The organism is Gammaproteobacteria bacterium (genome assembly GCA_021648145.1).
Classification (GTDB): Bacteria; Pseudomonadota; Gammaproteobacteria; order JAADGQ01; family JAADGQ01; genus S141-38.
Genome location: JAKITI010000004.1, coordinates 1 through 115,343 on the forward strand (window position 1 = coordinate 1; position 115,343 = coordinate 115,343).

General features: G+C 42.9%; 94 protein-coding genes, 3 tRNA genes, 2 rRNA genes and 2 pseudogenes (1 of these 101 running past the window's edge). 62 read left to right on the forward strand and 39 right to left on the reverse strand.

What is annotated here, in order from left to right:
• From L3J70_03350 to L3J70_03365, 4 genes are all read left to right on the forward strand, one after another.
• Nucleotides 1-400, forward strand: a 23S ribosomal RNA gene (locus L3J70_03350); the annotation flags it as partial.
• Between the two features lie 136 nt (nucleotides 401-536).
• Nucleotides 537-651: ribosomal RNA gene (gene rrf / locus L3J70_03355) — 5S ribosomal RNA — on the forward strand.
• 297 nt (nucleotides 652-948) lie between these two features.
• Nucleotides 949-2,322 (forward strand): Trk system potassium transporter TrkA, encoded by a 1,374-nt coding sequence (gene trkA, locus L3J70_03360; GenBank protein ID MCF6235402.1) that lies wholly within the window; start codon nucleotides 949-951, stop codon nucleotides 2,320-2,322.
• A 4-nt stretch (nucleotides 2,323-2,326) separates the two neighbouring features.
• A complete protein-coding gene (locus L3J70_03365; protein MCF6235403.1) occupies nucleotides 2,327-3,778 on the forward strand; it encodes a TrkH family potassium uptake protein in 1,452 nt (483 codons plus the stop codon).
• 12 nt (nucleotides 3,779-3,790) lie between these two features.
• On the opposite strand, the gene L3J70_03370 is transcribed toward L3J70_03365, so the two are convergent.
• From L3J70_03370 to L3J70_03405, 8 genes are all read right to left on the reverse strand, one after another.
• On the reverse strand, nucleotides 3,791-4,669 hold the full coding sequence (locus L3J70_03370) for a lysophospholipid acyltransferase family protein (protein ID MCF6235404.1): 879 nt from the start codon (nucleotides 4,667-4,669) through the stop codon (nucleotides 3,791-3,793).
• Between the two features lie 28 nt (nucleotides 4,670-4,697).
• Complete coding sequence (locus L3J70_03375; GenBank protein MCF6235405.1) at nucleotides 4,698-5,678, reverse strand: hypothetical protein; 981 nt, start codon at nucleotides 5,676-5,678, stop codon at nucleotides 4,698-4,700.
• 55 nt (nucleotides 5,679-5,733) lie between these two features.
• Nucleotides 5,734-7,164: an adenylate/guanylate cyclase domain-containing protein gene (locus L3J70_03380; GenBank protein MCF6235406.1), complete on the reverse strand. Its 1,431-nt coding sequence runs from the start codon at nucleotides 7,162-7,164 to the stop codon at nucleotides 5,734-5,736.
• A 159-nt stretch (nucleotides 7,165-7,323) separates the two neighbouring features.
• Nucleotides 7,324-9,609 carry a sulfurtransferase TusA family protein gene (locus L3J70_03385; protein MCF6235407.1) on the reverse strand — a complete coding sequence of 762 codons (2,286 nt, stop codon included), beginning with the start codon at nucleotides 9,607-9,609 and terminating at the stop codon, nucleotides 7,324-7,326.
• A 141-nt stretch (nucleotides 9,610-9,750) separates the two neighbouring features.
• A complete protein-coding gene (gene topA, locus L3J70_03390) occupies nucleotides 9,751-12,057 on the reverse strand; it encodes a type I DNA topoisomerase (protein MCF6235408.1) in 2,307 nt (768 codons plus the stop codon).
• Between the two features lie 55 nt (nucleotides 12,058-12,112).
• Complete coding sequence (locus tag L3J70_03395) at nucleotides 12,113-12,589, reverse strand: DUF494 domain-containing protein (GenBank protein MCF6235409.1); 477 nt, start codon at nucleotides 12,587-12,589, stop codon at nucleotides 12,113-12,115.
• 59 nt (nucleotides 12,590-12,648) lie between these two features.
• Nucleotides 12,649-13,734: a DNA-processing protein DprA gene (gene dprA / locus L3J70_03400; GenBank protein ID MCF6235410.1), complete on the reverse strand. Its 1,086-nt coding sequence runs from the start codon at nucleotides 13,732-13,734 to the stop codon at nucleotides 12,649-12,651.
• On the reverse strand, nucleotides 13,731-14,762 hold the full coding sequence (locus tag L3J70_03405) for a LysM peptidoglycan-binding domain-containing protein (protein ID MCF6235411.1): 1,032 nt from the start codon (nucleotides 14,760-14,762) through the stop codon (nucleotides 13,731-13,733). The genes dprA and L3J70_03405 overlap by 4 nt, the downstream gene beginning before the upstream one ends.
• 155 nt (nucleotides 14,763-14,917) lie before the next feature.
• Here L3J70_03405 and def point away from each other — a divergent pair, with 155 nt between their 5' ends.
• The 6 genes from def to L3J70_03435 are packed head-to-tail and all read left to right on the forward strand — an operon-like array spanning nucleotide 14,918 to nucleotide 21,838.
• Nucleotides 14,918-15,421, forward strand: a complete 504-nt coding sequence (gene def / locus L3J70_03410; GenBank protein ID MCF6235412.1) for a peptide deformylase — start codon at nucleotides 14,918-14,920, stop codon at nucleotides 15,419-15,421.
• A 33-nt stretch (nucleotides 15,422-15,454) separates the two neighbouring features.
• Nucleotides 15,455-16,417 carry a methionyl-tRNA formyltransferase gene (gene fmt / locus L3J70_03415; protein ID MCF6235413.1) on the forward strand — a complete coding sequence of 321 codons (963 nt, stop codon included), beginning with the start codon at nucleotides 15,455-15,457 and terminating at the stop codon, nucleotides 16,415-16,417.
• A complete protein-coding gene (gene rsmB, locus L3J70_03420) occupies nucleotides 16,414-17,712 on the forward strand; it encodes a 16S rRNA (cytosine(967)-C(5))-methyltransferase RsmB (GenBank protein ID MCF6235414.1) in 1,299 nt (432 codons plus the stop codon). The genes fmt and rsmB overlap by 4 nt, the downstream gene beginning before the upstream one ends.
• A complete protein-coding gene (locus L3J70_03425; GenBank protein ID MCF6235415.1) occupies nucleotides 17,712-18,281 on the forward strand; it encodes a DUF4390 domain-containing protein in 570 nt (189 codons plus the stop codon). Before rsmB ends, L3J70_03425 begins: the two co-directional genes overlap by 1 nt.
• Complete coding sequence (locus L3J70_03430; GenBank protein ID MCF6235416.1) at nucleotides 18,263-20,449, forward strand: ATP-binding protein; 2,187 nt, start codon at nucleotides 18,263-18,265, stop codon at nucleotides 20,447-20,449. The genes L3J70_03425 and L3J70_03430 overlap by 19 nt, the downstream gene beginning before the upstream one ends.
• A 12-nt stretch (nucleotides 20,450-20,461) precedes the next feature.
• On the forward strand, nucleotides 20,462-21,838 hold the full coding sequence (locus tag L3J70_03435) for a sigma-54 dependent transcriptional regulator (GenBank protein MCF6235417.1): 1,377 nt from the start codon (nucleotides 20,462-20,464) through the stop codon (nucleotides 21,836-21,838).
• On the opposite strand, the gene L3J70_03440 is transcribed toward L3J70_03435, so the two are convergent.
• The 3 genes from L3J70_03440 to L3J70_03450 form a co-directional block, all read right to left on the reverse strand.
• Nucleotides 21,822-24,317: a tetratricopeptide repeat protein gene (locus L3J70_03440; GenBank protein MCF6235418.1), complete on the reverse strand. Its 2,496-nt coding sequence runs from the start codon at nucleotides 24,315-24,317 to the stop codon at nucleotides 21,822-21,824. The two genes, L3J70_03435 and L3J70_03440, sit on opposite strands and share 17 nt — an antisense overlap.
• 340 nt (nucleotides 24,318-24,657) lie before the next feature.
• Entirely contained in the window at nucleotides 24,658-25,503 is an 846-nt protein-coding gene (locus tag L3J70_03445) for a DUF3025 domain-containing protein (protein ID MCF6235419.1), read from the reverse strand.
• Between the two features lie 28 nt (nucleotides 25,504-25,531).
• Nucleotides 25,532-25,798: a hypothetical protein gene (locus L3J70_03450; protein MCF6235420.1), complete on the reverse strand. Its 267-nt coding sequence runs from the start codon at nucleotides 25,796-25,798 to the stop codon at nucleotides 25,532-25,534.
• 9 nt (nucleotides 25,799-25,807) lie between these two features.
• Between L3J70_03450 and L3J70_03455 the strand changes: the two are divergent.
• From L3J70_03455 to L3J70_03480, 6 genes and pseudogenes are all read left to right on the forward strand, one after another.
• Nucleotides 25,808-25,976 (forward strand): annotated as a pseudogene (locus L3J70_03455) (general secretion pathway protein GspF).
• Nucleotides 25,977-26,060: 84 nt separating this feature from the next.
• A complete protein-coding gene (locus L3J70_03460; protein MCF6235421.1) occupies nucleotides 26,061-27,359 on the forward strand; it encodes a mechanosensitive ion channel in 1,299 nt (432 codons plus the stop codon).
• 269 nt (nucleotides 27,360-27,628) lie between these two features.
• Complete coding sequence (hemE, locus tag L3J70_03465; GenBank protein MCF6235422.1) at nucleotides 27,629-28,696, forward strand: uroporphyrinogen decarboxylase; 1,068 nt, start codon at nucleotides 27,629-27,631, stop codon at nucleotides 28,694-28,696.
• A gap of 28 nt (nucleotides 28,697-28,724) precedes the next feature.
• Nucleotides 28,725-33,269, forward strand: coding sequence for a glutamate synthase large subunit (gene gltB / locus L3J70_03470; protein MCF6235423.1), 4,545 nt, complete (start codon nucleotides 28,725-28,727; stop codon nucleotides 33,267-33,269).
• 93 nt (nucleotides 33,270-33,362) lie between these two features.
• A complete protein-coding gene (locus tag L3J70_03475; GenBank protein ID MCF6235424.1) occupies nucleotides 33,363-34,835 on the forward strand; it encodes a glutamate synthase subunit beta in 1,473 nt (490 codons plus the stop codon).
• A 62-nt stretch (nucleotides 34,836-34,897) separates the two neighbouring features.
• Nucleotides 34,898-36,214 (forward strand): SulP family inorganic anion transporter, encoded by a 1,317-nt coding sequence (locus tag L3J70_03480; GenBank protein ID MCF6235425.1) that lies wholly within the window; start codon nucleotides 34,898-34,900, stop codon nucleotides 36,212-36,214.
• 153 nt (nucleotides 36,215-36,367) lie between these two features.
• On the opposite strand, the gene L3J70_03485 is transcribed toward L3J70_03480, so the two are convergent.
• From L3J70_03485 to L3J70_03500, 4 genes are all read right to left on the reverse strand, one after another.
• A complete protein-coding gene (locus L3J70_03485; protein ID MCF6235426.1) occupies nucleotides 36,368-37,024 on the reverse strand; it encodes a hypothetical protein in 657 nt (218 codons plus the stop codon).
• A gap of 227 nt (nucleotides 37,025-37,251) precedes the next feature.
• Nucleotides 37,252-38,079 carry an inositol monophosphatase family protein gene (locus L3J70_03490; GenBank protein ID MCF6235427.1) on the reverse strand — a complete coding sequence of 276 codons (828 nt, stop codon included), beginning with the start codon at nucleotides 38,077-38,079 and terminating at the stop codon, nucleotides 37,252-37,254.
• 69 nt (nucleotides 38,080-38,148) lie between these two features.
• Entirely contained in the window at nucleotides 38,149-38,577 is a 429-nt protein-coding gene (locus tag L3J70_03495; GenBank protein MCF6235428.1) for a type II toxin-antitoxin system VapC family toxin, read from the reverse strand.
• A gap of 8 nt (nucleotides 38,578-38,585) precedes the next feature.
• Nucleotides 38,586-38,822, reverse strand: coding sequence for an AbrB/MazE/SpoVT family DNA-binding domain-containing protein (locus L3J70_03500; protein MCF6235429.1), 237 nt, complete (start codon nucleotides 38,820-38,822; stop codon nucleotides 38,586-38,588).
• A 105-nt stretch (nucleotides 38,823-38,927) separates the two neighbouring features.
• Here L3J70_03500 and L3J70_03505 point away from each other — a divergent pair, with 105 nt between their 5' ends.
• The 5 genes from L3J70_03505 to L3J70_03525 all read left to right on the forward strand — a co-directional run bounded on the left by L3J70_03505 (nucleotide 38,928) and on the right by L3J70_03525 (nucleotide 44,262).
• Complete coding sequence (locus tag L3J70_03505) at nucleotides 38,928-40,574, forward strand: dipeptide ABC transporter ATP-binding protein (protein MCF6235430.1); 1,647 nt, start codon at nucleotides 38,928-38,930, stop codon at nucleotides 40,572-40,574.
• A 122-nt stretch (nucleotides 40,575-40,696) separates the two neighbouring features.
• A complete protein-coding gene (locus L3J70_03510) occupies nucleotides 40,697-41,602 on the forward strand; it encodes an ABC transporter ATP-binding protein (protein ID MCF6235431.1) in 906 nt (301 codons plus the stop codon).
• Complete coding sequence (locus L3J70_03515) at nucleotides 41,599-42,714, forward strand: ABC transporter permease (protein MCF6235432.1); 1,116 nt, start codon at nucleotides 41,599-41,601, stop codon at nucleotides 42,712-42,714. The genes L3J70_03510 and L3J70_03515 overlap by 4 nt, the downstream gene beginning before the upstream one ends.
• A gap of 168 nt (nucleotides 42,715-42,882) precedes the next feature.
• Nucleotides 42,883-43,401: a DUF3087 domain-containing protein gene (locus L3J70_03520; protein ID MCF6235433.1), complete on the forward strand. Its 519-nt coding sequence runs from the start codon at nucleotides 42,883-42,885 to the stop codon at nucleotides 43,399-43,401.
• Nucleotides 43,402-43,437: 36 nt separating this feature from the next.
• Entirely contained in the window at nucleotides 43,438-44,262 is an 825-nt protein-coding gene (locus tag L3J70_03525; GenBank protein ID MCF6235434.1) for a class I SAM-dependent methyltransferase, read from the forward strand.
• An 11-nt stretch (nucleotides 44,263-44,273) separates the two neighbouring features.
• On the opposite strand, the gene L3J70_03530 is transcribed toward L3J70_03525, so the two are convergent.
• From L3J70_03530 to L3J70_03540, 3 genes are all read right to left on the reverse strand, one after another.
• The gene (locus L3J70_03530; GenBank protein ID MCF6235435.1) at nucleotides 44,274-44,582 is read right to left on the reverse strand and encodes an antibiotic biosynthesis monooxygenase; all 309 of its coding nucleotides are present in this window, start codon (nucleotides 44,580-44,582) and stop codon (nucleotides 44,274-44,276) included.
• 81 nt (nucleotides 44,583-44,663) lie between these two features.
• Nucleotides 44,664-46,052 (reverse strand): ATP-dependent RNA helicase DbpA, encoded by a 1,389-nt coding sequence (dbpA, locus tag L3J70_03535; protein ID MCF6235436.1) that lies wholly within the window; start codon nucleotides 46,050-46,052, stop codon nucleotides 44,664-44,666.
• A 146-nt stretch (nucleotides 46,053-46,198) separates the two neighbouring features.
• Nucleotides 46,199-47,560, reverse strand: coding sequence for a methyl-accepting chemotaxis protein (locus L3J70_03540; GenBank protein MCF6235437.1), 1,362 nt, complete (start codon nucleotides 47,558-47,560; stop codon nucleotides 46,199-46,201).
• A gap of 837 nt (nucleotides 47,561-48,397) precedes the next feature.
• On the opposite strand from L3J70_03540, the gene L3J70_03545 reads away from it, so the two are divergent.
• Nucleotides 48,398-50,293: a thiamine pyrophosphate-binding protein gene (locus L3J70_03545; GenBank protein ID MCF6235438.1), complete on the forward strand. Its 1,896-nt coding sequence runs from the start codon at nucleotides 48,398-48,400 to the stop codon at nucleotides 50,291-50,293.
• 2 nt (nucleotides 50,294-50,295) lie between these two features.
• Here L3J70_03545 and L3J70_03550 read toward each other — a convergent pair whose 3' ends face one another.
• Complete coding sequence (locus L3J70_03550; protein MCF6235439.1) at nucleotides 50,296-51,246, reverse strand: HAMP domain-containing histidine kinase; 951 nt, start codon at nucleotides 51,244-51,246, stop codon at nucleotides 50,296-50,298.
• Nucleotides 51,243-52,361: an FIST C-terminal domain-containing protein gene (locus L3J70_03555; GenBank protein ID MCF6235440.1), complete on the reverse strand. Its 1,119-nt coding sequence runs from the start codon at nucleotides 52,359-52,361 to the stop codon at nucleotides 51,243-51,245. Before L3J70_03555 ends, L3J70_03550 begins: the two co-directional genes overlap by 4 nt.
• A gap of 237 nt (nucleotides 52,362-52,598) precedes the next feature.
• Here L3J70_03555 and L3J70_03560 point away from each other — a divergent pair, with 237 nt between their 5' ends.
• The 4 genes from L3J70_03560 to L3J70_03575 all read left to right on the forward strand — a co-directional run bounded on the left by L3J70_03560 (nucleotide 52,599) and on the right by L3J70_03575 (nucleotide 57,469).
• On the forward strand, nucleotides 52,599-52,835 hold the full coding sequence (locus tag L3J70_03560; GenBank protein ID MCF6235441.1) for a hypothetical protein: 237 nt from the start codon (nucleotides 52,599-52,601) through the stop codon (nucleotides 52,833-52,835).
• The gene (locus L3J70_03565; protein ID MCF6235442.1) at nucleotides 52,832-53,257 is read left to right on the forward strand and encodes a type II toxin-antitoxin system VapC family toxin; all 426 of its coding nucleotides are present in this window, start codon (nucleotides 52,832-52,834) and stop codon (nucleotides 53,255-53,257) included. The genes L3J70_03560 and L3J70_03565 overlap by 4 nt, the downstream gene beginning before the upstream one ends.
• Nucleotides 53,258-53,384: 127 nt before the next feature.
• Nucleotides 53,385-54,398: an efflux RND transporter periplasmic adaptor subunit gene (locus L3J70_03570; GenBank protein ID MCF6235443.1), complete on the forward strand. Its 1,014-nt coding sequence runs from the start codon at nucleotides 53,385-53,387 to the stop codon at nucleotides 54,396-54,398.
• Nucleotides 54,399-54,400: 2 nt separating this feature from the next.
• Nucleotides 54,401-57,469, forward strand: coding sequence for an efflux RND transporter permease subunit (locus L3J70_03575; protein ID MCF6235444.1), 3,069 nt, complete (start codon nucleotides 54,401-54,403; stop codon nucleotides 57,467-57,469).
• A gap of 10 nt (nucleotides 57,470-57,479) precedes the next feature.
• Here L3J70_03575 and L3J70_03580 read toward each other — a convergent pair whose 3' ends face one another.
• The 6 genes from L3J70_03580 to glgA all read right to left on the reverse strand — a co-directional run bounded on the left by L3J70_03580 (nucleotide 57,480) and on the right by glgA (nucleotide 63,855).
• Nucleotides 57,480-57,941 (reverse strand): flagellar basal body-associated FliL family protein, encoded by a 462-nt coding sequence (locus L3J70_03580; protein MCF6235445.1) that lies wholly within the window; start codon nucleotides 57,939-57,941, stop codon nucleotides 57,480-57,482.
• 74 nt (nucleotides 57,942-58,015) lie between these two features.
• Nucleotides 58,016-59,020, reverse strand: a complete 1,005-nt coding sequence (locus L3J70_03585) for a serine/threonine protein kinase (GenBank protein ID MCF6235446.1) — start codon at nucleotides 59,018-59,020, stop codon at nucleotides 58,016-58,018.
• Complete coding sequence (gene phoR / locus L3J70_03590) at nucleotides 59,020-60,318, reverse strand: phosphate regulon sensor histidine kinase PhoR (protein MCF6235447.1); 1,299 nt, start codon at nucleotides 60,316-60,318, stop codon at nucleotides 59,020-59,022. Before phoR ends, L3J70_03585 begins: the two co-directional genes overlap by 1 nt.
• A 9-nt stretch (nucleotides 60,319-60,327) precedes the next feature.
• Nucleotides 60,328-61,017, reverse strand: a complete 690-nt coding sequence (gene phoB, locus L3J70_03595; GenBank protein ID MCF6235448.1) for a phosphate regulon transcriptional regulator PhoB — start codon at nucleotides 61,015-61,017, stop codon at nucleotides 60,328-60,330.
• A 42-nt stretch (nucleotides 61,018-61,059) separates the two neighbouring features.
• Nucleotides 61,060-62,382 (reverse strand): 30S ribosomal protein S12 methylthiotransferase RimO, encoded by a 1,323-nt coding sequence (rimO, locus tag L3J70_03600; GenBank protein ID MCF6235449.1) that lies wholly within the window; start codon nucleotides 62,380-62,382, stop codon nucleotides 61,060-61,062.
• Nucleotides 62,383-62,394: 12 nt separating this feature from the next.
• Entirely contained in the window at nucleotides 62,395-63,855 is a 1,461-nt protein-coding gene (glgA, locus tag L3J70_03605) for a glycogen synthase GlgA (protein MCF6235450.1), read from the reverse strand.
• Between the two features lie 229 nt (nucleotides 63,856-64,084).
• Here glgA and gnd point away from each other — a divergent pair, with 229 nt between their 5' ends.
• From gnd to L3J70_03630, 5 genes are all read left to right on the forward strand, one after another.
• Nucleotides 64,085-65,002, forward strand: coding sequence for a decarboxylating 6-phosphogluconate dehydrogenase (gene gnd / locus L3J70_03610; GenBank protein ID MCF6235451.1), 918 nt, complete (start codon nucleotides 64,085-64,087; stop codon nucleotides 65,000-65,002).
• 2 nt (nucleotides 65,003-65,004) lie between these two features.
• Nucleotides 65,005-66,507: a glucose-6-phosphate dehydrogenase gene (gene zwf, locus L3J70_03615; GenBank protein MCF6235452.1), complete on the forward strand. Its 1,503-nt coding sequence runs from the start codon at nucleotides 65,005-65,007 to the stop codon at nucleotides 66,505-66,507.
• Between the two features lie 113 nt (nucleotides 66,508-66,620).
• Nucleotides 66,621-68,261, forward strand: a complete 1,641-nt coding sequence (pgi, locus tag L3J70_03620) for a glucose-6-phosphate isomerase (protein MCF6235453.1) — start codon at nucleotides 66,621-66,623, stop codon at nucleotides 68,259-68,261.
• Between the two features lie 329 nt (nucleotides 68,262-68,590).
• Nucleotides 68,591-69,583 carry a polysaccharide lyase gene (locus tag L3J70_03625; protein ID MCF6235454.1) on the forward strand — a complete coding sequence of 331 codons (993 nt, stop codon included), beginning with the start codon at nucleotides 68,591-68,593 and terminating at the stop codon, nucleotides 69,581-69,583.
• Between the two features lie 337 nt (nucleotides 69,584-69,920).
• Entirely contained in the window at nucleotides 69,921-70,838 is a 918-nt protein-coding gene (locus L3J70_03630; protein ID MCF6235455.1) for a polysaccharide lyase, read from the forward strand.
• 155 nt (nucleotides 70,839-70,993) lie between these two features.
• Here L3J70_03630 and L3J70_03635 read toward each other — a convergent pair whose 3' ends face one another.
• The gene (locus L3J70_03635; protein ID MCF6235456.1) at nucleotides 70,994-72,064 is read right to left on the reverse strand and encodes a glycosyltransferase family 4 protein; all 1,071 of its coding nucleotides are present in this window, start codon (nucleotides 72,062-72,064) and stop codon (nucleotides 70,994-70,996) included.
• Between the two features lie 391 nt (nucleotides 72,065-72,455).
• Here L3J70_03635 and L3J70_03640 point away from each other — a divergent pair.
• Nucleotides 72,456-73,216, forward strand: a pseudogene (locus L3J70_03640) (IS1 family transposase).
• A gap of 299 nt (nucleotides 73,217-73,515) precedes the next feature.
• Entirely contained in the window at nucleotides 73,516-73,974 is a 459-nt protein-coding gene (locus L3J70_03645; GenBank protein MCF6235457.1) for a serine acetyltransferase, read from the forward strand.
• Between the two features lie 60 nt (nucleotides 73,975-74,034).
• On the opposite strand, the gene L3J70_03650 is transcribed toward L3J70_03645, so the two are convergent.
• On the reverse strand, nucleotides 74,035-75,120 hold the full coding sequence (locus L3J70_03650; GenBank protein MCF6235458.1) for a glycosyltransferase family 4 protein: 1,086 nt from the start codon (nucleotides 75,118-75,120) through the stop codon (nucleotides 74,035-74,037).
• A 334-nt stretch (nucleotides 75,121-75,454) separates the two neighbouring features.
• On the opposite strand from L3J70_03650, the gene L3J70_03655 reads away from it, so the two are divergent.
• Nucleotides 75,455-76,552, forward strand: coding sequence for a glycosyltransferase family 4 protein (locus L3J70_03655; GenBank protein MCF6235459.1), 1,098 nt, complete (start codon nucleotides 75,455-75,457; stop codon nucleotides 76,550-76,552).
• Between the two features lie 18 nt (nucleotides 76,553-76,570).
• Here L3J70_03655 and L3J70_03660 read toward each other — a convergent pair whose 3' ends face one another.
• From L3J70_03660 to L3J70_03670, 3 genes are all read right to left on the reverse strand, one after another.
• Nucleotides 76,571-77,641, reverse strand: coding sequence for a glycosyltransferase (locus L3J70_03660; protein ID MCF6235460.1), 1,071 nt, complete (start codon nucleotides 77,639-77,641; stop codon nucleotides 76,571-76,573).
• Nucleotides 77,642-77,644: 3 nt separating this feature from the next.
• On the reverse strand, nucleotides 77,645-78,952 hold the full coding sequence (locus L3J70_03665) for a hypothetical protein (GenBank protein ID MCF6235461.1): 1,308 nt from the start codon (nucleotides 78,950-78,952) through the stop codon (nucleotides 77,645-77,647).
• 111 nt (nucleotides 78,953-79,063) lie between these two features.
• Nucleotides 79,064-79,150 (reverse strand) — tRNA-Leu (locus tag L3J70_03670).
• A 250-nt stretch (nucleotides 79,151-79,400) separates the two neighbouring features.
• Here L3J70_03670 and rnr point away from each other — a divergent pair.
• The 6 genes from rnr to L3J70_03700 all read left to right on the forward strand — a co-directional run bounded on the left by rnr (nucleotide 79,401) and on the right by L3J70_03700 (nucleotide 85,363).
• The gene (rnr, locus tag L3J70_03675; GenBank protein MCF6235462.1) at nucleotides 79,401-81,545 is read left to right on the forward strand and encodes a ribonuclease R; all 2,145 of its coding nucleotides are present in this window, start codon (nucleotides 79,401-79,403) and stop codon (nucleotides 81,543-81,545) included.
• Nucleotides 81,542-82,312 (forward strand): 23S rRNA (guanosine(2251)-2'-O)-methyltransferase RlmB, encoded by a 771-nt coding sequence (rlmB, locus tag L3J70_03680; protein ID MCF6235463.1) that lies wholly within the window; start codon nucleotides 81,542-81,544, stop codon nucleotides 82,310-82,312. Before rnr ends, rlmB begins: the two co-directional genes overlap by 4 nt.
• Nucleotides 82,313-82,332: 20 nt before the next feature.
• The gene (gene gltX / locus L3J70_03685; GenBank protein ID MCF6235464.1) at nucleotides 82,333-83,751 is read left to right on the forward strand and encodes a glutamate--tRNA ligase; all 1,419 of its coding nucleotides are present in this window, start codon (nucleotides 82,333-82,335) and stop codon (nucleotides 83,749-83,751) included.
• A 58-nt stretch (nucleotides 83,752-83,809) separates the two neighbouring features.
• A tRNA-Ala gene (locus tag L3J70_03690) sits at nucleotides 83,810-83,885 on the forward strand.
• A 41-nt stretch (nucleotides 83,886-83,926) separates the two neighbouring features.
• Nucleotides 83,927-84,002 (forward strand) — tRNA-Glu (locus L3J70_03695).
• 254 nt (nucleotides 84,003-84,256) lie between these two features.
• Complete coding sequence (locus L3J70_03700; protein ID MCF6235465.1) at nucleotides 84,257-85,363, forward strand: hypothetical protein; 1,107 nt, start codon at nucleotides 84,257-84,259, stop codon at nucleotides 85,361-85,363.
• 65 nt (nucleotides 85,364-85,428) lie between these two features.
• On the opposite strand, the gene btsR is transcribed toward L3J70_03700, so the two are convergent.
• Complete coding sequence (gene btsR, locus L3J70_03705) at nucleotides 85,429-86,145, reverse strand: two-component system response regulator BtsR (protein ID MCF6235466.1); 717 nt, start codon at nucleotides 86,143-86,145, stop codon at nucleotides 85,429-85,431.
• A 3-nt stretch (nucleotides 86,146-86,148) separates the two neighbouring features.
• Nucleotides 86,149-87,858, reverse strand: coding sequence for a histidine kinase (locus L3J70_03710; GenBank protein ID MCF6235467.1), 1,710 nt, complete (start codon nucleotides 87,856-87,858; stop codon nucleotides 86,149-86,151).
• Between the two features lie 214 nt (nucleotides 87,859-88,072).
• Between L3J70_03710 and L3J70_03715 the strand changes: the two genes are divergently transcribed.
• From L3J70_03715 to L3J70_03795, 17 genes are all read left to right on the forward strand, one after another.
• Nucleotides 88,073-88,936: a hypothetical protein gene (locus L3J70_03715; GenBank protein ID MCF6235468.1), complete on the forward strand. Its 864-nt coding sequence runs from the start codon at nucleotides 88,073-88,075 to the stop codon at nucleotides 88,934-88,936.
• Nucleotides 88,933-89,166 (forward strand): helix-hairpin-helix domain-containing protein, encoded by a 234-nt coding sequence (locus L3J70_03720; GenBank protein MCF6235469.1) that lies wholly within the window; start codon nucleotides 88,933-88,935, stop codon nucleotides 89,164-89,166. The genes L3J70_03715 and L3J70_03720 overlap by 4 nt, the downstream gene beginning before the upstream one ends.
• Before the next feature lie 447 nt (nucleotides 89,167-89,613).
• Nucleotides 89,614-91,467, forward strand: coding sequence for a S8 family serine peptidase (locus L3J70_03725; protein ID MCF6235470.1), 1,854 nt, complete (start codon nucleotides 89,614-89,616; stop codon nucleotides 91,465-91,467).
• The gene (locus L3J70_03730; GenBank protein ID MCF6235471.1) at nucleotides 91,440-92,132 is read left to right on the forward strand and encodes a hypothetical protein; all 693 of its coding nucleotides are present in this window, start codon (nucleotides 91,440-91,442) and stop codon (nucleotides 92,130-92,132) included. The genes L3J70_03725 and L3J70_03730 overlap by 28 nt, the downstream gene beginning before the upstream one ends.
• A gap of 70 nt (nucleotides 92,133-92,202) precedes the next feature.
• Complete coding sequence (locus L3J70_03735; protein MCF6235472.1) at nucleotides 92,203-93,747, forward strand: alanine:cation symporter family protein; 1,545 nt, start codon at nucleotides 92,203-92,205, stop codon at nucleotides 93,745-93,747.
• A gap of 370 nt (nucleotides 93,748-94,117) precedes the next feature.
• Entirely contained in the window at nucleotides 94,118-94,621 is a 504-nt protein-coding gene (locus L3J70_03740) for a DUF4344 domain-containing metallopeptidase (GenBank protein ID MCF6235473.1), read from the forward strand.
• A 99-nt stretch (nucleotides 94,622-94,720) separates the two neighbouring features.
• Nucleotides 94,721-94,954 (forward strand): helix-hairpin-helix domain-containing protein, encoded by a 234-nt coding sequence (locus L3J70_03745; GenBank protein ID MCF6235474.1) that lies wholly within the window; start codon nucleotides 94,721-94,723, stop codon nucleotides 94,952-94,954.
• A gap of 373 nt (nucleotides 94,955-95,327) precedes the next feature.
• Nucleotides 95,328-95,621 (forward strand): nucleotidyltransferase family protein, encoded by a 294-nt coding sequence (locus tag L3J70_03750; protein MCF6235475.1) that lies wholly within the window; start codon nucleotides 95,328-95,330, stop codon nucleotides 95,619-95,621.
• A complete protein-coding gene (locus tag L3J70_03755; GenBank protein ID MCF6235476.1) occupies nucleotides 95,618-95,941 on the forward strand; it encodes a DUF86 domain-containing protein in 324 nt (107 codons plus the stop codon). Before L3J70_03750 ends, L3J70_03755 begins: the two co-directional genes overlap by 4 nt.
• Nucleotides 95,942-96,207: 266 nt before the next feature.
• A complete protein-coding gene (locus L3J70_03760) occupies nucleotides 96,208-97,266 on the forward strand; it encodes an SPFH domain-containing protein (protein MCF6235477.1) in 1,059 nt (352 codons plus the stop codon).
• A gap of 124 nt (nucleotides 97,267-97,390) precedes the next feature.
• Nucleotides 97,391-97,540, forward strand: coding sequence for a hypothetical protein (locus L3J70_03765; GenBank protein MCF6235478.1), 150 nt, complete (start codon nucleotides 97,391-97,393; stop codon nucleotides 97,538-97,540).
• A 235-nt stretch (nucleotides 97,541-97,775) separates the two neighbouring features.
• On the forward strand, nucleotides 97,776-98,453 hold the full coding sequence (locus tag L3J70_03770; GenBank protein MCF6235479.1) for a PspA/IM30 family protein: 678 nt from the start codon (nucleotides 97,776-97,778) through the stop codon (nucleotides 98,451-98,453).
• 27 nt (nucleotides 98,454-98,480) lie between these two features.
• Nucleotides 98,481-98,741 carry a YqiJ family protein gene (locus tag L3J70_03775; protein ID MCF6235480.1) on the forward strand — a complete coding sequence of 87 codons (261 nt, stop codon included), beginning with the start codon at nucleotides 98,481-98,483 and terminating at the stop codon, nucleotides 98,739-98,741.
• 17 nt (nucleotides 98,742-98,758) lie between these two features.
• Nucleotides 98,759-100,516: a flotillin family protein gene (locus L3J70_03780; GenBank protein ID MCF6235481.1), complete on the forward strand. Its 1,758-nt coding sequence runs from the start codon at nucleotides 98,759-98,761 to the stop codon at nucleotides 100,514-100,516.
• 91 nt (nucleotides 100,517-100,607) lie between these two features.
• The gene (locus L3J70_03785) at nucleotides 100,608-100,778 is read left to right on the forward strand and encodes a hypothetical protein (GenBank protein MCF6235482.1); all 171 of its coding nucleotides are present in this window, start codon (nucleotides 100,608-100,610) and stop codon (nucleotides 100,776-100,778) included.
• 64 nt (nucleotides 100,779-100,842) lie between these two features.
• Nucleotides 100,843-102,594, forward strand: coding sequence for a histidine kinase (locus tag L3J70_03790; GenBank protein MCF6235483.1), 1,752 nt, complete (start codon nucleotides 100,843-100,845; stop codon nucleotides 102,592-102,594).
• Complete coding sequence (locus L3J70_03795) at nucleotides 102,591-103,316, forward strand: response regulator (protein MCF6235484.1); 726 nt, start codon at nucleotides 102,591-102,593, stop codon at nucleotides 103,314-103,316. The genes L3J70_03790 and L3J70_03795 overlap by 4 nt, the downstream gene beginning before the upstream one ends.
• Nucleotides 103,317-103,494: 178 nt before the next feature.
• Here L3J70_03795 and L3J70_03800 read toward each other — a convergent pair whose 3' ends face one another.
• Nucleotides 103,495-104,745 carry a dicarboxylate/amino acid:cation symporter gene (locus L3J70_03800; GenBank protein MCF6235485.1) on the reverse strand — a complete coding sequence of 417 codons (1,251 nt, stop codon included), beginning with the start codon at nucleotides 104,743-104,745 and terminating at the stop codon, nucleotides 103,495-103,497.
• A gap of 278 nt (nucleotides 104,746-105,023) precedes the next feature.
• Here L3J70_03800 and L3J70_03805 point away from each other — a divergent pair, with 278 nt between their 5' ends.
• A complete protein-coding gene (locus L3J70_03805; GenBank protein MCF6235486.1) occupies nucleotides 105,024-105,233 on the forward strand; it encodes a SlyX family protein in 210 nt (69 codons plus the stop codon).
• 3 nt (nucleotides 105,234-105,236) lie between these two features.
• Here the strand turns inward: L3J70_03805 and L3J70_03810 are convergent, their stop codons facing one another.
• A complete protein-coding gene (locus L3J70_03810; GenBank protein ID MCF6235487.1) occupies nucleotides 105,237-106,547 on the reverse strand; it encodes a dicarboxylate/amino acid:cation symporter in 1,311 nt (436 codons plus the stop codon).
• Between the two features lie 130 nt (nucleotides 106,548-106,677).
• Here L3J70_03810 and L3J70_03815 point away from each other — a divergent pair, with 130 nt between their 5' ends.
• Both L3J70_03815 and L3J70_03820 read left to right on the forward strand, forming a co-directional pair.
• A complete protein-coding gene (locus tag L3J70_03815) occupies nucleotides 106,678-107,223 on the forward strand; it encodes a DUF2058 domain-containing protein (protein MCF6235488.1) in 546 nt (181 codons plus the stop codon).
• 211 nt (nucleotides 107,224-107,434) lie between these two features.
• Nucleotides 107,435-109,723, forward strand: coding sequence for a spermidine synthase (locus tag L3J70_03820; GenBank protein MCF6235489.1), 2,289 nt, complete (start codon nucleotides 107,435-107,437; stop codon nucleotides 109,721-109,723).
• Nucleotides 109,724-109,730: 7 nt separating this feature from the next.
• Here the strand turns inward: L3J70_03820 and L3J70_03825 are convergent, their stop codons facing one another.
• Genes L3J70_03825 through L3J70_03840 form a run of 4 tightly spaced genes read right to left on the reverse strand, consistent with a single transcriptional unit; the run spans nucleotide 109,731 to nucleotide 112,294 of the window.
• Nucleotides 109,731-110,723, reverse strand: coding sequence for a VWA domain-containing protein (locus L3J70_03825; protein MCF6235490.1), 993 nt, complete (start codon nucleotides 110,721-110,723; stop codon nucleotides 109,731-109,733).
• Nucleotides 110,724-110,761: 38 nt separating this feature from the next.
• Complete coding sequence (locus L3J70_03830; GenBank protein MCF6235491.1) at nucleotides 110,762-110,908, reverse strand: hypothetical protein; 147 nt, start codon at nucleotides 110,906-110,908, stop codon at nucleotides 110,762-110,764.
• Nucleotides 110,909-110,948: 40 nt separating this feature from the next.
• Nucleotides 110,949-111,395 (reverse strand): hypothetical protein, encoded by a 447-nt coding sequence (locus L3J70_03835; protein ID MCF6235492.1) that lies wholly within the window; start codon nucleotides 111,393-111,395, stop codon nucleotides 110,949-110,951.
• Entirely contained in the window at nucleotides 111,383-112,294 is a 912-nt protein-coding gene (locus tag L3J70_03840; GenBank protein ID MCF6235493.1) for a DUF58 domain-containing protein, read from the reverse strand. The genes L3J70_03835 and L3J70_03840 overlap by 13 nt, the downstream gene beginning before the upstream one ends.
• A 116-nt stretch (nucleotides 112,295-112,410) precedes the next feature.
• Between L3J70_03840 and L3J70_03845 the strand changes: the two genes are divergently transcribed.
• Both L3J70_03845 and L3J70_03850 read left to right on the forward strand, forming a co-directional pair.
• Entirely contained in the window at nucleotides 112,411-114,750 is a 2,340-nt protein-coding gene (locus L3J70_03845; protein ID MCF6235494.1) for a DNA translocase FtsK 4TM domain-containing protein, read from the forward strand.
• 287 nt (nucleotides 114,751-115,037) lie between these two features.
• A protein-coding gene (locus L3J70_03850) for a form I ribulose bisphosphate carboxylase large subunit (protein ID MCF6235495.1) crosses the window boundary here: on the forward strand, nucleotides 115,038-115,343 show its 5' end (the start). The gene runs 1,110 nt beyond the window's last position; the window shows 306 of its 1,416 coding nt (coding positions 1-306); it begins with the start codon at nucleotides 115,038-115,040; the stop codon falls past the right edge of the window.

A 115,343-nucleotide genomic window follows, 5' to 3' on the forward strand; every position in this document is an offset into this window, starting at 1 on the left:
ATGTCGGCTCATCACATCCTGGGGCTGTAGCCGGTCCCAAGGGTATGGCTGTTCGCCATTTAAAGTGGTACGCGAGCTGGGTTTAGAACGTCGTGAGACAGTTCGGTCCCTATCTGCCGTGGGCGTTTGAGATTTGAGAGGAGCTGCTCCTAGTACGAGAGGACCGGAGTGGACGTACCTCTGGTGTTCCGGTTGTCACGCCAGTGGCATTGCCGGGTAGCTATGTACGGACGGGATAACCGCTGAAAGCATCTAAGCGGGAAGCCTCCCTCAAGATTAGATCTCACTGACTCTAGAAGTCCTGAAGGTCCGTCGAAGACTACGACGTTGATAGGCGGGGTGTGGAAGTGCAGTAATGCATGAAGCTAACCCGTACTAATTGACCGTGAGGCTTGACTCTATAACACCCAAGTGTTTTGTAGATATTTTACAAATAGACGAAGTGTTATGTGACTATCTAGAATGAAGCATACCAGCTTAAGACAACTCTCCAGAATTCGTGACAGAGAGCAGAGCGCTCTGTCACAACCAGTTTGTCTGGCGGCCATAGCGTGCGGGGCCCACCCGATCCCTTGCCGAACTCGGAAGTGAAAACGTACAGCGCCGATGATAGTGTGGGGTTTCCCATGTGAAAGTAGGTCACTGCCAGACATTTATACTCCGGCCCTTGCTGAGGTATTTATCATTGACATCACCGATGTCGTGATCAATACTCTCAGCAGGGGCTTCTTTTTGGCTAAAATTCTTGCTTCGTCTGCTTCAAGAACTTCTATATCACACCCAGTTACTCTCTCTTTACCGACCTTTTTTAGAGTGATTTGCCTTACGCTTTATTCATTTAGCAAGCTTTTAAACCCCCCTTATTTAAACAATGTGCTTTGCTCCTTGATATAATTGCTCTGTGAGAATATCCTTTCATTTTTAAACGATATGTAACTCGTGTAATAGATGAAAATAATTATTCTCGGTGCCGGTCAAGTGGGTTCTTCTGTCGCAGAAAATCTGGTCAGTGAAGATAACGACATCACTGTTGTTGATACTGACTCGGTTCGTTTGCAGGCCATGCTTGATCGTTTGGATTTACGTACAGTTTTAGGCTCAGCATCGCACCCAGAAGTGCTTCAGCGCGCTGGTTGTGAAGATGCTGATATGATTTTAGCGGTCACTTCCAGTGATGAAACAAATATGGTCGCATGCCAAATTGCTTATACACTTTTTCATACGCCTACAAAAATTGCACGAGTACGCAGTAGTGCATACCTTCAATATAAAGAAATTTTTACTCAAGAAGCGATTCCCGTTGATGTATTGATATCACCGGAACAAGTGATTACAAATTATGTTTGTGGTTTGATAGAAAACCCTGGCGCATTGCAGGTGCTAGACTTTGCTGATGGTAAAATCCAGTTGGTTGCAGTAAGAGTATTTCACGGAGGGCCATTAGTTGGGCATGAGTTGAGCGAATTGAAAAAGCATATGCCATCTGTAGAAACACGTGTTGCTGCAATATATCGTCGAGGCGCACCAATTGCACCAGAAGGCAATACGATTATTGAAGTTGATGATGTCGTTTTTTTTGTTGCAGCACGTGAGAATATACGTATTGTAATGCGAGAGTTGCGACGTGAAGACCGACCGGTGAAGCGCGTTATGTTAGCTGGAGGCGGAAATATAGGGCTTCGTTTAGCAAAACTACTTGAGGGGCGCTATCAGGTAAAACTTATTGACCATAAACAGGAAAATTGTATAAGAATTGCTGAGTCTCTTGATAAGACGATTGTTCTACACGGTGATGTGGCTGATGAAAAGCTTTTGCTGGAAGAGAATATAGAAAATATAGATGTATTTTGTGCTGTAACGAATGATGATGAAGCCAATATTCTTTCAGCATTGTTAGCTAAGCGCATGGGGGCACGTAAAGTAATGGCGCTTATTAATCGAAGTGCTTATGTTGATTTGGTTGAAAGTAGTGATATTGATATCGCTATTTCACCACAACAAGCAATGATTGGTAGTTTGCTTGCCCATGTGCGAAAAGGGGATGTTGTTATGGTGCACTCTTTACGCAAAGGCGCTGCTGAAGCGATTGAGGCTGTGGCTCATGGCGATGTCAATTCATCAAAAGTAGTTGGGCGGGCAATTGAAGATATTAATTTGCCGAGAGGTGTCACGATTGGTGCAATTGTTCGTAATGATGAGGTCGTTATTGCACACCATGATACGGTGATTGAATCTGAAGATCATGTTATTTTATTTTTGGTAGATAAAAAGATGGTTTCATTTGTAGAGAAACTTTTTCAAGTTGGTGTAACTTTTATCTAAGTCTATGCAATATCAGGCAATTTTACGTATTCTTGGCTTATTGTTAATGCTATCCAGCATTACAATGCTGCCACCCTCGATAGTTTCATTGTGGTATCAGGATGGTACAACAGCCCCGTTTTTTTTAGCTTTTTTTCTTTCTTTGATTGCTGGGTGTTTAATTTGGTGGCCTGTCAGGTCATATCAGCGTGAGCTTCGAGTAAGAGACGGGTTTGTTGTTGTGATTATGTTTTGGGTTGTTTTAGGCTTGTCTGGTTCTTTGCCTTTAGTGTTATCTGAACAACCTGATATGTCTTTTACTGATGCCGTCTTTGAGTCTGTGTCAGGTCTGACGACGACTGGAGCGACGGTTATTATTGGTTTGGATGCATTGCCAGAATCAATTTTATACTATCGCCAACAATTACAATGGCTGGGTGGTATGGGGATTATCGTTTTAGCTGTTGCTGTACTGCCTATGCTAGGGGTTGGTGGGATGCAGTTGTATCGAGCAGAAACTCCAGGGCCTATGAAAGATGATAAATTAACTCCAAGAATAGCCGAGACGGCAAAGGCGCTATGGTATATCTATTTAGGCCTCACAGTTGCGTGTGCTGTTGCATACTGGCTTGCAGGAATGAGTCTGTTTGATGCGGTGGGGCATAGTTTTTCTACTGTGGCGATTGGTGGGTTTTCCACACATGACATGAGTATTGGCCATTTTCAAAGTGTTCAGATTGAAATTGTAGCAACTATTTTTATGATTTTGGCAGGAATTAACTTCGCACTTCACTTTGTAGCTTGGCGCTCATTACGACTGGGTCACTATTTCGCAGACCCGGAAGTAAGAACCTATCTTATTTTTTTACTGCTATTTTCTTCAATTGTGGTTGCTTACTTATATCGTGAAGACTTCTTTAATACATTTGATGAAGCATTAGTTCATGGTGTTTTTCAAACCGTTTCTATTGCAACAACAACGGGGTTCGGTACGGCTAACTATCCATCATGGCCAACTTTTATTATTTTTTTATTATTAATGGCAAGCTTTATAGGGGGGTGTGCAGGTTCAGCGGGGGGTGGTATGAAAGTTATTCGTATTTTGTTGTTGATGATGCAGGGCGCGCGTGAGATTAAAAGGTTAGTTCACCCTAATGCTATATTTGTTGTAAAAGTGGGTGGGAAAGTTTTACCGAGTCGGGTTATCGAAGCTGTTTGGGGCTTTTTCTCACTGTATATCGCTTGTTTTTGTGTCATTTCACTCTTATTAATTTTAAATGGGCTGGACTTTGTTACGGCATTATCAGCCGTTGCTGCATGCATGAATAACCTTGGACCAGGTTTGGGGGACGTGGGGGCAAATTACAATACACTTGATGATGCCAGTAAGTGGCTATTATGTTTTGCTATGTTACTGGGACGACTGGAAATATTCACGCTATTAGTTCTTCTGACCCCAATTTTTTGGCGAGGTTGATACTTCTTCCTTTTAATAAATTCTTTTTTCCCCCTCAGGACGATTCCGAAAGCGCTTATAAGACCACTGATATTGCTGAGGAAGTTGTCGTATACACTTTTCAATATCAGCATTTAGGCCCGTCGCAGCTATTTGTGAATTTTTATCTGAGATTTTTTTATTTGCGGGTATGAAGTGTAAATGAAAGCCCTTTCCTCTTGGCATACGCTCTGCGTAACAAAAAATAATAGGTGTGCAGTTTTTTGTGGCAAGACGAGAAAGTAGAAGCATGGTGTTCGTTTGAATGTTAAAGAATGGTGCAAATATACCACCATTTTTACCAGGATCCTGATCCGGTAAAATTCCAATGAGTTCATTACAGGCTAACGCTTTATACAGGCTTTTGACACCTTTTGCTGTAGTAGGGACAAGTTTAGCTCCATTTTTTTGGCGGGCGGTACGTATCATGTTATCGAGTTTTTTCAGTCTAGGTGGGCGATATAATATTGTCATCGGAAAGTTTTCAGAGCAGTAGAGCCCAATCACTTCCCAAGTGCCTAGATGAGGCGCAGCGATAATGGCACCACGATTTTGTTTCATGGCTTCTATTAAATGCTTTTTTCCACTGACTTCATGAATAAGTTTCAGAATATCTGTTTTGGGGCGAAGCCATAGGTAGCCTATTTCAGTAATACTTTTACCCATTTCTATTAAGCTTTTTTTTACTAAATCTTGTTGTTGAAGTGCTGAAAATTCAGGAAAACAGAGCTGGATATTTGTTTGGGTGATTTGACGGCTTTTATTTGGAAAGATAGCCAGGCCATAGCCAATAACAGCTCCAATTGCATGTGCTATGGGTAATGGTAATAAAGAAAGTAATTTGAGTATTACTTTTATGAGGGTTGTACGCATTAGAGATTGATTTTATGACTCAAAAATTTCATTCGGAAGGCTGGTCTTGTTTTTCTTTAATGCGCGAAAGATTGACTAGTATTTTGTTAGTACGCTCAATATTATCTAGAGCTTCTTGATTATTGGTGTCCAGGTTGAGTGTTTCTTGCCAGGAACCGAGTGCACTTTCATAGTTTCCATCGCTGTAAAATTGAAGGCCATTGCTGAGGTGTTGTTTTATTTTTATCTCTATCTCCTCTGCAAGGCGAGTTTTTTCAGCTTTTATTTTTTTGTCATTAGGTCTAAGTTCGGAAGCTTGTTTGATAAGTTGGTGAGCTAATTGAAGTTTTTTGTTTTTATACGCTTTTTTATGAGAAGCGAGTAGTTTTTCTAATTTTATTTTTTGTGAGTCTTTTTTTGTGGCTCCTGTTAATTTTGTTGTTTTTTTATTATTTATTTCTATGGGAGTGTGCTGATTTGGTTTTATCTGTTTTAATTGTTCTGATAAATTTAAAAGATACTCCACATTGTTGGTTTGATTATCAGTTGCAACATAGTTTCCGTAATGAGCGAGTTGCTTTGAAATAAGCTTTATTTCATTTTTTATCGCTTTGTTTTTATACTGTGCTTTTTTACCTTTTATTTCTGCCTTTGCTAGGGACTCATACAAATAGTGGTTTTTATCTAGCCAAAGACCACGAGATATCGTGAGTTCTCGTGTTAATTTTTCAGTATACTCCCTGTTTTTTTGGTACATTTTTTTGAGGCCGACCCGTAACGCTTTACTTTGCGGACGTCGTTTTAAAGCTTCGTCGTATACGTCTTGCGCTTTATTCCATTCATTTTTTTCGATAAGTTTTTGTGCAAGATTTAAGTGACGGCGCTCAAAAGTTCGAGCCTCTGAAAAACTCATTGGTGTGGAGGGTGTGATAAAATTTTGTGCTTGCTGTTTTAGAGTGGTGCAGGCGGGTAATTGCACAATTAATAAAAGTACACAGAGAGTAAAATAGTGTCGCGTTGTTCTATTCATTGTTTATATGGGGCTGGAGTCAATTACTACTTTTTTCTTCTTGAGGGAGAGCCTATCATACGATATCCGTGACTCGATGGGTAACTACCGGATTTTCTTTGCCTGGCAATATTATTGTTTTGTGGTGCGTAGAGATGATATATTTTTGAAGTTGCTCAGAGTGAGCAATGTTTTCTGGAATCAGAATTTCGCCAGGTTCTGCTGCAGAGCATAGTTTAGAGGCTGTATTTACGGTATCCCCAATCACAGTATAATCCATTCGATCAATAGATCCCATATTCCCAGCCAGCATCTCTCCACTATTAATACCAATACTAAATTGAACAGGAGTCAGCCCTTGTTTATCACGACTTTGATTGAGAGTTTCAAAAAATTTCTGGATTAATACGGCACAAGCAACGGCATGAAAGCAGTGTTGTTCATCATGGCCAGGTACACCAAAAACCAGCATGGCACAGTCACCCATAAATTTATCAACATGACCTGAATATGCATGAGCTGCTTTAGTAATGTAGTTGAAATATTCATTGAGCATGCTATTAACCTCTTCGGGCTGCATATGCTCTGACATACGGGTGAAACCAACAATATCAGCAAAAACAACGCTGGCATAAACTTTTGCCCCGCCCAGCTTTGCTGGCTCCATTTCGTCTAGTACTTCCTTTGCAATTTTTGGTGAAATATAGCGTGACAGGGTACTTTCCGCTTTTTCTTTTTTGGCCAGGTCTTCTGTCATGGCATTCATCGCGAGCATCAATGTGCCTAATTCATCACGCCTTTTTTCTGTAAATCTAAAGCTATAGTTCCCTTCTGAAATAGATTTACTGGCCTCGGTTAACTTTGCAATCGGTTGAGCCAGCCGCCTGCCAAGCAGTATGGAAATAATGATACCGAGTAGAACTAATAAAATAGTGGCACCGATAACTGTGTTCAATGTTTTTAGTTGTGCACTGTTCATAAATGAACGGTCAAAAGTCACCAAAGCATAGCCGACGGTGACATTGCGAGTCACCAGTGGGGTAAAGAACGAAACCAGTTCTGTAGGAGGAGCGCCCTCTTCGACAGAGCTACGCCAGTTAAGTTTGGTTACGCTGTTGTTGGTTGTTGCTAAAACAATTTCATCAAGAGTTGCTCCTTCGCGTGTTTCTGGTTTACCTTCATCAGAATAGATGGCAACACCTAAAATAGACGAATGATTAACTAAGTGTTTAGCCGTTGTGGCTAAGCTGAGTTTGTCGCCGGAAAGCAGATGCTCTTTAACGTTTTTGGCCAGTTGCTCTGTTATTGTAGTACCAAAATCATGCATCTGCTGTTCAAGTAAACGATTTTGATCTTGAACAATAAATAGGCCGAGTAATACCATGCCGGCAGTAATAAGGAGTGTAAAAACAAGTGCAAGTTTGTAGGCGATTGGAAAACGAGCACTTGATGGCTTATCAGTTTTGCCTGAGTTGAGTAATGTGCTGTATAGGTGAAGGGGAGTCACTATTTTTCCCGAGAGAGCGATAATAAATACTTTCTGTTCCGAAAAATAGGGTGTCGGATTAGAAGTTTTTTTAATATTAACATGCTTCCTCAGGAACTATAACCAGAAATTCGAAAAGTGCTTGAATTGGCTGGAAAACCCTTGCAAAATTATTGATACTCAGCCTTTTCTAATTTTTATTAAAGGTATTTCACCGTCAATATTGATGGATAAAACCTCATGCCCATCACTTTCCAGGCTGCCGGAAACTTGAGTGGCGGACTCATTTGAATCAAGAGTGAATATGATTACATCACCATTTTGGAAGGCTTTCAGTGCATTGCGAGCCTTGATGTAATGGAGTGGGCAACCGAAATCTGAAAGATCAACTTCAGAAGTCGTTACTCCAGTTTTTGCTTTAGCAGGTAGTGATGCACGTAAATCCAGCTGCTGATCCTGTTTTTGGCAAGCTTCAGCAGCGCGTGTTGTCCAGTTATCAAGCTCTTTGTTGACTGTATCAAAGCGCTCTTGGTTAAACTCTTTTTGGAGCTCGGAAAGAGTCGTCGCGATCTTTTCAAGTTCAGTGCCAAATGTGGAGTTTTCATGGGCTGAGCCTTTGAGTATTTTTGCTATTGCCAAGGCATTGCTATTGTCATCACTTTTTTCTCCAGCCATAAACAGGAGAGACTCACCAATTAAGCGGCTCAGCTCTTCGGCACACTCAATGGACTCTGTATATTTTCGCTGTAATAAAAAGGCATTACGATAGTTTCTTTCGTGTGCTGCTTCTGCAAAGTTGGCAGAAACAACCTCCTGAGCCGCTCCAGCACATTCGCCTCCGCCAAAATTGGTGAGTTTGAATGAGTCTTCGTCACCATAGTCTTTAGCTAGGTTGGCGACCTCTTCAGGAGTAACTTCACTGAGATCCTTTACAAGCTCTTTAAAATAATCAGCGCCTTTTTTATGAGCCCAATCGAAGAAACTTTCATTACGAGCTGAATTTTCCTCGTAAGCATTTTCAATGCGTTCAATCGCCGTTTTAACACGCAATGTAGGAACTGCAGGGCCTTTCAGTGCAATGGTGCCGTTGGCTGTACCATTACCTGCGATATGCAGCATATAATGAGGGATCAATTTACCATGGCGGCGTTTGCCTTCTCCATGAGCACCAATATCAGCAATATGGTGTTGCGCGCAGCTATTGTGACACCCGCTGATTCTGATACGCAGGTCAGATTGGCCGCCTGTGAGATGTTTGGCCGCCAGCTTGGACGAAGTAATGCCGAGTCGGCATGTGGTCGTGCCAGGGCAAGAGACAACATCGTCTCCTGTTTCAGGGGGGGCAAGGTCAAGGGTTTTAAGTCTGTTTAAAACGGTATTTATACGTTCATCTGGCACATTAACCAGCATTAAATTTTGACCAATGGTTGTACGTAAGTCACTCAGTTTTTCAGATTTCATGAGTTCAGCAATACCACGCATTTGGCTGATTTTGAAATCACCGGTATTTAAACGAATTGGAATGACACTGAATCCAGGTTGTTTTTGCGGGAAAACTCGACGAGGTGCACCACCTTCAAAAGATTCGCACTCTTTACCGGTTTGCCATTGGCCTTGTGGATAGGGTTGGTTGGAAAAGGCCGTCTGAGTTCGTGTGAACTCTTTTTTATATTTTTTAATAAATTCTTCTTCACCAAACTTGTCGACTAAAAACTTGACTCGTGAGCGAGCGCGTTTTGTTCGATCAGAGTAGTGGCTATGCAGAGCAATGACAGCTTCAAAGCAAGGAAGAAGGTCTTTCTCTTCAATAAACTCTTCAATGGTGATGGCTTTATGAGGTTTGAGGCCTAAGCCGCCAGCAGCAACAATTTTGAAGCCAAATTTACCATTTTTTTGAATTGCAATAGCACCGATGTCGTGCATCATTCCAAGTGCGCAGTCTGCTTCACAAGCTGAAAAGCTGAACTTCATTTTTCGTGGTAAATGTTGTGTGAGTGGGTGCCTCAAAAAACGCTCTGTGACGGCATCAAAAAATGGTGTGATATCCGTGTGGGCTCGTGGGCATTCACCCGCCAGTGCACAGGCGGTGATATTGCGAATAGTATTACCGCATGCTTCACGAGAGGTCATTCCTCCTTCGCCTAAACGGCGCATGACCGCAGGAGTATCTTTGAGTGGCACGTAATGAATTTGAATATCTTGGCGTGTGGTCACACAGTTATAATCATTGCTGGAGTACTGTTCGGTGACATCAGCCAGAGCTTCTAATTGATCAACTGTTAATTTGCCACCAGGGATTTTGGTGCGCACCATGTGAACACCATCCTGGCGTTGGCCATACATTCCATGTTGCAGGCGCAGAGCCATAAATCGATCAGGGTCAATTTCATTGTTAATAAAAGCCTTAACGGCTTTTTCATATCGATCAATCTCTTCTTTATCAACGAGAATTTCTGCTTTAACCATTTATTAATAACTCCTGCACACGGGAATAAACTACCTTAATTTAGTATGAGACCGAGGGATTATAAACCAACGGCTGAGTGTTCAACAGAGTGGCTGTTGCTATGGGTGCGTCACACGGTTAATGTGACGCATTTTTAGTCGTTAAGTTTCCTCAGAGACCCCTTCTTCTTTAAGTTCGTAAGGTTCAGAGAAATCACAGGCTTTTTGTGGGCACACTTTTTCGGTGCCTCGTCTCTTAGTGGTTTTGATGGTTAATACCGGCCATTCGCACTTTGGGCAGGGTTCAGCTACAGGCGTATTCCAGACGGCATATTTACAATCTGGATATCGGGAGCACGAATAAAATATTTTACCGTAGCGTGATTTTCGTTTGAGCAGCGTACTTTGTTTGCATTCGGGGCATTGAACGCCTGTATCAGCGGGTGCTTCTAATGGCTCCATATGTTTGCACTTGGGGTAAGTGCTGCAACCAATGAATTTACCGTAACGCCCTGTACGAATAATCAGTGGCTCTTCACATTGAGGGCAGCTGCGGCCTTCAACAACTTCTGGCTCTTCAGGCTCCTGCTCTTCACCATCCATATTGCGTGTGTAATCACACTCTGGGTAGCCACTGCAGCCAATAAAACGGCCGCGTCGCCCGAGGCGGATTGAGAGATGTTTTTTACATTTCGGGCACTCTTCATCAAGTGCTTCTTGTGTAACATCTTTGCGATCAACATTTTTTTCAATGTCATCGACCTTGGATTTGAACGGCTCCCAAAATGAAGTCATTAATGGAATCCACTCTTTTTCGCCACGAGATACGGCATCCAGTTCGTCTTCAAGCTGTGCAGTAAAGCCATAATCAACATACTTGCTGAAATAGTTGGTTAAAAACTTGCTGACAACACGTCCTACATCGGTTGGTTGGAAACGTTTTTTCTCTAATGTGACATATTCACGTGCTTGTAGCGTAGAGATAATGGTTGCATAGGTGGAGGGTCGTCCTAGGTCATTTTCTTCTAGTGCTTTAATTAAACTGGCTTCACTAAAGCGTGGTGGCGGTTCAGTAAAGTGCTGTTCAGGGCGGATTTCGAGTAATTCAAGTTTGTCTCCAACAGCCATTGTCGGCAACATTTTTTCATCATTTTCTGCTGTGCTATCATCCACACCTTCCAGATAAACAGCCATAAAACCTGGGTTTGCAATCGTTGAGCCAGTGGTGCGAAAGGTATTGTTTTCACCGGCAGCTAAATTAACACCGACAGTGTTAATTGTTGCGTGGATCATTTGACAGGCGACAGCACGTTTCCAAATCAGATTATAAAGTTTGTATTGATCATTTGTCAGACTCTGCTTTATTTCGTCAGGAATATGATCAACGTGTGTTGGGCGAATGGCCTCATGTGCTTCTTGTGCATTTTTTGACTTGGTTTTGTAAACGTTCGGCTTTGCAGGCAGGTTATCTTTGCCATAACGCTTGCTGATAAAATCACGTATTTCTGTTAAAGCATCTTGTGCTAACGTTACCGAATCGGTACGCATATATGTGATCAGGCCGACAGAGCCGCTGCCAACATCAATACCTTCATAAAGTTGTTGAGCAATACGCATGGTGCGCTGTGCGGTATAGCCTAGCTTGCGCGCGGCCTCTTGCTGTAGTGTTGAAGTGATAAAAGGGGCTGCCGGACGGCGTTTACGTTGCTTTTTTTCAACTTCGGTGACAACCAGATTGCCATTGGCTGCTTTTAGCAGTGTTGATTGAATCTCATTGGCCTGTTTATCGTTAGTAACACTAAACTGTGTAATTTTCTCCCCTTGATAGCGTGTTAACTTACCAATAATTGATTGTTTGCCACTATTGGCATCAGCTTCAATGCTCCAATACTCACGGGATTTGAAAGCTTCAATTTCGTCTTCTCTTTCGACAATCATGCGCAGCGCAGGGCTTTGCACTCGGCCTGCAGAGAGGCCTCTGCGAATTTTTTTCCAAAGCAGTGGTGAAAGATTGAAACCTACAAGGTAGTCTAGTGCGCGCCTTGCCTGTTGTGCATTGACAAGATCCATGGAAAGTTCACGGGGGTTGTCAATCGCTTCTTGAACGGCGCGCTTGGTAATCTCGTTGAAAGCAACTCGGTAGACTTTCTTGTCTTTGATTAATTTTTTTTCTTTCAGGTCTTCCAGAATGTGCCATGAAATCGCTTCACCTTCACGATCCGGGTCAGTTGCGAGGTAGAGAGTGTCTGCCGTTTTAACCGCTTTTCTGATGGACTCGAGATGTTTGGCGTTTTTTTCAATGGCCTGATACTTCATTGCAAAATTATTGTCAGGGTCAACGGCACCCTCTTTGGGCAGTAGGTCTCTGACATGACCATAAGAGGCCAAGATTTGGAAGTCTTTACCCAAGTATTTTTTTATAGTTTTAGTTTTAGTCGCTGACTCAACAATAACAAGATTTTTGCTCATAAGGGTTTTAATGTTTCAAATATAGAAGTGAAATAAATATAGGATAGTTGTTTTTTTAATGCAAAGTATTTATAGATTGGTTATAAATCAAATCTTCCAGCATGCCAAGTGCTTCATCTTCGGCCGAATGGTTAAACAGAACCAAAAGTGTGATCCACTTGAGTTGCTCAAGATCCAATTCACCATCAAATGCCATCACACGTTCAACAACCAGCTCTCGTAAATACGAGTTTAGAACATTGATCTGCTCAAGAAAGCACAAAAAACCACGCGCTTCCGTGCTTATTTTTTTGAGTTCATGAGCATTATAGATCCGAACTGAGTGATCAGAGGGCATTGGGTGTTGTTCGTTATCTCCACCAGACAAGGCAAGATCTTCAAGCCAGACGAAAGCTTTTTTGATGTCCGATCTTGGGAATCCGACGCTGTTGAGCTCTTGTTTAACCAGCTCCTGGTCGAAGCCGAGATCCATTTCACCATCTGCATAGTTTTCAAATAGATAAACCAATATGTCGAATACATTTTCGTTCATGACTTTCTCGTTATGCTGCTTGTTCGAGTTTTTTAAATTCATTATTTATGAAAGTCGATCTAACTGTTGCGGATATACATACCACCAGGTGCTGTTGATACGTGCCCGTCCAGTTCTAAAAATAATATCATGGATGAAACCTCTTCTGTCGTCAATCCACTATGTTCGATGAGTTGGTCAATATGTATGGGTTCAAAGCCTATACTATTCAATAGCAGGCTCTGTTTTTGGTCAAGCTTTGGTTTGTCTGACTGAAGGGTTGGCGATGTTTTGGTGAGTTGTTCGTCCGTTATGAGGCCGAGCTCTTCGGTGATATCTTGTACAGTTTCAACAAGTTTTGCACCTTGGCGAATCAAGTCATGACAGCCTCGTGCTAGTGGATTATGAATTGATCCGGGAATGGCGAATACTTCTCGGTTTTGCTCCAGTGCGAGGCGTGCTGTAATTAAAGAGCCACTATTGCGTGCGGCCTCAACAACCAACGTTCCCACACTCAGCCCGCTGATGATTCGATTGCGGCGAGGAAAATATTGAGGTTTTGGTGGGGTACCGATGGGCATTTCTGAAATAATCAAGCCTTTTTCTACAATTTCATGAGCCAATTTTCGGTGACGCGCGGGATAAACTCGGTCGAGGCCCGTGGCTGTGACCGCGATTGTTGCTCCCCCATTTTTTAGTGCTCCTTTATGGGCAGCGCCATCAATACCCAAGGCTAGGCCACTGGTAATCGTTAGACCTGTGTGCGCCAGGCTGTTGGCAAATTGCCACGCGTTTTCCTGGCCAGGTGGCGTTGGATTACGACTGCCTACGATTGCAATTTGTGTGTTGTGAAGCAGGCTTGGGTCACCTTGTAGATACAGCACAGCAGGTGGATCAGCAATTTCTTTGAGTTGCGATGGATAGTTTGCATCATGCAGTGTAAGAATGTCGTTCCAAGGCTCTTTTTCTTGCCATGCTAAATCAGTCTCAACTGCTGCCCAGTCGGGATTTTTTAAAAAATCCCGCGTGGCTTGTTTAAGCTTAAGGTCTTTGATTTGATCAAAAACATTTTGGGCTGAACCACAGTGATCAAGCAGTTTTTTATAGGTGATTGAACCAATGCCCGGTGCATGATGCAGTGCCAGCCAATATGCTAGTTCTATCATGGTGTTTTAACGGAGTCATAGAGTTTTATTTCTCGCTTGGCATCCATGACTAATGCATAACTGACATGCTCGAAGGCACGAAAAATCATGACCGTTCCTGCGGCTTCATCAGGCAGCGTGACCTTCTCTCCCGGTTTTTTTGCATAATGATCCCGGATGGTGCGCCCTTGTTGGTGGACGGTGAGTACATGACCTACCTCAACTCCATCTTGTAAGCCTTGATTGATCACGATGGTCTGATAGCGTCCAATTTTAGCGATACCATCAAGTACTGAAATAATCATGCCTTCAATACTTTTGTCAGGTGCACGAGGGATAAAGTTTTGATTTAAGGTTTGGTCGAGAGGTGGCAGCAAACGATCCCCAAGTAAAATTTCACGATAAGAGTGTGTCACCAAGAGTTTGGCGGGGTCACCGGTTTGTGTTATGCGTGCATCACCGACCTGAATCGCTTCAAAACCTAAAATTTCACCTTTTTTTGAATTGGGGTTTTGATACGCTTTCCCGACATGATAAATATTGAAGTATGAGCTGCCAATGTTCTGAATATTACGCGCATACACTGAAAGCCCAGCGCCACTGATCAAGCGGCCATCATCGCCAGCAACAATGTAACCGGACTGATCCAGCTCCTGTTGGCTGATCACACGGGGGCGAGTTAAAAATTGCTGTATCTGCTCAAGTGATACGGTAGGTATCGGGCTTTCCAGCGCTGTCGCACGTATTTGGGGGGAAAGTTTGATGGTTTTTTTTCCGCGATCCAGTTGCAGTGTGGGCTTGCCATCAATATAAACAAGCCGGATGAGATCTCCAGGATAGATCAGGTGGGGGTTTTCAATGGCAGGGTTAATATGCCATACATCCCGCCATAACCAGGGGTCTGTTAAAAATCGTGCTGAAATGTCCCATAAAGTGTCGCCTTTAACGACTACATAGCGATCAGGGTGATCAGCACGTAGTGCCAAGGTGTCAGCGAGTAAGGCGGTGCTATATAACAACAGTAAGACGGCAGCAATATTTCTTAACATAATAAATCCTTTTCCATGATCCATACTGAACTGATACGACTCGTTTTTGTCGAGTGTATACAATAAATGACGGCCGTCCAATACAAATTGAGTGAGCCGATAAAGATAATTAACGGTATAATTGACCATTTTTATTACAAAAATCGAATGAAGCAATGACAATTTCCACAATTTTACATTATCCAGACACTGATTTGCTGAAGAGTTCTATGCTAGTCAAGAGTGTAAATGACGATATTCAAGTATTGGTTGATGCGATGTTTGAAACCATGTATCAAGCGCCAGGAATTGGTCTGGCTGCACCTCAAATTGGTGTTTTATTACGTGTTGTGGTGATTGATGTTTCTGAAAATAAGAGTGCTCCACTATGTTTGATTAATCCTGAAATTACTCACTTAGAAGGCGAAATTGAGTCGGAAGAGGGGTGCTTGTCTGTGCCAGGAATTTATGAATCAGTCACTCGTGCCGAGCGTGTGAGCGTGATGGCGCTGGATCGAACAGGGCAGGCCATCAAGCTGGAAGCCGATGGTTTGTTGGCGGTCTGTATTCAGCATGAAGTTGATCATTTGAATGGTAAGTTGTTCGTTGATTATCTTTCTGAAATGAAACGACAGCGCATACGCAAAAAATTGCTCAAACAGAGCCGGCAAACAATGTAGTATGTTTTTCAAATATAGAGCAATAGAACGATTATGACGGATGTATTAAAAGTTGTTTTTGCTGGAACGCCAGAGTTTGCTGCGGTTGCAATGCAATCACTGCTTGATTCACGGCATACAGTATGCGCTGCTTACACTCAGCCGGATCGCCCTGCCGGGCGGGGTCGAAAATTGAAAGCCAGCCCAGTGAAAGTGTTGGCTGAAGTTCATAATATTCCAGTGTATCAACCTGTTTCACTGAAGTCTCAAGAGGATCAGGCGGTATTGAGGTCACTTAACCCTGATGTCATGGTTGTTGCTGCTTATGGGTTAATTTTGCCCCCCGCTGTATTAACGATTCCACGTTATGGCTGTATTAATATTCATGCTTCATTGTTGCCACGCTGGCGTGGTGCTGCACCGATTCATCGTGCCATTCTAGCCGGTGATGATATGACAGGTATCACCATTATGCAGATGGATGAAGGGCTGGATACGGGCGACATGCTGCTTCGCGTCGAATGCCCCATTGAAATTAATGATACGAGTGCCGTTTTACATGATCAACTGGCAAGTCTTGGTGGGCGTTGCTTGCTCAACGTGCTTGATCAAATTTGTGGTGGCACTGTTCATGCGACTGTTCAAGATAATCATTTAGCAACCTATGCTGAAAAACTAAAAAAAAGTGAAGCTGATATTGATTGGCAGCAATCCGCACTGGTTTTGGCGCGTACTGTTCGGGCATTTAATCCCTGGCCTGTAACACGAGCCACGCTATCGGGGGTGACCTATCGGATCTGGATGGCGATGGCAGTGGATGATTGTGTGGACGAAAAACCCGGAACAATTGTTAATGTTGGTCGTGAGGGCATTGATGTCGCGACAGGGCAAGGAGTTTTACGACTACTACAAATTCAAAGACCCGGAGGACGCCCACAGTCTGTGGCAGATTTTATGAATGCACATGGTGCATTGATGGAGCGCGGTGCGCTCTTTCAGCAAATACTCAACCCATGAGTGCACGGCTGGCAGCAACAAGAGTATTAAGTGAAGTTTTAGGGCAGCGTCACTCGCTCTCTGCTGTATTGCCGCCGGCTTTACTTTCGCTGAAAAAAGCTGAGGATCGGCCACTAGTTTCAGCACTCTGTTACGGTGTGTTGAGGTGGCACCTTCGTTTAAATGCGATTGTCCAGCACTTTATGCATAAACCGCTGAAAAAAAAGGATGTCGATATTCAGTGTTTGTTATTGCTGGGGCTCTACCAACTGATCTATATGAGGGTGCCGAAACATGCAGCAGTGTCTGAAACGGTGGCTGTTACAAACGCATTGAACAAGTCTTGGGCAAAGGGGTTGGTTAATGCCGTTTTGAGAAACTATCAACGTAACAGCGGTGTGTTGGAAATGCTGGATAAGGATGATTCGGTGGCGATGGCTCATCCGGATTGGTTGTTGGGTAAAATAAAAAAAAACTGGCCTGATGAATGGCCAGTGATTGTCAACGCAAACAATAGATCAGCACCGATCGTATTACGTGTCAATATAAATAAAATTAAGCGACAGGATTATCTGAATATCTTGCTGGAAAATGGCACTGATGCAGAGCCACTTTCTTATGCACCACAAGCGATAAAACTGGCCAAATTACAAGATGTCACTGCGTTGCCTGGCTTTGATCAAGGCTGGTTTTCAGTGCAGGATGGTGCAGCACAACTGGCCGCACCATTGCTGGATGTGCAGCCGAATATGCGTGTGTTGGACGCATGTGCCGCACCAGGTGGAAAATCCTGCCATATATTAGAGTGTGAACACAGTGTAGAATTGACGGCATTGGATCATGATGAGCATCGTACAAGCCGAATTCATGAGAACTTGCAGCGATTAGGGTTTAAAGCGAAAGTATTGGTGGGAGATGCATCGCGGCCAGAATCATGGTGGGATGGTCAGCCGTTTGATCGCATTTTACTGGATGCGCCCTGCTCGGCAACGGGAGTGATTCGTCGTCACCCCGATATCAAGTATTTACGCCGAGCGGATGACATTGCAGGTTTGGTAAAAGTTCAAGGTGAACTATTACGTGCTTTGTGGCAACTGCTGAGGCCTGGAGGGCAGCTATTATATGCGACTTGTTCAGTGTTGTCTCAGGAAAATTCAGGGCAAATCTTAAGTTTTTTAAAACAGCAAAAGGATGCGCGTGAAGTGTTTATTCAAGCACCATGGGGGATGCATGTTGCGGTGGGTTATCAAATTATGACGGGAGATAACGATATGGATGGTTTTTATTATGCCTGTTTAAAGAAAGCAGAGATTTAATGCGGCCAAACAAAAAAAATCTTAATTTTCTGTGGATGTTCATTGCCGCGCTGTTTGTTGGCACAGTAGAGGCAAAAGATTTTATTATAGAGCATGCGGAAACGGGATTGGTTGGTGAAACTTATTATCTTGATGCAACGGTAAATTATCAACTTTCAGACCAGGCTAAGGAAGCTTTGCTCAAAGGTATTGAGCTCACTTTTAAGCTGAAAATTGAAGTCGTCCGAAAAAAAGGTTTTTTATGGCTGCTGGATAAAAAAGTCGGCCAATCAGTGCAGAGTTATACTCTGAAATATCAGCCGCTCACACAGCAGTATCAAGTGCTTCATGTGAATAGCGGAAAACTACGGAACTTACCCAGTTTAAGCACCGCGATCTGGATATTAGGTGTCGTTGCAGATTTACCTTTGTTGAAACATGAAGAGATTAATCCAAAAGCCCAATATGTTGTACGTTTGAAGGCGCAGCTCGATATTGAATCACTGCCCGTGCCGATTCGGTTGCTGGCCTATTTTGCGCCGAGCTGGTATATGTCCAGCGATTGGTATGTATGCCCTCTAGAACCTTAAAGCGTTATACGCAGGGCATTCGCCCAATTATTCTGCTCTGTGTGTTGTTGTTGGCATCACTTCTATTAATGGGCGAAGCGATTCAAAACTCTGAACAATTCGGCATCATCTATTTTTGGTTGCTGGTATTTAATGTATTTGCATTGCTGGTGTTGTTGGCACTGATTGCGATTAATCTTTTTCGTTTGGTCAAACAGTATCGCGCTCAAGCCCCAGGTTCACGTTTAACCGCGCGTCTTGTGGTTGTTTTTGTTACTTTGGCGGTACTTCCTGTTGTGGTTGTATTCTATTTTTCTTTAAATTTTTTAAATCGAAGTATTGATAGCTGGTTTGATGTGCATACCGAAGCTGCTTTGGCTGATGCATTGAAATTAACACGAGCCACGCTGAATGATCGTCAGCGGGATGCAAGTCGACGGGCGGAGCGGGTTGTTAAAGCACTTTCTGATGTACCAGACAACCGAATGTCTCTCATGCTTAATGATATACGTCACCGTAATGATGCTTTTGAGCTGACATTACTGGGTTCGAATGGGCGAATTATTGCAACAACAAGCCAAACAATGGAAGCGATTTTTCCTGATTTGCCCAGTGATGTCGTATTGGCTCAGGTGCGAACTGGTGAGCCTTATGTGGGGATTGATTCAATTGAAGAAAAAGGGCTGTTTATTCGTGTTGTGGTTGCTATGTCTAGCCCTAAATCAATTGCAAATGTTCGCATTCTACAGGCACTTTATGAGGTGGAGGCACGAACCAGTGAGTTGCTGGCAGATGTTCAATCTGCTCATGATGAATATAGGAAGCTGAGTTATTTGCGCAAGCCACTTAAAATCAGTTTCACATTCACCTTGTCTTTAGTCTTGTTATTGAGTTTGTTAACGGCGGTATTAGCTGCTTTTTTTTTGGCTCAGCGCCTGGTCGCACCGATTCGTGCCCTAGCAATTGGAACGCGTGCGGTTGCTACGGGTAATTATAGTCAGCATTTGCCGCTGACATCTAATGATGAATTGGGTTTTTTGGTGAAATCTTTTAATGATATGACACAAAAAATTGCACTCTCTCAGGATGAAGTTCGGCGCAGTCAGGTGCATGCAGAGAAGCAGCGTATTTATTTAGAGACCGTATTGGGTCGCTTATCTTCAGGTGTGCTGACTTTTGATAAGGATCATACTTTACGTATGGCAAATAGCGCCGCGAATCAAATTTTGGGCGTTGATCTTGTTCATCGTCTGGGTGAATCATTAACTGTGTTAGGGGAGGATTACCCGCACTTGACTCAATTGGTAGAATCTATTTTGCCTCATTTGCATAAAATTGACGAAGCGTGGCGTGAAGAGATTACCATTTTTGGGCCGGAAGGTCGGCAAGTTTTGATGTGTCGTGGCAGTGCATTACCGGCAATGGGTGATGATATCGTAGAGCGTGGATTCGTGGTGGTATTTGATGATATGACATCCCAGATTAATTCCCAGCGTGATGCGGCTTGGGGGGAGGTAGCACGTCGCCTGGCTCATGAAATTAAAAACCCACTCACCCCCATTCGCCTTTCAGCCGAACGGTTACGCCACAAATATCTCACAACAATGAATGCGGAGGATGCTAAAGTGCTGGATCGTTCTACGCGAACAATTGTTGAGCAAGTAGAATCCATGCAAGAGATGGTGACGGTTTTTTCTGAGTATGCCAAGCCACCAAAGCTTATGATTCAGTCGATTGTACTTAACGATCTCATTAATAATGTGCTGGAACTCTATTCCGGACATAAAGTTCAAATTAAAACAAAACTTGCCCCCAGCTTACCGTTAATTAATGTGGATGCAGGCCGATTGCGGCAAGTGCTGCATAATTTGATTAAAAATGCCATGCAGTCTATGGAAGGCCGTTCAAGCGGATCTGTTTTTGTAAGTACGCGCTTGCGAGATGAGCAAGATCTTGAGGCGATAGAAATTTGTGTGGTTGATGATGGCGATGGCATCCCTGAAGAAATTCTCGAACAGATTTTTGAGCCAGGCGTGACGACAAAAGGGCGTGGTAGTGGTTTGGGATTGGCTATTGTTAAAAAAATTATAGAAGAGCATAGCGGCGTGATTTATGTGAAAAACAGGCCGGAAGGCGGAGCTTCATTTATTATTCACCTGCCAGTGGAAAATAAAAAACACTTACAATAGAGGATAATATACATGAGCGCACCTCATATATTGGTCGTTGATGATGAACCTGATATTCGAAACCTTGTTAAAGAGATTCTGGATGATGAAGGGTATGAGGTGAGTGTTGCTGAAGATGCAGACTCTGCGCGCAAGCAGCGACGCGCCCGTCGCCCAGACCTGATTTTACTCGATATATGGATGCCAGGAACCGATGGTATCTCCTTGCTGAAAGAGTGGGGTGAGTCTAAGGGTGCGGGTGTGCCTGTTGTCATGATGTCTGGGCATGGCTCAGTAGAAACTGCAGTGGAAGCAACCCGTTTGGGTGCTTATGATTTTCTTGAAAAACCACTCTCTTTAGCTAAATTGCTGGTAACCGTTAAACGCGCACTTGAATTAGCACAATTGCATCGGGAAAATGAAGGGTTACGTCAACATGTCAGCGAGCTTGTGGCTCCGTTGGGAAAGAGTGCGTTAATGCAAACAGCTCGCGCTCAAGCGCAACGTATTGCGGAGCATGATGCCTGGGTGCTAGTGCGCGGTGAACCAGGCACCGGAAAAAAATTATTTGCTCGTTATATTCATCACAGCAGTGCTCGGCGTGATGCTTCTTTTGTTGATGTAGGGGTTGTTGGGCTGGATCAACGAGGAGCCGCTGAAACACTGTTCGGTTATGAGCGAGAGGGGAAAATACGCTTTGGGCTGCTGGAGCAGGCCAATGGGGGGACGCTTCTTCTCGATGAAATTGGTGAAATGGAGCCTGCGATTCAAGCCAAACTGTTATCAACACTTGAAACAGGAGTGTTTCATCGTGTGGGTGGTGAGTCACCTGTACAGCTGAATATACGCATTATTGCAACCACTCACCGCAATCTGGAGCAGGATGTGAAAGAGGGGCGGTTTCGTGAAGATTTGTATTATCGGCTGAATGTTGTTCCATTAAATGTGCCATCGTTACGAGAGCGGTGTGAAGATGTCCCCGAGTTGCTTGCGTACTACACTAATTTTTTTGTGAGTAAAGAGGGTTTGCCGTATCGGCGCTTTTCAGTTGCAGGGCAAAATAGCTTACGTAACTATCTTTGGCCAGGTAATGTGCGTGAGCTTGAAAATCTTGTGCAGCGGTTGTTGATTTTAGGTACAGCTCCAGAGATTGGGCAAGAAGAGGTCATGTCTGCATTAGGGAATCAGCACTGTCCTATAGTTCGTGAAGGGTTTGCAGGTTTTGATTTGCCTTTGCGTGAAGCGCGTGAACTATATGAAAAAGCTTATCTGGAGTACCAATTGCGTATTGCAGATGGCAGTGTTGGCAAAGTGGCAAAAGCAGCGGGTGTTGAGCGCACTCACCTCTATCGTAAATTACGAGCACTAGGAATTGATGCTCGGCAATCCAGTTTTAAAAGTTCCAGTTGAAGTTTAACTTGAGTGATTGGTGAACGTAGCTTCCCAGAGAGCTGCTTTGAAAGCTGACGGGGCCATTGCTCACATCCAGAATGTAACCTGTTGGCAAGTTCGCATCATTCCTGCCTAAAGTATAGGTCGCGTCAAGTACCATATTACTGTTTATGCGATAGTTAAGCGTTGTTGCAAGGGCGTTATAGATGCTTTTTCGCTTGTATTGTCGTCTTGAAAAGCTGTCGGGGTTGCTATACATAGAAAAGGATAGGGTGTAGTTGAGTCGGCCACTCCAGCGTGAAGAGAATGATTTGCTTAATGAGGTGTTGATCGCGTGTTTTTGGTAAGCATAATCATCTCCTTCCGGGTTTTTATTTTGGTTGATTGTCAATGTATAGTTTGGTGTGAATATCCAAGTGTCAAAAAGTCGGGTGCTGTAAGATGCGATGGCTGTGTAACGAGTTGCACTGAGCTCGCGACTTGCGAATGACTCATAATCATTATTTGATAGTGACAGTGACAGTAGTTGTGATGGGATGGTCTTTTTGAGTGCTTTAGGGGTCAGTGGAGGTAATGTTTCCAGTCTGATTCGGGCGGTTGCGCTGATGTTGTGAGTTTGGCTGATTTTTGTTTCATCCAGAAAGTTGGATTGATCTGTTTGGGAGTAACCAATATCCAGACTGTTCCTGTTATTGCCCCATGTGAGTATGGCATTGCTTTTATTGTTAAAAAAATCTGTTCCTGTCTTAATGTATGAGGTCAGTGATGGTGCAAGTGTGAGCGCGAGCTTCAGTCTTTTAGCAACCTTGTAGTTGTAAGTGAGGCTGAATGAAAGGTCTGAGCGAATATCAACAACAGGTTTTGACCGAAAGTCGAAAAAAGGACGTTCGCTACTAAGAAAAGGGTTGTCGTCCGCGAGTAATGCTTGTCTTAATCTGTAGGAAAAACCATTAATCTGTTTAGTTAGTGATTTGAGTTTTCGTGATGCGATTTTTGCGGTGGCGCTGTCATTTAAGTTGTTTGCAAGTTGGCCATAAATACGAGCCGCCTTAAATTCATTCCACTGTTGGTGGTATATGTTGGCCATATTAAGCTTTACACGACTGTGATCAGGGTTAATATCTAATACCTTCTGGTACTCGGCTAGCGCTTCATCAAAATAGTTATATTGAGCATAAATTGCAGCGAGATAATAGTGTGTTTCAGCATTACTGGGATAAGTCTCAATAATATCAATCAGTGACCTTGCTGCTTTGTCGTAATCACTCGATGCAATCCATGATTTCACGCCAATCATTTTAAGTTGCAGCTCTATTTTGTCATTGTCAAAGAGTTCATTCAGGTTTAATTCCATGACTTTTCGGTAAGATTTGCTGGCTTTTTCATATAGTTGAAGCTGCGTTTGAGTATCTGCCAGCACGTAATGAGCTTTGATGTTATTTGGTTGGAGTTTGACTGTTTTTTCCAAGTGTTCAGCTGCTTTTTGAAACTCGTTATAGCTCAGGTAAATGAGTCCGATAGTGTATTGTGTTCGGCTATTATCAGGCTCAATTTCAATCGCTTTTTTAAAATATTTTAAAGCTTGGCGAGCGTTTTTCTCTTGAAGTAGTTTGTTACCATAAGAGATATAAATTTTGGGCAGTGCCAGTCGGGTTTGTTGTGTGACAACTTCATTGTTATTAAGGCCTAAGGCTGTTTCAAAGTGCTCCAGTGCACCAGGAAATTTACCTTGTGCTATAAGCAGTGTGCCATAATTTGCATGTGTGAGAGCATGTTCAGGGTTGATTTTTAATGCTGCTTTGAAAGCTGCCTCGGCTTTTTTATATTGTTGTTGTTGTTGATAGATTGTGCCCGCTGAGAGGAGGGCAGTAATATTGTTTTTATTTGAGATGAGTATGGGTTGAATTGTTTTTAATGCAAGATCATACTTTCCTTCAGCTTTGAGTAATTCTGCAAGCTGGAGGCTCAGCATATCGTCATCTACTTTTTCAAGCTGAGTGGCATCTCCATGTTTAATTACCAAGGCTTTTTTTAGCTGTTCGTGTGCTCTTTTCATATCACCTTTTTGTACAAAAAGTGTTGCCAGTTTTTGGTGAGCTTGAAATTTCCAACGAATAGCCTCGGTTGGATCGTCCATAAGATCTGCAATTTGAGCGGCAACAATTTCCAGTTTTTTGAATTCATCAATCGCTGCGTTGATATTGCCTAAACCCTCATAAAGGGTGGCTAGGGAGTTGCGCAATGTCAGGTTTTCAGGAGCGAGAGCAATACTTCTTTTGATGTATTGAAAACCTTCTTTGTAAACTTTTTTGTTGATATACACTTGCCCAATGCGGTAATAAGCTTCGACATAATCAGGCTTGAGAAACAGAGCTTCTTTGAAGCGCACCAAAGCACTGTCATAATCACCTTTCGCCAGTGCTATGTTGCCTCTTTTAAGTAAAACAGGAGCCGTACTTGCTTCTGGAAGGTCCTCTATGTTTATGGGCTCTGCCATGGTTTTTTTCTGGAAAATAAAAAAGCTCATGAATACAAAAAGTAATGCAAGGGCAGTGAGCTTGTTATCACGCAAAATCATATTAAGGTTAAAATGTCGGATTGCTTGTCAGGTTTTTATTGTTTTAAATTGGTGCAGATTGGGCTGAAAAAGTTCCTTAAAAGAAACGCTTACGAAATAACTTCTACACTTTGACTCTCTTTTATCTTCAGGGGTGTTATTTTGAATTTGATGGCAGTATAAACTGGATTGCATGAGCACGCATACAGGTAGGAGATGATTTAGTTAGATTTTTAGGTGATAATGCTGTTTTGTCTGGAGTGGCGGGTGTGCGATTGTTTCATCTTTCACCTTGGCGCCGTCCAGGCCGAAAGTAACGAATATTATCGTAATAACTCTCCCGCTGATTGTTCTCATCCCACCCTGGCATGCCTAATATAGGAAAAGGTGAGAGGTCTTTGGGTTTTTGCAGCGCGGCTCCTTTATTCAATAAAGGAGCGAGTTGTTTGTCGATCCAGGCAAGTTTCTCCGTGCTACTCATTTCAAAATAATCTTTTCCGCTACTCAGTAAAATGCAGTTGGCGGTCATGCCGATATAGGGTGCTAATCCTTTTTCGTAAACCGCATGGCCAAAGGGAATGCAGGAAAATTTCTGTGCTAACTCTTCTCTTCGTTTCCAGAAGAGTGTTTTCCACTGAAAGTCTCGCACCAATTGCAACAAGCTTTCATCACTGGAAACGAGCACTGCGCCTCCTTCATCAAAGAGTGAAAGCATATTTTCAACAGGGCTGCGCCTCCCTAAATCACCGCCGTGTTCAATACGCTGCTGGGCATAGGGGATATGCATAGAGTTGATAATGGCTTTCGTAGTGGGGAACATGAGCCAGCTGAGGTATTGAAAAAAATCGTGCCAGTTTTCCAGACGTGTCTGGATTTCTCCAGTGATGTATATGCGCGGTGCATAATGTTCATTAAAGTGCCCAGGTTTACCTGCTTGAGATGCGATAGTAATGGGTTGGTTGCTCAGTGTTTTAATCGGCTTAGGCCAATTGTCTAATAATTTTTGGTACTCCTTTAAACTCGGCCACTGTTGGTATTGGTCAAAGTATTCGGCTAAGTGTTGGAGTGGTTTAAATAGTGGAGAGCGTTGATAAAAACAGGGTTCCCAGTTGGGTAGTTTAAGCATATTTGTAAATATAGCCTTATTGTTGAACCTAAACCAATTGTGATAAAAAAGTTTTGGTAGGCACAATTACAGGGTGCTTTACATCAAATACATTTTTATCAATAAATTCACCATCAATGGCGACTTGAAACACATGATCTACCTTGAGTTGTTTTGCAAATACCTCGAGACTGCTGGAAAGCGGTTTATCCATGGAGGATTTAATCTCAACTATAAGCCATGGTTTGCCATCTTTTGAAACTAAAAAATCAACCTCCCTTAATTTTCGATCACAATCGGAGTTTACGACTACCATACAGGTGACCGCGCCGATGGATCCGTCGAAACAGCCTCCAGCCCTGCGGCCAATAAGGTCAATTTACTGGTAGAAACCGTTGCGCTCAACTATATGACTCTGCATGGTGAAACAGGGCAATTCAAGCATGCTGGATAGTTTGACAGCTTTTCAATCTATTGTTAACAGGACAATCTGAGTAGTGGGTTGATTCTGTGACTTGGTGAAAATTAACTTAGCTGATAAGGTGCAGGAATTAAAGTTCCACCCGAAGGGATAGAAGATGGAATCGTTCATTAGTAAATTTACTGAAGAGTTTGATTGGTTGCTTGGCAAAGTGGTCGCCTGGGGAGAGAGCCCTGAGTTCTACACGCAGATAGGACTGGTCGTACTGGCGATCATTGCCGCATCAATTTTTGCACGTTTTATTCGTAAAGCAACACCCTTTTTTCAGACTGAGCCTGAAGCGGGTGCTTTCCTGGTTTTGCGCCAAACATTATTTAAATTGCAAGCACTGCTGTTTCCTTTATTAATCGTCGTATTACTGGGTGCCGCAGTTCAACTGAGCGGTGCTTTTGTTGAGCAAAACTGGCTCATACGCATTGCCCAGGGGTTGGCAGTTATTGGTTTACTCTACACTGTCGCTGTGCGATACATTAGTAACCCGCTCCTTCAAACCTTAGTTAAATGGGTAGTGCTACCCATTGCTATGTTGTATGTTTTTGATTGGCTGGATGACACCATCACTCATCTTGACGGCATTGCCATTGAAGCGGGCAATATCCGTATTTCTCTCTACGGTATCGCGCGCGTATTGCTCTTTGGTGGAGTTTTATTTTGGCTTGGTCGTTTATCAAACAACGCTGGCCAAAAAGCCATTCGCAAACAAGAAGCACTTGATCTTGGTACACGCGAAGTTATGGCTAAACTGTTCCAAATTGCCGTGTTTGCCGCGATATTTATATTGTTGTTACAAGTCATGGGAATCAATCTTACCACTCTGGCCGTCTTTGGTGGTGCTTTGGGTGTGGGGTTAGGCTTTGGCTTACAACAAATCGCTTCAAACTTTATTTCGGGTCTCATTATATTGCTTGATCGCTCTGTCACAGTAGGAGACTATATCGAATTAGAAAATGGTCAATCAGGGACGATTCGAGAACTCAGCATGCGTGCGACAACACTCGAGACTTTTGATGGTAAAGACATTGTTGTACCCAATGAACAATTTATTACAACGACGTTCACCAACTGGACGCATCGTGATAAATTTCAACGCTATGAGATTGAATTTTCAGTCGCCTATAAGACTGATATGGATCAAATGTTGGAGATTGTAAGAAAAACAGTCAGAAGTCACCCGAAGGTGCTGGAAAAACCTGAACTGGCTGATGCTGAAATCAGTGAGTTCGGGGAATCAGGTGTCGATATTTTAGTGGAGTTCTGGATGGATGGTATTGATGATGGCCCTAACCACGTCGATGCTGATTTGAAACTCATGATTTGGCACGCGTTGAAAGAAAATAATATTGAGATACCATTTCCACAACGCGAAGTTAAAATAGTGGGAGAGATGAAGGGTTAGTCTGCTCAGGACAATGGCAACTAAGCTCATTCAATGTTTCTTGAATGGTAACTTATGTGGACTTCTTCACATGAGGAGCTGTTTTTGATTAAATCTTTCAGCCATACACGCTGTGATGGCCAGCAATAAGACTTTAAAGAGGGATTTAAAAGACTTGCAGTTCGGATGAAATCCTATCTGGGGATTTGGGCTACTGCTAGCACTCTCAGGATTTAGGTTGTATACTTTTCGGCTATTTTCACCATATTTTTCGAGGAAAAACTGCCTGTATGAGTGCATTAAAAAATGATCGCTACCTTCGAGCGCTATTGCGTGAACCTGTCGATGCAACGCCTTTATGGGTGATGCGCCAAGCGGGGCGCTATCTGCCTGAATACCGTGAAGCGCGTGCGCGAGCGGGATCATTTATGGATTTGTGTACCAATCCTGATTTGGCGTGTGAGGTGACTTTGCAGCCACTTAAACGTTTTGACCTTGATGCAGCGATTCTTTTTTCTGATATTCTGACCATTCCTGATGCAATGGGGCTGGGTCTCTATTTCGCTGAAGGCGAAGGCCCTCGCTTTAAAAAAACCATTCAGTGTGCGGCGGATATTGATGCGCTGGGTGTGCTTGATCCTGAAGTCGAGCTCCGTTATGTGATGGATGCGGTGCGCGTGATTCGTCGTGAATTGAATGGTGAAATTCCATTAATCGGCTTTTCTGGCAGTCCGTGGACTTTAGCGACTTATATGGTTGAAGGCGGTACAACCAAAGATTTCGGCAAAGTAAAAGGCATGATGTTTAGCTCTCCAAAAGAGATGCACCGTCTTTTAGATATCTTGGCGAAATCTGTTGTTTCCTACCTGAACGCACAAATTGCAGCGGGCGCACAGTCGGTGATGGTTTTTGATACTTGGGGTGGTGTGCTCTCTCCTCGTGATTACGAAGAGTTTTCACTGCGCTACATGGATCAGATTGTTAAAGGTCTTACGCGTGAAAATGATGGACGACGTGTGCCTGTGACACTGTTTACCAAAGGGGGCGGTGCCTGGTTAGAAGCCATTGCGGATACTGGGTGTGATGCCGTAGGTCTGGATTGGACAATTAATATCGGCGACGCACGCAAGCGCATTGGTGATCGAGTGGCTTTGCAGGGCAATATGGATCCGAGCATTTTATATGCATCGCCGATGCGAATTGAGAAAGAGGTCGGTACGATCCTTTCGAGCTATGGTCAAGGTTCAGGCCATGTTTTTAACCTCGGACATGGTATCCACCAGAAGATTAATCCTGATCATGTAAAAATATTAGTTGATGCAGTTCACGCGCAAAGCGTGCCCTTTCATGCTGGATAAAAAATAGATTTAATTGAGTAAAGAAGTAGTGACTAAAAATAGATACGGTTTGCCCGCCAAACATGGGCTGTATGATCCCGCAAATGAAAAAGACAGTTGTGGTGTAGGTTTTGTTGCGAATATCAAGGGTAAACCGGATCACCAAATCGTCGTAGATGCAGACCACCTGTTGCGTCGTATGGAGCATCGGGGTGGTTTTGGCGCTGAGCCGAATACCGGTGATGGCTCGGGAATGTTGACGACATTGCCGTATGATTTTTTACGCCGAATAGCGCGTGAGACATTTGATATTGAACTGCCAGAAAATGGGCTTTTTTGTGCAGGCAATGTCTTTTTACCCACCGATGCAAAGCAGCGTTTGCATTGTAAAAAAGTGGTTGAAGAGATTGTTATTGCTCAAAAGCAAACCTTGATTGGTTGGCGTGAACTGCCTGTTGATGCACAAAAAGCAGATATCGGTCAGATTGCCCGTGATGCGCAGCCACAGATCGAGCAGCTATTTATTTCTGCAGGTGAAGGTGTCTCTTCAGAAGCGTTTGAACGTGAGCTTTATTTGATTCGCAAACGTTGCAGTCGTTTGATTCGTAGTGACCAGTATCTTGCACAGGCAGAGATGTTCTATTTTTGCAGCCTTTCATCACGCGTGATTGTTTATAAAGGTATGTTGACTCCTGATCAGTTGATGCCTTTTTACAGTGATCTTGCAGACCCTGATTATGTCGCCCATCTGGCGATGGTGCATTCTCGTTTCAGCACCAATACATTTCCATCTTGGGATCGTGCGCAGCCGCTGCGTTTTATGTCGCATAACGGTGAAATCAATACCCTGCAAGGCAATAAAAACTGGATGGGTGCGCGTGAAGGGTTGGCTAAAAGTGACGTATTTGGCGATCGCCTTGAAAAACAGTTTCCGGTGATTGAAAGCGGTGGTTCGGACTCCGGTGGTTTTGACAACGTATTAGAGTTTTTATTGATGAATGGCCGCACATTGCAAGAAGCAGCAATGATGATGGTACCGGAAGCGTGGCAAGGCAATGAGCAGATGCCACAGGATAAACGTGATTTTTATAAATATTTTTCAGCGCTGATGGAACCTTGGGATGGCCCCGCTTCCATTGCATTTACCGATGGTCACTATGTCGGCGCAGTACTTGATCGTAATGGTCTGCGCCCCAGTCGTTATTATGTCACGCACGATGATCGAGTCATTATGGCTTCTGAAGTCGGTGTGGTTGAAATTGATCCCGCGAATATAAAGCACAAAGGTCGCTTGCAACCAGGCCGTATGTTTTTGATCGACTTTGAAGAAGGACGTTTGATTCGTGACGAAGAGCTCAAACATGATTTTGCAACACGAAATCCTTACGGTACTTGGCTAAAAAATCAGGTCATCACACTGCAAGATATCCATGCGGATAAAGAAGCGCATGGTTTTTATCCTGAGACACTATTGCCTCGCATGCGTGCTTTTGGTTATACCACTGAAACAATGCAGTTTATGTTGCTGCCATTAGTCAATGAGTTGCGTGATCCGGTGGGTTCCATGGGTAACGATGCCGCGCTGGCGTGTTTGTCAGATCAGCCCCGTATGGTTTACGACTATTTCAGACAGATTTTTGCACAGGTCACTAATCCAGCGGTTGATTCGATTCGCGAAGAAGTGGTGATGTCTCTTGAGTGTTTCATTGGGCCTGAAGGTAATCTGCTTGATACCACAGAAGAGCAGGTGCATCGCTTATTGTTGCCGCACCCGATTTTGCGTAATGAAGAGCTGACTGCGCTCAAACATATTGACCATCGTGGCTGGAAAGCCAAAACGATTGATATAACTTATCCAGAAGTGGATGAGGAGATCGGTTTATTGGTTGCGCTGGATCGCATTTGTGATGAGGCCGCAACATGCGTTGCCGATGGCTATAGTTTGATTATATTGTCTGATCGTAATATTGATGTTGATCAGGTGGCCGTCAGTACATTATTGGCAACAGGGGCGGTACACCAACATTTAGTAAAACGCCATGATCGTGCACGTATCGGGCTAATTGTTGAAACGGGTGAGGCGCGTGAAGTCCACCACCACTGTTTGTTGATTGGCTATGGTGCGGATGCAATCAATCCCTATCTGGCTTTTGAATCACTGTGGCAAGCACAGCGTGATGGTTTATTACCAGGCGAACGTTTCGATCATGATGACAAAATCGTCGATGCGTACCGTAAAGGTGTCGCAAAGGGCATGTTGAAAGTCATGGCTAAAATGGGAATTTCAACCTTGCAGTCATACAAGGGCGCTCAAATTTTTGAGGCTTTGGGTGTTGCAAATGAAGTGGTTGATTACTGCTTTAGCAATACAGCGAGTCGTATTAAAGGCGTTGGTTTTAATCTATTGGCTGAAGAGGCATTGCGCCGCCATCAATTAGGTTATGGCCATGAAGTGGTGAGCCTGCATAATCCTGGAGACTATCATTGGCGCTCTAAAGGTGAACGCCATATGTGGGATCCTGAATCGATTGCAAACTTGCAGGTGGCGGCTCGCACCAACAGTGATGCAGCGTATCGAAAGTTTGCGGATCATGCCGATGGTGAAGCGACAAAAAAATGTGCGCTGCGTGGTCTGTTGAAATTTAAAAATAACGTCAATGGTGGTTCAATTGCTATTGATCAAGTCGAGTCAGCATCGGAAATTGTTAAGCGCTTTGTAACGGGCGCGATCAGTTTTGGTTCAATCTCTGCGGAGAGCCATGAGTCACTCGCCATTGCGATGAATCGCCTTGGCGGTAAATCGAATACGGGCGAAGGCGGTGAAGATCCTGCACGTTGGAATACGATGCCCAATGGTGACAGCAAACGATCGAAAATCAAACAAGTCGCTTCAGGTCGTTTTGGCGTTACGATTAATTATCTGAGCAATGCTGACGAAATTCAGATCAAAATTTCACAAGGCGCAAAACCTGGTGAAGGTGGGGAGCTGCCGGGTTCAAAAGTCGATGAAGTGATTGCCAGAACCCGTCATTCGACACCGGGTGTCGGCTTGATCAGCCCACCGCCACATCACGATATCTATTCGATTGAAGATATGGCACAGCTGATTCACGATGTAAAAAATGCGAATCCATCGGCACGAATCAGTGTCAAACTGGTCTCTGAAGTCGGTGTGGGTACAGTTGCGGCAGGTGTGACCAAAGCATTGGCAGATCATATTCTGATCTCAGGTCATGATGGCGGAACGGGTGCATCTCCTTTGACTTCGATTAAACACGCCGGATTGCCTTGGGAATTAGGCTTGGCGGAAACCCATCAAACGCTGGTGCTAAATAATCTTCGTTCTCGTGTCACCGTGCAAACAGACGGTCAATTGAAAACAGGTCGTGATGTTGCCATTGCCACGCTGCTCGGCGCTGAAGAGTTTGGTTTTGCGACAGCGCCGCTCATTACACTGGGTTGTATCATGATGCGTAAATGCCACATGAACACCTGTCCAGTGGGTATTGCGACACAAGATCCTGACCTACGTAAAAAATTCTCAGGAAAACCCGATCACCTGGTGAACTATCTCTTCATGGTTGCAGAAGACATGCGCCGCATCATGGCTCAATTGGGATTTAAAACCATCAATGAGATGGTTGGCCGAGTGGATGTGCTTGAAGTGGATGATGCGATTGGGCACTGGAAATCATCCGGTCTGGATTTAACGCCGATTTTAACGCCTGCCAACAATGAATCAGGTGATGATGTTTATCAAACAATGCAGCAGAATCATGGTCTGGAACAAGCTTTGGATATGCAGCTGATTAAATTATCACAACCTGCGATTCAGTCTGGAAAACCTGTTCATATCGAATTGCCTGTAATTAATTTGAATCGTGTTGTCGGCACTATGTTATCCCACGAAATTGCAAAAAAATGGGGCGCGGATCTGTTGCCGGAAGATACCATTCACATCAAGCTGCATGGCTCTGCGGGTCAAAGTTTAGGTGCATGGTTAGCGAAGGGTATCAGCATTGAGCTTGAAGGCGATGCGAATGACTTTGTAGGCAAAGGTCTCAGTGGTGGACGTATTGTGGTCTACCCTGATTGTAAGAGTACATTTAAAGCCGAAGATAACATTATTATCGGTAATGTTACTTGTTACGGTGCAACGAGCGGTGAAGGTTTTTTCCGTGGCATTGCCGCAGAGCGCTTTTGTGTGCGAAATAGTGGTGCTTCTACGGTGGTTGAAGGTGTCGGTGATCATGCTTGTGAATATATGACCGGAGGTCGAGTGGTTGTATTAGGTTCGACGGGTCGTAACTTTGCGGCGGGTATGAGCGGTGGTATTGCTTATGTCTGGGATCCAAAAGATGAATTTTCAGATAAATGCAACCAAGCGATGGTCGATTTAGATGCTGTCGAAACGGATGCCGATATCAGTGAGCTGAAAGCGCTGATTGAAAAGCACCAAAAATATACTGGGTCAACGGTTGCCGAAAAAATTATTAGCGATTGGAAAAATATATTGCCTCAGTTTATTAAAGTGATGCCGCGTGATTACAAACGGGTTTTACTGGAGCAAGCACAAAAGCAGGCGGCGGAATAGGCTCCTGTTTAATACAGTCAAATGAAATATGCCGCTGTTCAGGTTTCTCTGAACAGCGGCTTTAGAAGTTATAATAGTAGAGATCAAAAAGTCATGGGTAAGCCAACCGGTTTTAAAGAGTTTACACGTCAAACAACCCCTTATCGCTCTGCAAAAACACGTATGGGTGATTATGGTGAAATTTATACAGTGGCCGATGAAAGCCTGCTTAAAATTCAGGGCGCACGCTGCATGGATTGTGGCGTACCATTTTGCCACTCAGATACCGGTTGCCCAGTTGATAACCTGATTCCAGAATGGAATGATCTTGTCTATAACGGTCGCTGGCGCGAAGCGTCCATGCGATTGCATGCGACCAATAATTTTCCAGAGTTTACTGGCCGAGTCTGCCCAGCACCTTGTGAAGGCTCGTGTGTTCTGGGAGTGATTGAACCGCCTGTTACCATTAAAAATATCGAACAAGCGATTGTTGATCGTGCTTTTGATGAACGCTGGGTTAAGGTTCAACGGCCTGAAATACGCAGCGGTTATGAAGTGGCCATTATCGGCTCAGGCCCAGCGGGTTTGGCTGCTGCGGAGCAGTTAAATCTTGCAGGTCATCTGGTCACAGTCTTTGAACGTGCCGATCGTATCGGTGGTTTGCTGATGTACGGCATTCCCAATATGAAGTTGGATAAAGAACTTATTAATCGCCGTGTACAGTTGATGCGTGATGCGGGAATTACCTTTGTTGTTAATGCCGATGTTGGCGGTGAGGGTGAAGGCAGTGTTGATGTGAATGAGCTGATTGAAGCTTATGATGCCGTTCTTTTTGCGACAGGCGCAACTCAGCCACGAGACCTTCCGATTGAAAATCGTTCATTGCAAGGCGTTGAGTTTGCAATGGATTTTCTGACTGCAAATACTCGCAGTTACCTTGACTCCCATTTAGAAGATGGCAACTATATCTCAGCTAAAGATAAAAATGTTGTGGTCATTGGTGGCGGTGATACGGGTACAGACTGTATTGCAACTGCGCTACGTCACGGTTGTACTTCGGTGGTTAATTTTGAATTGATGTCCGAGCCTCCAGTAAAACGTGCTGAAAACAATCCGTGGCCTGAGTGGCCGCTGATTCTCAGAACAGACTATGGTCATGAAGAAGCCATTGAACGTGATGGCGATGATCCTCGTTGCTATAATTTATTAAGCAAAGGCTTTGTCGGTGATGATAGTGGTCATGTGACTGCGATTAAAACCGTAGAAGTTGAGTGGAGCAAAGAGTCTGGTCAATGGAAGATGAGCGAAAAAGCAGGCACAGAAAAAACCTGGCAAACAGATTTAGTGTTACTTTCTATGGGGTTTGTCAGCCCAGAGCACTATATCAGTGAAGCAAGTGGGGTCGATCTGGATCAGCGGGGAAACTATAAAGCGGATTATGATCAATATAACACCAATGTAGAAAAGGTCTTCACCGCAGGTGATTGTCGCCGAGGTCAGTCTCTGGTCGTTTGGGCGATTAATGAAGGGCGTGGCGTGGCGCGTGAAATTGACCGTTTTTTGATAGGTGAGAGTGATTTGCCTTAGAGTTGATGTGGAGGTAGGATTGACCCCTTATCGAACCTGGATTAAATGGGTGTAATAAAGCAATGACGAGTAAAAATACAAAGACCGAGCCTGCTCAAAAAATTGACCATGGTTCTGCAGCATTTGTAGCAAAATACGCAGGTCGCGATATTCAAGCAGGTGTGATCACAGCAACGATGGCCATTCCATTGTCCATCGGAATTGCGATGATGTCCGATTATCCCATTCAAGTTGGCTTAGCAACCGTTGCATTTGCCTCTTTTATTGGTTTCTTATTTGCTTGGTTTCGTCCGGGTAACTTTATTGGAGCCCCAGGGATTGCGGCGGGGTTAGCGCCCATTCTTGCCATGGGGGTTGCCTCGTTTGGCCTTGAAAACATGGCTTTCATTATTTTTATGACGGCCAGCTTTCAAGCCGTGATATGGCGGTTTAATTGGCAACGCTATCTTTTAATGGCGGTTCCACCTTATTTAGTGGAAGGTTTGTTAGCCGGAATTGGTTTAAAGATTGCTCTTAAATTTTTACCTTTTCTCTGGATGTTACCCGTTGGAGTTGCGGTGAGTGAAGAGTTTTGGCTGGATTCTCGAATTCAAGTCATCATACTGTCGGTTATTGGAGCGATCTTATTTCTTGCGTTATTTAAGAAATTTAAAGACACCAAACCCGCGTTACCCTATTTTGCATTGATTGTGTTTGGTATTGTGGCTTCTCAACTCATTGAAGTTAAAATGCTCATGGTCGAAGACATTGGGTTAGAGCTTAGATTACCGATACCCGAGTTTGATACTGTGTATTTGTGGCTCTATGCCATTGTTTTCTCTTTAATGCTTGCGGTGGTAGATGTGATTGAGCAAGTCATGAGTAATGCAGCCATTGAAAAAATTGACCCCTTAAAACGACCTTGCAACTCAAACAACTCGTTATTATCTATTTGGGTCTCTAATATGGGTTCCAGTTTCTTTGGTGGAATGACAAACCTTGATGGTTTAGCAAAATCATCAACCAACCGTTTAGCAGGTGCATACACAAAGTTTTCTGTGTTAATTATCGGATTATTGATTGCCTTTTTTGTGTTTAATGTCCAGTATTTAGATAATTTACCTTACTTTGCATTGGCGATTATTATGACGTTTGTGGGCATCAAAATGATCTTAGGATTATTGCACGTTGCCACCCACGGACCTTATGCAGTGCTGCTTGCAACCGTTTGTGGCTTACTTGTCTTTTTGGTGGGTATTTTTGAAGGGTTGATTATTACGTTAGTGATTCACGCGGTTATCAGTTATGTTATTTTTTCCAAAATTGAGCGTATGCCAGGTCGTGCCATTGTAAGACAATACTTTAAAAAATTTAAAGACGACGAACAAGGGATAAACTAAGGTTTTTTAACAAACACCCTCGCAACGGTGCGCCCGTATTGGTCTTAGGATGGACTCCTTATTTAAAGTGCTCCCTAAGTATATGCCTGACATATGCCGTTGCTTATTTATACACTTCGTATCGCTTTCCATGGCAGTTAGCGGAAGTTTTCTCTACTTATTTACCATTAGCACCACAATGACAGGTTCCAGATAAAGGGTTTCATATAGTTGCCTGCTTTGTTGTTTAAATTGTGCCTGTTTTTTCATGTCATTAATATTTAATTGTGATGCTAATTCCTTTAATGCTGATCCCTCTCCTTGTTGGATAGATATACGCAATGCTTCAAAATTTTTATCGGTATAATTTTTAATCACAAGGCGTGCCTCTGTGTAGCTAAAGCCATTGATTTTTTTATCTTTTTGTTTGACAGAATACAACGAAATAAAGCGGTTTATTAAGGCATCGGTAACGATGTCTGAATTTTGGAAATAGTCGGCTTTGTTTGTGATTAAATCGTTCTTGGTTTCATCGCGCTTACCTCCTTTTATTCCCGTAACATCAAGGGCACCTTCAAGCGCCTTTCCGCCTCCTTGCATCACATCCTGACGAATAGCGAGATAATTCTTCGCAACATAGGAAGCGACTTTTTTTCGTTTGGCTTTATAAATGGTATTTTCAAAGGCTGAACCAATAATAGCGCCTGGGAGCTCTAATGGTGATGGTAAGTGGCTGGCACTATCACTGGCGCAAGCACTCAAAAAAAACATGAATACAGTGGCTAAAAATAGTAACTGACCGTATGGTTTTAAAAGTTTTTTATTTTTCACTTCGTCTTAATCCAGTTATTTGAAAAATTCAGGCCATTTTAACGTGATTAATCTCACTTTGTAGAAATTTTGTTAAGGTTGATGGCGGTACAGTTCAATCCCATGAAGCTTGTTTATTAAGATATCCAATAGAGATTTTTCTAACTCTTCGTATTGAAATGTATAGCCTGAATCCGCTGAGTATTTTATCATCCATAGTACTTGTCAAAAAATCCAGACTAACCAAATCAACGTCCATATTGACTTGAATCCACGATGGCTGAGCGCCAAGCTTCAAATTGTTCACGTCCTGCCGCGGCGACGATTGAGCGGGGTTCAAGGCTGGAGCGAAATACTGTTTCGCCCTCCAGTGTCATCGCATGGCCTCCAGCTTCAGCCAGGATTAATTGACCTGCTGCAATATCCCAAAGCTTCTGTTGGCCATGCAAATAGAGCTGCACTCTGCCCATAGCCAGCCAGCACCAATCCAAAACGCCCGAACCAAAACTTCGCTGAGAACTGTAAGGTATTTCACTGACCAGGCGAACGGCCAGTGTGGTTGGTAATCGCTTAAAATCAATCTGCGCCATACACTTTTCCAGAGGCAGCGTAGTATTATCAGGGTGCAGTGGCTTACCATTCAGCCATGCACCTTGACTATGAATGGCGCTGAAACACTCTTTTCGTAGTGGGTCATAAATAATGCCCAGCCGAATTTTTCCATCACACAATAGAGCCAACGAGACGGCAAAGCAGGGAATTCCAGAGGCAAAATTACTGGTGCCATCCAACGGGTCTAGAATCCAAAGTCCATCTCTGGATTCATTCAGTAACTTCTGCTGCTGCTTGGGCTCCATCTCTTCGCCTAGCACAGGAATTTTTGGCCACTGTTTATTTAATGTTGTGATCAAGGCATCCTGGATGGCATGATCCGCTTGGGTCACAATGCTACCATCACCTTTGAAATAGCGGGTCGTTTGACCAAAGCGTGGCAACAGATGCTGATGAGCGGCCGTTATCACTAAAGTTTTGAGCTGCTCCAGATCGGGTAATGATTTTTCTGGTTGAGTATTCATTATTTTTAGATCTCTTGTGAAACCGCGTAAACAGCCGATTCGTTTGGCTTGTGGCACAGAGCTGAGTCGTTACGAAAATTCCGAGCCAGGAATGAATGCCCTCGGTGACATGCCAAGTCGGTTTAATCGACGAGCAAACTTTTTATCATCAAAGGTTGCGATACGCTCACAAGATTTATAACTCGCATGATGCAACGCGTCGGCAAAATCCAATCCATCGGCTAAACCAGAGATTGCACTCACTACGGTTTCGCGCTCTTCCATCGTGATGTGCTTCATAGAGAGAAGGTGCTGGAATACACTGGCAATGTCATTCGGCTTAAAACCGTAATAACCGCGCATGACCCATTCAAGCTCAAGCAAAACAGTCTTACATACCATTAAAGGTCTGCCAGACTCGATAAGTGCGCGTGCGCAGAGGCGCTGTTTACTTTCTTCGCTGTCGCCGCTATCTTCAATGTAGTAGCGTGCTAAAACGTTTGTATCCAGACCAATCATAACTCGGCCTAATCTTTCTCTAGCAGCGCTGCGGGATCGAAATCGACGGGTACTGCTGAACGTCGTGCTTTTAACATACCAAAGCCGCTGGATGAAACATCCGCTGGTGTGCTCTTGATTTTAAGCTCTATATGGTCGTTTACCACCTCAAAGGATATCTTGCTGCCCTTTCTGATTCCCAACTGTTGTCGAATAGGTTTGGGAATAGTGACTTGGCCTTTGCTTGTTACAGACGTGTCTAACATTATTTTCTCAAAACAGGTAAGTAATACCTGGTAAGAATAGCGGGTTTTGAAAGTAAATGCTATTCTCCCGCTAATCATTTAGAAACTCTAACTTAATTAACAGCCATGCTACTTCAAGTAAAAAAACTTAAAACCTACCTGAAAAGTGGGGGTGAAATAGTTAAAGCAGTGGACGGTGTGAGTTTTCACATTGATCGTGGTGAGACGTTTTGCCTGGTCGGAGAGTCGGGAAGTGGTAAGTCAATCACCGCACTTTCTGTGATTCAGCTGCTACCGCAAGATATTAGCTCTCACCCTGAAGGTCAGATTCTGTTTGACTATCGGCATGATGATGGGCAGGTTGAAAATGTCGATATGATTACGCTTGCTGAGTCACGTAAACAGCCGATTCGTGGCTCACGTATTGCGATGATCTTCCAAGAGCCGATGACTTCACTGAATCCCGTTTTTACCGTGGGCGACCAAGTGATTGAAGCGTTGCAACAGCACCATCCTGAAATGAGCCATGCGCAGGCACGAGCTCGCACCATTGAAGCTTTTAAACAGGTGAAAATACCAAATGCCGAGCAGCGTATTGATGAGTATCCTCATCGTTTATCGGGCGGGCAACGTCAACGGGTGATGATTGCCATGGCGATGGCCTGCGAACCAGACTTGTTGATTGCTGATGAGCCGACGACGGCACTGGATGTCACGGTGCAAGCTGAAATTCTACGTTTGATGAAAGATCTTCAGCAGCGCTGTGGTACCAGTATTCTATTTATCACCCATGATTTTGGTGTGGTGTCGCAGATGGCCGATCGTCTGGCGGTGATGTGTCAAGGAAAAATAGTTGAATGTGGTACGTTAAAAGAGGTTTTGAAAACACCTAAACATGAATACACCAAGCAGCTACTCGCTGCATTGCCTGAAAACCTCCCCAGAGTAGAAAAGCAACAGTTGACTTATAATTCAGGTCAAAAAGCATTACTTGATATATCGGCTCTGAAAGTTCATTTTCCGATCAAAAAAGGTGTGTTACGCCGAACCGTTGACTATGTTCGAGCGGTTGATGAAATTGACCTGAAAATTCCTGAAGGGCAAATTCTTGCTCTGGTGGGGGAATCTGGGTGCGGTAAAAGCACGTTAGGTCGGGCGTTACTGCGATTGATCGACTCAACGGGAGGAGAGATCCATTTTGATGGCAAATCCCTGATTGGGTTGTCACGTAAACAGATGCGCCCATTTCGGCGGCAAATGCAGATCATCTTTCAAGACCCCATGTCTTCGCTCAATCCGCGTTTAACTATTGCCAACACGCTCACCGAGCCGATGAAAGTGCATGGCATTGGTTCATCCCATAAGGAGCGTTTGGATATTGCACGTAAAACGATGGAGCAAGTGCAGCTCGACCCTGACTATATCTGGCGATATCCCCATGAGTTTTCAGGAGGGCAGCGACAGCGCATCGGAATTGCACGGGCACTTGTATTAGAGCCTCGCTTTATTGTTTGTGATGAGATCACAAGTGCCCTGGATGTCTCTGTGCAAGCAGATATATTAAAGTTGCTGCTGGATATTCGTCAAGAGCGAAATCTCACACTGCTATTTATTACGCATAATATCGGCGTTGTAGAGTATGTGAGTGATGAAATGGCGGTGATGTATGAAGGTAAAATTGTTGAGCGTGGTTTGACCTCTGAAGTGTGTCATCGGCCGCAACATGAATATACCAGGCAGTTACTATCTGCTGTACCGCGTATTGAAATTTAGAAGCGAGAAATGATATAGATTCAATTCAAAGAGGTTCTCGTATTGGTATTCGGTTGTTTGGTACTCGACGGGTATTTCATCGGCCACATCAGTAACTAAATATTTAATGAAGAAGCTAATTATTGAAAATTCAAACGATCAATTTAACGAAGCGATTTAATGGCCGTGCTGTTGTTGATGCCGTGACATTAGGTATCAAAAAGGGTGAAATTTTTGGCTTGCTGGGCCCAAATGCGGCAGGTAAAACAACCGTCATTCGTCTTCTGTGTGGAATTATTCAAAGTGATGATGGTGAAATTAGAATCAATGGTATGGCGGTTGAAAAGGCCAAAACAGACTTTGGTTATGTTTCACAGCACTTTAGCCTCTATGAAGAACTGAGCGTTTGGGAAAATCTGAAATTTTACGCAAGCATGTATCGTGTAACCGATGAAAAGAAATTATTATCTCTGCTAGAGCGCTATAATTTAGAACCCTTTAAACATCAGGCCGCAGGATTACTTTCAGGGGGTTACCAACGGCGATTGGCATTAATTTGCGCATTGGTTCATGATCCAAAAGTACTGTTTCTGGACGAACCGACCGCAGGCATTGATCCAGTCACTCGGAAATTATTGTGGGACGATTTCTATCAGTTAAGTGCAGAAGGTAAAACCCTTTTTGTAACCACGCACTACATGGAAGAAGCTCAGCGTTGCCATCAGTTAGCATTTATCTCTTCTGGAAAAATTGTCGCGCAAGGAACGCCGGATACAATCAAACAGGCACTTGGAGATATTCGAGTGTATTCCATGAAAATGGCTTATCGACCTGATGTTCGAAGTGCTTTGCTCGATTTGAAAGGAATGGTACTGGTTAACCAGTTTGGTAATGAATTACGTATGGTAGTAAAACCTGAGCTTAACCATTTGACGCTACAAGAAATAATCACATCTGTAACAAATCAATCTTGCGCTCTTGAGTCTTGTGAACCCAATCTGGAAGATGTTTTTATCGCATTAACACAAGAGCAATCGGCCGTTCAATGATTCTCGCAATCATCAAAAAAGAGTTCTTACAGCTACGTCGTGATCCACGCCTGATCGGGCTGATTGTCGTCATGCCGCTGTTCTTACTGATCCTTTTTGGTATGGCTCTGAAGCTGGAGCCTCAAAATGTCAGGATGGCCTATTTTGATGAAGATGAATCTTTTTTTACTAATCTTATTAAAACCACTCTATGGAGTGATGGCTATTTTGACCTATACGAAGTCGATTCAAAACAAGAAATTATTGAGGAGATTAGATCAGGTCGAGCAAAGGCCGGGTTATATATCGATCAGGATTTTTCGTCATTAATCACCGAAAATAGCCAGCCACATATCATCTTTTATGTTGATGGAACCATGCCATCACTCACAACGGCAATGAAATATCACTCTGGGGGCATCACGGATGAAGGTGTCACCAATGATATGTATTTCTCAGGTGCCGATGCAGAAAATGTCGTCATAGCTCAAGATCCTTTCATCATGGATACGGTCATACTGTTTAATCCCGATGAAAAAGAGACCTGGTTTTTTCTGCCGGGTGTCATTGGTGTTTTGATTATGCAGATCGCATTGATACTCACGGGCATTTCAGTGGTGCGTGAACGGGAAAAGGGAACGCTTGAACAGTTGCTGGTCACACCTCTGAGTAAAACAACACTGATCCTTGGAAAGTTGATCCCCTATATTATTATTGCGCTCCTCGATTTTTATTTTATTCTTGGTGCAGGGTGGCTTTTGTTCGACTTGCCTCAACCTTCGTCTCATTTTCTTCTGTTTGTTTTGGCGCTGACCTATGTCGCCGTGATGATCTCTTTGGGGCTACTCATCTCTTTGATTGCAAAAACACAACAACAGGCGATGTTCATTGCAATCTTTATCATTGTTCCCTCAATTTTATTATCTGGCTTTATTTTTCCGATAGAAGCGATTCCTGAAGCGGTAAGAACCATCAGTTACGCCATTCCATTTACCTACTTTGTTGAAATTATTCGTGGCTTGTTAATCAAACAGACTGAATTTTCGGATCTGTTCTATGCTTTTGCTGCATTGCTGGGTTTTGTTGTTATATTTATTATTGCCAGTATTGTGAAGTTTAGAAGAACTCTTTAGGGTCGATAATGAACCTCAGTCTGCGATACACTGCAAGAGATCGAACAATAAATGGGTGACCCCAATTACTTATTGCAATTATTTTGATTTGTAATCTCTGAAAATAGTAATCACAGCATTGACACGGTAAAGTGCCCGCCATTAAAAAAACCAGGGAAATACTAAAGCATGTTTAAAATCGAACCGATGGATCCCGCTTATTACCGTAAAAAAACCCGTAATGCTACGCTGATTATTATGGCGGCTTTTATTGTCATTGGCTTTGGCTTTGCCAGCCTTACCGTTCACTATTTAGGCAACTTATCTAATAATAAAATGGTCTTAAATTTTATGGGTGCCTTTGTTGGACTTATGCTCACCGCTTATATCATAAAGAAATTTTTTGCCCATAAGCCTTGGATGAAAGAGTCGATATACGCTTGGCAATTAAAACGTAGCCTAATGCACATCACCAATGTTCTTAAACAAGTACAAGAGGCCGCGAAACAAGGTGACCTACACGCCTTAAAAGTCATGCGCTTTTACTACATTGGGTTAGAGCACATGCATAAGCTCGAAGCCAACAGTTCTGCACTGATCGATATTGTGGCGGAGAAAAAAGAAGTTGAGGGACAAATGACAGAGCTGAAATTAGAGTTAAATCAAACTGAATTTGATCCTGAGTGGGTTGAGCGTTATAAGAAGTAAATAATGGGTGACCCCAATTATTCCGAGAAGAAAATCATGAGTGAAAAACCTAATATGTTAGCAGAGCCTGATCCATGGAATCGGGTCGCAAATGGTTATGCAGATACGACTATGCTAATGCTGAGCCAGTATGCTGAAGAGGCCATTTCCAGTTTGGAGCTCAAAACAGGGGATAAAGTACTTGATGTGGCTTGTGGCCCAGGAACGGTTTCTCTCATGGTTTCAAAGCAAGTGGCATCGGTACATGCCATCGATTTTTCAGAATCAATGCTTTCAATTCTTAATAACAAAATTAATGATTCAGGGTTGAATAATATTCAGGTGTCTCACGGTGATGGCCAGGCTTTACCCTATGGAAATGACTCTTTTAATGCTGCATTTTCGATGTTTGGCTTGATGTTCTTTCCTGATCGCTGCAAAGGATTTTCTGAGATATATCGAACATTGAAAGCGGAAGGACGAATTGCAGTCAGTAGTTGGGCGCCTGTTGAGCAGTCACCTGTGATGAAAGCGATGTTTGGTGCTTTGCGTGCAATCAAGCCCGACCTGCCAGAACCAGAAGCGGTGATGGAGTCACTGGAAAACCCAGAGGTGTTTGAAAAAGAGCTTCAAGAGGCTGGGTTTCATGATGTCCGTATTCAACGTATGCGCAAAGAGTTTTCTGTTGAATCAGTCCGAGTATTTTGGGATGGTATGGTGCTGGGGAGCGTACCTATTGTGATGATGAAAAACTCTATGGGTGAAACTGAGTGGCTCAAGAAAGAGCGATTGGCATTGGAATATCTGGAAAAAATACTCCCCATCACACCCACCTCTCTAGCTGCTGATGCGTGGCTGGGGGTGGGTGTTAAAAAAATATAGCGATATTATTCTTACGATACAATCGATTCAAACCCTTCAAATTGTGGTGGCCCAAGGTAGATCTCTTTGCTTTTTCCACCCGCCCCAGCATGAGCTTTGCGAAACTGCTCTGACTCAGTCCAGTTGATAAAGTCTTGTTTTGATTCCCAGGTGGTGTGTGACGCAAATAAAGTATATTCATCGTGGCTTTTATTTTGTAACAGATGAAATTCTTTAAATCCAGGCACACTGTCAAGATGGGTTTCTCTGTTTTTCCAGATATCAATAAAAGTTTGCTCGCAGCCTGGTTTGATTTTAAAACGATTCATTGCAATGTACATTTATATAGCTCCGTGTGAATAGTGCTGGGTAGTATATACCCCGAGCGTCCTCAGATTCATAACGCTCTTCTAAAATAAGGCCTAAAACAGCTCCAGTTCCCTCACTTTAAAGCGACGGCCTTTGAGTTTGCCCTCCGATAGCTGTTTAAAAGCTTTGCGATTCATGCTGCGATCAACTGCAACATAAGCAATACGATCAAATATATCAATTTTCCCCACTTTGTTGCCTGCGATGCCACCATCGCCCGTCAGTGCGCCCAGTATGTCCCCAGGGCGGACTTTATCTTTACGACCGCCATCAATGCAAAAAGTAACCATAGGGGCTTGCTGTTTGGGGTCTTCTTTGGCTTCAGTATTATTGTTTAAACTTTCAATTTTGATAGAGGTTTTCAAGTACTCTTCTAATGCATTAATCCGAGCGGCTTCGGCCGCCGTAAAGAGGCTGATCGCAATACCTTTATTGCCTGCGCGGCCGGTACGGCCAATGCGGTGAACATGTATTTCAGGGTCGCGCGACAGTTCAAAATTGATGACGGCCTGGAGGTCTTTGATATCCAGACCACGAGCGGCAACATCGGTTGCGACAAGAATAGGACAACTTTTATTGGAGAACATAACGAGAACTTGATCTCGCTCTTTTTGATCTAAATCACCGTGCAGTGCAAGTGCCTCAAAGCCACTATGTTGTAGTTCAATCACCACCTCTTGGCATTGAAGGCGGGTATTACAGAAAATAATAGTGGATTCAGGTTTGTGTTTGGCCAGTAGCGTAGTGACCGCATGTATGCGTTGGTTTCTATCAATTTCATAAAAATGTTGCTTGATGTGGCTGTCACTGTGAGTGGCTTCAACGGTGACCATTTCGGGGTTGCGCTGAAAGCGGTGACTCATTGTTTTGATTGAGTCAGGGTAGGTGGCGGAGAAGAGTAAGGTCTGCCGTTCGGTGGGTGTTTTGGCGATCACAGTGGCGATATCGTCATAGAAACCCATGTCGAGCATTCGGTCTGCTTCGTCAAGCACTAAGGTTTCAATGAAGTTTAAATTCAGTGTGTCTTTTTTCAAATGTTTCAATATTCGCCCCGGTGTTCCAACGGCGATATGAGCGCCATGTTCAAGCGATCCCACTTGTGGTCCAAAGGCTTTGCCACCACAGAGACTCACCAGTTTAATATTGGGGGTGGCTCGCGCTAAGCGCCGAATTTCTTTGCCAACCTGGTCGGCGAGCTCTCGGGTGGGACAAATGATCAGTGCCTGGATTTTGAATTGAGCTGCATTTAATTTATGGAGCAAGCCAATACCAAAGGTTGCAGTTTTACCACTGCCGGTTTTCGCTTGGGCAATGAGATCTTTACCTTGCAACAATAAAGGCAGACTGGCCGCCTGAATGGGCGTCATTATTTGGTAATTTAACGAGGTGAGATTGCTCAACATCTCGGGGCTTAGCGGCAAGCTTGAAAAGTCTGTACTCATGGGGCTCTCAGTCACGTGGAGAATTTGGGCAACAAGTTTTGCATATTGCTGCCCATAATACGAATGTACGTGCAAGAAAAATATCAGTCGCAGGTTTTAATGTTGCTCTGCCCCGATTACTGTTTTTTCAACGCGTTGTACTGACTTTAGAATAGCTCTACATTTTCAGGCAGTTCTGCTTCTGAGCGGGTGTTGTCGCTCTTTGTTGCTGGGGTGCTGGAGAAGTCTGCGACCAGTGATTCCAGTTGCACGGAAAATTGTGACAAATCACCATTGTCGGAGATATTTTTGCGTGCAAGATCGGATAAATCCTGCACACTGTGATGAATTTGATGGATGTTGTCGCGCACTTCGTTGGCCAGGCTGGATTGTTGTTCGGCGAGGATAGTGACCTGCACGTTGCTTTCGTTGATGTCACTGACGGCGTTGGTAATGATAGCAAAGGTCTCGCCTGCAGCGTGGGTACGCTCCAGATTGCGTGCGGAAACTTTGGTGCTGCGAGCCATCAGTGAAACGGCCTCTTGATTGCCCGCACGGATCGTGTCCATGAGTTTACGGACTTCATCTGTAGCTTCGGTAGTACGTTGCGACAAGGCGCGCACTTCATCAGCAACGACTGCAAAACCACGGCCATATTCACCCGCTCGGGCGGCTTCAATGGCGGCATTGAGAGCCAGTAAATTGGTTTGCTCGGATATGGTGACGATCATGTCCAGAACCTGCCCGACATCTTCGTGATGCCCAGTCAGGGCGCTGATACTCTTTTCTAAATGGCTGACTTCAGTCTGCATCTCCTGCATTCCATTGATGGCGCTGTCGACCACAATTCGACCTTCGGTGGCTTTTTGTTGAACCTCTTGCGCGGTATCACTGGCTGCATTAATAGCGGTGCGTACCTGTTGTGTGCTACTGGCCATTTGTCCGATGGCATCGTTTAATTGCGTAATGGCATCAACCTGTTCCTCAATTGAGCTACTGGTGGCTTGAGTAATCTTCTGCGTGCTCAGGCTGCTTTGTGATAGGTTGGTGGCGACCATCAACACTTGTTGCACGGTGTTATCCAGCTTTTTTGTGAAGCGATTGAAGGCACGGGCAATCTGCGCTGTTTCATCGCGGCCATCTTCGGGTAGGCTGGCACTCAGCGCTGCATGGCCATCGGCCACCTGCTCCATGGCATGGGTGATGCGCGACAAGTTACGCGTAATATTGCGTGAAAATAGCAGGGTCATGCCGATGAGGATGCTGATCAGTATCAGGGTGCATATGAAAATAATCTTTTTTGTGGCTGACCGAGCCTCTTCAATGGTCGTCTGGGTGGTTTCGATCAGGGTGCCTTGGCGCTGTAGTGCCTGCTGAATGCTGTTGGCTAGCTCGGCACGCAGACCTTCACTTTCACTCAGTCCAAGCTGACGCTTACTGTTCACCAGTTGATGGAAGCTCTCAGCATAGGAATCAATATAGTGCTTTATTTCGCTGCGTATGGTTGGATCCAGGTCACTCTGTTCCATGGTGCTTAGCAGAGATTTATAGGCCTGATCGTATCTGTCAACATATTTATTGTTCAGGCGCAACAGGAAATCTTTTTCGTGGCGGCGCAGCATAAGCAGGTGGGTGAGCAGGTGATAGTTGTTGGTGGTCTGAAGTATTTCTTCTACGCGGTGGGCTGATTGACGCAGGATGCCACGTAAGCCTTTATTTTCATTGATGCCAATGGTCCGCACGAGGTGCTCTAGTGCGCTGAAGTGTGATGTTGAGATATTTAAGTCTCGCTGGAGCTCGTCGAGAGGGGCTGTATTCATGCTCAGTTCGCTCATGATTTCGGAGAGCTCTTGTAGCTCCTCAGCCATGTGCTGCTGTTTTTGGAAAAAGGAGCTGCGCGAGTCCTGACTGTGGGTGAGTAGATAGTTTTGCTCAATGGCAAAGATGCTCTGCATATCGGCTTCCACATCAAGCAAAGTGGTAACACCACGGTGCAGGAGGTCGGAACGTTGCGTATTGTATTGCTGTAGAGCGAGCAGGAAAAGAGCAGCAACAGTAATGGCGGCCGAGAGCAGGAATAACTTATGTTTAATGGTCATAGCTGAATTTTAAGGTGACTTATTATGAGGTTAATAGCGGCTCATTTATGTGTTGTCTTGAGTGCCAGTCGTCATAATGAGGTCAGCAAAATTAAATTTACTGAGTCGTTAATTGCTGGTGTTGGTTTTTCCAGAATATGCTGATGCTTTATTTTTTCTATCATTACGCTATGATCTTGGTTGAGACAAAAAATCTGATTTAGATGACCCTCTTGGTGTCAATGTCTCACTTGCATATTTTCGAACAAATCAAAAGGACTTGATGAAATGACATCCAATTTAGCGGCTATTCGAAGCCATGAAAAAAGTGTGGCAGACCTTATTGTTGATTATTTACACCAGATTGGTGTGGAGTATGTTTTTGGTGTGCCCGGCAATGCAATGGAGCCGTTGTATGATTCGCTTGCCCGCAGTAAACGGATGGGTGGGCCGAGAGCGATTGTTGCGCGCCATGAAACGGGTGCAGCTTTTATGGCAGAAGGCTATACAAGGGAAACGGGTAAGCTGGGTGTGTGTTGTACGACAGCAGGTCCAGGTGCGACTAATATTATTACAGGGGTTGCTTCTGCTTATGAAGAGCGTACCCCGATGCTTGTGATTACAGGGCAAACACCACTCCCTTCGCTGGGGTTGGGAGCAATTCAGGAATCATCGTGCAGTTCAATTGATATTGTCAGTATGTTTCAAAAATGTACACGCTATAGCACTTTGGTGTCACACTCGGCACAACTTGAAGGCAAGCTTATTCAAGCAGTTACAACCGCATTTGGGCCTATTCCTGGTCCAGTTCACTTGAGTATTCCCAGAGAAGTTGGTTGGAATGCTATTCAAAACGATGGCTTTGTATATGACTTGAAGTCATTAATCTCCAAAAAGCCTTTATATCACACGTCCGATGCAGAAATTAATGAAATTTTTAATGAAGTTTCTCACTCAAAGAGTAGCGTTATATTGATCGGCAAGCGTAGTGGTGCAGCAATTGATGCTATTTTTGAGTTTGCCGCGCTCACCCGAATACCTGTGGTTGCGACACCACAAGGCCGAGGCTTTGCAAAAAGTTACCACCCGCAATTTAGAGGTGTCGTGGGGCTGGGGGGGCATTCTGATGCTAAAAAAATATTGGAGAGCAGTTCACTTGAGCGCATTATTGCTGTGGGTGCCGATTTTAATGAGCTTGATACTGGGGGGTGGTCGGCTCATATTTTATCGGACAAAGTAATGCATATCGACTCGACGACAGAATATTTTTCTCGTTCATTTATGGCTCATTCACACACATGCGGTGATCTTTTTGAAATCTTTGGCAAACTCATCAAATGTGTCAAAGCAGGCCATCAACCGATGAGTGTTGGTAATGATGTGAATAAGCCACTGGATGTCATAAGTTTTGATCGGCGAAGTGGCCAACAAAGGCGTAAAGAGAGAGAAAATGGGGCAAACTGTCAACTGATATCGTTGCATGATGAAGCTGAAAAGCGTACCGGAAAAGATCGACGTTGTTTGAAAAGCCAAGGAAGCTGGGCGGTAAAACGTTATTTTAGTGTTGAAGATGAAAGTGGCTATGTGAACAATAATAATGCGCCCCTTATAAAACCACAACACTTAATGTACGAGTTATCTCGCTTATTCCCAACTAATACACGCTTTCTTGCGGATACCGGAAATGGCTTCATTTGGGCGATCCACTATTTACACCCCTACGCGTCGCCTGATACAAAAAGCAGAGCTTGTGGTAATGAAGTGCTAAGAACGGGTTTTGCTTTTGCTTCAATGGGCTGGTCTATTGGGGCGGCTGTGGGCACAGCGATGGGCAACCTGAATCAATCTGTCGTTTGCATTGTTGGTGATGGTAGCTTTTTAATGAGTGGGCAGGAAATTTCGGTCGCAGTTGAGGAAAAATTGAATATTACTTTTATATTATTGAATGATCGTGAGTTGGGTATGATAAAGCATGGTCAAAAGATAGTTGGTATTGAAGAGACGAGCTGTGAACTGCCCACAGTGAATTATTGCCAAATTGCTAAAGCAATAGGCGCTCAAGCCTTTGAGGTGTCTTCAGCCGATGATTTGGCGGCTTTGGATATTCAGGCAATATGCCGTTACCCTGGTCCTACATTGATTGATGTACATATTGACCCTGATGAACTTCCGCCTGCAAGATAATATTAGTCTTGTTGCTGTGGGATTAAGAACGAAATCATTGCGCCTTTCTCTTCATTATTTTCGGCCCATATTTTACCATGATGAAGAGCAATGATTTCTTTGGATATAGCCAGGCCAAGCCCCGTTCCACCCGTACCACTTTTTGTTTTGCTGCTTTGTACAAATTGATCAAAAATAAGCTCAGTTTCACCTTCAGGAATTCCCGCACCTTCATCTGATATAGAGACTTTTATTGCGGGTGTGGCATCACCTTCAGTTTCCAGGGTACTGGAGGTGATGTTGATATTGATTGTTGAGCTTTTAGGTGAAAACTTAAATGCATTAGAAACAATGTTGTGTAACACTTGTGTAATTTTTCCATCATCGCATTGAATTTCTATTGGAACACTGTTTTCGTGATGAACCTTCATTTGTACTTGTCGTTCACTCAGTAGTGTCGTGTACTCTTCTTTAATATTGAATACTATTTGTTTTAAATTGACTCGGTTTAACTGAAGTTTCATCTGCCCCGCTTCAAGTTTGGATAGGTCAAGCAGGTCATTCAGCAGCAATAAAAGTCTTTTTCCACTGCTATTTATTTTTGAAAAATAGCTGCCAATTTTTTCTATACTGATATTTGTGTGTTTATCCATGCCAAACTTTGAAAAACTGAGTATTCCATGCATCGGTGTTCTTAGCTCGTGTGAAATGTTGGCCAAAAATTCACTTTTGCTATGATTGGCCTCTTCGGCAGTCTCCTTTGCTTCCGATAAGACTTTTGTATGTCGTTTAATCTCTTCCTGAAGGCGTATATTCATTTCAAAAACTGATGAAGAGTCTTGAGCCGAATGAAGGCTTTTTTTGATTCGATCTTTGAGCGCATCATTAATTTTTATCTGTTTTTCTAATGACTTTATATGTTCACATTCACTGCAATTATGTGGTGATGTGGCTTCTTCTTGAGGTAAGTTCATCTGCGCTTGGTTCCAAAGGTAATGCCTGTAAGAGTTTGATTGACATGAATGGAGTTATATTGTTCACCGTATGTATTAAAACCATAAAGATTAATTTGATTTAACTTTTCTTCTACTTTTGCAGTTAAATCACAGGCTGTAATTTCCAGTTTTCGAGATAAACAATCACAACCGAGCGTGAGCTGAATGTTTGAGAATTTTTGTTTTAACTGCGATATTTGCTCTTCTAAAGACTGGAGGATGTCTTCAGGTTTGCCTAATGTCAGTGGTGTTCCATTTTCAATGGCACAAGCTGTGTACAGGCTACCATCACTATTGACCACTGTGAATGAACGGAGATACCATTCGCTGCCGATCTTCAGCATGGTGGGATGCTGTGTAAATGATTCTGTAGAGAGTTCATCTATGGGGATATTAAAGAGTGATGCAAAGTATTCAGTTGCAGGCTCACCATCAATTTCATAAACAATACGCTTTTCAGGGTCAGATTGAGTGATGACAAAGTCAATATCTGAGGGCGAAAAATGTTGCAGTTTGAATATTTCAAAATCCAATAGGGTTTCTATCACTGTAAAAACAGCCGCATTGTGATGAAAGATACCTTCTGAATATACAAATGTTTTTTCAAACCTCATTCCATCACCTGCGGATCCTCCAATGATTGGAAGCGGAGAAAATATATTGTATATCGTGTTGATCACAGACTCTTCTTTAGCTGACATGCCATCAACCAATAAAAAACCGACTTTGTTCTTAAATGCAGAAAGGGTGTTACTCGTGCTTTTGAGTTTTTCGATGGTTTCAGAGTTGACGTGACTGACATCTTTAATGAGTGTCGGGGTGAGTTTGAATGCTTTAGAAGAAAAACTGATGCCAACAATGCTGTTATCAGTATAGTTCTCTCCAATTTCTCCGGCTGTTGTGCAGCCTATAACGGGGCAATCAAAGTGTTTTTCAAGTGATTTTCCAAGCAATTCCAGATTGTAATTGGGTGAACAGAAGAAAATGACTCCCGCCATATTTTTTTGATAAATCTTATCTTTTAATAAAGCGGCCGCGATCGGTGCAGACAGATTGGTAATCTGTGCAGTTTTAACATATTTTTGGCTTTCCATAAGCAGACTTTTCCTTGAGTTTCTAGTAGGTGTTGTCGGTTGCTGGTTGTCTTTTCTTAACCTGTATATGCCAACCAAAAGTTACCGCCTCTTTTTTGATCCCACAAGGGCTCGAAGGCTTTGTTGCGATTTATGAATTTTCTGGTTGTAGCTCTCTTTTTAAACGCCGGTAGTGTTGATGTCGATGCTGGCAGGTGCTATCATTTTTGCTGTTATTATGATTAATAGAGAGCGACATTGGCAAACTTGAGTGTAAGAAAGATTGATGATGAAACGGTGGAGCTTTTACGAGCTTGTGCAGAGCGTCATGGCGTTTCGATGGAGGAAGAGGTTAGGCAGATACTAAAGCGTGCAGTGGCGGCTCCAGAACAAATGGGGGATTTTGCCGTAAGTCTTTTTAGTCCGGCTTATGGTGGAGATGAGCTGATACTACCAAAGCGTGAGGCATCTGAACCCATGGAATTTCCCGAGTGATTATTTTAGATACAAATATTATCTCGGAATTTATGACATCATGCCCTAAAAAATCGGTACTTGAATGGCTCAACGCCCAAGACTCAGTAACACTATATTTAACCACGATTTCCATAGCTGAAATTGGGTTTGGGCTTCGAATTATGCCAGTGGGTAAAAGGCGTCAATTGCTTAATGATCGATTTAAACAATTCATTACAATGGCTTTTAAATCTCGTATTTTGACTTTTGATGAAGCAGCAGCTCAGGTTTACGGTGATATTAAAGGATATCGAAAAGAAATTGGCCGCCCTCTATCTGATTTGGATGGTCAAATTGCGGCCATCGCCCGAGCGAAAGGGTGTGTAGTTGCAACAAGGAATATTAAAGATTTTGAAGAGTGCGGGATCGAGTTAATCAACCCATTTGTTTCTGGGTCATAACGGTAGCTATCAGTTAGTTGCAGTAACGCAAGATTGTTTTCCAAAAAGTCACTGATAAGGCTATCGTTGTTGTTCAGTGCCGTTATCACTATTAACTAAGCCTATTTCACAATGGTAAAATTTACAGATGAAAAATTTAAAGTTAGTTGTCGCATTAATTCTATTCATTCCACAACTGTCCTGGGCAGGTGAGGCGACTAAAGTAAAGGCAGTTCCTTTTTCAGAGCTGGCTTTCTATCTTGAATACTCTGCACCCGCAACGGTTGAAAGCTTGAATGAAAGCACACTGAGCGCGGAGCTGAGTGCGCGCATTACCCATTTAAATGCAAAAGTGGGCGAACAGTTTAAAAAAGGAACGGCATTGGTTCGTCTGGATTGTGGTGATTACAAACTGGCACTTCAGCAAGCACAGGCGGGTTTGACAGGTGTGAAAGCACGCCACGATTTTGCGCAGCAGCGCTTGATACGAGCAGAGCGCTTGCAAAGTCAGCAAAATATTTCTGAAGAGTTATTAGAGCAGAATCAGATGGAACTGGCAGGACTGGAATCCGAGTTATCTGTACAAAAAACTGGAATCAATATCGCTGAGCGCAACATCTCAAAATGCACTGTTCGTGCTCCTTTTGATGCCATTGTACTGGATCGATTAAGCGGTGTGGGTGCGCTTGCAAATCCTGGTACGCCTCTGATTAAAGTCATTGATGCTGGGCAAAAAAGCCTGGAAGTGACCGCTCAAGTGATGGCTCAGCAAGTCGAGTTATTGCAGCAAGCCAGTCAACTTGAATTTCGTAGTAACGACCATGTTTATCCCGTCAAATTACGCATCGTCGTGGGCGTGGTTGAGCCTTTGCAGCGAAGTCGTGATGCACGTTTGATTTTTGTAGAAAAACGGCCTTTACCCGGTCAAAGCGGGCGTTTGATCTGGAAGGATTCTCAGGCCGTTATTCCTGCTGATTTTTTGATGGAGAGAGGTGGCAGTCTGGGAATGTTTGTGGCTGAAAATGGTATTGCAAAATTTTATAAAATACCGGATGCATTGGAGGGTCGGCCACTACGGATTGATCTGCCACAAAATGCATGGGTGATCACTGAAGGGCGCTATGGTTTGAATGATGGTGATCGCATTAATCGGGTGAGATAAGTATGTATCAACGATTTTTACAAAACCATGTGCTCGCCAACCTGACATTTGTTCTGGTATTAATCATGGGCGCTTCGTCTTATATGATGATGCCGCGCGAGCAAGATCCAACCATTAATTTTAACTGGATTGATATCACCACTTTTTTGCCGAATGCGACGGCAGAAGATGTTGAAAAACGAGTTACCGATGTGCTGGAAGAGGCGATTCGCAAGGTGCCTGATGTAAAATTTGTATCGAGTATCAGTCGTGACAGTTTTTCCAGTATTTTAGTTCGTTTTGAAGATATTGATGAGCGCCTGTTTGATAAACGTTTAAATGATCTGCGCCGAGAGCTGCAAAGTAAAGAGGATGAGCTGCCTGAAAATGCTGAAACGCCTGATGTCATGGAGATCACGACATCGAATGCATTTCCTTCGGCGGCACTGGTGGTGACAGGGGCTGCGAATGATGAAAATTTACGTCGTCAGGCTGAAAATATAAAAACAGATATTGAACAGATGGACGGTGTTGATGCGGTGATGGAAAGCGCTCTATTAGCCCCGGAACTGCAAGTCAATTTTTTCCCTGAGCGTTTGGCCAGTGTCGGCATTGGCCCCGCTGCTTTAGCGGATACGGTGCGTTCACATTATAAGGATACGGCCGCAGGCAGCCTGCATGTCGGCGATCAAAAGTGGCTGGTGCGGATGCAGGGCAGTGAAAGCAGCCCTGATTATTTGGCGCAATTACCGGTTAATCAGACTCAAGGTGAAGTATCGCTGGGTGAACTCTCTGAAGTTGTCTATGGCAGAGAAAAAGCGACTCGACTGGTTCGCTATAATGGACAACATGCAGTGATGCTATCCATCACCAAACAGGCGGAATCCAATACGCTGGAACTTGTTGAACGTATTACCGAATATATTGAAAGCCGTAATCAATACCATTCTAGTACAGGTGTACAGCTGGTACTCATTGATGATCAAACCGATATTACCCGTACTGCGTTGAACATTATGCAGACGAATGCAATGCTGGGTTTGATTTTGGTGCTTTTTGTCACATGGGTTTTTCTGGGCAGCCGTATCGCATTTTTTACTACGATTGGCATTCCTTTTACATTGATGGGAACGTTTTGGCTGCTGAGTAATATGGGGCAGACGCTCAATGTGAATATACTGCTGGGCGTGGTGATTGCACTGGGAATGTTGGTGGATGATGCCGTGGTCGTGGTGGAAGCGATCTATTACCGTTTGCAGCGAGGCGCTGATGTCGTAACAGCGACCGTAGAGGCTTTTCGTGAAGTAGTAGCGCCAGTGACGACCGCCGTGCTGACAACCATCTGCGCCTTCCTGCCCCTGATGTTATTGCCAGGGATTGTCGGTAAATTTATGTTTATTATCCCACTCGTTGTGACGGTGGCGCTATTGATCAGTTTGATAGAAGCCTACTGGATGTTGCCAGCACATGTGATGGCCGGCGGTGTTGGCAGTCAAAAACCATCACGTATTCAGCCTTATCGTACGGCTTTGTTGCATAACATAAGAATTAAATACACACGCTTGCTGGTACGCGCAATGCGTTATCCAATACGAATCATGACTTTCGTGGTATTTCTTTTTGGTCTATCGGTTTATGCGATGTCTGCGGGCTGGGTGAAAATGGATTTTTTCGCCAGTGATCCGCTGCGTCTTTTTTACGTCAATATTGAAATGGCTCCCGGCACATCTCTGGATAAAACCATGAATAAAGTGCTGGAAATTGAAAATAAAGTTCGAGCCAATACGGATGAATCAGAGGTCCGTGCCCTTGCCAGTTACAGTGGGCAAATGTTTACTGAGATGGCTCCCTATTTTGGAGACCATTACGGCCAGATTATTGTCTCTTTGAATCCCAAAACAGAAGAGATGCGGGGCGTGGATGATGTTATGGATGCCATGCGGGAAGAGGTTTTAAGCACGGTGGGGCCGTTAAAAATCTCTTTTCTGCGGCTGGCGGGTGGCCCTCCGAGTGCCAAACCGGTCAGTGTGAAAGTGCGTGGCAATGATATGGCTGAACTGCGTTTGGCGGTGGCCGATCTCAAAGCGATTTTGACAAAAAATGAAGCCATTCTTAATGTCACCGATGACGATAATCCGGGTCAGCTTGAACTGACATTGAAAGTCAATCTGGATGCGGCGCGTCGTGCTGGCATTGATCCTCAAACGATATCCCGAACACTGCGTCTATTAGTGGATGGTGAAGTCGTTGCCAGTATGCAAAAGTCAGGTGAAACACTGGATGTACGGGTACGGGCAAAGCCAAAAACTTACCGTTCACTGGATGAGTTGCTCGAATATACTCTGCCCATGAGCGAAGGGCGAGGCCGTATTGCGCTCGGTGAATTGGTGCATCAAAATCGAGCGACGGGAATGGGGCAGATTCGCCATTATAATTTTCGTCGAACAATTACAGTGGAAGGGGATATTGATAAAAGCCTGACAGATACGGTGGCAGCCAATCAATGGATCATGGAACAGTGGGAAGGCACACAGGGGAAATACCCCAATATCAGCCTTGATTTCAGCGGTGAGCTGGATGATATTCAGGAGAGTCTTGATGCGATGGCGATGTTGTTTTTAATGGGTATTGGCTTAATCTATCTGGTGCTTGGAACGCAGTTTAAGAGTTATTTTCAACCATTGATTATTCTTGCAACCGTACCGATGGCATTTATTGGAGTGGTCGCTGGATTGTTGATTACACAAAACCCACTGAGTCTGTTTACGATGTATGGCGTGATTGCATTGGCAGGAATTGCAGTGAATGCCGCGATTGTGCTGATTGCTGCTGCGAATACACGTTTGAAAGAGGGTATGAGTGTCTCGCATGCGACCATCTATGCGGCGCGTCGGCGTGTGGTTCCTATATTAATTACAACGTTTACGACAATTGCCAGTCTGTTTTCACTGGCGATTGGTCTCGGTGGAGAGTCACTGATCTGGGGGCCAATGGCGACAGCGATTGTTTGGGGGCTATGTTTCTCTACACTATTAACACTGTTTGTCGTGCCGCTGCTGTTCCGTATTTTTATGCGGCGTTCAAACGGTTGATTCAAGCTCCTTACTGAATCACCAAGTCAGTAAAATATAGCTCCTGAACCCCGGCAGGGTGGCTTTTTTCCTCTAGGTCTTTGACTGTGTCGTTGGGGCTGATATGGGCATATTTTTCCAGATTTTCCTGGACAATTTTTAAGGCTTCATGACGAATACGTTCACGCTCTTTAGCATTTTGCATGGTTTCTATTTTTTGGTCAGAGAGCAGCATTAATAAGTCGTGGCGTATTGGCGCTGCATGGGTTTGCAGGGCTGTGACTGTTGCGGCATCGTAAGTCATGATCTGAATTGCAGCCTGCATATAGCGTAAGCCACGTTTACCATGAATGTTGACGACAAAGTTGGGTTCAAGCAATAAATAGTTTATTTTTCCGGTGGTGATGGCATTCTCTTTTTCACCACCGCCACCTGCGGCTGCAAAAACGGGTGAAATTATCAGAGTTAACACAAGTGCTAAAATACTTTTCATGGCTGAGTCCTAGTGTGAATATTAATCTCAATACTCATCGGCAGAGTATGACTCATAAATTAGAAATATCAGAATTAATCCCAGATAAGGGGTGGTTCATTCATCAGTGCTGCTTGTTCACGTAGTGATTGAATATGCTCTTCCCAGTAATTGAGTGTGTTGAACCAAGGGAAGGCGAGGGGGAAGGCGGGGTCGTCCCAGCGAGAGCCTAGCCAAGCTGCATAATGAATCATACGTAAGGTACGCAGTGCTTCGATCAAGTGCAGCTCTGAGGGATTAAAATCATAAAACTGAGTATAACCTTCCAGCACATCGGCGAGCCGCGCGGTCATATAGCTCCGGTCTCCAGAGAGGAACATCCATAAATCCTGAATGGCAGGCCCCATGCGAGCATCATCAAAATCAACAACATGAGGCCCTGCATCTGTCCAGAGAATATTACCAGGGTGACAATCACCATGTAGACGCAGGTATTGAATGTCACCTGCGCGTTCGAAGCACTGTTTTATCTGAGTTATCAGGTCTGTGGTGAGTGATTGATATGCTTCCAGTAGGTGGCTTGGTATAAAATCATGGTCAAGTAAAAAACGGCGGGGCTGTATGGCAAAGCTTTCAATATCGAGTGTGGGTCTGTGTTCGAAAGGCTGGGTTGCCCCCATGGCATGGATGCGCCCGATGAAACGCCCCATTTGCTCAAGATGATCTGGGTTGTCGAGCTCTGGCGCACGTCCGCCCCGACGAGGATAGAGTGCAAATCGGTATGATTCATATTGGTGCAGGGTGTTGCCATTCAAGTCAACGGTTGGCGGAATGACGGGGATCTCCTGCTCGGCCAGTGCCAGTGTGAACTGATGCTCCTCAAGAATGGATTTATCACTCCAGCGGTTGGGGCGATAGAATTTAGCAACTAAAGGTGTACCTTGATCAAGACCCACTTGATAGACTCGGTTTTCATAGCTGTTCAAAGCTAGAAATCGACCATCACAACATAAACCTGTGGACTCAATGGCATCTAACATGGTGTCTGGAGTGAGGTTGGAAAAAGCTTGTAACGCTGAAGGTATATTCTTTTTTTTCATTAGGGGAACCTTTGCCATCCTGCTTGAAAAATGCAGGTAAACGTACTGCCTCGACCAGGGGTGCTATCAATATGCAGATCAGCACCATGGCGACGTAAAATTTGTTCTACGATAGAGAGTCCAAGGCCCGTTCCGCCTGTTGCTTTGGAGCGGCCGGAGTCAACACGGTAAAATCGTTCTGTTAAACGGGGAATATGCCCCCATGCAATACCAATGCCCTTATCTTTGACTTCAAAGCAGGCCGTATTGTTATCTTTATTCAGATACCATCGAATACTGATTTTTTTCCCTTCAGGTGTGTAACGTATTGCATTGTTGGTCAGGTTAATAAATGCGCTGTGTAGCTCATCTTTAATGCCAAAGAGGTGGGTATCTGTTTCAATGCTGCATTGAATCACATGTTTTCCATTGCTGATATGTTGAGCCTCATCTGTGACTTGCTGAGCCAGACTGGGAATATCAATCTTGGTATTCTTTTCTTCGTTTGAAGTGGTGTCAAGCCGAGAGAGCATCAAGAGGTCATCCACCAAGGTCTGGATGCGTTTGGTGGGTGATTGCAGTTTAGCTATTTGATCACGTAGTTTTTGGGAGTCAGTATCGGCTGGGGCGTTTAATAGCATCTCTAGATAACCGAGAATAACCGTTAATGGTGTGCGTAATTCATGTGATATGTTTGCAACTAGGTCGTGACGCATGGTCATCAGGTGGTGAATGTGCGTGATGTCTCTGATGACTAACAGTCGTTGGTTTTCTCCATAAGGGCGGATGCGCGCATCCAGTAAAATATTTTCATCCAGAGGTGAATTAATCTCCAGATGTTTACTGTAATCACCTTTGCGAAGAAATTTATGAAAGGCAGGGCTTCGTAGTAAGTTGTTAATATTTTGGCCAATATCAGATTTTGTGACTCCAAGGGTTCGGGTCGCGGCATTGTTGATCCATTCAATCTCCTCATTTGAAGTGAGTACGACGGCAGCATCGGGCAGTGCTTGCGTGGATTTTTGAAAACGGCGAATGACATCCGCCATGCGTTTTCGGCGTTTTCTGCTTCGCCGACGATTTTGATGAATACGGTAGGCAAGGTTATGCCATATTCCTTCTAGTTCGTAAGGTGGAATCGTGAGGTCGTTATCAAGCCAGCGCTCCAGATGGCGGACTTGCAATGCTTGCCAAAATAGATAAAGAAGAAGCCCGGTGGCCAGTGACCATGCGATGGACTCTAATACCAGACCAAAAATGAGGCTGATGCAAATCACGCCAAGAAGACGCCACAGTTCAGTTTTCCATAGTGTAGACATCGGGGGGGTCTAAAAGTCTCTGGAAAGCCGGTAACCGGCACTGCGAACGGTTTGGATCATTTTCTCTTGCGCATAAGGGCTTAACAGTTTGCGTAAGCGTAATATGTGTACATCCACCGTTCGTTCCTCAACATAAATACCAGGACCCCATACTCGATCGAGCAGTTGTTCTCGACTATAAACTTTTTCGGGGTGATTGAGAAGAAACTCTAATAAACGATATTCTGTGGGGCCAATTTTAACCTCTTTTTCATCAATAAATAGACGGTGTGAGCCTGTGTCCAGGCAGAGTTTGCCAACTTGTATTCGTGTATTCAGGCCTTTTCCACTGCGGCGTAGCAATGCGTTAATACGAGCGATGAGTTCGCGAGGCGAGAATGGTTTGGTGATGTAGTCATCGACGCCTGCATTGAGGCCTCGAACGATATCATCCTCTTCACCACGAGCGGTCAATAGAATGAGTGGGGTCTCTTGTGTGGCCTCTTCTTTACGCAAACGTTTAGCCATTTCCACGCCACTGATTCCAGGGAGCATCCAGTCGATGATAAAAACATCGGGCAGCTGCAATTTAATTCTTTTCAACCCTTTTTCAGCCGATGAAACTGCAGTGACGATGAATTTAGCTTGCTCTAAAGCTTCAGTAATCATTTCACGAATGCCATCATCATCTTCAATCAGTAATAGTGTCGGATTGCTCATAAGCCTATGCTCTCAATAAAAATCGTTTATTACAGTCGCTTTTTATGACAATTTAATGACTGTTGCAGTTAAGTCATGCTCATCAGCTTCTGTAATTTCTACATTGATAAATGAGCCAGGTGTGAGTTCTGTTTCGTTGGGCAGGAAAATCATACCATCCACCTCAGGGGCTTCCCGCTGGCTGCGGCCAAATGCCCCTTCTGTGGTGACTTCATCAATAAGTATGCGCTCTTGTTGGCCAATACGTTGCTCTAGGCGTGATAAACTGACTTGTGCCTGAAGTGTCATGAGGCGTTCCAGGCGTTCTTCTTTAATGTCTTCGGGAATATGATTTGAGAACGTGTTGGCTTTTGCTCCTTCGACATCAGAATAAGTGAAGCAGCCTACACGGTCCAGTTGAGCTTCTTCAAGAAAACCAAGCAGTTGATTAAAGTCACTCTCTGTTTCACCAGGAAAACCCACGATAAATGTGCTGCGGATGGCAATCTCGGGGCATATTTCACGCCAGCGTTTAATGCGTTCTAGTGTATTTTCACTATGGGCAGGTCGTTTCATGCTTTTGAGCACATTCGGGCTGGCATGTTGAAAGGGTATGTCGAGATAAGGCAGCAACTTTCCTTCGGCCATCAATGGGATCACATCATCGACATGCGGGTAAGGGTAAACATAATGCAGTCGTACCCAGATATCGAGTTGACTTAATGCGGCGGTAAGATCATAAAAGCGAGTTTTGATGGGCTGACCTTGCCAAAAATGAGTGCGATATTTTGTGTCAACTCCATAAGCACTGGTATCTTGCGATATGACTAAAAGCTCCTTAACACCAGCCTCTGCAAGCTTTTCAGCTTCTTCCATCACATCATTGGATGGACGGCTGACCAGTTTTCCACGTAGGTCAGGAATAATGCAAAATGTACAGTTGTGGTTGCAGCCTTCTGAAATCTTTAAATAAGCATAATGGTGGGGTGTGAGCTTGATGCCTTGTGACGGAATTGATCCATTGTCTAGAGCGTGCGGTGGTGGTAGATGTTCATGCACAATAGACAGAACTTCTTCTGATGCATGTGGCCCTGTAATCGCGAGGACATCAGGGAAGTTTTCAATGACAGTATCTCCTTTGGCTCCAAGGCAGCCTGTGACAATGACTTTGCCATTTTCAGCAAGAGCTTCACCGATGGCATCAAGTGACTCTTCCACGGCAGCATCAATAAAGCCACAAGTATTGACAATAACGAGGTCGGCACCTTCATAGCTTGGGCTGATTTCATAGCCTTCTGCTTTGAGTGGTGTGATGATTTGCTCCGAGTCAACGAGTGCTTTAGGGCAACCAAGGCTGACAAAACCGATGCGTGAGGGTGAGTTCATAAAGGGGGTTATCTATTGTTGGGAATATTGAATAGCGCGTTGATAAAGAATTGAATACTGTTTTGCACTTTGCTTCCAGCTAAAATCCTGTTTCATGCCGGTTTTCATGAGTTGTTTCCAGACTTTGGGTTGCTTGTAAAGGGCGATGGCACGCTGTAGGGCTGTTAATAAAGATGCAGGTGTGGGTTCATTAAAAACAAAACCTGTGGCAGTTTTTGCTTTTTGATTCTCTTCGCTGGCATCAACCACGCTATCTGCGAGTCCGCCGATATGATGAACAATGGGCACCGTGCCGTAGCGCAAGCTATAGAGTTGATTCAGGCCGCTTGGCTCAAAGCGTGAAGGCATTAAAAACATATCTGAGCCGCTCTCTATGTGATGCGCTAAAGTTTCGTCATAGCCGATCTGTACAGATATATTCTGTGGGTATTGAGTGGCGGCAGCTTTAAATGCTTCTTCGAAGTGAGGCTCGCCACTGCCGAGTACAACGAGCTGTACCCCACTTTTTATTAATGGATCAATATTGGCTAATAATAAATCAAACCCTTTTTGTTCGACCATTCGTCCAATGACACCAATGAGGGGGGTGTTTTCTGAAGCAGGCAGCCCCATATGCTCTTGCAGTGCTGATTTATTCACACTTTTAAAACGAATGGTTTTTGATGTATAGGGTTTTATAATATAAGGGTCATTTTTAGGATCCCACAGTGCATAGTCAACACCATTTAAAATCCCCATTAAACGATCAACGCGGTGCTCAAGCAACCCTTCAAGGCCATAACCAAACTGTGGTGTACGAATCTCTTTAGCGTAAGTCGGGCTGACCGTACTCAGCATGTCCGCTGTCGCAAGCCCGCCTTTAATAAAAGAAAAATGGCCATGAAACTCTACGCCATTCATTGACCAAAGCTCAGGAGGGAGCTGTAAATCAAAAAACTCTTTTTGAGAAAACAGGCCTTGGTAGGATAGATTATGAATGGTGAAAACGGTCGCCGGACGGTTTTTCTGAGAAGCAATAAGAGGTGGAATGAGGCCGCATTGCCAGTCATTGCAGTGTACGACATCGGGTTTCCAGTTCAATCTGATTTGACCCATTGCAATGATGGATACGGCTCGACAAAATATGCCAAAGCGCTGAGCATTATCATACCAATCAGTGCCATCTTGATCTGCATAAGGGCCTCCTGGTCGGTCGAAAAGGGGGGGGCAATCAATCAGCCATATAGGAAGAGTACTGCCTGGAAGTGTGCCTTCCAGTAAACGCACATGTGCAGGGGCAGAGGGGACTTCAAATTTGGCGACCTCTTTTAAGTCACCTGCCTGACGGCGTGCCATGCTATAAGCAGGCAAGATCAAGCGAACATTGTGTCTGGATGAGTTCAACGCAACAGGTAAACTACCCGAAACATCACCGAGTCCACCCGTTTTTATGAGAGGCAATGCTTCGCTGGTAGCAAATAGAATTCTACTCATGGTTTATTATTTTCCCTGCTATGATCATATTTTTTGATAAGGGGTCGCTATAGTAATGACTTAATTTTTTTGATAAAACCTGAAATGATGTTCTTATGAATTATATGTTTTTATGAATTATTAAGTTGCTATTTATATGAGCATTAATATAGTCAATGGCTGAACGGCCATTATACGCTACGAGTTTATCGTCGTCACAGGAAAATTTTAAGGGAGAGAGAGGGATATTATGAAAATTGCTTTAATCGGGTTGGGAAAAATGGGCGCCAATATGGCACGTCGTTTATGTCGTGGTGGTATTGAGGTGGTGGGGCATAATCGATCACAGGAAATTGTTAGTGAATTAGCTGCAGAAGAAGGCATGATTGCAGCAAAATCATTGAAAGATGCCGTGAGCCAACTGCCTTCACCAAAAGTGGTTTGGTTGATGTTGCCGGATGGCGAACCCACGGAGTCTCATATTAAACAGTTGATGGACTTGCTTGATAAGGGCGATGTCATTATTGATGGGGGAAATTCAAACTATCATGATAGTTTGCGCCGAGGCGTGATGCTGGCTGAGCACGGCATTGGTTTTATGGATGCGGGCACTTCGGGTGGTATTTGGGGTGTGGATAACGGTTACTGCTTGATGGTCGGTGCTGAAAAATCAGTCGCAACCATTGTTGAGCCTGCATTAAAGGTTTTGGCACCTGCACCGGATCGTGGCTGGGCACATGTTGGGCCGATTGGTTCGGGTCATTTTACCAAAATGATTCATAACGGTATTGAGTACGGCATGATGCAATCTTTTGCTGAAGGTTTTGCGTTGCTGCGTGGTAAAAAAGAGTTTGACCTGGATCTGGCGCAAGTTTCGGAGTTATGGCGACACAGCTCTGTTGTGCGCAGTTGGTTGCTGGATTTGACAGCCGATGCACTTCAATCAGATCAAAAGCTAGAGTCTGTGGCTCCTTTTGTGCCAGATTCTGGTGAAGGGCGCTGGACAGTGATTGAGTCCATTGATCAAGGTGAAGCTGCGCCTGTGATTTCATTGGCATTACAAATGCGCTTTGCCAGTCAGGATGGCGAAGGTTACGCCAACCGAATGCTTTCAGTTATGCGTAATGCTTTTGGTGGTCACGCAATCAAAGGCGCAGGAGGAAAATAGACATGGAGCCATGCACATTAGTGATCTTTGGTGCAACAGGTAATTTGTCTCGCCTAAAATTAATTCCCAGCCTTTTTGAATTGGATTGTGCAGGCTATTTGCCTGACCATATGGTGATTCTTGCTTTTGCTCGACGGCCTTGGGGACGCGAGCAATGGTTGGATGAAGTCAATGGAATGTTGAAAGAAAAATTTCCTGACGGGGTCGATCAGGAGGTCTTGGCTCGGTTTTGCACGAGGCTAGAGTACTTTCAAGGTAATCTGGATAATGAAGATTCATTTAAAAAATTACGAGAAACAATCGACAGCGATAACAAATTTTCAAATAATATTGCTTTTTACATGTCGGTTCGCCCTGCAGAGTTTGGCTCTACAACAGCTAAGCTGGGTGAGGCAGGGTTGCTTGAGGAGCAGCACGGCTGGAGGCGGGTCGTTTTTGAAAAGCCTTTTGGTTATGACTTGCTCAGCGCTCAAATTTTGCAGAAAAAACTAAGTAATTATCTGAGTGAGCACCAAATTTACCGAATTGATCACTATTTAGGTAAAGGAACCGTTCAGAATGTGTTGGTGTTTCGTTTTGCCAATTTGCTCATGGAGCCACTTTGGAACCGCCAGTATATTGATCATGTTCAGATTACACACTCTGAAACAGCGGGTATTGGCAGTCGTGCTGATTATTATGAAGGCTCGGGTGCGCTACGTGACATGATTCAGAGTCATTTGTTACAGTTGATGACCATGGTTGCGATGGAGCCGCCAGCGATGATGGATGATGAATCCTTGCGGGACGAAAAAGTTAAAGTCCTTAAAAGTATTCGTCCAATTACACAAAATGCAGTCCATGCCCATGCTTTTCGTGGACAATATAAGGCTGGTAATATTAACGGTGACTCTGTGCAAGGCTATCTTGAAGAAGATAATGTTGCCTCTAACAGCACTACAGAAACCTACGCTGCACTTAAACTTTATGTGGACAATTGGCGCTGGAAAGGTGTACCTTTCTATTTGCGTACGGGTAAGCGAATGGCCGAAGGGGCATCAGCGATCTGTATTCGCTTTAAAGAGCCGCCGACGACCCTGTTTAAAGGCAATCATCTGAACCGTGTTTCACCTAACTGGATCTTGTTGGGTATACAGCCTAATGAGTGCTTGAAAATGGAGATGCAGGTTAAAATGCCTGGGCTTGAAGTGGAGACGCGAACGGTCAGTCTGGATGCGAGTTACCGTAAAGATAAAGAGCGCGGTACGGATGCTTATGAAGGGCTGTTGCTTGATGTGATGAATGGGGATCAGTCGCTGTTTCTGCGCTATGACGAAATAGAGTGGGCATGGCGGGTCGTTGATCCTATTTTAAAAGTCTGGTCAATGGAAAGGGATTTTATTAATACATATCCCGCAGGCTCCTGGGGGCCAAGAGGAACGTATCGCCTGTTTGATCGTGATGATCAATTTTGGCGTCATTCACTGAATGTTTCAGCAACTGATGTCAGTTCAGAGGGTTTTTAAATATGTATGAAAAACATGGAAGTAATACGCATATTGACTCAGCTTTAGGTGAATATCTTAGTGGTTTTTCTGCGCAGAAAATAGCAGACTTGCAGAATAAAAAAGGTCATACAATGAGTCTATTAACTGCCTCAAAGCCTTGGAGTGCTTTGATGAGCCATCAAAAGTTGATCTCATCACAGCATATGCGACAAATGTTTGATGCTGATTCTGAGCGTTTTGATAAGTTTTCATTGCGAATGAATGATATTTTGGTGGATTACTCCAAAAATCGTATCACAGAAGAGACGCTCTCTTTGTTGTTTGATTTAGCTCGGCAAGCCGAATTAAGTGTCGCAATCAAACGAATGTTTTCCGGTGAAAAAATTAACTTTACAGAAAATCGTGCGGTATTACACACAGCATTGCGTAATCGTTCTAATCGTCCGGTTTTAGTGGATGGCAAAGATGTCATGCCTGATGTGAATGCTGTATTACGGCATATGAGAGAGTTCACAGAGTCGGTTCGTAATGGCAGTTGGGTGGGTTGCACGGGTAAAGCCATCACCGATATTGTCAATATTGGGATCGGAGGATCAGATCTAGGGCCCGTTATGGTGACCGAGGCATTGAAATCCTACTCTCAATACGGGTTAAATGTTCATTTTGTCTCTAATATTGATGGAACTCATCTGACAGAAGCGATTCGGCATTTGAGTTATGAGACAACACTGTTTGTTGTGGTTTCCAAAACCTTTACAACACAAGAAACAATTACAAACGCAAACTCTGCGCGTGACTGGTTTTTTCAGCAAGGGGGGCACCTTGCATCAGTTGCCAGGCACTTTGTGGCGGTTTCTACGAATGCTCAAAAGGTGTCTGACTTTGGCATCGACCCTAAAAATATGTTTGGTTTTTGGGATTGGGTCGGAGGGCGTTATTCGCTCTGGAGCGCGGTAGGTCTCACGATTGCGCTTTATATCGGTATGGATCACTTTGAAGAGTTGCTTAACGGTGCACATGAGATGGATGAGCACTTTCGAACCGCACCGTTTGAAAAAAATATTCCGGTTATACTTGGAATGCTGGGGATCTGGTATAACAATTTTTTTGGTGCTCAAAGCCATGCATTGATGCCATATGATCAATACTTAAGTCGCTTTCCAGCCTATTTTCAGCAAGGTGACATGGAGAGCAATGGAAAGCGAGTGGATCGCCAGGGTCATGTCGTAGATTATTCGACGGGGCCTATCATTTGGGGCGAGCCTGGAACAAACGGCCAACATGCTTTTTATCAGTTGATTCACCAAGGGAGTAAATTGATTCCTACTGATTTTCTGGTTGCGATTGAGCCACAAAACCCTATCGGTGAGCATCATTCAATTTTGCTTTCTAACTTTTTTGCGCAAACAAAAGCGTTGATGCGCGGCAAAACAGAAGATGAAGCTCGAAGTGAGCTGGAAGCGCAAGGCATGATGGCGGAAGTACTTGAGCAACTGTTGCCGCATAAAGTCTTTGAGGGCAATAAACCAACAAATTCAATTATGTTTCAGAAGTTAACACCAAAAACACTGGGGTCACTTCTTGCGATGTATGAGCATAAAATTTTTGTTCAAGGTATTGTCTGGAATATTAATTCATTTGATCAGTGGGGTGTTGAGCTCGGTAAGCAGCTTGCATCAGAAATTTTGCCGAAGCTTTCAGTTGAGGGTGAAGAGAGTGATGGTGATTCGTCAACAAATGGATTGATTAATTATTATAAAAGTCATAAATGAGCGTCGGGGCTGGTTTTTATCTAGTGTTGTGATCATGCTCTCGTTTTATGGCTGTAAACTGTATGATAGTTATAGTAGAAAATGTGTGAGTCGTAATAATTCAAGAGGTTTCTTATGAAGTGGTTAGGTATTATCGGTCTGTTGGTCTTTGTTCCAAATGCCCAAGCGGAAATTCTTTATAGCCAGGTCTTTGAAGAAGGCAAGGTGATTTAAAAAAGGCTTGAAGGTGAATAGTGGTAGCCACAAATTTGCAATTGATTTAATTAAACTTGATACCAATGCACTAAATGATCTCACAAGTTCTTTTGAGTGATAGAATGTTAAATATCATGAATATACAGTTAATCAACAAATTTAATCCAAGAATTATTACGAGAAACAGTATGAATATTATGAAAGGATTACCAGCCAAACCTCTAGGTACAATTGCTTTTTTATTTTTTATAGGATTGCTCTCTAATCCTTCCTATAGCCAAGTTTATCTTACCGAAAATTATGAGGATTTTGGATCACAAACTGAAGAAGTCGACTATCGTCTGAATTGTTATCTGTCACAAAATCACTTCGCTATTCAAAGCAGTGAGGTTCGAAATGGTAATTATGCAGCAAGTTTTGAAAGTTTGGCAAATCATGGAACAAGATGCGAAATGACATTTCAAGACAGAGGTTTCTTTAATTGGGGAGAAGAAAAATGGATGGGATTTAGTTTTATGATACCGTATATCCCTACAGGAGGTGGCGTAATGAGTCAGCACCATTCAGTGCCGGGGCCCATTGGGAATCCAGACTGGACGAATTATGCTTCAGGAGGAAATGGATTTACCATTAGGTTATCAGACGATCAATCCAGATTTGCAATAAGATTAATTCCACCAGAAAATTTAAACCATTATGTAAATAACTCAATCGGCAGTCCTGCGCCTTATAGTGCGGCAGAAGGTACTGAGATTTATCATGAGTGGGAAATAGTGGAAAACCAATGGTTCGACATAGTAATGAACTTTAAATATTCAGATGGAAGTGACGGGTTTTACAAGATTTGGATTAATGGCGATTTAGTTGTTGATATTACTGGATCAAATGTTCATTTGCATGATGTTGTTGGTAGACTAAAAGAGAGAAAAAATTATTTTCAATTTGGCATTTATCCAGGAAATTCTGGAGAAGGAAAAATATACTACGATGAAATCCGTATTGGAAATAGTGCTAGTAGTTATGCAGATGTAGCGCCTGAAGGAGAAGGAAGTGTAGGTAATGGTGGACGCCCAGATTGGTGGGATCTATGGGGTTGGTTTGCTTCTTGGGGTTGGTCAGGAAGATAGACGCTGCGCCCAATCGCCTCAGAGAGAGGTGTGTCAGCTTTAAATTATCGGAAAAGGGTTTCAATAAAGGCCATAGTGATTGATTATTTTGCCCTCACCAAGGTTAGCGTTAACCTAATAATGCATACCCACCCACAGGGGGCACAAGCATTGATGCCTGCAATTTTGTCATCAACTCAGCATTTTCTGTTTCTCGCTGCCACGCTCCAGCGTGGAAATGCATAAATTGAGTGTTGTTGCTGGCTTTTTGTCTGATGATGTGATCGCTCTCTCGTTTTATGGATGTAAACTGTATGATAGTAAATGTGGTTAGTCAAAATAATTCAAGGATCTGTTTATGAAGTGGTTAGGTTATATTGGTTTGTTGGTCTTTGTTCCAAATGCTCAGGCGGCAATTACTTTTAGTGATGATTTTGAGTCAGGGAGGAGTACAGAGGCAAGGCTAGATTGCGACAATTATAATGAGAAATTTAAAATTCAAGGAAGCATCGTACGTAATGGCAATAAAGCGGCACTCATGGTGAATGATGCCAATGGAGGTAAACGTTGTGAATTAGTTCCACAACCAGCAGGCCGTTTTTTTTGGGGTCGGGAGTATTGGGTAGGATATAGCTTTTACATCCCATCGAACCTTCCTAATACAGGATTTAAAGTTTTTCATCAGCATCACTCTGCACCGCCTAAAGGAGTTTCCTGTGGATATAGCGGTGGAAATGGATTCCTTCTGATTAGAGGGAAATCAGGCCAGCTGGAAATTCGCATAACACCTGAAGGTCAACTGACAGCATTTCCTGAAGGGTCTGCTGGAGGGAATACACGTACAGCGTACTCATTTCCATATGAAACAAATAAATGGTTTGATGTGGTAATGAATTTTAAATATTCGGATAAAGGTGATGGTTTCTGGAAAATATGGATAGATGGTAAGCAAGTTATTAATAAAAATGGTTCAAATGTGAATCTGTATATGACTCCAGACAACACAAGAAGTTATAGTGATTGCGGGGATGGTACAGCAAAAAGGGCGCGTATATATGATATGAAATATGGTACGTATGCTGGAAACTCTGAAGCTGGCGCAGTTGTCTATGATGAAGTGAAAATCGGTGATGTTAATTCCAGTTATGAGGAAGTTGCACCTGCTAATGGCAAGTCAATATCTAACTTTGCTCCCAAAAATACGCCTTACCGAACTCAGTCATCACCAAGTACTCCATTGACAGTTCCAAAAGGGCTTGAGCTTGAAATTAAGTGAAATTACTTGGGCTTTAGCGCTAATCAGGTGTGGGCGTAGTTGCTATACGGAGCTAAACAGACAGGGTGGACGCGTCAGTGAGTCAATTTTTGACAGGAAGAGTCATCATGAAATTGGTCTTGAGGTAGAAACTCATATCGGATTTTAAAAATTTACTATTTTTTCAATTCGGTATAGAGTAAAAAAACCTTATTGACAATAGTTTTGATATTAAATTTATTGTCAATAAGTGCGAGACTCTCTTTACCCATCCTTTCTCTCAAGGCCTTGTCACTGCATAATTTTTCTAACGCGCCTTTGAGCCCCAAGATATCGCCAGGATTAATGAGGTAGCCGTTTTTCCCTTCAATAACCGCTTCAGGAATACCGCCGATGGGAGTAGATATAATAGGAGCTCCAGCGGCCATAGCCTCTAAAATAGATCCTGGAAGACCTTCATTATAAGAAGGGAGAACATGGATGTCAGTTTTTCTAAAAACCTCAATTTTTCTCTCACCAGAAATCCATCCAAGTAGTTGAACGGAATTTTCCAAGTTATTTTTTTTTATAAAATCATCTACTTTTTCGATCTCACCATCACCACCTAAAAGTAATTTTGCATTTGGATATTCCGTGGTTAATTGTTTGAAAGCTTCGAGTAGGTCATAAATACCCTTTCTTTTACCCAGCCGTCCCATAAAGGAAATGACAATATATTCACCATTGTCAATTTTTCCTCTGAATTTATTGGTTGAAGCGCCATTGTAAATAATAACAATTTTTTTATTGGTAGTAATTTTGTTTATGAATCTTTTCCACTCTTCTGATAGTACGATAATAGCGTCACAGTTATCGAACATCCAACTGATTAATTTTTTCTGTAGTTTATTTCCACTATTATAGAACACCTTAAACTCGGAGCCATGTAAGTGAATAATAACTTTAGACTGTTTGAATTTGGCTGTTGTAAAAAAAATAAGTTTTCGATAAAAACTGATATAACTTGATAAATGAATATGAACAATATCAATTGGCTTAAAGCAGCGAATAACGAAGTGAAAATAGGCTTTTATAGCCTGATGTAATTTTAATGCCTGATGTCCCGGTGCATTTTCATTCAGAGTGGAAATGTAATCAAAGTCCACAAGGGACTTGATTCCGGATTCTATCCAGTTACTAACAACAGTTGAAATCCCACCAGTGGCATCAGGGTGCGCACCTAACATGACAATTTTAAGTTTTTTCATAAATTAACCTGATTACGTATAAGTTTCCACTATTTTTAGAACCTGAAGTCATAAATGACACAAACCCCAGAGTAGATGTGATATAAATTTTTTTAGGGTTGAATAATTCAATTGGGTAAACCCCCAGCTATGCTGGGGAGACTCATATAGGTTTTACCGAGACTACGGTAACGTGTACTTTCAGTTCTCGACCAAGAGAAAAGGAAAGTAAACCTATGCGAGACTACAAGAGTTTCGGTGTTTGTCAACATAGTTGGCACTCTTTTGTTAAATATTTACCCAGCCATTTCCGAGCCAATATTTTCAAGTCGATCTGGGTTTAAAAACACCGTGCCAATTGGTTCACAATTTGGTAGTGGGTTAAATCTGAAATTGTTCTATAATAATCGCCATGAAATGCTATCAAGAAATAAAGTGCCCGAAGTGCAAAAGCCCCGAAATCAAGAAAGTAGGAGAGAGTACACACGGAGCGCCCTGCTATCGCTGCGAGAATAGTGAGTATCCAACAAAAATCATTTATGCTGTCCTATCGCTATAGGGCTTGTGAGCCAGGAATCAAAGAACAGGCGGTAGAAATGGCAATGAATGGACGCGGTATTCGAGATACGGCGAGAGTCCTTAAAATCAATAAAAACACAGTGATCAGTACGCTAAAAAAAAGCGAAAATGCTTGTCCAAGTCAATCCCCGCTTTAACACCAATAAAGAACGAGAAGTAAGACTTGAGCTTGTCTGTGAAGAGGCAGAGCTGGATGAACAGTGGTCATTTGTAGGGAAAAAAGGAAATCAACGCTGGCTCTGGTATGGCGTTGATCACGCAACCAATACGATGCTGGCGTATGTATTAGGTCGACGTAAAGATGTTGTTTTTAAAGAGTTGAAAGCTTTGTTGGAACCCTTTGAAATCAGCCGTTACTACACCGATGACTGGGGCGCTTATGAGCGTCACCTAAAACCAGACAACCATGAAATCGGTAAACGTAACACCCAAAAAATTGAACGAAAAAACCTAAACCTTCGAACTTGGATTAAACGACTGACCCGCAAAACAATCTGCTTTTCAAAAACAGATGAAATGCATGATATCGTTATTGGACTGTTGATCAATAAAGTAGAATTTAACATCGATATTCATGCAGCCGATCAGATTTAACCCACTAACAACCTGAATTCGTATGATAAGTCTGACTTTGAACAGCAATACATAAGAAAATTAAGATGCAAGAACTTATGGAGCTATTGAAATTTACATGCAACACCCCCAATTTTTTTAAAAATTGGGGCACATGCTACCAAATGATGACATAATCCATCATAGTCATCGGAACGTGTCAACCTCATATCAAATATCCTGATACTCTTGTAGTAGTCTAATGACACCGAATATTTTAAATAAGAGATAATATTCAATTGTTGAGGTGTTAGAGTATACACATATACTAGAGATTAATAATGAGTAAAGCCCTTCTAGCAATACATCGAATAATATTTAATATGAAACAGCTTGGCATCCCATTGTTTCCAAGCTTGATTAATAAACTATTTATTCGTCTTTTGTTTGGGTGTCAAATAGGGGTAGAAACAAAAATTGGAAAGAATGTTGATTTAGGTTATGGAGGACTTGGAGTTGTTATTCATAAAAGAGCTGTTATAGGTGACAACGTTAGTATAGGAAGCGGCGTCACGATTGGAGGTACAACAAAGAAATATGACGTGCCCATAATTGGTGATAACACTATAATTTCAACAGGAGCAAAAATATTAGGCCCCATTGAAATAGGAAAAAACTGCGTCATCGGTGCAAACTCAGTTGTATTGAAGAGTATTCCTAATAATTGTGTGGCTGTAGGTAGTCCTGCTAAAATTATTAAAAGAAATATTGATATTGAAAATTATAAAGTCATGGAGTAACATCGGTAATATTTATAGTTCAGACAGTGTGACTTTTCAATTGCTGGATTGAATAATTTCTTAAAAATCATGTTTATTTTTTACGCTATTATTGAATAGAGCCAAGAGAGTATTCGTATTGTCCAATGAGTGTGTTTTTAGTGCGTATTTTTTTGCATTTTTCCCCATTGAAATACGCATCTCCTGATCACGAATTAATAATCTTACTTTCTCTACTAGGTTTTCGTAGGTTTTCGTATGAAATCCGATGGAAGGGGATTGTCGATCAAAAATTTGATCAGGGTTCACATTTAGACTAACAACGGGAATTTCTCTCATCCAGGCTTGGATAAATGTGTTAGAAAACCCTTCAAACACACTTGTATTTACAAGTATGTGCGAAGTTGAAAGTATGTTGTTTACTTCATTTTGTGTTTTTTTTCCAACACAATCTAAGTTGTTAAGTGTTTTTGCAGTGTTAAGTAATTTTTTATGCCATCTTGAAGAACCTTGTGCAGCTCCAATCATTATAAAGCGAGTATTTTCTTCATCACTTAAGGCTTTAGCTAATTGGAGAAAAATTTCGGGTCGTTTGTTTGGTTTTACATTTGCTAGCCAGATGACTTTTATTGGTTTAGATTTGTTGGTTTTTTCTTCTGGGTATGGGTGAAAGTTAGGTACAAGTGCGTAAGATTCTCGCTGATAGTTTTGAGTTAAAAGGTGTGCTTGATCTTTTGTTTGAACAATTATTTTATGTGCGTTTTTTATGCCATATTCCAAAATTTTCTTTTCAACAAAGCTTGATATTAAGTAGCGTGAGCGTTTGAACATAAAGGGGCGCACATCAGCTTCACTGGCAACATGCCAAATCAGTTTAAAGCCAACCAAATCTGAAAGGTAAGCAGCGGCTCCTGTTAGGCGACCCCCATCTCTTTGGTAGACGGCATCAGGTTTTAATTGATATAAAATACGTCGAAGAGGACGGTATTCGGAAATTAAGCGTATTAGGCCGCGCTTTTTATCAGACCCTTTTGCCAAAGGAATAATTTTGTAACCATCAGGCTGATATGATCTGTCATAACTTCTTGTGATGAAGGTGATATCGTAACCTCCATGTTTTAACATTTGTTGTATGAGGCATTTGACTTGGTATTCAGCGCCACCCATGCGAAAACTCCAGTGAATGGGCATTATGATACAAACCTTGGTTTTTCTATTCATGATCAATTAAGCAGCGCAAGTATTTTGTTGAGATCGTGCAAATTTTTACTGGGGGATTTAGTCGGTTATGCACTTATTATACGAATCCAAGTATAATAGTTTGTTAAGTAATATCAAATAATGGATTATATAGTAACCACTCTGTAACTAATTAAGCAAGGCAATCGGATTAATTCTCAGGATTTAGAGAAAAAATCTTGGAGGGAATTCGCATTGATTTTAATTGGATGTAAAGATTTACAAAGGTTCGGAATAAACCTTTCAAATGAGATTAAATAAAATGGCCAAAAAAGTATTATTAATTCAACCAGGTTATGCGCATTACAGGGATGAGTTATTTAGTATTTTGTCTAAAAGATATGATTTGTTTATATTGTATGAAAAAAAGAAAAAGGTTTATCCTGGTGCTGAACGACCTAAGGGTGATAATCATAGGTTCATCATACAGACCCCGCTATTTAAATGGCTCAATTATATACTTTCTCTCGTGCGTAGTAATCCGGATATTGTTGTTACCTCCACATCTACATCATTAAGAACATTAGTTGCGTATCTATATTCGAGACTTTTCGGTAAAAAATTTATTCTATGGATACTTGAATGGCAGGAGCCTGTCTATGATATAAATACGTTTGCGGGAAATATTAAGAGACTCAGGAAGGCTATAGCAAACAAAATAATTCTGAAGTCTGATGCGTTACTTGTTGGGGGAAGTGCTTCATATAATTATGCTTTGTCGCTTGGGAAAAAAAGTGATGAAATTTTCACGGCTACTCAATGTGCTAAAGATTTGTATGCAAATGGTCAAAAAAGAAGAGTAAAAGCCAATGATGTGGTATTTATTTATTTAAGCCGAATTATCAAATGGAAAGGGCTTGATTTTTTGATAAGAGCATTTTCAAAGCTCGAAAATGAATCAGATAACGTAAAATTGATAATAGCTGGTGACGGACCATTCAGAAAAGAGTGTGTTGAGCTATGTGAAAATTTGCAAAGTGAAAATGTCACGTTTTTGGGTAGCGTAGACTCTAGTGATGTTAATGATATATATAGTAGTGCTGATATATTTGTTCTTCCATCTATTACTTACAGAAACAGTTATGAAGCGTGGGGGCTTGTCGTTAATGAAGCTATGAGCATGAAAATGCCTGTAATAACCACTGATGCAGTTGGAGCAGCTTACGATCTTGTAAAGGATAATGGAATAGTTGTAAAAAATGCTAATGTCGATGAACTTTATCAAGCTATGAAGAAAATTTTATCAATGAATTTGAATCTTCTTGGAGAAGCATCAAGGAAAATATTTGTGAGTAAAAATGATTATTATAAGATGGCTGATGGTTTTACCAGTGCTATAGAATATGTGTCAGGAAAATAGAGTTGCGTAGAGGTTTTTCTATTTATGATCAATTAAGCAGTGTAAGTATTTTATTAAATCAGCAGCGATATGTTTCCACTCATATAACTTGGCACTTTCTCTAATACTTCTGGATTGATAAGAGTCCCTGTTTTCCCATATTTTGGTGATGCCCTTATAAAAGCCTTCTGCGCTGTCATTAATGCAAACACCATTAGCTTCATGAATAACAGCCTTGTTTTCTTTTGTGGCTGTTGCAATAACAGGCAGACCTGATAATAAATAATCAAATGTTTTTGTCACGGGCTGGCAATCAAAATAGTCGGTGCAAGGCACAAATGAAACGCCGATATTATGTGAGTCCATTAATGGTTTGAGATTACAAAAAGGGATTTGTCCTAATAAATGGACTGTTTTCTCCAGCCCATAGTAACGGATTTTTTCTTTTAGTAATGGCATCTCTTTGCCATCTCCTGCTATGGAGTATATAGCATCAATTTTATTACCATAATGTTGTAAGAATTTCCCAAAGCCTTCAATTGTTTTTGAAATATCACGACCATTCAATGTGCCAATATATAATAATCGAATTGAGTCGAACTGCTTGTCAACTTTAGAAATTACATCTGAACCTAGCGGTAATATATAGGCCTTCTCTTTAAAACCGAGGCGAACTGATAGTGATTTGGATATGACGGTTACATTGCGAAAAAAACGGGATTCAAATTTCATGAAGAAGTCATATGTTGCTCTTTTTAATCTGTTATTTCCAACAGCCCCTGTTCGAACGTCAAATACAAACAAGGCCTTTCTATGCATTATTTTTAACAGTGAGCAGCCTCTAAAGTATTTTATAAAACATATATCACACTGGGAAGTAGAAATTTCTTTTGAAGCTGCGGATAAATATTTAATGTTTCGTGCCAATAGCGAGCCATTCCGAGAAATATATTTTACACAGATGCCTTCATGATCAATTTTATCGAAACCATAGTCCCAACATACATATGTAATATCGAATTCGTTAGTTAATAATGTTGCGTATTTATATGTATCAACGTGGTATCCCCACTGCTTTTGACAAAGTATAAGTAGTTTTCGCTTTTTCATGATTTAATGTTTTTGGTTAGCCTGCCATTTTTTATCTTTTCGATATCTTTGCGCAGCGACAAAGCCTGATAAAAACCAAAATAAAACACCGACTTGCTGTGTCGCGATACTATTGCTGTAAAATAGCATGATAAGCATAATAAACATTACAGTTATCCATGATAATGCAATATCATTTTCAGTGTGATTGCCATGTCTGAGTGCGAGACAGTCCCTAAAGATCAAAAAGAAAATAAGTATAATGATCAATAAGCCGATCAGGCCTATCTCCCATATGAGTTGGGAGGCAATAGTCATCTTTCCTCCATGCATTCTGAATTTATAAGAGTAATTTCCAGCCGTGAGTTTTGATGTGTGCTTGGATATAGCGTTTCCAATGCCAACTCCAAAAAGATATTTTATAGGTTGGTTTGAAAATACTTGAAAGGGGAGGGTGAAGCTATCTATACGGCCGACTTCCCCTTCCTTGGTACCATCACTTTTTGTTGTTGCACCACGGCTTAAATAGTCTTCAATATGACCTTCTTCAAAAACCATGTTTAGAATGTTGCCACCATAATGCCTGTTATAATTTATGTTATATATAACAACAAAAAGGATGATAAAGACGGTGCCCGATATAATAACTGGGAGAATTTTTTTAAGTTTTTCTTTTCGGTTTTCAATAAAAAGTATGGGCCCAATCAGGAGTAGAGGTAGAAAGAAAAGGGCGGCTTTTGTTTCATTAAGTGCTGCGGGAATAATGAAAAGAGGAGTTAAAATGAGTAATAGTTTTAAGCTGATTTTATTTCTTAGATAAGAAGTAATAAGGAAAACTATAGGAATAATCGAACAGATAGCGAGCATTCCTGCGTCCGGGAAGGTTCCTGTGATGACATCTCCAGTCACTAAATGGCTAAACTCTACAAATCTTTGATAAAAGACTAATGGGATTTGAAGAAGGATAAGGAGCAAAATCAGTACTAATATTTTTTTTATTTGTTCACCAGAAAAATGGTATACGATCGGAATAAAGAAAAAGGGTAAAAACCGAAAGTAGGCTCTGATGCCATAAAAGATCGAGCCAGGTTGTACCTGGTTGATAATGAGACCCGCGACTATAAACAGCAGTAGAATACCGAAAACCAGTATATATTTAAAATGTAATGCGAACGTTTTTTTTGAAATAGCTATTGCTATGACAACTAAAACTGTAACTCCTGATAGTAACTCAAGCGGTATTGTCGCGATTGCTGTTGGCACGCCCAGTGTTATCAGAAGATATTCACCAATGAATGCAACAATTAGTATGAAGGATACAAATATAAGCATATGCTACTGTGTATAGTTCCAATCTTTAAGTGTGCGGTGTTGAATTAAAGCATATGATCGGTCAAATTTGGTGGGACTAATATTCAAGAGTTTTTATTAATTTAGATTGAGTGGTGCCGAGGAGAGGACTTGAACCTCCACGGGGTTACCCCCACTAGCACCTGAAGCTAGCGCGTCTACCAATTTCGCCACCTCGGCATAGAGCATAAAAACACTGAGCCGCGAACTCTACCAAATTATAGATTAAACTAGCAAGATTTTTTTTTGATTGTGTAAAATTTAATTAAAACATTATATAGTCTTGTTATATTAAATTGATGTGGCTGTTTCAGATAACTAATTATAAATTATAAAGGTTAACGTGAATACTTCGAAAAAATCGAATGATCCTCATGCGGTACGGGAGGCAAGCAAGTATGAAAACCCTATCGCAAGCAGGGAATTTATTATGGCACTTTTCAATGATGAGAGTCTTCTACTTTCATCTAAGCAGATTGCTGAAACTTTGGAATATGATGATGAAGATCGTCTGGAGGCATTGCGCCGTCGCTTAATCGCTATGGAGCGAGATGGGCAGTTGATATGCAACCGTCGTGGGAAGTATGGCTTGCTAAGCAAGATGGCTTTACTTAAAGGGCGTGTTATTGGTCATCCAGATGGTTTTGGATTTTTAACACCGGAAGATGGTGGGGATGATCTGTTTTTATCAGGGCGACAGATGCAGTCATTGCTGCATGGTGACACGGTTGTAGCAAGGGTTGTCGGTCAAGATCGCCGTGGGCGGCGAGAAGGAGCCGTTGTTGAGGTTCTGGAGCGTGCTATTCGGCAGGTGGTGGGGCGTTTTCATGAAAAAGATGATGTGACGTATGTGGTTCCTGATGATAAACGTCTGAATCAAGATTTCATGATTCCTGTCAGCCATCAAGGTCAGGCAAAAAAAGGCGATATCGTGGTTGCCGAGATCGTCGCCTATCCAACACGCCATGCACGAACAGTTGCCCGTATTGCTGAAGTGATTGGCAAGCACATGGCGCCTGGTATGGAGATTGAAATTGCAGTGCGCAATTATGATCTGCCGGACTCATTTTCAGAGTCAATCGAAAAAGAGATGTCAGGGCTAGCAGAAGAGGTTCCGTCTAGCGCCTGGTCAGGGCGAAAAGATATTCGTGACTTGCCTTTGGTGACGATTGATGGTGAAGATGCGCGTGATTTTGATGATGCTGTCTATTGCGAAAAAACAGCCGAAGGGTGGCGACTGCTGGTGGCGATTGCCGATGTCTCTTCCTATGTAAAAACAGGGACGGCGTTAGATGAGGAGGCATTTAAACGGGGGAACTCGGTCTATTTTCCTGGTAATGTCATTCCCATGTTGCCGGAAGTGTTATCGAATGGATTGTGTTCAATTAATCCCGATGTGAACCGCTTGTGTATGGTTTGTGAATTAGAGATTAATGATCAAGCAGAAGTTTTAAATTCACGATTTTTTGATGCTGTTATGTGCTCTCATGCGCGTTTAACCTACACTAAAGTGGCGGCAATAGTGGTGGACGGTGATGAAGTGCTAACTGCTGAATATAAAGCAGTGCTGCCTACGTTAAAAGAGCTTCATTCTTTATATAAAGTGCTGCTTACGGGTAGGGAAAAGCGTGGCGCAATTGATTTTGAAACCACTGAAACCCAAATTGTTTTTGGTGATGATCGAAAAATTGAGCGTATTACCCCGTTGGTACGTAATGATGCTCACAAGATGATTGAAGAGTTTATGATTCTTGCAAATGTCGCGGCGGCTCGTTTTCTTGGTGAAAATAATATCCCGATTCCTTACCGAATTCATAAAGGGCCAACGACAGAAAAATTACAGGGTTTGCGTGAATTTCTTGGCGAATTAGGGTTGAAACTGGGAGGAGGGGATACCCCTGCAGCGGCTGATTATGGTGCACTTTTGAAAAAATCAAGAGAACGCCCTGATGCCCATCTGGTTCAAACCGTATTACTGAGAAGCATGAGTCAAGCGCTGTATACCCCCGACAATATTGGCCACTTTGGTTTGGGGTTTGATGACTACGCTCATTTTACATCTCCCATTCGTCGTTACCCGGACTTATTGGTGCATCGAGCGATTCGGCACGTACTGAGTGGTAAAACGGCAGAAACATTCACATACAGTCACAATGATATGGTCTCGTTGGGTGAGCACTGTTCATCAACAGAGCGTCGTGCAGATGAAGCAACACGCGATGTGGAAAGTTGGCTGAAGTGTGAATATATAGAAGATAAAATTGGTGAAGTTTTTGACTCCATAATTACTTCCGTTACAGGCTTTGGTTTTTTTGCTGAGCTGAACGAAATCTATGTGGATGGACTAGTTCATATCACGTCATTGGGGGACGAATACTTTGTTTTTGACCCTGCTAAACAGCGCCTGACGGGTGAGCATTCGAATAAAACATATCGTTTGGGTGATAAAGTACGAGTCCGTATCGCTAAGGTTAATCTGGATGAACGCAAAATTGACTTTGAGCTAGAGGATGGAGTTGAGCGTAAGCCTAAGCCTAAGCCCAAACCCAAACGCCGTCGGACAAAACGTAAGTGAGCCAAGCCATACTTAGCGTAAAGAAAAATGAAGTGTTCATTTATGGCCAGCATGCGGTCGCTGCCGCGCTCAAACAGCGTCCTAAAGCAATGTGCGGGATGTGGTTTGATAGCTCACGCCGTGATGAGCGTATGAACTCTTTGTTTCAACTGGCTGAAAAGTATTCAGTGCAGCAGCACCCTGTTTCTAAAAAGGATCTTGATGAGGTTTTTCCAGATTCAACACACCAAGGCGTGGTCGCAATTGTTAAAAGTGTCTCCCCGCGTGGCGAAGGTGATTTACAAGAGCTGCTCAAACATCTGGATGAACCCCCTTTTTTATTGATTCTGGATCATATACAAGATCCTCATAATTTAGGGGCATGCATACGCACGGCGAATGCATGTGGTGTGCATGCGGTGATTGCGCCTAAAGATCGAGCTGTGGGGCTGACACCCGTGGTGCGAAAAGTATCCTGTGGCGCGACTGAAAGCACCCCCTTTGTACAGGTGACGAATTTGGCACGTACGATGCGTATGTTGCAACAAGAAGGGGTCTGGATGATCGGTGCCGCAATGGAGGGGGCGAGCTCTGTTCATGAGGCTGCGTTGACGGGGCCGCTTGCTTTGGTGATGGGTGCAGAAGGGCGTGGTTTGCGCCGCCTGACTCGAGAAAATTGTGATGCATTGGTGAATATTCCAATGACAGGTGATGTAGAAAGTCTAAATGTCTCAGTTGCTGCGGGCGTTTGTCTTTTTGAGGCGGTCAGGCAGAGAAGTCAAAAATAGTAAACAGGATAGAAAAAATCATGAGTGTTCGTACCCGTTTTGCACCGAGTCCAACTGGTTATTTACATGTCGGTGGCGCGCGCACCGCGCTTTTTTCATGGCTCTATGCTCGCAAGCATGGCGGCTCGTTTATTTTACGGATTGAGGATACTGATCGGGAGCGTTCCACGGCTGAATCTGTGAATGCGATTTTGGAAGGGATGACATGGTTAGGGCTGGAGTATGATGAAGGCCCGTTATATCAGACCGACCGTTTTGCCCGGTATGACGAAGTGATCCAGAAGCTTTTGAAAGAAGATAAAGCCTACTACTGTTACTGCTCAAAAGATAAATTGGAAATAATGCGAGCCAAACAGATGGCTCGCAAAGAGAAGCCTCGTTACGATGGGTGTTGTCGAGACGGGGTGGAGACCTCCCCTGAAGGTGTTGCGCCTGTCGTACGCTTCAGAAATCCACAGAAAGGTTCAGTGGTGATTGAAGATCAGGTGCGTGGTCGAGTCGTTTTCCAAAACAGTGAACTGGACGATCTGATTCTTGCACGTTCTGATGGTACTCCGACTTATAACCTTACCGTTGTGGTTGATGATTTGGATATGGGGTTAACCCATATTATTCGGGGTGACGATCACCTGAATAATACACCGCGCCAGATCAATATTATGAAAGCATTGGATGTTGCTGATATCCCGAGTTACGCCCATGTTCCCATGATTTTAGGGGATGATGGCAAGCGGCTTTCAAAGCGACATGGTGCTGTGAGTGTCATGCAGTATCGTGATGAGGGGTACTTGCCTGAAGCGCTGTTAAATTATTTGGTTCGGCTGGGTTGGTCTCATGGGGATCAGGAAATATTTTCTTTAGACGAACTGATTGAGCTTTTTGATGATAAAAACATCAATAATTCAGCATCCACTTTCAACACAAGCAAGCTGCTCTGGTTGAACCATCACTACATAATGAATGGTGCACCTGAACATGTTGCCCATCATTTGAGTTGGCATATGGGGAGGTTGGGTATTGACCCAAGTCAGGGGCCAAGTCTTATTGATGTTGTACTTGCAATGAGAGAGCGATCAAAAACATTGGTTGAAATGGCGGAAGGTAGCGTCTTTTTTTACAAAGACTTTGATGAATTTGATGCTAAAGCGGCTAAAAAGAACTTAAAACCTGCAGTTCAAAAACCACTGTCGGCATTGTGTGAGCAGTTGGAAACACTGGTGTCTTGGAAGGGGGAGGCGATACACAATGCAATCATTGAGGTGGCCGAGCGTTTTGAGATAAAAATGGGTAAGTTGGCTCAACCACTTCGTGTAGCGATCACGGGCAATTCAATGTCACCACCGATTGATATTACTGCAGAGTTGATTGGAAAAGAGGGCGTACTAAAACGTATCAATTTAGCGCTGGAATATATCCGTAATCGTATTGGTGAAAATTAATAAAAAAAGTCTTGACGAACATAATCTCGTTACGTATTATTCCGACTCCTTGGCACGAGGGGCCATAGCTCAGCTGGGAGAGCGCTACACTGGCAGTGTAGAGGTCGGCGGTTCGATCCCGCCTGGCTCCACCAACTTTTATATGGATCTCGTGCTAGAGAAAAGCAAGTCCTACGTCCCCATCGTCTAGAGGCCTAGGACACCGGGTTTTCATCCCGGCAACAGGGGTTCGACTCCCCTTGGGGACGCCATATTATACTGAAAGTTAGCTGCAAACTTGTAGCTGACCTCGAATTCGTGATTGACCTAGTCAACCACTGAAGAATAATAGGTCTTTAAAAGCCCCTTTTTCCATATATTCTGATATTTCGCTCAGAAACAGCACTAATTTAATTCCGTATAATTCTCCAAGAGTACCGCTGAAGCATACTTGCTTTGCTATTTTTGATAAATAGTTATATAAGTTTACCTGTATTATGTATAATTATTCAAAAAGAGAATAAAAATGAATAATTGGCACTTCCCTAGACCTCAACTAGCAAAGCACTACCTTAATATTCTGGCGCTGGGTATCTCTTCGAATTTAGCGATTATCGCGCCCAGACGAAAAGGCAAGACTCTTTTTGTACTGCAAGATCTCTCCCCTCTCGCACAAAAAAATGAATATTTGCCCGTGTATGCCAGCCTTTGGCAAAATATCAATGCCCCTCATGAAGGCTTAATACTTGCTCTTGAAGATGCGATAGAAGCTTTGGATAAAAGATCCCCTATCAGCCGATTGCTTAAAGCTAAAATAAAAAGGACAACGGTCAGTAATGAGTTGCTTGGAAAGATGGAGGTTGAGTTTGCCGATAAAGCAACGAAGGTCACAAGCAAAGAACTGCTATTTCTGGAAAGGCTGTTAGCAGAGCTGCAAAAAAAAGCAGGGAAAAAAACAGTTTTACTTCTGATTGACGAAGTTCAACATCTCGCAACATCCCCTCTTTTTGATCCATTAACTCATGCGCTCAGAACGATGTTGGATAAACGGCAGGGGTGTGTGAAAACAATTTTTACAGGTTCATCGCGGCATTATATGAATCTGCTCTTTAATGAATCACAATCTCCGTTCTATCATTTTGTAGAAACCGTACCGTTCCCTGATTTAGGGGATGAGTTCATCGACTTTCTCGTGACCAAATTAGAGCAAGAGCACAGTATATCCATCAGTCAAAAGTCACTGAGCAAAGTATTTGATGCGATTGATCAATCCCCCTACTGGATGATGAAACTCATCACTTATATTTTGACATCGGGTTCGAATATAAAGAGTGCTCAGGAATATATCCTTGAGCTGCTTGAAGCTGCTGAAGGTTTTGAGGATATCGCAAAGCGAATGAAAGTTATTGATCGAATTGTTTTTCTTGCACTGTCAGAAGGCGACAACCCTTTTTCAAAAGAGTTGTTATCCAAAATTGATAAAGAGACATCTGTGAAAGGAATTCCCTCAAATATACAGCGCTCGATCAAGCGCCTTGCACAGAAGAATTTAATTAGCCAGATGGAAAAAGGGCGATATTACATAGAAAAACCAGGTTTGAAGCGCTACTTGCTTGAAGAGAGTTCAAGGTAGAGCCATCGACAATTATTGATCCGCTGGTGTAAACGTCATGATGTATTCTACCTTGGTTTTTCATATCAAGAAATAGTGCAAAAATCTTTCATATATTTTCGGCTGACGGGGATGATCGCACCGCTAACGGTGTGAATCTCTCCTAAACCATTTTCCTGCTTTGTGATCATTTTTATACAGTCTGGATCGACTAAATGTTGTCGGTAACATCGTACTAATGGAGTATTTTCTTCAAGCACTTTTAAAGAAAGGTCGGTATGAAATTCCTCGCAATTTTTGCCCGTAACAATATGCACTCCCGTAGTAGTAGTGGAGAATGCACGACAGACATCTTTGACATTGATGAGATAGTTGCAACCATCTTTGTAGCAGGGAATAAATTGCATGGTTGTAGATAAGATTTTTACGATATCAGGCTGTGGTCGATAGTCCTCTTTAAGACGCTCTAATGTGATGTTTAAACGATCTGTTTTTACAGGTTTTAATAAAAAGTCGATAGCATTTTTTTCAAATGCTTCGATTGCATATTCAGGGTAAGCGGTGACAAAAACAATGCGTGGCATGTCATCTTTATCCAGCATGCGAAGCATCTCTATGCCTGATATTTTGGGCATGATGATATCAAGAAAAACAACATTCGGGCGCTTGCTGTTGATCTCTTTAATTGCTTCGAATGCATTGGCGCATTTACCCACGATGTTAAAATCAGGGTCTGCCCCGATCTTTTCTTCCAGATCATCACGCGCGTGAGGTTCATCATCAACAATGAGGGCATTAATCATCTTTTACTCCTTATTATATGGCAGGCGGATATTGACTTGAGTCCACTGCTCCGGTTCACATGAAATAGTAATTCCATAATCCTGACCGTAGCGTATTTTAATCCGTTCATCTATTTTCAGTCCGATTCCATGCGGGCTGTTTTTTATATACAGACCCGCATTATCTTCGACGGTCAAGGTCAGCTTATCACTATTTGTCGCACAGCTGATCTTGATTACGCCTGTGCCAAGTAATTCACTTGTGCCATGTTTTATGGCATTTTCAACAATCGGTTGTAACGTAAAAACAGGAATCACTTGATCAAATAAATACTCTGGAATATCAATATGAATTTGCAAGCGGTCTTCAAAACGTGCTTTTTCTATTGCGAGATAAGATTTGATATGTTCCAGCTCGGATCGAAGCGTGATGGTATCATCAGATGTTTCCAGGCTTTTTCTGAAAAAATCCGATAAATGATGCAATAAATCACGCGCTCTTTCGGGTTGTTTTTTTGTGATATGGCTGATGGTTGCGAGTGCATTATAGAGGAAATGCGGATTGACTTGCGCAGTTAATAGCTTGTATTGGTCTTCAATGCGTAATTCTCGTTGGCGTTCATAACGACCGGCGAGAATCTTGCTGGACAGAAGCTCAGCAATATTTTCACCCAGCTTTCTATTAATGTTACGAAATAGTTTATTTTTAGGTTCATATAGCCTGATGGTACCAATCACCTGATTGTAAACATCATCTTTGAGAGGAATAATCAATACCGAACCCAATCCACAGAACGCTTCGCGTCTGCACTGATAGTTTCGCCTGAATATCACTTTATTATTCTTAATTGCCTCCAGAGTATCTTCTGAAGCAATGAGTGAGCCGGGTATGTGATGATCATCCCCCAAGCCAGTAAATGCGAGTAGCCTTTTTTTATCGGTAATGGCGACAGCACCTACTTGGGTTTCCTGTTGTATGATTTCAGTAATTTGCTTGCTGGATTCTGGGTTAAATCGAGTAAATATGATGCTTGCGGTTTTCTCTGCAATTTGCCATGCCGTCGTGCTGCTGCGGAGTGTGTCACAAGCACGTTTTTGTTCCTTGATCATATACATGATCAATGCTACACCTGCAGAGTTAGCAATTAACATCGGCGGCGCAATCTCCTTAATCAAAACCCAAGTCTTGGATATTTCGTTAAAAAATAGTCCGAATAGTAAAATAATTAACATGTGTCCCAGCACGGCAATCAGGGTGACTAAAAAGACAGCTCTAGGAGAAAATAGACGCTCCATTCGGCCGCGATGTGATAAGTAGTAGTGTACAAAACCTGCTAGAAGTCCTTCGAATGTGGTGGCCACCGCACAGGCGATATCAATATAGTGAATAGGGTCCGTCGGTGATGACATGTACCAAACTCGATGAATTCCCCCAGTGAACCCGACAAAAAAGCCAACGACAGGGCCACCCAATAGTCCACCGAGTACCGCCCCAATGGCTCTGGTGTTGGCTATTGCACTCTCTGATTCAAATGATTGCTCGCTTAGAAATGTTCCCAGAATACAAAAACCGGAAAATACCAGATAGATAACAATTTTATCTGGTAGAGAGAGCGTGTTGTTGACCAGGTCAGTAAACACAGGTGTTTTGGTGAATAAATAAGCTAAACCTAAAAACACGAGAACGTGCAGCAATAAAGGAGTGATGTGTTCTAAAAATAGAAGGTCTTGCATGAGTGTTTCGCTGTTATAAAAATATTTATACGACAGATTAACACAAGAAAAAAATCCACTCAGATGATATGGCTGCCACTTAGAAGCTATATCAACCACTCACCTGATTTGTACTTTCTCAGTAATTGATGAGCGTTATATTGTGGGTAAGACCAGTTGTTTGACTGTCGTGTGCGAAGTAATTTCGCTTAATTTTTTTGATAAGGGAAATGTAATGAAAAAACTATTGTGGTGTATGTTTGCTATTTTTTTAACACTATTGAGTGCGTGTGGTGGTGACGGTGTTACCGAACCCAACGAACCAAAAATTACAAGTTTTCGTGCGGATAAAAACAGCATCATAGCTGGAACAGGAGTCAACTTAACACCTATTTTTTCTGATGGTACTGGGTCCATTGATAACGGTATAGGTCAAGTTACATCTGGCATCTCTGTCTTAGTAACCCCCGACTCTACAACAAAGTACACCTTAACGGTGAAAAATTCTGATGGAAAATCAGTAATGTCAACTACTACCGTTAGGGTTAGTGAACCACCTAACTTACTAGAAAAGCTCGCTGGAAAGGTGAGGTTTGATTATACAGTGAACTCGTTTCTCTTTAGTACCACTGCAAATCTTTCCAGCATAGTCTTTAATGGAGAGAAGTATCTTTTTGATAGAGTAACAAGTACCGCTTGCCTCCTTTTTGAATCACCTTCATTTGAATACTTTTGTATGAAAACAAACACCTCGGGCTCAAAAGATGTTTTTGTATTTGACATGACATCTGACACAAAAGGGGCGGGGCAATATGAGTTTTGTCGAAGCAACGAATCAGACGAAGAGTGTGCTTTAGGGATTATGAGTCCAGATGGAGACGTTAAAGTCACCGTAATAAGTAGCTCACCTAATAGACAGTTAGAGTTAGTGATACCAACAAATTTTGAGTATATCTATAATGATGTAGAGATATACAAGCAAGGCAGTGATATGGACTCTTACTCAGAGACTACTGTGCTGAATAGTGATAGTAAGCAAGTTGATACATTAAGTGAACGTATTGAAGCACTTCAACAAATAATCAGAGGTCATTTATGAAGTTTAATGAAGAAGAAAAAGCAAAATTACTGAGCCTCAATGGAGTGGGATCTACGGTGATTAAGCGATTTGAAGAAATAGGAATTAGTTCATTTAAAGAACTGAGTAAATATAGCGTCGATGAGGTTGCGAATAGAGTGGCGGACATGCTTGGAACGACTTGTTGGAAGAATAGTCCACAAGCACGAGCAGCCATAAAATCCGCATTAGAACTGGCCAAAAAGGGATAAATAGTTAAGAGGCTGTCTGGTTAAAATGGTATCAGCTGAAAAGGTCTGGCCGGTCACACCACAAGGAAGTCACTTTTGCTCTGGTTGCCAGGCTCCTGTGCGGGCAATCCATACCGAACATGAATTTACTTGCCTTATGCTATTGTTTTCATTGCCAATAATTTTCGCTTCACTTGAGCGGCTCACAATTACAAGCCTCTGGCTTTGCCTGAGGAATTTGGCTTGTAGATATGACAACTATAATGACACAGGGGATGGATGCAGCTCTTGTAAAATCCATTTAGCACGAGTGACGACCACTTAGAAGCTATATCAACCACTCACCTAGTTTGTGCTTTTCCAGTCATAGTGAAGACTCTATTGTTTGTAAAGGCTCAGAGTTACATTCAATGCGTAGCGATGGCAAATCTGGTATTAATAGCCAGCGACTTCAATATGATATGAAAAATGAAAGCCAACATATGGACAGCAATAAAAATGAAAGCAGTTATTCCATTGTTTATAACAATAATTTTTATCTCGGGTTGTGGAAGTGGGGCGGAGCCACCTCCACCTGTTAGTTATACAATTACAGTCAAGGCAGGCGTGGGGGGAGCAATTTCATCAACAACAGACCTTGATCGTGTTAATGACCCAGTTCGTTTTGATGTGCGCCCGAACAGAAGCTATACCATTGATACCATAAGTGGTTGCGGGGGTTCGCTATCAGGCCCTACTCGATTAGGTGAATATTCTTATACGACACAGACACTCACAGCGGATTGCACAATTAATATTTCATTTAAAGCTTTAGGTGACCCACTGTATTCTGACCAGTGGCATCTAAAAAACATAGGGCAGGCAGGGAGTGATAAAAACCCCGGAAAAGTGGGGGAAGATATTAATGTTGAGGCTGTGTGGAACGGTTGTCAGGAAAATTCATGCCGAGGTGAAGGGGTGCGTATTGTTATCGTTGATGATGGCCTGGAAATTGGGCATGAAGATTTAAAGGCGAATGTGGTGTTGGGTAAAAGTTACGATTATATTGACAACGATACTGACCCATCGCCATCAGTTACAGAGCCAAGTGATGAAGCCATACATGGTACCAGTGTTGCGGGTATTATCGCTGCACGAGATTCGAATGGAGTCGGTGTCGTCGGTGTTGCGCCGCGTGCAGAGTTGGTTAGTTATAACTATTTAAATGCACAAACCGTAATGAATGAAAGTGATGCGATGACTCGGGATGCAGCACAAAATCATGTTTCCAACAATAGCTGGGGAACAGTTGACGGTACGGGATGGCTTATGGATTCTCCCGCAGTATGGCGTACCGCTATAGATACTGGCCATCGTATTGGGCGGCATGGCTTGGGAACCATTTACGTTTGGGCGGCAGGTAATGGTTATATCGGAAGTTTTTTGGGCAGACCATTCATAGCAGATAATTCAAATTATGATGGTTATGCGAATTATCGAGGCGTGATTGCAGTGGGTTCAGTGACAAATTCAGGAAAGAGCTCTTCTTATAGTGAGCAAGGTGCAAACCTGTTAATCAGTGCGCCGGGGGGTGAATTTTGTGATACACATGCAATTGTGACAACCGATATCACTGGAGCGAATGGTTATAATTCAGGTTCGTCAAATAATGACTATGACGATAGTAACTATACCGCTTGTTTTGGAAGCACTTCCGCTGCAGCGCCAATGGTATCCGGTGTTGCAGCCTTGATATTGCAGGCCAATCCTCGTTTGGGTTGGCGTGATGTGCACGCTATTTTAGCACGCAGTGCCAGAAAAAATAATCCGTCCCAATCAGATTGGAAAACAAATGGAGCAGGGCTCTCTATCAATCACAACTATGGTTTTGGTGTGGTGGATGCACAGGCGGCTGTTTTATTGGCAAAAAAATGGGTGAATTTACCGTCGGAGAAAAAATATTCAACTGCTAAAAAGGATGTCAATATAAGCATTGGTGATAATGATGATACTTCTGTTGGCTCGACCTTGAATGTGGTTTCAAGTGGTATTAATAATATTGAGTTTATTGAAATTACATTCAGGGCAGATGACCATGCTTACTCGGGTGACCTGGAAATCATACTGCTCAATCAGACGACAGGCACGACCAGTCGTTTAGCAGAGAAGCATGAGTGTGGTGGCTTGTTCGGTTGTATTTTGCCTTATAAAAATTGGCGTTTTGGTTCAACACGCCACCTTGGTGAAAGCGCAGATGGCGATTGGCAGCTCATCGTTAAAGATAAGGCTGATGGTGATACAGGAACATTTCAGTCATGGAAGCTGACTTTTTATGGAACTTAGAAACGGTCACAAAATTTCAGGATGGTTTTATTATGAATAAAATATTATTACGTCAATGTGTCTTCGTCAGTATGGTCATAGGGTTGGCGGTATTTCAGGTAAGCTGGGCGATGAGTTCAAAGCCTGACGTTAATGCTAAACAACTGGTAGAGCCAGCTCACTATTTTTGGTATGACGGAGATGAAAAACGATCCGTTTGGGTGAACCCAAAATTAATGGTTGAATTTAAGTTGCAGCCCGAGACGAGCACTCAACTACAATTACGTTACGCGGCAAAAGAGATTGATGTACCGTCATCTTTTGTTCGCCTTTGGGAAATTGAAAGTGATCTGTCAACCAAAGCTGTTGCTAGAAGTTTGAATAAAGATGTGGGTAGCCAGCTCTCTCCTGTATTGCATGATAGTGCGTCAATCTCTGGAGCCAAAAGAGCGTTGCCTGGAAATGTTTTGGTTCAAATGAGAGCTGATTGGAGCATGGGGCAAATAGAGTCCTGGTTTGAAATGCATGATTTAATCATGATTAAATCTTTAACTTTTGCGGAAAATTCATTTTTGATCAGATCAAATCCGGGGTTGGACGCACTGAATACGGCAAACCGAATTTACGAAACAGGTGACGTAGTATTGGCTTCACCTGATTGGTGGCAGGAAATGGTTGCTAGGTAAATTCAGATCTTTACTTATTATTAATTAACAAAATAGTTTTTTCTCCAATTTAAAAATATGGAAATTTATCATGCATAAAAAAAAGTATTGGCTGCTTGCTCTAGTCATTTTGTTTATATGTCTATTTATATCAAACCAAGCCTTTGCTGCTGAGAGCGCAGGTTTCGGAGAAGCGCTTGATAGATGGTTTGGAGTGTTAGTCGGTTATATTGCTGCCGTTTCATTTTTTGATCTGCTTTTTTTCAGCGATGATTACAAACTCCCCTTCGCCGTTGCATGGCTCATTGTCGGTGCTGTTTTTTTCACATTCCGTATGGGGTTTATTAACGTAAGAGCCTTCACTCATGCGATTCAATGTGTTCGCGGGCGTTATGACAATCCAAACGATGTCGGTGAAACCAGCCACTTTCAAGCGCTGACAACTGCACTTTCTGCGACTGTCGGTTTAGGCAATATTGCCGGTGTTGCAATCGCCATCAGTATCGGTGGGCCAGGCGCTACATTCTGGATGATTGTGGCCGGTTTTTTAGGAATGACGGCTAAATTCACTGAGTGTACTTTGGCGCAGATGTATCGAAAAGTTCGCCCTGATGGTCATATCATGGGGGGGGCTATGGAATATTTAAGTCAGGGACTGGCTGAAATGGGCTGGGCCAGGTTAGGTAAAGTGCTGGCCGTGTTGTTTTGTATTCTATGTATTTTGGGCTCTTTCGGTGGCGGCAATGCTTTTCAAGTTAATCAATCACTCGGAATCATCCAGCAGCATATTCCCTTGTTAGAGAGCAGTCCCTGGATTTTTGGGCTATTTATGATGGTATTAGTTGGTGCAGTTATTATTGGTGGAATTAAGCGTATTGCCCATGTGACTGAAGCCATTGTACCTACAATGTGTGCTATCTATGTAGCCGCCTGCCTCTGGGTTATCTTAACCAATATGCCTGAAATTCCTGCAGCATTTTCACTGATTTTTACGGGTGCTTTTTCACCTGAAGCTGGGTTGGGCGGTATCATCGGTGTTTTGATTATTGGCTTTCAACGTGCCGCATTTTCCAATGAAGCTGGCATTGGCTCAGCAGCCATCGCTCACTCAACCGCAAAAACAAAATATCCAGTGCGTGAGGGTATTGTTTCACTGCTTGAGCCTTTTATTGATACCATCATTATCTGCACAATGACTGCTTTAGTCATCATTATTACGGGTGTTTACAATAGCCCTGAAACGGCTGAATTGGTTGCAAATAGACAAGGTGCAGCGTTAACCAGTGTTGCTTTTGGCAGTGCCATTTCATGGTTTCCTATCATACTGAGCATATGTGTCACTCTATTTGCTTTCAGTACAATGATCGCTTGGTCTTTTTATGGTGAGCGTTGCTGGTCATACCTATTTGGTGATCAATCCTCCATTATTTATAAATTATTGTTTTTATTGTTTGTTTTATTAGGCTCCGTGGTCAGCGCCCCTAATGTTTTAGATTTCAGTGATTTAATGATTTTACTCATGGCAATTCCTAATCTGATTGGCCTCTATTTTCTGCATGGGAAAGTAAAAATAGCACTGCGTAGTTATATGAAAAAATTAAAGAGTGGTGAATTTGAAAAAGAGCGTCAGCATTGAGCTGACAACTTGTTTTTGTTATTTGGGCTGGTACGGAAAATTCATTTTTAATCAGCCTAAATCTGAGGTTGGATGCACCGCAGACAGCGAACCAAACTTATGAAACAGGTGACGTGGTATTGGTTTCAGAGAATTGGTGGCAAGGTGATTTTATGTGGATAGATTAACAAAGTAAAAAAACCCCACTCAGATGGAATAACTGCCACTTAGAAGCTATATCAACCACTCACCTGATTTGTGCTTTTCCAGTCATGATTAAGACGATATTGTTTGTAAAGGATCATGGTTACATTCAATACGAAACAACAAAAAATTAGTTAAGAAGAGCATAAGTGATCAATATAAAACCGATAATGCACCCGAAATAATATTGGATAGGGTTCGTTCTTGGATTCTTGAAGATAGCGAAGTTAAGCCGTCTGATTATGATTTTAAGGGTGAGCATTTGCTTGATATACGTCGGGCGTATCAAAGTGCATGTCTTTTATATGGTGCTAGTCCAGCAGATTGGTTCAGTGACATAAAGTTTTTAAAGTTTTCGGAAAATGACCTCGCCAATTGTTCAGATACCGCGCCCGATCAAACTATAGGTTGGAAAAAAGTGCTTGAGCCATATAAATTGTCCGAAGGTACGTCTAATAATGTTGAGATAATATATGGTGAAGGGTCGATGAAAAATCAAATGATGGCAACGGGTATACTTGAAGAATTTGCTGAAACGGTCAAGCAGTTTAATTGGCCTGAACCTATTATAATTCATTTTGATCATTGTGATAGAGGAGCTTCGTGGAGTCGGGAGAAGCGTAGAATTATGCTTTGTGATGATTATGTTTCTAGGTTTATTCGTCAAGGCGAAGCTATTCAGTCGAATTAATTTTAACTGGGTACTTACTGTGCTTAATAGCGATAGCGAGCTAAGCTGATACATAAGTGAACGTATTGAAACACTTTAGCAAATAATCAGAGGTTATTTATGAAGTTTAATGAAGAAGAAAAAGCAAAATTACTGAACCTCAAAGGAGTGGGATCTACGGTGATTAAGCGATTTGAAGAAATAGGAATTAGTTCATTTAAAGAACTGAGGAAATATAGCGTCGATGAGGTTGCGAATAGAGTAGCGGACATGCTTAGAACAACTTGTTGGAAGAATAGTCCACAAGCACGAACAGCCATAAAATCTGCAATAGAACTGGCCAAAAAGGGATAAATAGTTAAGAGGCTGTATGGTTAAAATGGTTTCAGCTGCAAAGGGCTGAGCCGTCATCACAAGAAAGTCACTTTTGTTCTGGTTTCCACGCCGGAACGATGATCAATATAAATATATTCTTTCCGCAGCTTATTTTAGCGTTAAGTAATAAGTGCGCGAATTCAGGGTACATTATTTGCAGAGTTTCGTTCATAATACCTTCACTGTATGTGAAATTGATAAAGGAGTTGATAGTGAAATTGAGTCAGTATTTTATGTTGTTACTTGGGTTGAATTCAGGGAATGATATGTGCGGCAAAAATACATGCCTCTTTACACCGCCCAATGAGCATGGCGATATACATCTTAAAAAATCCACCCAAGGATATCAGTTATGCATGTCACACTGGAAAAACTACAATCCTATAAAAGTGAAATTTCTCGTATTGCTGCAAACTATCATGCGAATAATATAAGGGTCTTTGGCTCTGTCGTTCGAGGGGAGTCCTATGAAAATAGTGACATTGATCTATTGGTTACTTTTCAATCTGGGGCAAGCCTGCTTGATCAGGCGGGTTTGATCAGCGAACTAGAAGGCATGCTTGGTACTACTGTAGATGTTGTCAGTGACCGCGCTCTTAATCGTCACCTGAGCACAAAAATTTTAAATGAAGCACAACCGCTATGAAGCAGCGGAAAATATATGCTCTAGCAATTTATGATTGTATTCAACGCATTCATGAGTATACAGACGGTTATGATGTTGATGCTTTTACAAAGGATTACAAAACGCAAGATGCTGTTGTACGAAACCTTGAAATCATCGGGCAAGCAGTTAAGGACTATGGTGTTGACCATCTAATTGACCATGCTCCAAATGTCCCTTGGTCACAAGTCGCAGGAATGAGAAATATCATCGCTCATGAATATCTTGGTGATCGTGTGGGAAACAGTAAAATGGAATCTTCCTCAGTTGGAAAGTGCTATCATAGAGCTCACTCAGCATGAGTGAAGAATTTTAGTTGTTTTTTATATTCGTAATATTTTATTTCTCGCTTGTTTTCTTCGCTGTATAAAAATATTTATACGACAGATTAACACAGGAAAAAAACCCCACTCAGATGGAATAACTGCCACTTATAAGCTATATCAACCACTCATTTGATTTGTGCTTTTCCAGTCATGATGAAGACGATATTGTTTGTAAAGGATCATGGTTATATTCAATACGAAGACTTGATTCCTTTGTTTTGTCTTTATAGGAGGAGGAAAAGATGAGTAAATATTTGTTTGTAATGGGTGCTTTTTTATTGGCCCACCTGATTGTCATTTCTCCTGAGAGAGGAATGGATATGGCAAAGGCTCTGGATATTGATGTCAGTGTGCTCACATACGCCTTGTGGGCGATTATTCTGGTCTTATTGATCAAATTTGCTTTCTCTTTACCTGGAATATACGTAAACATTGCTGAGGGAAATGTCGGTGTTGTCTCGCGTTTTAGTCGCTTCTCAAGAACGCTAAGCCCGGGGTTTAACTTTATCTATCCGTGGGAGAAAGTTGAAAATTTGTCGATCCAGTGTCGTGCCATCGAGCTGGAGTTCCAGGCGATTACGCTAGACCAAGCCAGTGTCTATTTTAACTGTGCCATCATTTTTTCGGTTGTTGGTACAGATAAGGAAATGGTGCGCAGGGCTGTCTATTCGTTTGGGTCAGAAAGTGAGTTTGAGTTATCTGTCCAGCGTTTGCTCGAAGATGAAACCCGTGCCTATGTGGCCACCAGATGCCAGGCAGATATGATAGGAATATCCCAGGATGTTGTCGTAAAAATCAAAACAAATGTCGAGAAAAATATCGAAAAATGGGGGTATAAGGTAGAGGATCTCCGTTATGCAAACCTTCATTTTGATGAGGTGGTTACAAAGTCAATGGCAAGGGTTGTTGCTGCCGTCAATGAAAGGGATGCCGCAGAAAATGAAGGCCAGGCACTACTTATTCGCAAGGTCAAATTAGCCGAGGCTGAAGGGGAATTTGTCCGCATTCAGGCCGAAGCGGAACGAACCGCATGGAAGTTGCGAGGGCAAGGCTTGTCTGATTTTCGAAAAGAGGTTGCCAAAGGTATCCACGTTGCAGTGGATGAGATGACAACAGCAGGGCTTGACCCTAACTTCCTTCTGTTTTTTATGTACACGGAAACATTGAAACACATCGCAGAAAACTCAAATGCGGGTAGTACTATTTTTGTGGACAACAGTCCTTCTGTACCTAATACCATCATGCAGCAGATGTCTGCATTTTATAAAAACGAACCCATTTCAGAGAAAACTGAAAGTTAACAGAGAAAGAGCAGAAATAGGGGTCAAACATTGACCCCTTGCCCCCAGGTTTTAATGAAGACTCTATTCAAGGCATTGTTGAGTATAACAGTGGGCAATATAAGTTTAGTGAAGGAGAGTATAAATGAACACAATATTATTGGGCATATTTAAACTTACAGGAATAGGAGGACTTTTGCTCATAATTATGGTGCTTTGTATAGTGGGTGTTATTAATAGAACTGAAGGTAAAAATAGTAAAGGGGGAGGTTGGGATGATGGCTGTGGCGGCTGACTTTAGTGTTAGGTGTGACGTTCTCGTATTCAGAAAGCATTTGAGTTGCGTTTGTAAAAATGTGCCGATAAATTAACACAGGGAAAAATCCCACTCAGATGGAATAACTACCACTTAGAAGATATATCAACCACTCACCTGATTTGTGCTTTTCTAGCCGCGTTCAAGCGATTACTGTTTACCCTTGTTTCCACGTTCATGTGTGGAAGTACATATCTCAAACAGGAGAGCAAACATGAGTGAAACTTTAACAGGCCGTGTTGGGCGTATTATCAGCGGCAGTGTCAATACACTGGTCGATGCTATTGAAAACGCGACACCCGAGATGGTCATGGAACAAGCGGTTCGTGAAATTGATAGCTCTGTAGATGATGTGCGCACCGAACTAGGCCGTATGATGGCGAAGAAGCATCTTGCCAATAAACGTCTTATGGAAGAGAGTAGAAAACATAAGGAGTTAGCCGAAAAAACCAACCTCGCTATAGAGCAAGGTCGGGATGATTTGGCCGAAGCAGCCATTGCACAGCAGTTAGATATTGAAGCGCAAATTCCGATACTGGAAAACGCCATTGCAGATGCCGCCAATCAGGAAAAAGAGCTGGAAGGTTATATCTTTGCGCTTCAAGCAAAAAAACGGGAGATGAAAGAGGAGCTGCAACTGTTTCATGCGGCGAAAAAAGAGGCTGCCGCGAGTCGCAATACAAATTCAACCGTGCGCACAAACTCCAATGTGCAATCTCGCGTAGAAAAAGCAACATCAGCATTTGAACGTGTGGTTGAAAACTCCACGGGTATGCCGAGTAGTCACGGCCCTAGTGACCGAAAAACAGCCGTTCAGCTGGTGGAATTAGAGGCGCTTGCCCGCAAAAACCGCATCCAGAAACGATTAACGGCTATCAAAGAAAGGGCTTAACAAAACTCCTGACGGGAGCGGATTTATATGTCAATTGATGAAACCGACGCAGTATCTGAAGAAACCTTTATTGGACGAGTGGCCAAGATCACCTTAGGGAAAGCTGAGATTAGCAGTCCAGCACAAGCAAAGTTAAAAGATGAGCATGGCCAGATCCATTACATCATGGTTGAGCCTGACATGCAGAATGAAATTTTTGAAACCGGTCGTTTAGTTATTTTAGTCAGCAGGGTTGGTGCTATTTTTAAAGCGATTCCCAACGACAAATCGGTTCTTTTTGATGAATAAAAAAGGAAGGAATACCAATGAATTTTGATTTAACGAATATACAGATTATTACAGTAGCCTTCATCACTTCTCTGATTGTACTTGGGTTGATATGTAGCCGTTTATATAGGCGGGCTTCTAAACAAGTCTCTTTTGTGCGAACCGGATTTCGTGGCCAAAAGGTGATTAAAAATGGCGGTTGCCTCGTCTATCCCGTGCTGCATGAAATCATTCCCGTTAACATGAATACGTTACGCTTGGAGGTTCGGCGGTCAAATGAACAAGCTTTAATTACACGAGACCGTATGCGTGTTGATGTGGCCGCTGAATTTTACGTACGAGTAAAACCAACAGAAGATGCCATTGGCGATGCGGCTCAAACTTTGGGCATGAAAACCATGAAACCCGAACTATTAAAACAGTTGATTGAAGGTAAATTTGTTGATGCCCTACGTGCCGTTGCCGCCGAGATGGCGATGGAAGAACTGCATGAACAACGGGTCGATTTTGTTCAAAAAGTTCAACAAGCCGTCTCAGAAGATTTATTGAAAAATGGCTTGGAACTAGAGTCCGTTTCACTCACAGGTTTAGACCAAACCAGTAAAGAGTTCCTTAACCCTGACAATGTTTTTGATGCGGAGGGTTTAACCAAGCTAACAGAGGCAATTGAAAGTCGTCGCAAGAAGCGTAATGACATTGAGCAAGACACTGAAGTGGCCGTTGCCAATAAAAATCTCGACGCTGAGCGTAACAAATTAGAAATTCAACGAGAACAAGAATACGCTCGACTAGAACAAGAGCAGGAAATTGAAATTCGTCGCGCCGCACAAACGGCAGAAATTTCACGTGAACGAGCAGAGAAACAACGTGATGCTGAGCAAGCGCAAATTAATGCACAACAACAAGTAGAATCTTCAAAAATTGCAACTGAGCGTGCTATTGAAGAGCAGCGTATCGATAAAGATCGTCAGCTAAAAGAAAACGAAATCACTAAGACTAAGGCCGTAGAAACGGCGGAAATAGAACGCCTCAAAACAGTCGAATTAGCTGAGCAAGACCGCGCTATCGCCATTGCAGAAAAATCGAAAGAAAAATCTGTCAGTGAAGCCACTGCCGACAAAGCGCGGGCCGAGGCGGTAAAAGCTGAAGAAATGGTTGTCACCGTTCGTGAAACGGAACAAGCTGAGCGAGCAAAAGCCGTTGAACTGGTTCTTGCAAGTCAACAAGCCGAGCGCCAGGCGATCTCTATCAAAGTCGCTGCCGAGGCAGAAAAAATGGCGGCAGAGGATCAAGCCGAAGCCGTGGCCATTTTAGCCAATGCAGAAGCACAAAAGCTGCGCATTACCGCTGAAGGCTGTGCCGATGCGGAAAAACTAAAAGCTGAAGCGGCTGAAAAAACATATGCAGTCGATGCTGAAGGCCAACACGCCCTCAATGAGTCACGCAACATTCTCAGCGCAGAACAGATCGCGATGCAAATACGCATGGCCTTGATAGAGCAACTACCGCAAATCATCCGTGAAAGCGTTAAGCCCATGGAGCAAATTGACGGTATTAAAATTATTCAAGTTGATGGTTTAAATGGCGGTTCAAATGGATCTGGAGAAACAGCAACCAATAATAGTAATGGTGGAAGCTTGGCCGATCAGTTAGTCAATAGTGCCTTGAAATACCGCAGCCAGGCACCGTTGGTTGATTCGCTATTATCCGACATTGGCTTGGACGTGGGTGATATTAATGGCATGAGCAGAATGCTTCACAATAAGCCCGAAACAGAGAGTAAAAGAGGGGTTTAATTATTAAAATATATAGGTTTTGATGAAGACTCTATTCAGGGTGTTGTTGAGTATAACAATGGGCAATATAAATTAGTGAAGGAGAGTATAAATGAACACAATATTATTGGGCATATTTAGTGTCGTTATGATAGTGGTCGTAGTGAACATATTCGAACTTACAGGAATAGGAGGACTTTTGCTCATAATTATGGTGCTTGGTATAGTGGGTGTTATTAATAGAACTGAAGGTAAAAATAGTAAAGGGGAGAGGTTGGGATGATGGCTATAGTGGTTGATTTTTTATGCAACGAGCAGGGTGAATAAACAGCCCCTTTGGAGGATCCATGGATTCTGATTATTTTAGTCAAATGCTCTATGCCTTCCCAGGGATTTCCGTACTGGCACCCTGGTTCAACAGCCTACTCATCATAGATATTTTACAGCAGATGGCCCTGCTATTCGTTGTTGCCTTCCTGTTTAGCCGTTCAGGAGCCTTCGGGCTGTTGGTCAAGGATTCACTTCGGACTCGTGACTGGCTGTTGCTCTACCTGATTTTTTTTGCTATCTCAGCTATGGGCTCTGTATTGGCTTCCAATGTTCCACTGACGCCAGGCGGCGATGACTGGACTCAGGTGGATACTCGTTCCATCGGCGCAGTGCTAGCGGGGTTTTTGGGTGGTCCCTTGCTTGGAACTGCGGTTGGCTTTACCGCTGGCCTCTATCGGTGGAGCCTGGGCGGGCCTACTGCTATGGCGGGTTTCATAGGAACCACATTAGTCGGGCTTATAGCAGGTCTGGTCTACATGTTTTTTCTGAAAAAAAATCAGGAGGTACGTTTTGGTTGGAAAATTGCGGTAGTCGCCACCTGCGTGGGTGAGCTGATCATGAAGGTCTTGGTGCTGCTTACCGTTCAACCATTCGATAAAGCACTGGCTCTTATTCAGATTACCACCGTTCCCAGTTTAATTGGCAATAGTATCGGAGCCGCCTTGTTCGTTACCATATTGAATGATAAAGAGCGTCTTGGTGTCTTGCATACCACCACCGCACTGCGTATGGCCAAGCGTTTAGTTGATGTTCTGAAATATGGCTTCAATAAAAGTGCTGCAAGGGCAATCGTCAACATCATCCGCGGAGAGACCCAGATTGCAACAGTAGCGATCACTGATCATACCAATAAAGTCATGGCAATAACCGGAGTCGGAGCCGATCATCATCACGTCGGTGATGAAATTGTCGCTGACCTGGTTCAAAACGCCATTGACCAACAGCGGGTTATCTTTATAAATGGTTCAACCGACCGGCTCCATTGTGCAACTTCTGCCAACTGCCCATTACATTCTGCGCTCATCGCTCCACTTATTGTGGAGGGAAACGTACTGGGTGTATTGTTGCTGATTGAACCAAAGCGACGTTTTTTCCCCAAGTTGAACCGTGCTTTGGGCGTGGGCGTTGCCGAGCTTTTATCCGAGCAGATGCAATTAGCTATGTATCAAGAGCAACTGGCCAGCGCAAAACACAAGCTTCTTATTGCACAGATAAATCCACATTTTTTATCCAATGCATTGAACACCATCTCTGCCATTGTTCGAACTGATACAGCTCGCGGCAGAGAGCTGTTGACCAAGCTGGCGTTCCTGATGCGCAAGAGCATAAAATATGAAAATGAAATCAGCACCCTAGAGGAAGAGTTGGAACATATGGATGCACATCTCAGTATCGATCTGGCTCGTTATGGCGACAAACTTCGAATAGAAAAAAATATCGAACCGAAACTGATGAATGCACTACTTCCCAGTTTTGTTCTTCAGCCATTGGTAGAAAATGCAGTCAAACATGGAACATCTCGCCTATTGATCCCTGGCATTATCCAGATACGCGCCTATCAAACAGGTGATGGATTGATTAAAATTGAGGTCAAAGACAATGCAGGACAATATCAGCCTAAATTATCAGCGACTCAAGGCCTTGGCATGAAAAACGTCGAAGGAAGAATCAAAACGCTATTTGGTCGCCAATATGGATTAAGTATCGACTGTTCACCGAACCAGCACACCAGCGTTACAATTACCATACCATTCAGGGATCAGCTATGACCATAAACGTTATTCTCATAGACGATGAAACTTTGGCGCAAGACGAGCTGGCATATCTTTTGGAACGGCACGATGACTTTCGCATCGTTGCCCGATGTGAAGATGTTTTCTCTGCCCTGCGTAAAATTCGCGAACACAAACCAGATGCTATTTTTTTGGACATTATCATGCCCGGACAAGATGGTTTTACGCTGCTCGACTATATGGCGCCGGAGGAACACCACCCTCACGTCGTGGTTGCCACTGGAGGGGAAAGTGATTTTGCAGTGCGTGCCTATGCAGAGGGTGTGCTGGATTATCTAACAAAACCCATCGAAGAGGAGCGTTTTGATAAAGCGATAGAACGAATTAGGAGTCAGGTTTCAGACCCAAGTATCGAAGTACTCCCTTATCCAGATCGCATACTCGAAATTATTCCGTGTATTTTCAATCATCGAATAAAATTTATTAAACCTAAAGAGATAGAATTTGTACGGTCTGATAGCCGTGGTATTTACGTCATATGTGCAGAAAAAGATTTTTATACCGAATTAACATTAGCTACTTTCGAGACTAAAACCACACTCATTCGTTGTCATCGTCAACACATGATAAATCTTGTACATATTGACGAACTTATTCCACTGGAAAATGGTTTAGCAGAAATTAAAACAATATCTGGGCATCGCGTTCCGGTCAGTCGTCATTATCTCAAATGTTTAAAGGAAAAATTAGGGGTGTAAACATGAACAGGACTACCGAAGGCGAAGAGAAGTAGATATGTTTAGTGACCCCAATGCCGGAATTGTTGAGGAGGTTCATTTTCCTCACAATAAAGCTGCCACTTAAAAAAGCATAAGGCGGCGACTATTGCACAAAGCCGATCTGTTTAACGCAGTAAAAAATAGTTTAAATTTAATTTCAGGAAGAAGCTAAATGAACTTCTTCCTGACCTGCATCAGGGTTATTGAAAACCTTCATCGAAATATTTCTTTCGCTGCGAGCAACAATCATAGATACGACCACATCTCCCGTCACATTCACGGCTGTGCGCATCATATCCAATATTCGATCTATTACCAGAATTAAGGCAATGCCTTCTATCGGCAAGCCGACTTGGCTAAAGACCATTGCTAACATTGCCAACCCAAGCCCGGGAATTCCAGCAGTACCAATGGATGCCAATATCGTCATGGCAACGACGGTAAGATAATCTATGATGCCCAGATCTATTCCATAAACATTGGCAATGAATACCGTTGCTACGCCATGAGTAATGGCCGTGCCATCCATGTTAAGGGTTGCACCAAAAGGAACCACAAATGAAGCCGTTGCATGATCAATACCCAGTCGCTTTTTTGCAGTGTGTAGTGTGATGGGAATAGTCGCATTTGAACTTGCAGTACTAAATGCAAGCATCTGGGTCGAACGCATTTTTTTCATGAACATTAAGGGGCTAACATGACCAAATAATTTTAATAAAAGCATCAAAGTACCCGTTGCATGAAAAATCAGCACAACAGCAACCAGACCAAAATAGCTGATCATGGGTGAGATTAAACTGAGCCCTTGTTCAGAAAATGTTTTGGCCATCAGTGCGAATATACCAATCGGTGCCACCCGCATGACAACATTGACGACTTGCATCATCACCACATTTAGCTTTTCAGCGAACTCGGTGATGAGTTTTCCCCGCTCTCCAATCATCAGTACACAAACGGAAAAGAGGATAGTAAAAAATATTATTTGCAACATATTGCCTTCAACATAGGCGGCAATAGGGTTTCCTGGTATTAAATCAATAAAAACTTGAGTCCATGATAATACCGGCGGTGGAGGCAGTGTATTTTGGGGTATTTGTGTTATATCAAACCCCTGGCCTGGTTGGACAATGACTGCCACAGTCATGGCCAGTGTCGTTGCTAACGCCGTAGTCAGCATAAATAGTAGAAATGTTTTAGTTCCCACACGTCTAAGAATAGCCACATCGCCGATGCTGCAAACACCACAAATGAGAGAGAATGTGAGTAATGGAATCACAAGCATTTTTAATACATTAATAAAAATACTGCCCACGACATGAAAAAGACCATCGACTAAATACTCTTGTATAAATACAGCATCATTTGTGAGTGTATTGATTAAGCATCCTGTGACCAGACCGAGGGTCATCCACACCATAATTTTTGTGGTTATATTAATTTTTTTCTGCCCTGCTATTTAATAGCATATCCACTGCTAATGATAAAAAATAATTTGTTCTCAATTGGTCTTGGTTTTTAGAAATCATATTGAGCTAGGTGGGGGTATTTAATTTTGGACAAGGCTAATATATAGTGTTATGCGTTATAAATGGGACTTTGAGAGCATACTCTTGTGCAAAATCCTAATGATCTCAACAATATATTTCCGTATAATAGCCAGCCAAAAATCAAACTGGAGATTAAAAATTGGATAGCCGTTTAATTGAGATTGAAACTCGTATCGCATTTCAAGATGATACTATTGAGCAACTTAATCAAATCGTCACGACACAACAACAGCAAATTGACCAGCTTCGTAAAGAGGTCACTGCCATTGCTGCAAGAGTTTCGGAGCCTAGTGTGGCGGCCTCTAATATTGCCACTCAAGCAGAAGAGACACCGCCGCCACACTATTGAGGCTTATGCTTTACTCGGCTGCTGATGCGGTAAATGAACCTCTTCAATATGCCCAGCCGTTGGATCATTAAAAGTCTCCATTGAGATTTTATCTTCAGCACGAGCTACAATCGTAGTGATGGCTGCATCGCCAGTCACATTCACGGCAGTACGCATCATATCCAGCAAGCGATCCACACCCATGATTAAAGCAATGCCTTCAATAGGCAGGCCCACTTGATTGAATACCATCGCCAACATAATCAAGCCAACACCTGGCACACCGGCAGTCCCAATGGATGCCAACACAGCCATACCAATTACAGTCAAATAACCAGTAATGCCTAGATCAATGCCATAGACATTGGCAATAAATACCGTGGCAACACCTTGCATAATGGCCGTGCCATCCATATTAATGGTCGCACCGAATGGCACCACGAATGAGGCTGTCGAGTTATCTACACCCAAGCGTTTTTCTACGGTACGCAGTGTCACTGGAATGGTTGCATTTGAACTTGAGGTACTAAAGGCAAATATCTGTACCGAACGCATTTTTTTCAAAAACATTAGTGGGCTGACACGCCCTAATAGTTTTAGTAAAATCATTAAAGTGCCTGTTGCATGCAAGAGCAACACAACAGCAACCACACCAAAATAACTGATCATCGGTAAAATCATACCCAAACCTTGCTCGGAAAATGTTTTGGCGATCAGCGCAAATACACCAATAGGAGCTGTATGCATAACCACGTCAACCACTTTCATCATCACTTCATTTAACCGCTCAGCACCATCAGCAATGGGTTTACCACGTTCGCCGATCATGAGCACACAAACAGCAAATAAAATTGTAAAAAAGATAATTTGCAGCATATTGCCTTCGGCATAAGCGGCCACTGGGTTGCTTGGAACCAGATCAATAAACACTTGAGTCAATGGAGGTGCAGAATTCGCTACAAAAGTACTTTCTGCGGTGCTGCTCATATCAAAACCTTCACCTGGCCCTACTAACACGGCGACTGTGATCGCCAGAGTAATTGCCAGTGCGGTCGTCAACATAAAGAGTAGGAAGGCTTTTACACCCACGCGCCCAAGAACGCCTATATCTCCAATACCACATACACCACAAATGAGAGAAAATGTAACCAGTGGCACCACCAGCATTTTTAATGCGCTGATAAAAATGGCTCCGATAACATGAAAAAGCCCATTAACAAGATAGTCTTGAACAAACGCGATATCACTCGCAAAGGCATTGATTAAACTGCCGACCACTAGACCACAAACCATCCAGATCATGATCTTTGTCGTCATACTCATTTTTTGCGACATAAAATAGCTCCATAAATATCGTATTGAATTTGCGGTCGTAGTATACAGTAATTATTTCAGCAACTTTTTTCACACTTGTTAAAATACTGTTATCTAGGATCATTATCAGAAATAAAGGGTACATATAAAAATGGGAAACTCATTTCAGGATCAGTTTTTAAAAGCAGGGCTCGTTAATGAAAAACAGATCAAAAAATCCAAAAAATCCAAATATATAAAAACCAAGCAAGCGGGCAAAAAAAAGGTTGAAAAGGTTGTTGATGAAAATAAGCTACATGTTCAGCAAAAACTGAAAGAGCAAGCAGAGAAAGATCGTGAGCTGAACCTTGCAAGACAAAAAGAGGCGAATCTCAAAGCTATTTCAGCGCAGATCAAACAGTTGATTGATGTGCACCATCAAATGGATATGATGGGCGAAACAGCCTACAACTTTACCGATGGCACTCTCATTAAAAAAATCTATGTGACTGATATAGCAGTAAAACAAATTGCGAATGGTCGGTTAGCCATCGTGAAATGGGAAGAGCAGTATAAAATTGTGCCCAAAGTGGTGGCAGAAAAAATTAGTGAACGCGATGAAAAATATATCATTCATCTCGAAACAGCCAGCAAATCTATTGATGATGACAATGATCTTTATGCGGACTACCAAATTCCAGATGATTTGATGTGGTAGTTATTTTTGTATAAAAGCTGAGAATTGTTAAGCCCTTGCGACCTGGGTGGCTGTTGCTATTTGCTAATAGTTAGTGTTAAATTTCGCCCTGTTTAAAATGACCTTTAAGTAATTATAGATTTTTATTTTACTTCGCAAGTTAGTGTCCATGCTGGGCGTGCGCAAGGAAGACGAATTAGTCGTCAGTTTTAAAAACGGAGACTCTTAGTTAGTGGTTTGGATATATTTAACATTTTTCTTGGCAGGATTCCCTGCGCTCATTTATCAACTGGTTTGGCAACGGTCACTCTTTACATTTTTTGGCACAAACATTGAATCAGTGACTGTCGTAGTGACTGCATTTATGTTGGGGCTGGGGATTGGAAGTTTGCTGGGTGGGCGTATCTCCAAATATGCTAAAATTAGCCCGTTGCTTGCATTTGCTTTTATGGAGTTTGGAATTGCAACTTTTGGGATTTTCTCTATCTCACTGTTTGATTATGTGGGTGCAACAACAGCAGGAAGTTCAGCGTTTACCGTCTTCTTTATTGCCTTCCTTCTCGTGCTTGTCCCAACCCTTTTAATGGGCGCAACCCTGCCCATTCTCACCGCATATCTGGTTAATAAAGTGAGCAATGTTGGCCGCTCAGTGGGGGTTTTATATTTTGTAAATACTTTAGGTTCTGCTTCGGCCTGTTTTCTTGCTGCCATCTGGTTGTTCGCAAGCTTTGGCATGTCAGGTGTCGTAAATATTGCTGTTATATTAAATATTGTGGTTGGAGCGGGTGCGCTTTTGTTGTGGCTTGTTAATAGTAGAAAAACTAAAGTAATAAGTAATATAGCTGAGGTTAAGCAGTCAGAGCCTCACGCAACTATTATCGACTTTCGTTTAGGTTTAATACTTGCTGCTTCTGTAGGCTTCATTGCTCTTTCATATGAAATCTTATGGCTTCGTGTAATCATGTTTACCTCGGCAGGCTGGGCATTGGCATTTCCAATATTTCTTGGGTTTTTTCTGTCTGGAATAGCAATAGGCTCCTATGCTGCTCGAAAGTTTTGTCGCAGTGGTGTTATTGAGTTCCCTAAAAAACACCTGAAAACCTTAGCCTGGTTTCTGTTTTGTGCGAATCTGGTCGGGTTTAGTACAATCCCTATACTGACTCAAGTCATTACCAGCGGTGTTGCTGCGTCTGTTGTTTTTTTTGTATTCGTGGCATTGAGTGCTGCAATGTTCGGAGCAGTCTTACCATTAGTCGCGCACTATAGCGTTCCTGCAGATAGTAATTCAGGCTCAAAATTAAGCTATTTGTATATGGCGAATATTGTGGGTTCAGCGGCTGGGAGCTTGTTTACGGGCTTCATCCTTCTTGATAATTTTTCTATTGGCTATGTTAATACCTTCTTAGCTTTACTGGGTCTTTTGTTGGCATTCATATTGTTCGTTTCCAACAGAGATTCAGGCTCAAAAAACTATGGAATTGTTGCAACGGTCGTAGTGGCGCTTCTGTTTGTAGTATTGCAACCCAGTTTATTCAATCATGTTTACGAACGATTGCAACTTAAACAAGGCTATAACGGACAAGCCTTTGCCCGTGTTATTGAAAATAAGAGTGGTGTCATCACGGTTAAAGAGGATGGTTCAGTCTGGGGTGGAGGTGTTTATGATGGTATTTTTAGCACGAGCCTTGTCGATGATAAAAATGGCATTGTTCGTGCTTACTCACTGTTTGCTGTTCATGACTCTCCAAGCAGGGTATTAATGATTGGTCTCGCTTCTGGCGCATGGGCGCAGGTTGTTGCCAATAATCCAGCGGTTGAAAAACTGACTATCGTTGATATTAATGAGGGGTATGTAAGTATAATTTCTGAGAACCCTGTCGTTTCTTCACTATTAAACAACCCCAAGGTTGAGATTATTATTGATGATGGCCGACGCTGGTTGAACGCAAACCCGAACCAGATGTTTGATGTCATCATATCGAATTCAACCCTTCACTGGCGCGCATACGCGAGTAATTTATTATCGCAGGAGTATATTGAGCTTGAAATGTCTCATATAAATCCTGGTGGAATCGTTATGTATAATGGTACTTGCGCCCCCGAAGTATATAAAACAGCCGTCGAAACCTTCCCTTATGCACTGCGTTTTCTTTCAATGGCTATTGGTAGTAACGAACCGATTCAATTTAATAAAGAGCGTTGGAGAAATACTCTTGAAAATTACAAGATTGATGGTAAGCCAGTATTTGATTTGAATAATGAAATTCACCGATCCAAACTTGAGACTATCCTCTCTCTTCCAGAGCAAAAAGCACCAGGAGATGCCCAGGCGAGTATTTATTCATCATCAGATTATTGTTATGACTATCAACTCGCATTGGAAACAAAGGATGTTTTACTGCAAAACACAAAAAACTACACCAAAATAACGGATGACAATATGGGGACGGAGTGGCACCGGCAGCCCTGGAAAGATATTGTTGGCAATAAAGCGACTTACAATTCTCAAACAGCAAAATAATATCCGTTTAATTGCTGGTGTTACGCGAGCCACGAAACCAGGGAATCAACAGTAATCCCAGTCCAATTCCTAGTGGAAAAGAATATATTTCCTGGGGCTGTATTAATGGGTTTTCTTCAATGGGGAGTGTTTCAAGCCGCTCAATGTCTTTGATAATTTGTTGCATGCTTTCTATATCAATCGCATGGTAATAACGCCCTCCTGTTTCTGTTGCGATGTCTCGTAGAGTAGTTTCATCCAGTGGCAGTTCAGCCATTTCGGGGGATTCGATAGGGCCACGGGGGAAAGGAACAGCGCCCTGTGAACCGATACCGACGGTATAGATCCGTATGCCGTGTTTGTGAGCGAGCAGTGCAGCATCAAGAGGTTGAATGATCCCGGCTGTATTGGTGCCGTCGGTGAATAAAATCAATATTCGATTGGGATGTTCGTGGTCTTGCAGGCGCTTCACTGCCAGCATCATGGCGGTACCGAGTGCGGTCTTTTCACCGGCAATACCATTTCTGATCTGCCCAATGAGTGTTTTCAACAGTCCTAAGTCAGTTGTAATAGGCGTGAGTGTGAAAGCATCATCGGCAAAGATAATCAAGCCTGCACGGTCTCCCTGACGATTGTTTAAGAACTCAGTCACAACACGTTTCAGCATATCTAGGCGACTGACCTGAGTGTTGTCGATGGTGTAATCAAGTGCGCGCATGGAGCCTGAAAGGTCAATGGCTAACATAAAATCACGGCCTTGCCCTTGATGCTCACTGACACTAAACCATTGAGGTCTGCAAAGGGCTGTGATTAATAACATGCAGCCAATAAGCCAAAACCAAGGAGGTTGTTTATTAACGCTCGCACTGTTTGATAGCTGGCTCAGGAGTGCGGTTTGGGGATGAATGATGGCTGGACGATGAGGTTCTGCTCTGTCTTTTATAAAACGCATAGAGGCTTGCCATAGTAACCAGGGCAGTGGCAGAGCAAGCAGCCAGAGTGGTGTCGCTAGTTGCAACATCTATTTGCTAAAAAAGTTCTGAATGACTGCCGCACCGTTCAAGTTTTACCAAACATGTCACGTAATTCATCAAGAGTTACTTTTTCATGTTGTTCATTAAAAGCATTAATGGTTGTTTGGTTTGGGATTTTTAGTTCAGGGTTTAATTTTTTTCTAACCGTAGCATCTATCGGAGTAGCGACCATGATTATATCTCTTTCAGTAGTTTGCTGGAATCCAAGTGTACTATATATTGATACGTTCAATTTCATTGCTTTGCAACCACTGCTCGATGGTTTTAAATAGATCAGGGGTGATTTTTTGGTGGCTGTTGTTTTTATAGCGCAGTCTGTCTAGTTGCTTAACTGTTTTGCACCACTCTTGCTCATTTATTGTCAGCATGGAGGGCGGTGTGGTGGGTAAGTTGGGCAGTTGCCAGTGGTGGCGTAAGATTGAGGCAAGCCAGTATGCGGTCAATCGATTGTCCAGCTCGCCCGTTTGCCACTGTTTCTGTATTCGTTTAAGTTGGTTTTGTGGTGAAATAGTGGTGGGCTGACTTTTTCTAAACTTCCAGATAAAGCCACCACAGATAAACAGGAGCCCGATCGTAATCAGCATAATCATGGGCCACCACGTGGGCGCTTCGGGCGGCACAATATCAGCCATTTGGGCGAGCGATGCTAATGGGTCCATTGCCACTTCTGGAGTTGTTTGAACGTCTCTTGTGCCGTTGATAGCATGTGATAAGGGATGGCTGCTTTTTTGAAGCAGGTGAAAAGTTCGCTGCGTCCGAGTGTCATGGCGTGTTCGTATCGCTGGCGTAATTTTTTATCACAGGTATCAATCTGGCTGGCTTTTCCCGTGAGTGGGCAGACGATATTCATGGTTCCGATATTTTTCAATTGCTCTTCGGCAGGGTCGGTAATATATATCGCTGCAACCTCTTGTTGTAAAGCTAGGTGTTGTAATCGCTGTTGAGAGCTTTCAATGAGTTGAACGAAATCACTGATGAAAATGGTGCTGCAAGCGTTTCCACCTAAATGCTCTATAGTTGTAAATAGTTGCTGCCAAGAACTCTGGTTTTTCGGTGTTGTGGCGGGTTGAAGTGGTTTTGATATGGCTCTTAATAAAGGTAGAAGAGTTTCATTCGTTCGGGCGGCTGGGTAAATAGAAACTCCATCTTCAATCACAATGCCTAAAACTTCTTCGCTGTTGGCAATGGCAGAGAAGGCTATAATTGCGGCAGCACGTGCTGCCACGGTTGCCTTCAGATCAACGGTTGTACCAAACGCCATCGTTTGGCGACGATCGACCACAAGCAGCAATTTACGCTGACGTTCTTCTTGAAATACCTTAGTGGTGGCTTTGCCACTGCGAGCCGTTGCGCGCCAGTCCAAATGCCGTAAATCATCACCTGCTTGATAAGCCCGAGTATCAACCCAGTCCATGCCATGACCGCGATAAAGTGACTTGTAACGGCCTGACAATGCGGTTTGTCCACGCGCATGAAGTGGGGTGTTATTCAGCAAACAGCTCCGTAACTGGCTAAGTTCGCTGGGTGAAATCAGAGGGGGAAGGTTGCTTGCTTTCATCTTTATTAGGGCGTATTAATCGGCTCTCATCAAAACCCATAAATTATAGCACTGTTGAGTATCGCTTGTTCGACTGGCAAAATGGCTGCATCTTATACGTCAGCGGATTGAATATTTTGGCTCAAGCAACTCGAACTAAAACGCAAAAAGAACAGGCACCTCTAAGCACTCATATCAGCCGTGCCTTACGTGAGGGCGGTTTTTTGGTGCTGGGGGCTGTTGCACTTTATCTCGCAATTTCTCTTTTTACCTATCATTCCAGTGACCCTGGTTTTTTTCGTAATACGATGTATGGTCCTGTCAAAAATACCGGTGGTTTGGTGGGTGCCTGGTTTGCCGATCTGGCTTTTTATACTTTTGGAATATTAGCTTATCTTTTTCCTGTCGTGATTGTTTATTGTGCTTTTGTTTTTTACAAAGGGCGAAAGCATGCGGGTGATAATTGGTGGCGACAAGGTTGGGTGCGTAGTGGTGGATTTTTATTGCTATTATTGTCGGGTGCGGCATTGGTTCACCTTCACTTAGCTGGTTTGGGTGGCGTGCTGCCGTTAGATGGGGGCGGTATTCTTGGTGCAATGACGGGCTCAACTCTGTTGGGATTATTTAACCTTCTGGGCTCAACACTTATTTTATTCACACTATTTTTGGTTGGGATCAGTATTTGTACAGGGCTTTCATGGATTGGTTTGGTGGATGCGACAGGGCGGGTCACATTGAATGGTTTTTCATGGGTTGGACAAAAAAGACAGCGCCGGAAAATTTTAGCTCGACAAAAACGTGCGTTGAAAAAAGCAGAAAAAGAGAAAAAAATAGCAGAAAAAACGGCAAGAAAAGATGAGAAAAAAGCCGAGAAGAAGGCTAAAAAACTATTGTCGAAAAAAGCTCATATTGAGCCACTTTTTAAAGGGATTGAAGTCAGTAAACGGGCTGAAAAAGAGCGCCAAAAACCATTGTTTCATAATGTAGAAGCAGGCACTTTGCCGCCGTTATCATTGCTAGATGATGCGGAACCTCCTAAAAACAGTATCTCCAAAGCAGATCTGGAAACAATGTCACGCCTGCTGGAAGTTAAACTGAAGGAGTTTAATGTTTCGGTTGAAGTGGTCGCAGTGCACCCTGGGCCGGTGATCACACGTTATGAGCTTAAACTGGCGGCGGGTGTAAAAGTCAGTCAAATCGCCAATTTATCTAAAGACCTGGCGCGATCATTGTCGGTGATGAGTGTTCGGATTGTCGATGTGATTCCAGGTAAGCCTGTGGTTGGCGTAGAAATTCCAAATGAGTATCGGGAAATTGTTCGGCTCAGTGAAATTTTAAAATCGACAGTTTACGATAACGCCAGCTCACCCTTGACGATGGGGCTGGGGAAAGATATTTCAGGCCAGCCCTTTGTCGCTGATTTAGGAAAAATGCCTCACTTACTCATTGCGGGAACGACTGGTTCCGGTAAGTCGGTCGGAGTCAATGCCATGATTCTGAGCTTTCTCTATAACGCCACGCCTGAGCAGGTTCGATTGATTATGATCGATCCCAAAATGTTGGAGTTGTCGATCTATGAGGGAATTCCACATCTGCTGGCCCCCGTTGTCACAGATATGAAAGAAGCCTCCAATGCATTGAAGTGGTGTGTGGGTGAGATGGATCGGCGTTATCGTTGTATGGCCTCGGTCGGGGTGCGTAATATTGCGGGTTATAATCGTAAGTTAAAAGAGGCAGCTGAAAAGGGTGAGTCGTTCCCTGATCCACTTTTTCAGTTCACAGAAGGTGTGACCGAGGTTCCTGTGTTAGAGCATCTGCCTTATATTGTCGTGGTCATTGATGAACTTGCAGATATGATGATGGTGGTCGGTAAAAAGGTTGAAGAGCTGATTGCACGATTGGCGCAAAAGGCTCGGGCGTGTGGTATTCATTTGATTTTGGCAACACAGCGCCCTTCGGTGGATGTTATTACAGGTCTGATTAAAGCGAATATTCCAGCGCGTATCGGCTTTCAAGTCTCGTCAAAAATTGATTCTCGAACAATTCTTGATCAGATGGGTGCGGAGCAATTGCTGGGGCATGGCGATATGCTCTATTTGCCTGGCGGAAAAAGCATCCCTGAGCGTATTCATGGAGCATTTGTGGATGATCATGAGGTTCATGCGGTTGTTGAGTTTTTGAGTCAGACGGGATCCCCTCAATATATCGATGAAATACTTGAAGGCAGTGTTGCGGAAGATATTGCTGCAGCATTGGGTGGGAGCGGTGGTGCAGAGGAAGATGAGCTGTACGATGCCGCGCTGCAAATTGTGACTGAGACGCGTAAAGCATCGGTCTCTGGTGTCCAGCGACGACTGAAAATTGGTTACAATCGAGCGGCTCGTCTGGTTGAAGCGATGGAGGCGGCAGGGGTTGTGAGTTCTGTGCAATCGAATGGTCAGCGTGAAGTGTTGGCACCGCCACCAATTGATGGATAAAAAAGTGCTAATGGATGGTGTCTAAAGCAACAGGGGTAGGTTTCACTTTGAGTCTTTTTTGTTTAAGTCTATATTATTAGCTGTTAAGCTCCATGTTCTTTTTGATTCAAGTAGTTTATTCAGCAATGAGTTTGCCTGAACTTGGAAGTGATCTATAGGCTTTACTCAATATATCTTATAGATTTTTTCAATTAGTCAAATGAGTTGGGGGTATGTAGTATCGGTTCCGAATTATATTTCAACGCCAAAACACAATTCTAAACAAAAACTCGTAAGGAGAAAAATTTATGGCAAATCAAACTTTTGATGCTGGTGTGCAGGATTACAAGCTAACTTATTGGACGCCTGATTATACGCCGCTAGATACAGATTTATTGGCATGTTTTAAGGTTGTAGAGCAAGAAGGTGTTCCACGTGAAGAAGCAGCAGCAGCAGTAGCAGCAGAAAGCTCAACAGGCACATGGACAACTGTATGGACTGATTTGTTATCAGACATGGAGTATTACAAAGGACGTGCCTACAGAATCGAAGAAGTTCCTGGTGATAAGGAAGCTTTTTATGTATTCATCGCTTATCCACTGGATCTGTTTGAA

Excerpts from the sequence above, each read along its gene's own strand:
- L3J70_03780 (MCF6235481.1), top strand. The coding sequence starts at position 98,759 with ATGAATTTTGATTTAACGAATATACAGATTATTACAGTAGCCTTCATC.
- L3J70_03660 (MCF6235460.1), bottom strand. The coding sequence starts at position 77,641 with ATGAAAAAGCGAAAACTACTTATACTTTGTCAAAAGCAGTGGGGATAC.
- L3J70_03385 (MCF6235407.1), bottom strand. The coding sequence starts at position 9,609 with ATGGTTAAAGCAGAAATTCTCGTTGATAAAGAAGAGATTGATCGATAT.
- L3J70_03735 (MCF6235472.1), top strand. The coding sequence starts at position 92,203 with ATGCATAAAAAAAAGTATTGGCTGCTTGCTCTAGTCATTTTGTTTATA.
- L3J70_03655 (MCF6235459.1), top strand. The coding sequence starts at position 75,455 with ATGGCCAAAAAAGTATTATTAATTCAACCAGGTTATGCGCATTACAGG.
- gltX (MCF6235464.1), top strand. The coding sequence starts at position 82,333 with ATGAGTGTTCGTACCCGTTTTGCACCGAGTCCAACTGGTTATTTACAT.
- L3J70_03665 (MCF6235461.1), bottom strand. The coding sequence starts at position 78,952 with ATGCTTATATTTGTATCCTTCATACTAATTGTTGCATTCATTGGTGAA.
- L3J70_03445 (MCF6235419.1), bottom strand. The coding sequence starts at position 25,503 with ATGCTTAAACTACCCAACTGGGAACCCTGTTTTTATCAACGCTCTCCA.
- rimO (MCF6235449.1), bottom strand. The coding sequence starts at position 62,382 with ATGAACTCACCCTCACGCATCGGTTTTGTCAGCCTTGGTTGCCCTAAA.
- L3J70_03585 (MCF6235446.1), bottom strand. The coding sequence starts at position 59,020 with ATGAAAAAAAAGAATATACCTTCAGCGTTACAAGCTTTTTCCAACCTC.
- L3J70_03430 (MCF6235416.1), top strand. The coding sequence starts at position 18,263 with ATGCCCTCTAGAACCTTAAAGCGTTATACGCAGGGCATTCGCCCAATT.
- L3J70_03450 (MCF6235420.1), bottom strand. The coding sequence starts at position 25,798 with ATGGTAGTCGTAAACTCCGATTGTGATCGAAAATTAAGGGAGGTTGAT.
- L3J70_03725 (MCF6235470.1), top strand. The coding sequence starts at position 89,614 with ATGAAAGCCAACATATGGACAGCAATAAAAATGAAAGCAGTTATTCCA.
- L3J70_03570 (MCF6235443.1), top strand. The coding sequence starts at position 53,385 with ATGAAAAATTTAAAGTTAGTTGTCGCATTAATTCTATTCATTCCACAA.
- L3J70_03460 (MCF6235421.1), top strand. The coding sequence starts at position 26,061 with ATGGAATCGTTCATTAGTAAATTTACTGAAGAGTTTGATTGGTTGCTT.
- L3J70_03515 (MCF6235432.1), top strand. The coding sequence starts at position 41,599 with ATGATTCTCGCAATCATCAAAAAAGAGTTCTTACAGCTACGTCGTGAT.
- L3J70_03505 (MCF6235430.1), top strand. The coding sequence starts at position 38,928 with ATGCTACTTCAAGTAAAAAAACTTAAAACCTACCTGAAAAGTGGGGGT.
- btsR (MCF6235466.1), bottom strand. The coding sequence starts at position 86,145 with ATGATTAATGCCCTCATTGTTGATGATGAACCTCACGCGCGTGATGAT.
- dbpA (MCF6235436.1), bottom strand. The coding sequence starts at position 46,052 with ATGAGTACAGACTTTTCAAGCTTGCCGCTAAGCCCCGAGATGTTGAGC.
- glgA (MCF6235450.1), bottom strand. The coding sequence starts at position 63,855 with ATGAGTAGAATTCTATTTGCTACCAGCGAAGCATTGCCTCTCATAAAA.
- phoB (MCF6235448.1), bottom strand. The coding sequence starts at position 61,017 with ATGAGCAATCCGACACTATTACTGATTGAAGATGATGATGGCATTCGT.
- L3J70_03790 (MCF6235483.1), top strand. The coding sequence starts at position 100,843 with ATGGATTCTGATTATTTTAGTCAAATGCTCTATGCCTTCCCAGGGATT.
- trkA (MCF6235402.1), top strand. The coding sequence starts at position 949 with ATGAAAATAATTATTCTCGGTGCCGGTCAAGTGGGTTCTTCTGTCGCA.
- L3J70_03425 (MCF6235415.1), top strand. The coding sequence starts at position 17,712 with ATGCGGCCAAACAAAAAAAATCTTAATTTTCTGTGGATGTTCATTGCC.
- L3J70_03645 (MCF6235457.1), top strand. The coding sequence starts at position 73,516 with ATGAGTAAAGCCCTTCTAGCAATACATCGAATAATATTTAATATGAAA.
- L3J70_03575 (MCF6235444.1), top strand. The coding sequence starts at position 54,401 with ATGTATCAACGATTTTTACAAAACCATGTGCTCGCCAACCTGACATTT.
- L3J70_03825 (MCF6235490.1), bottom strand. The coding sequence starts at position 110,723 with ATGTTGCAACTAGCGACACCACTCTGGCTGCTTGCTCTGCCACTGCCC.
- L3J70_03815 (MCF6235488.1), top strand. The coding sequence starts at position 106,678 with ATGGGAAACTCATTTCAGGATCAGTTTTTAAAAGCAGGGCTCGTTAAT.
- L3J70_03525 (MCF6235434.1), top strand. The coding sequence starts at position 43,438 with ATGAGTGAAAAACCTAATATGTTAGCAGAGCCTGATCCATGGAATCGG.
- L3J70_03760 (MCF6235477.1), top strand. The coding sequence starts at position 96,208 with ATGAGTAAATATTTGTTTGTAATGGGTGCTTTTTTATTGGCCCACCTG.
- L3J70_03715 (MCF6235468.1), top strand. The coding sequence starts at position 88,073 with ATGAAAAAACTATTGTGGTGTATGTTTGCTATTTTTTTAACACTATTG.
- L3J70_03720 (MCF6235469.1), top strand. The coding sequence starts at position 88,933 with ATGAAGTTTAATGAAGAAGAAAAAGCAAAATTACTGAGCCTCAATGGA.
- fmt (MCF6235413.1), top strand. The coding sequence starts at position 15,455 with ATGACGGATGTATTAAAAGTTGTTTTTGCTGGAACGCCAGAGTTTGCT.
- L3J70_03550 (MCF6235439.1), bottom strand. The coding sequence starts at position 51,246 with ATGAACTTACCTCAAGAAGAAGCCACATCACCACATAATTGCAGTGAA.
- L3J70_03365 (MCF6235403.1), top strand. The coding sequence starts at position 2,327 with ATGCAATATCAGGCAATTTTACGTATTCTTGGCTTATTGTTAATGCTA.
- L3J70_03830 (MCF6235491.1), bottom strand. The coding sequence starts at position 110,908 with ATGGTCGCTACTCCGATAGATGCTACGGTTAGAAAAAAATTAAACCCT.
- zwf (MCF6235452.1), top strand. The coding sequence starts at position 65,005 with ATGGAGCCATGCACATTAGTGATCTTTGGTGCAACAGGTAATTTGTCT.
- L3J70_03835 (MCF6235492.1), bottom strand. The coding sequence starts at position 111,395 with ATGGACCCATTAGCATCGCTCGCCCAAATGGCTGATATTGTGCCGCCC.
- rnr (MCF6235462.1), top strand. The coding sequence starts at position 79,401 with ATGGCACTTTTCAATGATGAGAGTCTTCTACTTTCATCTAAGCAGATT.
- L3J70_03530 (MCF6235435.1), bottom strand. The coding sequence starts at position 44,582 with ATGTACATTGCAATGAATCGTTTTAAAATCAAACCAGGCTGCGAGCAA.
- L3J70_03495 (MCF6235428.1), bottom strand. The coding sequence starts at position 38,577 with ATGATTGGTCTGGATACAAACGTTTTAGCACGCTACTACATTGAAGAT.
- L3J70_03745 (MCF6235474.1), top strand. The coding sequence starts at position 94,721 with ATGAAGTTTAATGAAGAAGAAAAAGCAAAATTACTGAACCTCAAAGGA.
- L3J70_03440 (MCF6235418.1), bottom strand. The coding sequence starts at position 24,317 with ATGGCAGAGCCCATAAACATAGAGGACCTTCCAGAAGCAAGTACGGCT.
- L3J70_03730 (MCF6235471.1), top strand. The coding sequence starts at position 91,440 with ATGGAAGCTGACTTTTTATGGAACTTAGAAACGGTCACAAAATTTCAG.
- L3J70_03490 (MCF6235427.1), bottom strand. The coding sequence starts at position 38,079 with ATGAATACTCAACCAGAAAAATCATTACCCGATCTGGAGCAGCTCAAA.
- L3J70_03755 (MCF6235476.1), top strand. The coding sequence starts at position 95,618 with ATGAAGCAGCGGAAAATATATGCTCTAGCAATTTATGATTGTATTCAA.
- L3J70_03370 (MCF6235404.1), bottom strand. The coding sequence starts at position 4,669 with ATGCGTACAACCCTCATAAAAGTAATACTCAAATTACTTTCTTTATTA.
- L3J70_03795 (MCF6235484.1), top strand. The coding sequence starts at position 102,591 with ATGACCATAAACGTTATTCTCATAGACGATGAAACTTTGGCGCAAGAC.
- L3J70_03650 (MCF6235458.1), bottom strand. The coding sequence starts at position 75,120 with ATGGGTGGCGCTGAATACCAAGTCAAATGCCTCATACAACAAATGTTA.
- L3J70_03375 (MCF6235405.1), bottom strand. The coding sequence starts at position 5,678 with ATGAATAGAACAACGCGACACTATTTTACTCTCTGTGTACTTTTATTA.
- L3J70_03800 (MCF6235485.1), bottom strand. The coding sequence starts at position 104,745 with ATGACCCTCGGTCTGGTCACAGGATGCTTAATCAATACACTCACAAAT.
- L3J70_03750 (MCF6235475.1), top strand. The coding sequence starts at position 95,328 with ATGCATGTCACACTGGAAAAACTACAATCCTATAAAAGTGAAATTTCT.
- topA (MCF6235408.1), bottom strand. The coding sequence starts at position 12,057 with ATGAGCAAAAATCTTGTTATTGTTGAGTCAGCGACTAAAACTAAAACT.
- def (MCF6235412.1), top strand. The coding sequence starts at position 14,918 with ATGACAATTTCCACAATTTTACATTATCCAGACACTGATTTGCTGAAG.
- L3J70_03785 (MCF6235482.1), top strand. The coding sequence starts at position 100,608 with ATGAACACAATATTATTGGGCATATTTAGTGTCGTTATGATAGTGGTC.
- L3J70_03635 (MCF6235456.1), bottom strand. The coding sequence starts at position 72,064 with ATGAAAAAACTTAAAATTGTCATGTTAGGTGCGCACCCTGATGCCACT.
- L3J70_03765 (MCF6235478.1), top strand. The coding sequence starts at position 97,391 with ATGAACACAATATTATTGGGCATATTTAAACTTACAGGAATAGGAGGA.
- L3J70_03580 (MCF6235445.1), bottom strand. The coding sequence starts at position 57,941 with ATGAAAAGTATTTTAGCACTTGTGTTAACTCTGATAATTTCACCCGTT.
- L3J70_03520 (MCF6235433.1), top strand. The coding sequence starts at position 42,883 with ATGTTTAAAATCGAACCGATGGATCCCGCTTATTACCGTAAAAAAACC.
- L3J70_03630 (MCF6235455.1), top strand. The coding sequence starts at position 69,921 with ATGAAGTGGTTAGGTTATATTGGTTTGTTGGTCTTTGTTCCAAATGCT.
- L3J70_03540 (MCF6235437.1), bottom strand. The coding sequence starts at position 47,560 with ATGGAACAGAGTGACCTGGATCCAACCATACGCAGCGAAATAAAGCAC.
- L3J70_03810 (MCF6235487.1), bottom strand. The coding sequence starts at position 106,547 with ATGTCGCAAAAAATGAGTATGACGACAAAGATCATGATCTGGATGGTT.
- L3J70_03500 (MCF6235429.1), bottom strand. The coding sequence starts at position 38,822 with ATGTTAGACACGTCTGTAACAAGCAAAGGCCAAGTCACTATTCCCAAA.
- gnd (MCF6235451.1), top strand. The coding sequence starts at position 64,085 with ATGAAAATTGCTTTAATCGGGTTGGGAAAAATGGGCGCCAATATGGCA.
- L3J70_03475 (MCF6235424.1), top strand. The coding sequence starts at position 33,363 with ATGGGTAAGCCAACCGGTTTTAAAGAGTTTACACGTCAAACAACCCCT.
- rsmB (MCF6235414.1), top strand. The coding sequence starts at position 16,414 with ATGAGTGCACGGCTGGCAGCAACAAGAGTATTAAGTGAAGTTTTAGGG.
- L3J70_03700 (MCF6235465.1), top strand. The coding sequence starts at position 84,257 with ATGAATAATTGGCACTTCCCTAGACCTCAACTAGCAAAGCACTACCTT.
- phoR (MCF6235447.1), bottom strand. The coding sequence starts at position 60,318 with ATGTCTACACTATGGAAAACTGAACTGTGGCGTCTTCTTGGCGTGATT.
- hemE (MCF6235422.1), top strand. The coding sequence starts at position 27,629 with ATGAGTGCATTAAAAAATGATCGCTACCTTCGAGCGCTATTGCGTGAA.
- dprA (MCF6235410.1), bottom strand. The coding sequence starts at position 13,734 with ATGATAGAACTAGCATATTGGCTGGCACTGCATCATGCACCGGGCATT.
- L3J70_03545 (MCF6235438.1), top strand. The coding sequence starts at position 48,398 with ATGACATCCAATTTAGCGGCTATTCGAAGCCATGAAAAAAGTGTGGCA.
- L3J70_03405 (MCF6235411.1), bottom strand. The coding sequence starts at position 14,762 with ATGTTAAGAAATATTGCTGCCGTCTTACTGTTGTTATATAGCACCGCC.
- L3J70_03710 (MCF6235467.1), bottom strand. The coding sequence starts at position 87,858 with ATGCAAGACCTTCTATTTTTAGAACACATCACTCCTTTATTGCTGCAC.
- L3J70_03435 (MCF6235417.1), top strand. The coding sequence starts at position 20,462 with ATGAGCGCACCTCATATATTGGTCGTTGATGATGAACCTGATATTCGA.
- L3J70_03770 (MCF6235479.1), top strand. The coding sequence starts at position 97,776 with ATGAGTGAAACTTTAACAGGCCGTGTTGGGCGTATTATCAGCGGCAGT.
- L3J70_03840 (MCF6235493.1), bottom strand. The coding sequence starts at position 112,294 with ATGAAAGCAAGCAACCTTCCCCCTCTGATTTCACCCAGCGAACTTAGC.
- L3J70_03395 (MCF6235409.1), bottom strand. The coding sequence starts at position 12,589 with ATGAACGAAAATGTATTCGACATATTGGTTTATCTATTTGAAAACTAT.
- L3J70_03625 (MCF6235454.1), top strand. The coding sequence starts at position 68,591 with ATGAATATACAGTTAATCAACAAATTTAATCCAAGAATTATTACGAGA.
- L3J70_03775 (MCF6235480.1), top strand. The coding sequence starts at position 98,481 with ATGTCAATTGATGAAACCGACGCAGTATCTGAAGAAACCTTTATTGGA.
- L3J70_03555 (MCF6235440.1), bottom strand. The coding sequence starts at position 52,361 with ATGGAAAGCCAAAAATATGTTAAAACTGCACAGATTACCAATCTGTCT.
- L3J70_03480 (MCF6235425.1), top strand. The coding sequence starts at position 34,898 with ATGACGAGTAAAAATACAAAGACCGAGCCTGCTCAAAAAATTGACCAT.
- pgi (MCF6235453.1), top strand. The coding sequence starts at position 66,621 with ATGAGTCTATTAACTGCCTCAAAGCCTTGGAGTGCTTTGATGAGCCAT.